The 114765-nt window shown below is 71.3% G+C and carries 102 protein-coding genes and 1 tRNA gene (1 of these 103 only partly in view); 51 read left to right on the top strand and 52 right to left on the bottom strand.

The genetic code is table 11. The features are described 5' to 3' along the window. From ABJI51_RS39440 to ABJI51_RS39415, 6 genes are all read left to right on the top strand, one after another. A protein-coding gene (locus tag ABJI51_RS39440; RefSeq protein WP_348956267.1) for an alpha-L-fucosidase crosses the window boundary here: on the top strand, positions 1–1446 show its 3' portion. Its footprint begins 114 nt before the window's first position; 1446 of the gene's 1560 nt are visible here — the last part of the coding sequence; its start codon lies beyond the left edge, outside the window; the stop codon is at positions 1444–1446. Positions 1447–1458: 12 nt separating this feature from the next. Then, a complete protein-coding gene (locus ABJI51_RS39435; RefSeq protein WP_348956266.1) occupies positions 1459–2619 on the top strand; it encodes a glycoside hydrolase family 27 protein in 1161 nt (386 codons plus the stop codon). A gap of 59 nt (positions 2620–2678) precedes the next feature. Beyond that, positions 2679–4850 carry a hypothetical protein gene (locus ABJI51_RS39430; protein ID WP_348956265.1) on the top strand — a complete coding sequence of 724 codons (2172 nt, stop codon included), beginning with the start codon at positions 2679–2681 and terminating at the stop codon, positions 4848–4850. Between the two features lie 70 nt (positions 4851–4920). Further along, a complete protein-coding gene (locus ABJI51_RS39425) occupies positions 4921–6282 on the top strand; it encodes a glycosyl hydrolase family 79 C-terminal domain-containing protein (protein WP_348956264.1) in 1362 nt (453 codons plus the stop codon). A gap of 21 nt (positions 6283–6303) precedes the next feature. Further along, complete coding sequence (locus ABJI51_RS39420) at positions 6304–7332, top strand: LacI family DNA-binding transcriptional regulator (protein WP_348956263.1); 1029 nt, start codon at positions 6304–6306, stop codon at positions 7330–7332. Between the two features lie 5 nt (positions 7333–7337). Continuing rightward, positions 7338–7499, top strand: coding sequence for a substrate-binding domain-containing protein (locus tag ABJI51_RS39415; protein ID WP_348956262.1), 162 nt, complete (start codon positions 7338–7340; stop codon positions 7497–7499). A 49-nt stretch (positions 7500–7548) separates the two neighbouring features. Here ABJI51_RS39415 and ABJI51_RS39410 read toward each other — a convergent pair whose 3' ends face one another. The 3 genes from ABJI51_RS39410 to ABJI51_RS39400 are packed head-to-tail and all read right to left on the bottom strand — an operon-like array spanning position 7549 to position 11095. Further along, complete coding sequence (locus ABJI51_RS39410; RefSeq protein ID WP_348956261.1) at positions 7549–8598, bottom strand: arabinofuranosidase catalytic domain-containing protein; 1050 nt, start codon at positions 8596–8598, stop codon at positions 7549–7551. Between the two features lie 35 nt (positions 8599–8633). Next, positions 8634–9659: an arabinofuranosidase catalytic domain-containing protein gene (locus tag ABJI51_RS39405; protein WP_348956260.1), complete on the bottom strand. Its 1026-nt coding sequence runs from the start codon at positions 9657–9659 to the stop codon at positions 8634–8636. A gap of 11 nt (positions 9660–9670) precedes the next feature. Further along, positions 9671–11095 carry a glycoside hydrolase family 30 beta sandwich domain-containing protein gene (locus ABJI51_RS39400; protein ID WP_348956259.1) on the bottom strand — a complete coding sequence of 475 codons (1425 nt, stop codon included), beginning with the start codon at positions 11093–11095 and terminating at the stop codon, positions 9671–9673. A 240-nt stretch (positions 11096–11335) separates the two neighbouring features. On the opposite strand from ABJI51_RS39400, the gene ABJI51_RS39395 reads away from it, so the two are divergent. The 5 genes from ABJI51_RS39395 to ABJI51_RS39375 all read left to right on the top strand — a co-directional run bounded on the left by ABJI51_RS39395 (position 11336) and on the right by ABJI51_RS39375 (position 16069). Then, entirely contained in the window at positions 11336–11998 is a 663-nt protein-coding gene (locus ABJI51_RS39395; RefSeq protein ID WP_348956258.1) for a GntR family transcriptional regulator, read from the top strand. Between the two features lie 102 nt (positions 11999–12100). Beyond that, complete coding sequence (locus tag ABJI51_RS39390) at positions 12101–13450, top strand: MFS transporter (RefSeq protein WP_348956257.1); 1350 nt, start codon at positions 12101–12103, stop codon at positions 13448–13450. Positions 13451–13464: 14 nt separating this feature from the next. Further along, positions 13465–14319 carry a transketolase gene (locus ABJI51_RS39385; RefSeq protein ID WP_348956256.1) on the top strand — a complete coding sequence of 285 codons (855 nt, stop codon included), beginning with the start codon at positions 13465–13467 and terminating at the stop codon, positions 14317–14319. Next, entirely contained in the window at positions 14316–15293 is a 978-nt protein-coding gene (locus tag ABJI51_RS39380) for a transketolase family protein (RefSeq protein ID WP_348956255.1), read from the top strand. Before ABJI51_RS39385 ends, ABJI51_RS39380 begins: the two co-directional genes overlap by 4 nt. Before the next feature lie 14 nt (positions 15294–15307). Further along, entirely contained in the window at positions 15308–16069 is a 762-nt protein-coding gene (locus tag ABJI51_RS39375; protein WP_348956254.1) for an SDR family NAD(P)-dependent oxidoreductase, read from the top strand. 186 nt (positions 16070–16255) lie between these two features. Here ABJI51_RS39375 and ABJI51_RS39370 read toward each other — a convergent pair whose 3' ends face one another. From ABJI51_RS39370 to ABJI51_RS39340, 7 genes are all read right to left on the bottom strand, one after another. Further along, complete coding sequence (locus ABJI51_RS39370; protein WP_348956253.1) at positions 16256–18835, bottom strand: carbohydrate-binding protein; 2580 nt, start codon at positions 18833–18835, stop codon at positions 16256–16258. 28 nt (positions 18836–18863) lie between these two features. Then, positions 18864–19703, bottom strand: coding sequence for a carbohydrate ABC transporter permease (locus ABJI51_RS39365; RefSeq protein ID WP_348956252.1), 840 nt, complete (start codon positions 19701–19703; stop codon positions 18864–18866). After that, positions 19700–20650 (bottom strand): carbohydrate ABC transporter permease, encoded by a 951-nt coding sequence (locus ABJI51_RS39360; RefSeq protein WP_348956251.1) that lies wholly within the window; start codon positions 20648–20650, stop codon positions 19700–19702. The genes ABJI51_RS39365 and ABJI51_RS39360 overlap by 4 nt, the downstream gene beginning before the upstream one ends. Positions 20651–20666: 16 nt before the next feature. Then, entirely contained in the window at positions 20667–21977 is a 1311-nt protein-coding gene (locus ABJI51_RS39355; RefSeq protein WP_348956250.1) for an ABC transporter substrate-binding protein, read from the bottom strand. A 26-nt stretch (positions 21978–22003) separates the two neighbouring features. After that, positions 22004–24127, bottom strand: a complete 2124-nt coding sequence (locus ABJI51_RS39350; RefSeq protein WP_348956249.1) for a glycoside hydrolase family 36 protein — start codon at positions 24125–24127, stop codon at positions 22004–22006. A 112-nt stretch (positions 24128–24239) separates the two neighbouring features. Beyond that, positions 24240–25466, bottom strand: a complete 1227-nt coding sequence (locus tag ABJI51_RS39345) for a LacI family DNA-binding transcriptional regulator (RefSeq protein WP_348956248.1) — start codon at positions 25464–25466, stop codon at positions 24240–24242. 61 nt (positions 25467–25527) lie between these two features. Next, the gene (locus ABJI51_RS39340) at positions 25528–25659 is read right to left on the bottom strand and encodes a hypothetical protein (protein ID WP_348956247.1); all 132 of its coding nucleotides are present in this window, start codon (positions 25657–25659) and stop codon (positions 25528–25530) included. Positions 25660–25993: 334 nt separating this feature from the next. Here ABJI51_RS39340 and ABJI51_RS39335 point away from each other — a divergent pair, with 334 nt between their 5' ends. Further along, entirely contained in the window at positions 25994–26965 is a 972-nt protein-coding gene (locus ABJI51_RS39335; protein WP_348956246.1) for a hypothetical protein, read from the top strand. Positions 26966–27117: 152 nt separating this feature from the next. Here the strand turns inward: ABJI51_RS39335 and ABJI51_RS39330 are convergent. Next, positions 27118–27191 (bottom strand) — tRNA-Leu (locus ABJI51_RS39330). A 180-nt stretch (positions 27192–27371) separates the two neighbouring features. Between ABJI51_RS39330 and ABJI51_RS39325 the strand changes: the two genes are divergently transcribed. The 7 genes from ABJI51_RS39325 to ABJI51_RS39295 all read left to right on the top strand — a co-directional run bounded on the left by ABJI51_RS39325 (position 27372) and on the right by ABJI51_RS39295 (position 34395). Further along, the gene (locus ABJI51_RS39325) at positions 27372–27986 is read left to right on the top strand and encodes an ANTAR domain-containing response regulator (protein ID WP_348956245.1); all 615 of its coding nucleotides are present in this window, start codon (positions 27372–27374) and stop codon (positions 27984–27986) included. Positions 27987–28430: 444 nt separating this feature from the next. Next, positions 28431–29609, top strand: coding sequence for a branched-chain amino acid ABC transporter substrate-binding protein (locus ABJI51_RS39320; RefSeq protein ID WP_348956348.1), 1179 nt, complete (start codon positions 28431–28433; stop codon positions 29607–29609). 87 nt (positions 29610–29696) lie between these two features. Beyond that, complete coding sequence (locus tag ABJI51_RS39315) at positions 29697–30713, top strand: branched-chain amino acid ABC transporter permease (protein ID WP_348956244.1); 1017 nt, start codon at positions 29697–29699, stop codon at positions 30711–30713. Continuing rightward, positions 30710–31855, top strand: a complete 1146-nt coding sequence (locus tag ABJI51_RS39310) for a branched-chain amino acid ABC transporter permease (RefSeq protein WP_348956243.1) — start codon at positions 30710–30712, stop codon at positions 31853–31855. Before ABJI51_RS39315 ends, ABJI51_RS39310 begins: the two co-directional genes overlap by 4 nt. Beyond that, positions 31852–32778 carry an ABC transporter ATP-binding protein gene (locus ABJI51_RS39305; protein WP_348956242.1) on the top strand — a complete coding sequence of 309 codons (927 nt, stop codon included), beginning with the start codon at positions 31852–31854 and terminating at the stop codon, positions 32776–32778. Before ABJI51_RS39310 ends, ABJI51_RS39305 begins: the two co-directional genes overlap by 4 nt. Beyond that, a complete protein-coding gene (locus ABJI51_RS39300) occupies positions 32765–33478 on the top strand; it encodes an ABC transporter ATP-binding protein (RefSeq protein WP_348956241.1) in 714 nt (237 codons plus the stop codon). Before ABJI51_RS39305 ends, ABJI51_RS39300 begins: the two co-directional genes overlap by 14 nt. Before the next feature lie 149 nt (positions 33479–33627). Then, entirely contained in the window at positions 33628–34395 is a 768-nt protein-coding gene (locus tag ABJI51_RS39295; protein ID WP_348956240.1) for a prolyl oligopeptidase family serine peptidase, read from the top strand. Here ABJI51_RS39295 and ABJI51_RS39290 read toward each other — a convergent pair. Both ABJI51_RS39290 and ABJI51_RS39285 read right to left on the bottom strand, forming a co-directional pair. Continuing rightward, positions 34361–35332 (bottom strand): LysR family transcriptional regulator, encoded by a 972-nt coding sequence (locus ABJI51_RS39290; protein ID WP_348956239.1) that lies wholly within the window; start codon positions 35330–35332, stop codon positions 34361–34363. The genes ABJI51_RS39295 and ABJI51_RS39290 overlap by 35 nt on opposite strands. Positions 35333–35336: 4 nt before the next feature. Then, entirely contained in the window at positions 35337–35777 is a 441-nt protein-coding gene (locus ABJI51_RS39285; RefSeq protein WP_348956238.1) for a PaaI family thioesterase, read from the bottom strand. Positions 35778–35839: 62 nt separating this feature from the next. On the opposite strand from ABJI51_RS39285, the gene polA reads away from it, so the two are divergent. From polA to ABJI51_RS39270, 3 genes are all read left to right on the top strand, one after another. Further along, positions 35840–38581, top strand: a complete 2742-nt coding sequence (polA, locus tag ABJI51_RS39280) for a DNA polymerase I (protein ID WP_348956237.1) — start codon at positions 35840–35842, stop codon at positions 38579–38581. 103 nt (positions 38582–38684) lie between these two features. Next, complete coding sequence (locus tag ABJI51_RS39275; RefSeq protein WP_431605709.1) at positions 38685–39212, top strand: EF-hand domain-containing protein; 528 nt, start codon at positions 38685–38687, stop codon at positions 39210–39212. A gap of 102 nt (positions 39213–39314) precedes the next feature. Next, positions 39315–40916, top strand: a complete 1602-nt coding sequence (locus ABJI51_RS39270; protein WP_348956236.1) for a S1 family peptidase — start codon at positions 39315–39317, stop codon at positions 40914–40916. 190 nt (positions 40917–41106) lie between these two features. Here the strand turns inward: ABJI51_RS39270 and ABJI51_RS39265 are convergent, their stop codons facing one another. The 7 genes from ABJI51_RS39265 to ABJI51_RS39235 form a co-directional block, all read right to left on the bottom strand. Further along, the gene (locus ABJI51_RS39265; RefSeq protein WP_348956235.1) at positions 41107–41532 is read right to left on the bottom strand and encodes a hypothetical protein; all 426 of its coding nucleotides are present in this window, start codon (positions 41530–41532) and stop codon (positions 41107–41109) included. Positions 41533–41919: 387 nt separating this feature from the next. After that, positions 41920–42492, bottom strand: coding sequence for a TetR/AcrR family transcriptional regulator (locus ABJI51_RS39260; RefSeq protein WP_348956234.1), 573 nt, complete (start codon positions 42490–42492; stop codon positions 41920–41922). After that, on the bottom strand, positions 42489–44384 hold the full coding sequence (locus ABJI51_RS39255) for a YhgE/Pip family protein (protein ID WP_348956233.1): 1896 nt from the start codon (positions 44382–44384) through the stop codon (positions 42489–42491). The genes ABJI51_RS39260 and ABJI51_RS39255 overlap by 4 nt, the downstream gene beginning before the upstream one ends. Further along, the gene (locus ABJI51_RS39250) at positions 44381–45073 is read right to left on the bottom strand and encodes an ATP-binding cassette domain-containing protein (protein ID WP_348956232.1); all 693 of its coding nucleotides are present in this window, start codon (positions 45071–45073) and stop codon (positions 44381–44383) included. Before ABJI51_RS39250 ends, ABJI51_RS39255 begins: the two co-directional genes overlap by 4 nt. A 107-nt stretch (positions 45074–45180) precedes the next feature. After that, positions 45181–46101, bottom strand: a complete 921-nt coding sequence (locus tag ABJI51_RS39245; protein ID WP_348956231.1) for a GNAT family N-acetyltransferase — start codon at positions 46099–46101, stop codon at positions 45181–45183. A 21-nt stretch (positions 46102–46122) separates the two neighbouring features. Then, positions 46123–47037 carry a GNAT family N-acetyltransferase gene (locus ABJI51_RS39240; protein ID WP_348956230.1) on the bottom strand — a complete coding sequence of 305 codons (915 nt, stop codon included), beginning with the start codon at positions 47035–47037 and terminating at the stop codon, positions 46123–46125. Further along, positions 47034–47873, bottom strand: a complete 840-nt coding sequence (locus ABJI51_RS39235; RefSeq protein ID WP_348956229.1) for a class I SAM-dependent methyltransferase — start codon at positions 47871–47873, stop codon at positions 47034–47036. The genes ABJI51_RS39240 and ABJI51_RS39235 overlap by 4 nt, the downstream gene beginning before the upstream one ends. 295 nt (positions 47874–48168) lie before the next feature. Here ABJI51_RS39235 and rpsA point away from each other — a divergent pair, with 295 nt between their 5' ends. Next, positions 48169–49662, top strand: coding sequence for a 30S ribosomal protein S1 (gene rpsA / locus ABJI51_RS39230; protein WP_348956228.1), 1494 nt, complete (start codon positions 48169–48171; stop codon positions 49660–49662). A 93-nt stretch (positions 49663–49755) separates the two neighbouring features. Here the strand turns inward: rpsA and ABJI51_RS39225 are convergent, their stop codons facing one another. Then, complete coding sequence (locus tag ABJI51_RS39225; RefSeq protein WP_348956346.1) at positions 49756–50370, bottom strand: TetR/AcrR family transcriptional regulator; 615 nt, start codon at positions 50368–50370, stop codon at positions 49756–49758. A 116-nt stretch (positions 50371–50486) separates the two neighbouring features. Between ABJI51_RS39225 and ABJI51_RS39220 the strand changes: the two genes are divergently transcribed. After that, positions 50487–50933 carry an OsmC family protein gene (locus tag ABJI51_RS39220; protein WP_348956227.1) on the top strand — a complete coding sequence of 149 codons (447 nt, stop codon included), beginning with the start codon at positions 50487–50489 and terminating at the stop codon, positions 50931–50933. 186 nt (positions 50934–51119) lie between these two features. On the opposite strand, the gene ABJI51_RS39215 is transcribed toward ABJI51_RS39220, so the two are convergent. Next, positions 51120–51368 (bottom strand): hypothetical protein, encoded by a 249-nt coding sequence (locus ABJI51_RS39215; RefSeq protein ID WP_348956226.1) that lies wholly within the window; start codon positions 51366–51368, stop codon positions 51120–51122. A gap of 196 nt (positions 51369–51564) precedes the next feature. Here ABJI51_RS39215 and coaE point away from each other — a divergent pair, with 196 nt between their 5' ends. Beyond that, positions 51565–52749 (top strand): dephospho-CoA kinase, encoded by a 1185-nt coding sequence (gene coaE / locus ABJI51_RS39210; RefSeq protein ID WP_348956225.1) that lies wholly within the window; start codon positions 51565–51567, stop codon positions 52747–52749. On the opposite strand, the gene ABJI51_RS39205 is transcribed toward coaE, so the two are convergent. The 3 genes from ABJI51_RS39205 to ABJI51_RS39195 all read right to left on the bottom strand — a co-directional run bounded on the left by ABJI51_RS39205 (position 52746) and on the right by ABJI51_RS39195 (position 56430). Next, positions 52746–54248, bottom strand: a complete 1503-nt coding sequence (locus tag ABJI51_RS39205) for an ArnT family glycosyltransferase (protein ID WP_348956224.1) — start codon at positions 54246–54248, stop codon at positions 52746–52748. The genes coaE and ABJI51_RS39205 overlap by 4 nt on opposite strands. An 81-nt stretch (positions 54249–54329) precedes the next feature. Next, positions 54330–55835, bottom strand: a complete 1506-nt coding sequence (locus tag ABJI51_RS39200; protein ID WP_348956223.1) for an ArnT family glycosyltransferase — start codon at positions 55833–55835, stop codon at positions 54330–54332. Positions 55836–55911: 76 nt separating this feature from the next. After that, positions 55912–56430 carry a ribonuclease FAU-1 family protein gene (locus ABJI51_RS39195; protein ID WP_348956222.1) on the bottom strand — a complete coding sequence of 173 codons (519 nt, stop codon included), beginning with the start codon at positions 56428–56430 and terminating at the stop codon, positions 55912–55914. A 107-nt stretch (positions 56431–56537) separates the two neighbouring features. On the opposite strand from ABJI51_RS39195, the gene ABJI51_RS39190 reads away from it, so the two are divergent. Next, entirely contained in the window at positions 56538–58133 is a 1596-nt protein-coding gene (locus ABJI51_RS39190; RefSeq protein WP_348956221.1) for a DUF5685 family protein, read from the top strand. A 66-nt stretch (positions 58134–58199) separates the two neighbouring features. Further along, positions 58200–60356: an excinuclease ABC subunit UvrB gene (uvrB, locus tag ABJI51_RS39185; RefSeq protein ID WP_348956220.1), complete on the top strand. Its 2157-nt coding sequence runs from the start codon at positions 58200–58202 to the stop codon at positions 60354–60356. A gap of 421 nt (positions 60357–60777) precedes the next feature. Here uvrB and ABJI51_RS39180 read toward each other — a convergent pair whose 3' ends face one another. Beyond that, positions 60778–62169, bottom strand: coding sequence for a S28 family serine protease (locus ABJI51_RS39180; protein WP_348956219.1), 1392 nt, complete (start codon positions 62167–62169; stop codon positions 60778–60780). Positions 62170–62408: 239 nt separating this feature from the next. Here ABJI51_RS39180 and ABJI51_RS39175 point away from each other — a divergent pair, with 239 nt between their 5' ends. Then, positions 62409–62909, top strand: coding sequence for an SRPBCC family protein (locus ABJI51_RS39175; RefSeq protein WP_348956218.1), 501 nt, complete (start codon positions 62409–62411; stop codon positions 62907–62909). Here the strand turns inward: ABJI51_RS39175 and ABJI51_RS39170 are convergent. The 3 genes from ABJI51_RS39170 to ABJI51_RS39160 are packed head-to-tail and all read right to left on the bottom strand — an operon-like array spanning position 62906 to position 67459. Further along, a complete protein-coding gene (locus ABJI51_RS39170; protein ID WP_348956217.1) occupies positions 62906–63646 on the bottom strand; it encodes an enoyl-CoA hydratase/isomerase family protein in 741 nt (246 codons plus the stop codon). The genes ABJI51_RS39175 and ABJI51_RS39170 overlap by 4 nt on opposite strands. Positions 63647–63665: 19 nt before the next feature. Then, on the bottom strand, positions 63666–64592 hold the full coding sequence (locus ABJI51_RS39165) for an ABC transporter permease (protein ID WP_348956216.1): 927 nt from the start codon (positions 64590–64592) through the stop codon (positions 63666–63668). Continuing rightward, positions 64589–67459 (bottom strand): alpha/beta fold hydrolase, encoded by a 2871-nt coding sequence (locus ABJI51_RS39160; protein ID WP_348956215.1) that lies wholly within the window; start codon positions 67457–67459, stop codon positions 64589–64591. Before ABJI51_RS39160 ends, ABJI51_RS39165 begins: the two co-directional genes overlap by 4 nt. A 305-nt stretch (positions 67460–67764) precedes the next feature. Here ABJI51_RS39160 and ABJI51_RS39155 point away from each other — a divergent pair, with 305 nt between their 5' ends. From ABJI51_RS39155 to ABJI51_RS39145, 3 genes are read left to right on the top strand one after another with little or no spacing between them, the layout of a single operon-like run. Further along, entirely contained in the window at positions 67765–68727 is a 963-nt protein-coding gene (locus ABJI51_RS39155) for a TerC family protein (RefSeq protein ID WP_348956214.1), read from the top strand. A gap of 40 nt (positions 68728–68767) precedes the next feature. Beyond that, on the top strand, positions 68768–70714 hold the full coding sequence (locus ABJI51_RS39150) for a S9 family peptidase (RefSeq protein ID WP_348956213.1): 1947 nt from the start codon (positions 68768–68770) through the stop codon (positions 70712–70714). Next, the gene (locus tag ABJI51_RS39145) at positions 70707–71354 is read left to right on the top strand and encodes an HAD family hydrolase (protein ID WP_348956212.1); all 648 of its coding nucleotides are present in this window, start codon (positions 70707–70709) and stop codon (positions 71352–71354) included. The genes ABJI51_RS39150 and ABJI51_RS39145 overlap by 8 nt, the downstream gene beginning before the upstream one ends. On the opposite strand, the gene ABJI51_RS39140 is transcribed toward ABJI51_RS39145, so the two are convergent. From ABJI51_RS39140 to ABJI51_RS39125, 4 genes are all read right to left on the bottom strand, one after another. After that, on the bottom strand, positions 71336–71992 hold the full coding sequence (locus ABJI51_RS39140; protein ID WP_348956211.1) for an RES family NAD+ phosphorylase: 657 nt from the start codon (positions 71990–71992) through the stop codon (positions 71336–71338). The genes ABJI51_RS39145 and ABJI51_RS39140 overlap by 19 nt on opposite strands. A gap of 51 nt (positions 71993–72043) precedes the next feature. Then, positions 72044–72625 carry a MerR family transcriptional regulator gene (locus tag ABJI51_RS39135; RefSeq protein WP_348956210.1) on the bottom strand — a complete coding sequence of 194 codons (582 nt, stop codon included), beginning with the start codon at positions 72623–72625 and terminating at the stop codon, positions 72044–72046. Positions 72626–73314: 689 nt separating this feature from the next. Then, positions 73315–74298 carry a LacI family DNA-binding transcriptional regulator gene (locus ABJI51_RS39130; RefSeq protein ID WP_348956209.1) on the bottom strand — a complete coding sequence of 328 codons (984 nt, stop codon included), beginning with the start codon at positions 74296–74298 and terminating at the stop codon, positions 73315–73317. 97 nt (positions 74299–74395) lie between these two features. Then, complete coding sequence (locus ABJI51_RS39125; RefSeq protein ID WP_348956208.1) at positions 74396–75328, bottom strand: helix-turn-helix domain-containing protein; 933 nt, start codon at positions 75326–75328, stop codon at positions 74396–74398. Positions 75329–75337: 9 nt separating this feature from the next. On the opposite strand from ABJI51_RS39125, the gene ABJI51_RS39120 reads away from it, so the two are divergent. The 3 genes from ABJI51_RS39120 to ABJI51_RS39110 all read left to right on the top strand — a co-directional run bounded on the left by ABJI51_RS39120 (position 75338) and on the right by ABJI51_RS39110 (position 77113). Then, positions 75338–75751, top strand: coding sequence for an NUDIX hydrolase (locus ABJI51_RS39120; RefSeq protein ID WP_348956207.1), 414 nt, complete (start codon positions 75338–75340; stop codon positions 75749–75751). Between the two features lie 120 nt (positions 75752–75871). Beyond that, the gene (locus ABJI51_RS39115) at positions 75872–76348 is read left to right on the top strand and encodes an MmpS family transport accessory protein (RefSeq protein WP_348956206.1); all 477 of its coding nucleotides are present in this window, start codon (positions 75872–75874) and stop codon (positions 76346–76348) included. Positions 76349–76366: 18 nt separating this feature from the next. Further along, positions 76367–77113, top strand: a complete 747-nt coding sequence (locus ABJI51_RS39110; protein WP_348956205.1) for an ABC transporter permease — start codon at positions 76367–76369, stop codon at positions 77111–77113. On the opposite strand, the gene ABJI51_RS39105 is transcribed toward ABJI51_RS39110, so the two are convergent. The 4 genes from ABJI51_RS39105 to ABJI51_RS39090 are packed head-to-tail and all read right to left on the bottom strand — an operon-like array spanning position 77097 to position 80444. Further along, positions 77097–77783, bottom strand: coding sequence for a histidine phosphatase family protein (locus tag ABJI51_RS39105; RefSeq protein WP_348956204.1), 687 nt, complete (start codon positions 77781–77783; stop codon positions 77097–77099). The genes ABJI51_RS39110 and ABJI51_RS39105 overlap by 17 nt on opposite strands. A 10-nt stretch (positions 77784–77793) precedes the next feature. Next, positions 77794–79689, bottom strand: coding sequence for a Na+/H+ antiporter (locus tag ABJI51_RS39100; protein WP_348956203.1), 1896 nt, complete (start codon positions 79687–79689; stop codon positions 77794–77796). A 22-nt stretch (positions 79690–79711) separates the two neighbouring features. Further along, entirely contained in the window at positions 79712–80119 is a 408-nt protein-coding gene (locus tag ABJI51_RS39095) for a nuclear transport factor 2 family protein (protein ID WP_348956202.1), read from the bottom strand. Between the two features lie 22 nt (positions 80120–80141). Beyond that, the gene (locus tag ABJI51_RS39090) at positions 80142–80444 is read right to left on the bottom strand and encodes a hypothetical protein (protein ID WP_348956201.1); all 303 of its coding nucleotides are present in this window, start codon (positions 80442–80444) and stop codon (positions 80142–80144) included. 33 nt (positions 80445–80477) lie between these two features. Between ABJI51_RS39090 and ABJI51_RS39085 the strand changes: the two genes are divergently transcribed. After that, positions 80478–81869, top strand: coding sequence for a carboxylesterase/lipase family protein (locus ABJI51_RS39085; protein WP_348956200.1), 1392 nt, complete (start codon positions 80478–80480; stop codon positions 81867–81869). A gap of 55 nt (positions 81870–81924) precedes the next feature. Here ABJI51_RS39085 and ABJI51_RS39080 read toward each other — a convergent pair whose 3' ends face one another. The 4 genes from ABJI51_RS39080 to rnhA all read right to left on the bottom strand — a co-directional run bounded on the left by ABJI51_RS39080 (position 81925) and on the right by rnhA (position 87290). After that, entirely contained in the window at positions 81925–84993 is a 3069-nt protein-coding gene (locus ABJI51_RS39080; protein WP_348956199.1) for a glycosyl hydrolase 2 galactose-binding domain-containing protein, read from the bottom strand. Between the two features lie 116 nt (positions 84994–85109). Next, a complete protein-coding gene (locus ABJI51_RS39075; RefSeq protein WP_348956198.1) occupies positions 85110–86342 on the bottom strand; it encodes a hypothetical protein in 1233 nt (410 codons plus the stop codon). Positions 86343–86374: 32 nt separating this feature from the next. Next, positions 86375–86755: a YchJ family protein gene (locus tag ABJI51_RS39070; protein WP_348956197.1), complete on the bottom strand. Its 381-nt coding sequence runs from the start codon at positions 86753–86755 to the stop codon at positions 86375–86377. A 73-nt stretch (positions 86756–86828) separates the two neighbouring features. Further along, complete coding sequence (gene rnhA, locus ABJI51_RS39065; protein WP_348956196.1) at positions 86829–87290, bottom strand: ribonuclease HI; 462 nt, start codon at positions 87288–87290, stop codon at positions 86829–86831. A gap of 86 nt (positions 87291–87376) precedes the next feature. On the opposite strand from rnhA, the gene ABJI51_RS39060 reads away from it, so the two are divergent. The 5 genes from ABJI51_RS39060 to ABJI51_RS39040 all read left to right on the top strand — a co-directional run bounded on the left by ABJI51_RS39060 (position 87377) and on the right by ABJI51_RS39040 (position 90938). Continuing rightward, positions 87377–88084 (top strand): Crp/Fnr family transcriptional regulator, encoded by a 708-nt coding sequence (locus tag ABJI51_RS39060; RefSeq protein ID WP_348956195.1) that lies wholly within the window; start codon positions 87377–87379, stop codon positions 88082–88084. Positions 88085–88195: 111 nt separating this feature from the next. Beyond that, positions 88196–88363 (top strand): hypothetical protein, encoded by a 168-nt coding sequence (locus ABJI51_RS39055; protein WP_348956194.1) that lies wholly within the window; start codon positions 88196–88198, stop codon positions 88361–88363. A 200-nt stretch (positions 88364–88563) separates the two neighbouring features. Further along, entirely contained in the window at positions 88564–89529 is a 966-nt protein-coding gene (locus tag ABJI51_RS39050) for a hypothetical protein (protein WP_348956193.1), read from the top strand. 6 nt (positions 89530–89535) lie between these two features. After that, positions 89536–90135, top strand: a complete 600-nt coding sequence (locus ABJI51_RS39045) for a hypothetical protein (protein ID WP_348956192.1) — start codon at positions 89536–89538, stop codon at positions 90133–90135. A gap of 20 nt (positions 90136–90155) precedes the next feature. After that, the gene (locus ABJI51_RS39040; protein WP_348956191.1) at positions 90156–90938 is read left to right on the top strand and encodes a DUF1684 domain-containing protein; all 783 of its coding nucleotides are present in this window, start codon (positions 90156–90158) and stop codon (positions 90936–90938) included. 19 nt (positions 90939–90957) lie between these two features. Here the strand turns inward: ABJI51_RS39040 and ABJI51_RS39035 are convergent, their stop codons facing one another. From ABJI51_RS39035 to ABJI51_RS39025, 3 genes are all read right to left on the bottom strand, one after another. After that, positions 90958–91443: an AMIN-like domain-containing (lipo)protein gene (locus ABJI51_RS39035; protein ID WP_348956190.1), complete on the bottom strand. Its 486-nt coding sequence runs from the start codon at positions 91441–91443 to the stop codon at positions 90958–90960. A gap of 120 nt (positions 91444–91563) precedes the next feature. After that, a complete protein-coding gene (locus tag ABJI51_RS39030) occupies positions 91564–92787 on the bottom strand; it encodes a hypothetical protein (RefSeq protein WP_348956189.1) in 1224 nt (407 codons plus the stop codon). Between the two features lie 63 nt (positions 92788–92850). Continuing rightward, positions 92851–93528: an MBL fold metallo-hydrolase gene (locus ABJI51_RS39025; RefSeq protein WP_348956188.1), complete on the bottom strand. Its 678-nt coding sequence runs from the start codon at positions 93526–93528 to the stop codon at positions 92851–92853. A 110-nt stretch (positions 93529–93638) separates the two neighbouring features. On the opposite strand from ABJI51_RS39025, the gene ABJI51_RS39020 reads away from it, so the two are divergent. Both ABJI51_RS39020 and uvrA read left to right on the top strand, forming a co-directional pair. Beyond that, positions 93639–94844 carry an acyltransferase family protein gene (locus ABJI51_RS39020; RefSeq protein WP_348956187.1) on the top strand — a complete coding sequence of 402 codons (1206 nt, stop codon included), beginning with the start codon at positions 93639–93641 and terminating at the stop codon, positions 94842–94844. Positions 94845–94931: 87 nt separating this feature from the next. Next, positions 94932–97793, top strand: coding sequence for an excinuclease ABC subunit UvrA (gene uvrA / locus ABJI51_RS39015; RefSeq protein WP_348956186.1), 2862 nt, complete (start codon positions 94932–94934; stop codon positions 97791–97793). 3 nt (positions 97794–97796) lie between these two features. Here uvrA and ABJI51_RS39010 read toward each other — a convergent pair whose 3' ends face one another. Then, complete coding sequence (locus tag ABJI51_RS39010) at positions 97797–98333, bottom strand: fibronectin type III domain-containing protein (protein WP_348956185.1); 537 nt, start codon at positions 98331–98333, stop codon at positions 97797–97799. A 213-nt stretch (positions 98334–98546) separates the two neighbouring features. Here ABJI51_RS39010 and ABJI51_RS39005 point away from each other — a divergent pair, with 213 nt between their 5' ends. From ABJI51_RS39005 to ABJI51_RS38990, 4 genes are all read left to right on the top strand, one after another. After that, a complete protein-coding gene (locus ABJI51_RS39005; protein ID WP_348956184.1) occupies positions 98547–99047 on the top strand; it encodes a hypothetical protein in 501 nt (166 codons plus the stop codon). Positions 99048–99192: 145 nt separating this feature from the next. Then, a complete protein-coding gene (locus ABJI51_RS39000) occupies positions 99193–99744 on the top strand; it encodes a sigma-70 family RNA polymerase sigma factor (RefSeq protein WP_026469270.1) in 552 nt (183 codons plus the stop codon). Beyond that, the gene (locus ABJI51_RS38995) at positions 99741–100451 is read left to right on the top strand and encodes a zf-HC2 domain-containing protein (protein ID WP_348956183.1); all 711 of its coding nucleotides are present in this window, start codon (positions 99741–99743) and stop codon (positions 100449–100451) included. The genes ABJI51_RS39000 and ABJI51_RS38995 overlap by 4 nt, the downstream gene beginning before the upstream one ends. A 5-nt stretch (positions 100452–100456) precedes the next feature. Next, on the top strand, positions 100457–100900 hold the full coding sequence (locus tag ABJI51_RS38990; RefSeq protein WP_348956182.1) for an SRPBCC family protein: 444 nt from the start codon (positions 100457–100459) through the stop codon (positions 100898–100900). Between the two features lie 116 nt (positions 100901–101016). Here ABJI51_RS38990 and ABJI51_RS38985 read toward each other — a convergent pair whose 3' ends face one another. Further along, positions 101017–102447, bottom strand: a complete 1431-nt coding sequence (locus tag ABJI51_RS38985) for an MFS transporter (protein ID WP_348956181.1) — start codon at positions 102445–102447, stop codon at positions 101017–101019. Positions 102448–102551: 104 nt separating this feature from the next. Here ABJI51_RS38985 and ABJI51_RS38980 point away from each other — a divergent pair, with 104 nt between their 5' ends. Further along, on the top strand, positions 102552–102947 hold the full coding sequence (locus ABJI51_RS38980) for a winged helix-turn-helix transcriptional regulator (RefSeq protein ID WP_348956180.1): 396 nt from the start codon (positions 102552–102554) through the stop codon (positions 102945–102947). 138 nt (positions 102948–103085) lie between these two features. On the opposite strand, the gene ABJI51_RS38975 is transcribed toward ABJI51_RS38980, so the two are convergent. Then, positions 103086–104426, bottom strand: coding sequence for a cation:dicarboxylate symporter family transporter (locus ABJI51_RS38975; RefSeq protein WP_348956179.1), 1341 nt, complete (start codon positions 104424–104426; stop codon positions 103086–103088). Between the two features lie 157 nt (positions 104427–104583). Between ABJI51_RS38975 and ABJI51_RS38970 the strand changes: the two genes are divergently transcribed. Both ABJI51_RS38970 and ABJI51_RS38965 read left to right on the top strand, forming a co-directional pair. After that, positions 104584–106158, top strand: coding sequence for an ATP-binding protein (locus ABJI51_RS38970; RefSeq protein WP_348956178.1), 1575 nt, complete (start codon positions 104584–104586; stop codon positions 106156–106158). Further along, entirely contained in the window at positions 106155–106823 is a 669-nt protein-coding gene (locus ABJI51_RS38965; protein WP_348956177.1) for a response regulator, read from the top strand. The genes ABJI51_RS38970 and ABJI51_RS38965 overlap by 4 nt, the downstream gene beginning before the upstream one ends. A 4-nt stretch (positions 106824–106827) precedes the next feature. Here the strand turns inward: ABJI51_RS38965 and ABJI51_RS38960 are convergent, their stop codons facing one another. Next, positions 106828–107469 (bottom strand): hypothetical protein, encoded by a 642-nt coding sequence (locus tag ABJI51_RS38960; RefSeq protein WP_348956176.1) that lies wholly within the window; start codon positions 107467–107469, stop codon positions 106828–106830. 86 nt (positions 107470–107555) lie between these two features. Between ABJI51_RS38960 and ABJI51_RS38955 the strand changes: the two genes are divergently transcribed. Then, entirely contained in the window at positions 107556–109304 is a 1749-nt protein-coding gene (locus tag ABJI51_RS38955) for a M64 family metallopeptidase (protein ID WP_348956175.1), read from the top strand. Positions 109305–109526: 222 nt separating this feature from the next. Continuing rightward, the gene (erm, locus tag ABJI51_RS38950; RefSeq protein WP_348956174.1) at positions 109527–110285 is read left to right on the top strand and encodes a 23S ribosomal RNA methyltransferase Erm; all 759 of its coding nucleotides are present in this window, start codon (positions 109527–109529) and stop codon (positions 110283–110285) included. Here erm and ABJI51_RS38945 read toward each other — a convergent pair. From ABJI51_RS38945 to ABJI51_RS38930, 4 genes are read right to left on the bottom strand one after another with little or no spacing between them, the layout of a single operon-like run. Continuing rightward, positions 110282–111640: a beta-N-acetylhexosaminidase gene (locus tag ABJI51_RS38945; protein ID WP_431605704.1), complete on the bottom strand. Its 1359-nt coding sequence runs from the start codon at positions 111638–111640 to the stop codon at positions 110282–110284. The two genes, erm and ABJI51_RS38945, sit on opposite strands and share 4 nt — an antisense overlap. A 1-nt stretch (position 111641) precedes the next feature. Beyond that, a complete protein-coding gene (locus tag ABJI51_RS38940; protein WP_348956173.1) occupies positions 111642–112490 on the bottom strand; it encodes a carbohydrate ABC transporter permease in 849 nt (282 codons plus the stop codon). Further along, positions 112481–113389, bottom strand: coding sequence for a carbohydrate ABC transporter permease (locus ABJI51_RS38935; RefSeq protein ID WP_348956172.1), 909 nt, complete (start codon positions 113387–113389; stop codon positions 112481–112483). Before ABJI51_RS38935 ends, ABJI51_RS38940 begins: the two co-directional genes overlap by 10 nt. A 2-nt stretch (positions 113390–113391) precedes the next feature. Continuing rightward, entirely contained in the window at positions 113392–114675 is a 1284-nt protein-coding gene (locus ABJI51_RS38930; RefSeq protein WP_348956171.1) for an extracellular solute-binding protein, read from the bottom strand. Positions 114676–114765: the final 90 nt, after the last annotated feature.

Raw genomic sequence — 114765 nt, 5'->3', positions numbered from 1 at the left:
GAAGGCCCCGCCTCCTACACGCCGAGCTGGTCGTCGGTCGACCAGCACGCGCCCGCGCCGGAGTGGTTCCAGGACGCCAAGTTCGGCATCTACTACCACTGGGGCGTGTTCAGCGTTCCGGCGTTCGGCAACGAGTGGTACCCGCGGAACATGCACATCGCCGGGTCCAACGAGAACAACCACCACAAGCAGGTGTACGGCGACCCGTCGGTCTGGCCCTACCACAACTTCATCAACGGGGCCAACGACAAGTCGGGCCGGTTCACCCAGTTCGCGCCCAAGCTCGTCTCCGCGGGCGGACGGTTCGACCCGGTCGCGTGGGCCCAGCTGTTCAAGGCGGCCGGCGCGAAGTTCGCCGGGCCGGTGGCCGAGCACCACGACGGGTTCTCGATGTGGAACAGCCGCGCCAACGAGTGGAACTCCGTGGCCAAGGGCCCGAAGCTGGACCTGGTGGGGCTGCACGGGCAGGCCATCCGCGGGCAGGGCCTGAAGTTCCTGTGCGCGCTGCACCACGCGTTCAACTTCACCGGCTACTACGACCACGTGCCGTCGCAGCCGACGACGTCGCTCAAGAAGCTCTACGGCCAGCTCGGCGCCACCGCCGAAAACCAGCTCTGGTACGCGAAGCTGCAGGAGATCGTCGACGGCTACCAGCCCGACCTGATCTACCAGGACTTCAACCTGAGCAAGCTCCCGGAAGCCCGGCGGCTGAACTTCCTGGCCTACTACTACAACCGGGCCGTCGCGTGGAACAAGGACGTGGTGGCCACCTACAAGGACGGGTTCAACAACCGCGGCGAGGTCTACGACTACGAGCGCGGCGGCCCGGCCGGGCTGCTCACGCCGTACTGGCTGACCGACGACAGCATCTCCAGCTCCAGCTGGTGCTACACGAACGGCATCGGCTACTACTCGCTCAAGGCGATCCTGCACTCGATCCTCGACCGGGTCGCCAAGGGCGGCAACACGCTGCTGAACATCGCCCCGATGGCCGACGGCACGATTCCCGACGGCCAGCGCAGCATCCTGCTCGGCATCGGCGACTACCTCGGCCGGTTCGGCGAGTCCGTGTACGCGACCCGGTCCTGGTCCTCGTTCGGCGAGGGCCCGACGAAGATGGGCGGCGGCTCGTTCACCGGGCCGAAGGCCGGGACAGCGCAGGACATCCGGTTCACCCGCAGCAAGGACGGCAAGGTGCTCTACGCCACCGTCCTGGGCTGGCAGGGCCGGACGACCACGATCGGCACGCTGACCGCGAGCCGGTTCCCGCTGGCCGGCCTCGTCGCCACCCAGCTGCTGGACAACACCGCGGGCCGCTACGTCACCCTGCCCCGCCCGGTCCAGGACGGCGGCGGGCTGCACCTGACGATGCCGTCCGCGACCGCGCCGTTCGCCGCGCAGGCCTACGTCGTGAAGTTCACCTTTTCCGACCGCGTTCCGGCCTGAGGGGAGCCCGTCATGCGCTGGAGAACCACGTTCGTGGCGGCCGCCGCCCTCACCGGTGTCCTGGTCGCGCCCGCGCAGGCCCTCGACAACGGCCTCGCGCTGACCCCGCCGATGGGCTGGAACGACTGGAACGCCTACAAGTGCACCGTCTCCGAGGCGCTGATCAAGCAGACGACCGACAAGATCGTCGCCTCCGGGCTGGCCGCGGCCGGCTATCAGTACGTCAACGTCGACGACTGCTGGATGGCCAACAGCCGCGATGCCGCCGGGAACCTCCAGCCCGACTACACCAAGTTCCCCGACGGGATCGCGGGTACCGCTGCCTACGTCCACTCGAAGGGACTGAAGTTCGGCATCTACGAAGACGCCGGCACCCACACGTGCAAGGGCCGTCCGGGCAGCCTCGGCCACGAGAAGCAGGACGCGAAGCTGTTCGCCTCCTGGGGCGTGGACTACCTCAAGTACGACAACTGCTACGCGGGCGGCACCACCCAGCAGTACATCGACCGGTACACCGCGATGCGCGACGCGCTGGCGGCGACCGGCCGCAAGATCGTCTACAGCATCTGCGAGTGGGGCGTGCACGACCCGTGGAACTGGGCCCCGCCGATCGGCAACCTGTGGCGTACCACGCCGGACATCCAGCCGAACTTCGCCAGCATGCTCTCGATCTTCCACACGAACGCCGGGCTCGCGGCCTTCGCCGGGCCGGGGCGGTGGAACGACCCGGACATGCTGCAGGTCGGCAACGGCATGACGGCGACCGAGGACCGCGCGGAGTTCAGCCTGTGGGCCGAAATGGCCGCGCCGCTGCTGGCGGGCAACAACCTGGCCGGCGCGAGCGCCACGACCCTGGCCACCCTGGGCAACAAGGCGGTCATTGCGGTCGACCAGGACCCGCTGGGCAGACAGGGACGGCTGGTCGCCTCGGCGGGCGGCCGCGACGTGCTCGCCAAACCGCTCGTCAACGGCGACGTCGCGGTGGTGCTGTTCAACGAGAACGCCGCCGCGGCCACGATCACCACCACGGTGTCCGCGATCGGCAAGAGCGGCGCGGCCACCTACTCCCTCGCCGACCTGTGGACCGGTGCCGTGCGCACCACGACCGGCGCGATCAGCGCGAGCGTCCCGGGCCACGGCGTCGTGATGTACCGGGTTTCGGGCGGTCGCTGACGCCTGCCCGAGCCTGGTTCGCCGGTTCCACCCCTACACACCGTTCGGAGACGCCCCTGATGTCCAAGCGCACACGACGACGCGCGCGGTTCGCCGCGCCCACCGCCACCCTGCTGCTCACCGCGCTGGTGGCCGCCCAGGGAACGGCGACCGCCGACACGGCGCCGCGCTCGGTCGCGGCGGCCGGGATCACGGCCACCGTGAACGCCGACGGCAGCTACCAGATCCGCACGCAGCAACCGGTGGCGTGGACGTTCAGCGGGACCGTCGGCCGCGCGGTGACCGGCCAGAGCACCACGACCGGCACCGACGCGATCGGCGCGTACCAGGAGGTCGTGTTCACCTACACCGACACCGTCCGCCGCAGCGGGAGCATCCGGGTGTACCAGAACACCCCGGTCGTGCTGTTCGGTTCGACCAACCTGGCGCAGGTGGCGAACACGGCAACGGCGGGGGCGACGTTCCCGGCGCTGGCCTCGCCCTCGCTGGCGTACCGGGAGTCGTTCCAGGACGCTTCCTGGTCGCCGTACCAGTTCGGCGGGACACCGGCCCACGACAGCCCGCTGCTGACCTTCGACGCCCAGAACCACGGGTACCTGCTGTCCCCTGCCGACAACTTCCCGGTCGCGAACATGGCCCGCAGCAGCACCAACACGGTGTCCAACGGCATCGTGTCCAGTGTCGGCACGCTGCCCGCCGGGTTCACCCACCGGACGATGCTGGTCGTCGGCAACGGCGTGAACAGCACCTTCGGCACGTGGGGGTCGGCGCTGCTGGCACTGGGCGGCAAGCGCCCGGTGCCCAACGACGCCAACGTGACGCTGAACAAGCTGGGGTACTGGACCGACAACGGCGCCACCTACTACTACAAGTACGACACCTCGCGGGGGTATGCGGGAACGCTGGACGCGGTGGTGAAGGACTTCGCCGCGCGCGGGACACCGGTGGGGTACCTGCAGCTGGACAGCTGGTGGTACCCGAAGGGGTCGTCGAACTCCTGGCAGGGCACCGGCTCCGACCGCGGCGGCGAGTACACCTACCGTGCGGCGCCGGCGTTGTTCCCGAACGGGCTGGCCGCGTTCAAGCAGCAGGTCGGCGTGCCGCTGGTGACGCACGCGCGGTGGATCGACCCGGCCAGCCCGTACCGGCAGCAGTACAGCATGTCCGGTGACGTCATCAAGGACCCGGCGTTCTGGAACAGCACGATGGACTACCTGGCGAACTCCGGCGTCGTCACCTACGAGCAGGACTGGCTGTCGGAGAAGGCGCAGCCGCGGTACAACCTGACCGATCCGGACGGTTTCCTCGGCAACATGGCGCGTTCGGCCGCGGCGAAGAACGTCACGATGCAGTACTGCATGGCGTTGCCGTGGAACAACCTGCAGAGCACGCAGTACCCGGCCCTGCAGACCACCCGGGTCAGCTTCGACCGGTTCGAGCGGTCGCGGTGGGACACGTTCCTGTTCGGCTCGCGGCTGGCGAGCGCGCTGGGCATCTGGCCGTGGGCCGACGTGTTCATGAGCACCGAGACGAACAACCTCCTGTTGTCCACGCTGTCGGCGGGCATGGTCGGCGTCGGGGACGCGCTGGGCAAGCAGAGCGTGTCCAACCTGCTGAAGTCGGTGCGCGGCGACGGCGTCATCGTCAAGCCGGACACCTCGCTCGTGCCGCTGGACAGCGTGTACCCCGCGATCGCGCAGAACTCGAGCGCGCCGATGGTGGCGGGGACCTACAGCGACCACAACGGGCTGCGTGACGGCTACGTGTTCGCCTACGCCCGCAACAACGGAACCCAGTCGGTCAGCTTCACCCCGGCCAGTGTGGGCGTCGCCGGTGCGGCGTATGTGTACAACTACTTCACCGGTGCCGGGCGTGTCGTCCCGGCGGGCGGGTCCTTCACCGACACGGTGAACAGCAACGGTTCCTACTACGTCGTGGCCCCGGTCGGCCAGTCGGGGATCGCGTTCCTCGGGGACACCGGCAAGTTCGCCTCGCTCGGCAGCAAGCGGATCAGCCAGCTGTCGGACAACGGAAGCGTGCACGCGACGGTGGCGTTCGCGGCCTCCGAGCAGACGGTGACCCTGCGCGGGTACGCCCCGGCGGCACCGAAGGTGACCGCGACCGACGGAACGGCGGGCGCGGTCCGCTACGACGCGGGAACGCACCTGTTCTCGGTCGACGTCACGCCCGGCGCGAGCCGCAACGCCGTGGTGACGATCGCGGCGAGCTGACGCACCCTCACCACCGGGGCCGGGGATCCCTCGCGGGTCCCCGGCCCCGGCCGACGGAAGGAAGCGGAACATGATCCGGCTGAGGCGTTTCCGGCGGCACACCGCCGCGCTGCTGGCGGCGGTCACGGTCACCACCGGAGCCGCCGCGGTGGCCCATGCCGCCGTGGCGGTCACCGTCACCGTCGGCGAAGCCACCGCCGGCCGCTCAGGCCCGGGCTTCGCGGGGTTCAGCTACGAGAAGGACCGGGTCGGCGCGGGCGTGTTCGACGCACGGAACACCGGTCTGGTCGCGCTGTTCCGGCTGCTCGGCCCGGGCGTCCTGCGGCTGGGCGGCAACCTCGCCGACATGGTCGGCTGGAACCCGGACGGCGCGGGCGGCTCCGCCACCGAGATCGCACCGTCCGATGTGGACAAGCTGGCCGGGTTCCTGAAGGCCGCCGGGTGGAAGGCCCTCTACGGCATCAACCTCAAGCAGAACACCGCCGCCCGGGCCGCTTCGGAAGCCGCGTACGCGGCCAAAGCACTGGGGACGACGCTTGCCGCCTTCGAGATCGGCAACGAGCCGAACTACTACCGCAGCGAGCCGGCGTACGAGACGTCCTACGACAGCTACGTCAAGGCGATCCGCGCGCGCGTGCCGGGCGCGCTGTTCGACGGACCCGGCGCGGCGAGCGACACCTCGTGGCCGATGCCGTTCGCCACCCACGAGCGCGCCGCCGGCCTCGCGGTGCTGTCGATGCACACCTACATCGGGCCGAACACCGCCGCGTCCGTGGCGGGCATGCTCGCCTCGACCGCCCCGGGCGGCGCACTGGCCCGCCAGTGGAGCGCCATGGCCGCCGCGAAGGCGGCGGGCGGGATCGGGCAGTGGCGGATGACCGAGGCGAACTCCTACTTCCACGGCGGCGCTCCCGGCGTCAGCGACGTGCAGGCCGCGGCGCTGTGGGCACTGGACTTCCTGAACGGCGTCGCGTCCCACGACGGGTCCGGCGTGCACTTCCACGGCGGCACGTCGACCCAGTTCCCGCTGTACTACTCGCCGATCGCGTTCGCCGGGTCGGTGCCGACCGGGGTCCAGGCGGTCTACTACGCCGAGCTGCTGTGGAGCCTCGCCGGAACCGGGCCCGTGCACGCGGCGACGGTGTCCGGCGCGTCCGGGGTCTCGGCCTGGGGGATCGGCGACGCCGTCGTGGTGAACAACAAGAGCGGCTCGGCCCTGACCGCCACCGTGCGCCCGGCGGGGACCGTCACCGCGGCGGATGCCTACGTGCTCACGGCGCCCGCGCTCACCTCGAAGGCCGTCACGATCGCGGGTTCGGCGGTGACCGCGAACGGGGACTTCCACCCGCAGCCGCGGGCCCTGCCCGTGTCCGGTGGCACGGTGACGGCCACGGTGCCGTCCGGGAGTGCCGTCCTGATCCGTACCCGCTGACCCGATCCGACGGAGGTGACTGTGACCGTCTTCGAGCTGCCCGGCCCGCGGCCGACACTGGCCGACGTCGCCCGGGTCGCCGGGGTGTCGTCGGCGACGGCGTCCCGGGTCCTCAACGGATTCCCCCAGGTACGCGACCAGACCCGGCGCCGGGTCGAGCAGGCGGTCGGGGCGCTGGGCTACGTCCGCCAGCGCGGCACGCGGACCGTCGCCGGCCACCGGAGCACGCGGTCGATCGCCGTCGCGGTGGGGGAGGACGGCCCCTGGTCGTTCTCCGACCCGTCCTTCGGGCGGCTGGTGCGGGGTGCCGGCGCCGAGCTGGCCCGCGCCGGCATGCAGGTCGTGGTCCTCGTGGTGCGGTCCCCGAAGAGCGCCCAGGTGTCGGCGGCCCGCTACCTCAGCAGCGGGCACGTCGACGGCGTGCTGTTCGTCAGCACGCACGCGCGCTACTCGGTGGCCATGGCCGGGCTCGCGGTGCCGGTCGTCAGCGCCGGGCGGCCGCTGTGCGGGGACGCCACCGGAGTGGCCTGCGTGGACGTGGACAACCGCGGCGGCGCGGCGGCCGCGGTGCAGTACCTGCTCGACTCGGGCAGGCGGCGGATCGCCACCGTGGCGGGCCCGAAGGACACGGCGCCGGGGCAGGACCGCCTCGCCGGCTACCTCGAGGTGGTCGCCGAAGCCGGTCTCTACGATCCGGGACTGCTGGCGTACGGCGATTTCGGCCAGGCGTCCGGCGAGCACGTGACGCTCCGGCTGCTCGACCGCCGCCCCGACGTCGACGCGGTCTTCGTGGCGTCGGACCTCATGGCGACCGGGGTGCTGCGTGCCCTGCGGCGCACCGGCCGCAGCGTGCCCGGCGACGTCGCGGTGGTCGGCTTCGGCAACGCCCCGGTCGCGGCCGTCACCGATCCGCCGCTGACGACGGTGAGCCAGCCGGTCGAGGCGCTCGGTGCCCAGGCCGCGCGGGAGCTGCTCGCGGTGCTGGGTGGTGCCGCGGGACGGCGTCGGGTGGTGCTGGACACCGCCTTGGTGATCCGCGAGTCGGCCTGAGGACGGTGTTCGCGGCCGTCACCGATCCGCCGCTGACGACGGTGAGCCAGCCGGTCGAGGCACTCGGTGCCCAGGCCGCGCGGGAGCTGCTCGCGGTGCTGGGTGGTGCCACGGGACGGCGTCGGGTGGTGCTGGACACCGCCCTGGTGATCCGCGAGTCGGCCTGAGGACGGCGTTCGCGGCCGTCACCCGGCGTGGGTGACGGCCGCGAACCCGTCAGTGGTAGGCGACCGAGGTGATGTTCGCCTGGACCGCGTTCTCGGTGGCGTCGGACGGATAACCCGCGGTCATCACGCCTTCGTAGAACGTCCCCGCGGAACCGTGGCTGTTGTCACCGCCGATGCCGAGGATGATCGCACCCTCCTTGCGCATCGGGTTGTAGCCCGAGACGTTGGGCCGCCTGCCGTTGTAGAAAGTGGACAGACCACCCGACTGCGCGTTGCCGCCCCGGATGGCCCAGTGGTTGGGCTCGCCCTTGACGATCGCCGTCAGGTAGCGGTGGGTGATCGTCGGGTCGTTCGCGTTGTAGCCGCGGTTGACCCCGGAGAACAGGCCGTTCTCCAGGTCGGCCATGATCCACGGGCCCGGTCCGGTGCCGTAGCCCCAGACCTTGATCTTCCCGAAGTAGATGGCCTCCATGGTGCCGTTTCCGTTGTCGTGGCTGTTGCGCTCGGCGTTGCCGTAGTCGAAGCAGCAGCCGCCATTGGCGTGCGTGCCGTCGAAGATCGCGTACATGCCTTCGGGCTGGTCACCGGTCGCCGTGCCGGTCGCGTTGTTGTTGCGGTACCCGGTGCCGGGCGCGACGAAGACGCCGTAGGCCTTGTGGCCGCCCACGGTCGTCGGTGCGGCCTTGGCGTCCGCGAGGTTGTCGTAGCCGCCCGGAGCGGGGCCGGAGAACCCGCCGGGCGGGGCCTGGGTCAGGTTGTTGTGCCGCGCGGTCTGGTCGTAGATGACCGTGATGACGCAGTTCGTGTTGGCACAGAAGGAGTCCTGGGCCGCCGCGTTCGCGTAGCCACCGGCCGCCAGCACGCCGATGTTCTGCGTGCGGCTGTCGGAGGACCGCCGCACCTGGTACAGCGGGCCGTTGTAGGCGGCGAACAACGCCCGGGTGGTGCTGTGCGCCGCGACGCACGGGGTCCCGGCCGCGGCGTAGATGTCGCAGGGCAGGTTCACCGCGGCGTCCGCGGACGGCGCCGTCGCCGCCGCGGTACCGGCGGCGGCCAGCAGCGTGGCCGCGGCCAGCGACCGCATTCTGGATTTCGGCACGATCGATCCCTTTCTGTCTCGGGTGAATCCGGGTCTCAGCGGTAACCGGCGGCGACGATGTTCGCCTGGACGGCGTTGTCGGTCGCGTCCGACGGGTAGCCGGACACCATGGCGCCCTCGTAGAACGTGCCCTGGCTCAGGTTCGTGTTGTGGGCGCAGCAGTCCCCGCCGCTGCCCAGCACGATCGCGCCCTGTTTCTTCATCGGGTTGTACCCGCGGGGGAGGGCGCCGTCCCACAGCGTCGTCAGGCTGCCCGCCTGGGCGTCGCTGCCCTTGAGCGCGAAGCGGGTGGTGCCGTTGTTCTTGAGCATCGCGGTGACGTACTTGTCCGGGAACGCCCGCTGCTTCGGGTTCCACGCGCTGCTGCCGCCGGGGTAGAGCCCGTACTCGAGGTCCGCCTGCACCCACGGTCCCGTGCCGGAGCAGCCGCCGAACCAGCAGCTGGTACCGAAGTAGATGGCGTCCATCGCGCCCGCGCCGTCGGCCCGCCGGTCGGTTTCGCTGTTGCCGTAGTCGAAGCAGCAGCCGTGGTTGACGTGCGTGCCGCTGGTCACCATGTACATGCCCTCGGGCGCACTGCCCTTCGGGACGCCGGAGGCGGAACCGTCGTGCCAGTAGCTGTTCTTCGGGTTGATGGACAAGGAGTAGACCTTGGCGCCGGACGTGGTCAGCGCCTCCCGGTTCGCCACGGCCGGGACGTCCTGCCCACCCGCCCCGCCGGGGCCCTGGTAGGCGAGGTTGTTGCCGTGCCCGGACTGGTCGTAGAGCACCGTGATGACGCACGTGGTGCCCGCGCAGAACGAGTCCTGCGCCGCGGCGTTCGCCGGGCCACCGGGCGCCAGGACACCGATGTTCCTGTTCGCGTTGTCGGAGGAACGCCTTACCTGGTAGAGGGAACCGGTGTAGGAGGAGTACAGCGCACGGGTCGTGCTGTGCGCCGCGACGCACGGCGTGCCGCCCGCCGCGTAGCTGTCGCACGGCAGCGGGGATGCCGCCGACGCCGGTGCGGTGCCGGCGATGCTGCCGCCCGCGATGAGCGCGGCGGCGATGAAGTGTCGCATGAGCTGCCCCCTCAGCGCGTGATGCGGTAGGTGACGAGCGAGCGGGCGGGCACGGTCGCGGAGAAGGCGCCGTTGGCCAGTCCGATCGTCGGCTGCGCGGCGGTGCTGCTGCCGGAGTTGGTCAGGTACGGCGTCACGGTCCCGCTCGTCAGGCCGGTGCCGGTCGTGGCGACGGTGGTCGCGACGCTGCCGGTGCCGCTGTTGAGCAGCACGACGACGACCGAGCCGTCCGGGTTCCGGTAGGCCGACGCGGCCAGGCTGCCGGAGCCGGTCGCCGAGATCCGCGTCGCGCCGGGCCGGATGAACCGGCTGTAGTTCGCCAGCGCGTAGTACCGCTTGGCCGGCGTCAGCGTCGAACCACGCAGGCCGATCAGCGAGCTGTCGTGGCTGGTGGTGCTGATGCCCCAGAAGTACAGGAACGCGTTGACGTTCGCCCCGGCCAGTGCCGTGTGGACCTGCTGGGCCCAGTGGAACCCGTCGGCCGGGCCGCCGCCGTCCCACGAGCCGTCCCAGGTGTTGCCGTTGACCGACCACTCCGACTGCCAGACACTCCGGCCTCCGGTGCTGACCGGGCTGGTCGGCGCGCCGGAGTAGCCGTGGGCGGTGAACAGCCCGGTCGCGGCGTTCGCGGCGGCGTTGCCGGTCACCGCGCTGACGTACGACGGGAGCTGGTTGAAGCCGAGCAGGTCGCAGCAGGCGATCTTCGTCGGCAGGCCGGAGGCCTTCATCGCCGGACCGAGCACGGACAGGAAGTTGACCGCCTGCGCGGGCGTGAACTGCATGCTGCCGAACCCGGAGCCCTGCGACGGCTCGTTGACGAACCCGGTCGCCGACGGCGTCAGGCCGGCCGAGGCCCAGAACTTCGCGTGCTGCACCAGGTAGTTCGCGTAGTGCTGCCGCCAGTCACCGGAGGCGCAGGTGGCACCGGGAACACCGCACAACGGGCCGCGGCCGGAGTCGCTGCCGTCGGTCTTCATGTACCCCGGCGGGGCCCAGGCGTTGTCGTAGAAGTTCGTGACGCCGTAGGTGTTCTTCGCCTGCTTGGCCAGCCACAGCTGCCCCTGGTCGGTGGCGTCGCTGTTCGGGTTCCAGACGTAGGTGGGCGTCGCCGAGGGGCTGCCCGGGCTGCGGGGTTCGATCGAGTCGCTGCCGGACGGGATGCCGTTGCGGAGGATGCTGAAGCCGGCGCCGTTCGTGGTGCTGAACAACAGGTCCAGCGCCTGCTGCCGGGCGGTGGCACCGAGGCCGCGGATGGCGTTGGCCATCCCGAAGGCCTCGGAGATGCCGAAGCCCTCGATCTTCTGGAACGTCGTGGCGCCGTTGACCGTCACCGTGGTCGCGGCGCTCGCGGGGATCTGCGGTCCCGTCGCGAGGACCGATGCGAGGGCCAGGGTCGCGGCGGCGATGACGGGGACGCGGCGAGTGGGTCGGGGCATGCGAACACTCCATCGTGTTAGCGTTAACTTTCCGGGCTGGGCGCTCGTCTGTCGGTACCGCGAGTCCATCGCGTGCGCGGGAATCTTGTCCAGCCGTCGCTCCCGGGAACGCCGCGAGAGCCGGGTTGACCTGTGCTTTCGCCGGTCCCGGGAATACTGCAAGTTTCAGTGTGTCCGTGGTGTGCCGGGAGTCGACGGTCGACTGTCGGCAGTTACCATGGGTTGTCGAGAGGAGACGCCTTGTCCGCCGAGCCGTTGCCGACGATGGACCGCAGCACGCTGCGGGAACGGGTGCTGCAGGCCCTGCGGTCGGCGGTCACCTCCGGTGCCTACCGGCCCGGTGACCACCTCGGCGAAGTCGAGCTCGCCGAGCGGCTCGGGGTCAGCCGCGGAACCGTCCGCGAGGCGCTCCGGCACCTGCAGCAGGAAGGGCTCGTGCGGGCAGGCATGCGGGGCATGCTGCGGGTCAATGCGCTCTCGGAGGTGGAAATCCAGGGGCTGTTCCGGGTGCGGGCGGCCCTCGAAGGTCTCGCCGTCACCGAGATCATCGGCGGCCCGGGCCGCGAAAGCGCGGTGACCGCCCTCCGGCACGCGCTGCGGCTGCTCGAGGACGCCGGTGACGACTTCGCCGCTCGCGTGGAGGCCGACCTCGGCTTCCATCTGAAGCTGTGTGAGCTGTCCGGCAACACGATGCTGGTCGAGTCCTGGCGCCACCTCGAAGGACGGATCCGGATCACCATCATGAACCGGGGGCCCGAGGGGGCGCCGAGCATGATGACGCCGGCCCGGCACGCCCCGATCATCGAAGCCATCGAGCGCGGGGACCTCGGCAAGGCGCTCGAGGTCGTCCACGAACACATGACGGCGGCCGCCGCCCACTTCGGGGGCGCTGCCGAGGCCTGACCGCGGCCCTTGACAGAAGACCGGGCCGGGTTGCATGGTGGGCTATCTGTTGAGTGTTAACAGTCAACTCTCAACCTCTCCTGACGGATCACTGGAGATCTCATGTCCGGACAAAGCAGCCAGGTGACCCGCGCCGCGCTCGAGGGCACTCCGGCCCGGCGGCGGGTCGCACTCGGCTCGTCGGTGGGCGCGACCATCGAGACCTACGACTTCATCGGCTTCGGCACCGCCGCGGCCCTGTACTTCAACGAGGCGTTCTTCCCGTCGAGCAACCCGCTGTCCGGCACGTTGCTGTCGTTCGCGACGCTCGGCGTCGGCTTCGCGGTGCGCCCGCTCGGCGGGATCATCGGCGGGCACCTCGGCGACCGGATCGGCCGCAAGCCCGTGCTGGTCGGCTCGCTGCTGGTGATGGGCATCGCGACGGTGTTGATCGGCCTGCTGCCCACCTACTCGCAGGTCGGCGTGTGGGCCGGCATCCTGCTCGTCGTCGTGCGCGTGGTGCAGGGGCTGGCGTTCGGCGCCGAGTGGGGTGGCGCGATCCTGATGACCTTCGAGCACGCGCCGTGGCGCAAACGCGGCCTCTACACCGGGCTCACCCAGGCCGGGTTCCCGGTCGGGCTGCTGCTGGCCAACACGGCGTTCCTGGTCAGCGTGCCGCTGGGCGACCAGTGGGCGTGGCGGGTGCCGTTCCTGCTGTCCGCCGTGCTGATCGTGGTCGGCATCGTGATCCGGCTGAAGGTCGAGGAGTCGCCGGCGTTCGAGGAGCTCAAGTCCGAGGGCGAGGTCGCGAAGAAACCGCTGCTGGAGGTGCTGCGCACGGACTGGCGCAACGTCCTCAAGGCGTTCTGCCTGCGCATCACCGAAACCGCGGGCTACGCCCTGTCGGTCACGTTCGTGCTGTCCTACCTGGCGACCCAGAAGCTCGCCGACCGCTCCGTGACGCTGTTCGCCCTCATGCTCGCCGCCGGGCTCGGCATCGCCGCGACGACGTTGTGGGGCGCGCTGACCGACCGGATCGGCCGCCGCCCGGTCTACCTGCTGGGCACGGCGATCACCCTGGCGTGGGGCATTCCCCTCTTCCTCGTGCTCAACACGCGCAGCGCCGTCGCGATCGTGCTCGCGTTCGTCGTCAGCTACGCGGTGTGCCAGAACAGCCTCGCCGGCGTGCAGGGCGCCTGGTTCTCCGAACTGTTCCGCGCGCGGACCCGCACCAGCGGCGCGTCGCTGTCCTACCAGTTGTCCGCCGTCGTCTCCGGGTTCACGCCGTTGATCGCCACCGCTCTGTTCACCGCGACCGGCTGGATCGGCCCGGCCCTGCTGTTCAGCGGCTACGGCCTGCTCGGCCTGGTCGCCACCCTGCTGACCCGCGAGACCTGGGGCGCGGCCGAACGTGCGCGGGTCGCCGCCCTCGAACGCGGGCTCACCGCACCCGCACCCACCCCGGTCAGCTGACACAAGGAGAACCCGTGATTTCCGCACCACCCCGCGAGCAGCTCGTCACCCGGCTGCGCGCGGCCGCCACCCGGATTCGCCGCAACGCGCTCACGATGGGCGAAGTGCAGGGCCAGGGCTACATCGGCCAAGCGCTCGGCGTTGCCGACATCCTCGCCGTGTTCTACGCCCGAGGTGACGGCGAACTGCGGCTTCGGCCCGAAGACCCCGGGTGGGACGGCCGTGACCGGTTCCTGCTCTCGGTCGGCCACTATGCCATCGCGCTCTACGCCGCCCTCGCCGAAGCGGGCACCATTCCGCTGCAGGAACTGGAAACCTACGGCTCCGACGACTCCCGGCTGCCGATGTCCGGCATGGCGTCCTACACGCCCGGCATGGAGATCTCCGGAGGCTCGCTCGGCCACGGCCTCGGCGTCGCCTGCGGCATGGGACTGGCCCTGCGGTACCGCGGCAACCCGGCCCGGGTGTTCAACCTGCTCTCCGACGGCGAACTCGACGAAGGCTCGACGTGGGAGGCCGCGCTGGCCTGCGCCCACCACGAACTCGGCAACGTGACCGCGATCGTCGACGTCAACGGCCTGCAGGCCGACGGGCCCACGCCCGGTGTCCTGCGGACCGAGCCGGTGACCGAAAAGTGGCGTGCGTTCGGCTGGCACGCCGTGCGCGTCGACGGCAACGACATCGCCGCGCTGCTCGACGGCCTCGACGAAATCCGTGCGCACACCGGCGGTCCGTCGGTGCTGATCTGCGACACCCGGATCGGGTGCGGGGTCCCGTTCCTGGAGACCCGCGAGAAGGCGCACTTCATGCCCGTGGCCGAGCACGAATGGCAGGCCGCCCGCGACCAGCTCGAAGGAGCCACGCAGTGACCACCCGCTTGAAGACCTCGGCGATGATCGCGTCGTTCGCCGACCCCGGCCAGCGCACCACCCCGGCACCGTTCGGGCACGCGCTCAACCGGCTGGCCGGCGAACGGCCTGAAATCGTCGGGCTGTCGGCCGACCTGGCCAAGTACACCGACATGCACGTCTTCCGCGACGCGCACCCCGGCCGGTTCTTCCAGATGGGCATGGCCGAGCAGGCGATGCTCGGCGCGGCCGCGGGCATGGCCGAAGCCGGGCTGGTTCCCTTCGCGTCCACGTACTCGGTCTTCGCGACCCGGCGGGCGTACGACTTCCTGTGCCTGGACATCGCCGAACCCGGCCTCAACGTCAACGTGGTCGGTGCCCTGCCCGGGCTGACCACCGGCTACGGGCCCAGTCACCAGGCCACCGAGGACCTCGCGATCCTGCGGGCCTGCCCGGGCCTGACGATCGTCGATCCGTGCGACTCGGTCGACATCGAGCAGGCCGTCCCGGCGCTGGCCGCGCACCCGGGCCCGACGTACCTGCGGCTGCTGCGGGGCAAGGTGCCGACCGTGCTCGACGAGTACGGCTACCGGTTCGAACTCGGCAAGGCCGCCGAGCTCCGCGGCGGCCGGGACGTGCTGTTCGTCTCGACCGGCCTGATGACCATGCGCGCGCTGCAGGCCGCGGCCCGGCTCGAAGCCGACCACGTCGACGCGGCCGTGCTGCACGTCCCGACCGTCAAACCCCTGGACACCACCACGATTCTCGCCCAGCTGCGCACGGACCGGCTGGTCGTCACCTGCGAGAACCACACGGTGATCGGCGGGCTGTCGGAAGCCGTCGCGGCCACCGCCGCCTACGGCCGCACGGGTTCGCGCATCATCGCCGCCGCGCTGCCCGACGAGTTCCTTGCCGCCGGCGCCCTGCCCACCCTTCACGACCGCTACGGCCTGTCCACCGACGCGCTCTGCGCGCGCGTCAAAGCCGAACTCTGACCCGGGAGAAACCCTTGAGCGTCACAGACAAGACCGCGATCGTCACCGGCGCCGCCTCGCGGCGCGGCATCGGCCGGGCCACCGCGCACGCGCTCGCGGCCGCCGGCTGGAACATCGCCGTGCTCGACCTCGACGAGACCGGCGCCAAGGCTGCCGCCGAGGAAATCGCCGCCGCCCACGGCGTCCCCGCACTGGGCCTCGCCTGCGACGTCACCGACGAAACCTCGGTGACCGCCGCGCTCGACACCCTCACGGCGAACGCCCGGCCGGTCGGCGCGCTGGTCAACAACGCCGGGATCACTTCGCCCACGCCGTTCCTGGAGGTGGACGGGGCCGAGTGGGACCGCATCTTCGCGGTGAACGTCCGGGGCGCGTACAACATCACCCGCGCGGTCGCGCCCGGCATGGCCGAACGCGGCTTCGGCCGGATCGTGTTCCTGTCGTCGGTGTCGGCCGAACGCGGCGGCGGCGTGTTCGGCGGCGTCGCCTACTCCGCGGCCAAGGCCGCGCAGCTCGGCTTCGCCCGCGCCCTGGCCCGCGAACTCGGCCCGCGCGGGGTGACGGTGAACAGCGTCGCACCCGGCCTGATCGACACCGACATCACCGGCGGCCTGCTCGAAGGCGAGCGGAAGGCGGCCCTGCTGGCGGGGATCCCGGTCGGCCGCAACGGCCGCACGGCCGACGTCGCCGACCTCATCACCTACCTCTGCCGGGAGGAATCCGGCTACATCACCGGCGCGACCTACGACGTCAACGGCGGTTCGCACATCCACTGAGCCCGGCTGGGCGGCGGGTCATCCGCACCCGGCACGGCGCCGAAGGCTTTCGCCTGCTGGGGCATTGCGCCGGTCCACAGTGGACTGCCGTCTTCGCCGCATCGGGGAGGGCCCGCGGTCCGCCCGCCGGTTCGATGGTCACCCGGGAACGCGGTGCCCGGCGGGACGGCCGGGCACCGCGTCCGGTCAGTGCCGTGGTGTCACCGTGTTCGTCACGAGCAGCGGGGCGAGCTGGATCCAGTCGACGTTGGGTCCCCAGGCGGCTGGGTTGCCGAAGGTCAGCGCACCGCCCGTTGTCGTCAGGTCGATCGGTGAGGTTTCCGGCCAGAAGCCGTCCCAGGTGTAGTTGTGGCGGTACGGCGCCTGCGTCACCGTGCCGCCCGCCTCGGTCGCCACCAGGGTGCGGGTGATCGTGTCCGTGTTGTACGGGTGCCCGGTGTTCTTCTCCGCCTGCGCGTAGGCGACGGTCAGGTCGTACTGGCCGGGACCGCTGGTGCGCGGGATGGTCAGCGTGCCGCCGTTGCCCAGGTAGCCGACGTAGGAGCCGCCCGACGCCCACGGCCCGGTCGCCGTCGCCGCTCCGCCCGCGAGCTGTCCGGACTCGGCCTCGACGCGGACCGCGTTCCGGTCGGCGGCGGTGTCGCGCACCTGGGTGAGCGTGCCCGCCACCAGCGGCGTACGGCCTTCGTCGGACAGGGTCACTTCGGTGACTCCCGCCTTGAGGAACACCGTCGCGCTGCCCGACCGGACGCCGGTGCCGGTCGCGGTCAGGTCGCCGCCTGCCACGCGGCGGCCGGACAGCGTCAGCCCCAGCGTGCTGCGGCTGATGCCCGCCCAGGTCGTCGACAGCCGGTAGTAGCCGTCTTCGGCGGCCGACACATACGTCGTGACCTTCTGCCCGGGTGCCAGGACGACCGCGCCGGGGGCGAGCACCTGCAGTGCGCCCGTCCCGTGGTCGACCGAACCGCCGGACCGGCGGCCGTCGGCCAGCGGGTACTCCGCCCGCTCCGGGCCGGTGACCTCGGTGAGGTCGAAGCGGTCCAGCGTGACGTCCGACGAGCCGCCGAGGAAGCCGCCCGGATCGGTGGTGCGCACGGAGACGCGGTGCCTGCCCGCGGTCAGCGTGAGCGGCGTGTCCAGCCGGCCGCGGTAGGTCCAGTTCAGCGTGGCCGGCAGGGTCAGGGTCCGCACGTAGGTGTCGTCGACGTACAACGCCAGCCGGCCGACGGACGCGTTGGTGCCGTAGAAGACGCCCAGCCGGTACGCGCCGTCGCGCGGGGCGTCGGCATCCACGGTGACCCGGGACGCGGGGGTGTTCATGGACCCGACGTCCTTGCCGCCCGACGTCGTGTAGCGCATGGCCATGTCCCACGAGCCGGATCCGTCGTCCTGGACGTAGACCTGCGCGTTCTCCACGGTGCCCGACTCGGCTTCGTAGCTCGCCTGCCACGGCGCTGTCGCGACCGGCGGGGCGCCGAGGCCTGCGGGTGTGACGACCACCTGGTACGCGGCCAGCTTGTCGCCGCCCGGCACGGAGATCGTCGCCTTGCCGTCCTGCACACCGACCCGGGACGCCGCCACGATCGGCGGCTGCTGGGCGTCGCCCTCGTAGCCCGACCACGTCGCCTTGGCGATCCGGACGTCCACCCGGTCGCCGAAGATCTTCCGGTCCAGGCCGGTCAGTGACACGTCGACCGCGTCCGCGGTGCCGCCGAGCAGGACGGTCGCCTTGCGGTCCTGGCGGTTCAGGGTCGCCAGGCCCTGCAACGAGTCCCGCGTGTCCGGCCGCGGCGGTGTCACGCGGACCGTGTCACCCGACAGGTCGGCATACCACTTGGTCAGCCACCAGCCGCCGTTGGCACGGCCGGTGCGCACGGCGTTGTCGCTGAGGTTGCCGGCCAGCGACCAGTACGCCAGCTGACCGTCCACTTTGGTGTCTTCGAGCATGGTGATCCACTGGATCAGCCGCCCGGGCACCGAGGTGTCCTGCCGGTCGGTGTACTCGTTGATGGTGATCGGCCGCGGGGAGATGCCGAGCGAGCGCTCCATGGCGCGGTAGCCGGCGTAGTGCCCGCGGTAGGTGGCGGGGGAGTCCGGGCTCAGCTCGTGCCAGGTGGCGATGTCGGGCAGCACGTCGTTGGCCTTGGCGTAGGCCAGGAATTCGCGCAGGTGGTCGGCGCCGTACCCGGTTTCGCCGATACCGGCGATCCGGGCGTTCGGCAGGACCGACTTGACCACGCGGTAGACCTTCGTCCAGTCGGCGAAGAACTGCTGCTTCTTGTTCGCCCAGTCGGCGTACCAGTTGCCGTCCGGCTCGTTGAAGATGGTCCACACGAACCGGTCGCGGTCCGGCCGCTGCGCCACCTTGGCCAGCTGGGGCCTGAGCCGGGCGATGTAGTCGTCGACGCCGAGGTCCTGGTACGGCCAGCGGCTGTAGACGTCCTGGGCGTAGATGTGCACGTCGGTGCCGCCGGCGGCGAAGAAGCCGTCGGCCACTTTCAGCGCGTCGCCGTTGGGGTGCTGCTCACCGTCGGGCGCCTTCTGCGAGATCGTGCGCGGGCGCATCCCGGCGATCAGGTCCTGCGACGGCACCCCGGGATCGCCGAGGCCGTAGAGGATGCCCGTGGCGCCGCCGTGGAACGCGCCCGTCGGGGCGCCGAGGTCGACGCGCAGCGTCTGGACGGCCGCGGCCTGGGAGGCCGCGGGGGACAGCGTGGTGAAGGCGAGCACGGCGACCGCCGCACCTGCCAGGAATCGTTGTCGCATCAGCACTCCGCTTCGGTGGGGAGGGGGTTCACTTGACGGCGCCGCTGGTGATACCCGAGATGATCTTGCGCTGGGCCACGGCGAACACGACGATCAGCGGCAGGCTCATCAGCACCACGTAGGCGAAGATGAGGTGCCAGTTGTTGAGGTACAGCCCCGCGCTGGCGACGCGGAACAGGTTGAGCGGCAGGGTGTCGAGCCGGCCGCCGACGACGAAGAAGGCGTAGAAGACGTCGTTCCAGACGTAGAGGCAGATGAGGATGGTCGCGGTGGCCAGCGCCGGACGCAGCAGCGGCAGCACGATGCGCCGGAACACCGTGAAGGGACCGGCGCCGTCGATCTGGGCCGCTTCTTCCAGGGACACCGGGATCGTCCGGACGAACCCGGTGACGAAGAAGATCACCGTGGACAGATAGATTCCCATGTAGACACCGATCATCCCGACGGCGCTGCCCGCGAGGCCCAGCTGTCGCAGCAGCAGGACCACGGTCACGACGGCCGGGGGCAGCACGATGCCGCTGATGCCCAGTGCATACAGGACGGCGTTGAGCCGGGTGGCCCGGCGGGCCAGCACCCAGGCCGCCATGGACCCGAACGTCAGCACCCCGGCGACGGTGGGTACGACGATCAGCAGGCTGCCGAAGAAGGCCGCGGGCACCTCGCCCTGTACCCAGACCTCCCGCAGGTTTCCGAGCAGCTGCCAGTGGCTGGGCAGCGACAGGTCGGGGTCGAGCGCTTCGCCCTGGGACTTCCCGGCGGTCACCACGACGAGCCAGAGCGGGATCCCGATGAGCGCGAGGACTCCCACGGTGGTGACAACCGGCTGCAGCTTCGTCCAGACGCGTGCGTCGCTGATGCGGGCCCTCACAGGATCTCCTCGCGCTTGCGCAGGGTGCGGATGACCGGGAAGGCCAGGAACGCCACGAGCAGGAACAGCACCAGGCTCATCGCGGTGGCCTGGGCGAACAGGCCCTGGCCGAAGGTGCGGTAGATGAAGATGTTGAGGATCTCCGTGGTGCGGGCCGGTCCGCCGCCGGTGGTGGCCTGGACGACGTCGAAGCCGTTCATCGACCCGAGCAGCGCGGTGGCGACGTTGAACGTCACCGCCGGGGCCAGCAGCGGCGACTTGACCACCCAGAACGTCCGCCACCGCGAGGCACCGTCGATGCGGGCGGCTTCGAGGATGTCCTCGGGGACGGTCTTGAGCCCGGCCAGGTAGATGAGCATCGACAGGCCCATCCACTTCCACGCGTGGATCAGCGCGACCACGACGATCGACCAGGTCGTGTCGCCGAGCCAGGCGTAGTCGAACGTCCGCCCGAGCACCGCGCCGATCAGCTCGTTGACGCTGCCGTGCGGCTTCAGGAGTGCCTGGAAGATGTAGCCCACCGCGAGCGCCGACATCAGCACGGGGATCAGGAAGAAGATCCGCGCCAGGCGGTTGAGGCGGTTGTCGCGTTCGAGCAGGACGGCCAGCCCGAACCCGAAGAGGTTCTGGAAGACCGCGACCAGCACCGCGTAGACGAGCGTGATCCGCACCGCCCGCAGCAGCGTGCCATCCGAAGCCAGCTCGGTGAAGTTGTCCAGCCCGACCGGCTTGATCGAGCTCTTGAACCCGGACCAGTCGGTGAAGGCGTAGACGAAGTTGAACAGCGTGGGCAGGAAGAAGAAGACCAGCAGGATGGCAAAGGCCGGGACGAGGAACCACATCGGGTGGGTCCGCTTGCCGTGGGTGCCGGTCGGCCGGGTGCCCGGCCGTGGAGCGGGCCGGGTGGCCGGCCGCTCCACGACGAGCGTTCGTTCTGCGGTGGACATCGTGCTCCTCGCCGGGTCAGAAGCCCGGGGCTCCGGCGGCCTTGGCCAGCTGGGCGAACTGGTCCTGGGTGGCCTTGGCCACCTGGTCCGGCGTCATGGTGCCGGCGATCATGTCCGCGAGGTTGATGTAGAGGTCGGGGTTGGCCACGGCCAGCGCCTGCATGGAACCGACCGCGGTGGGCAGGGCCTTGTGCACGTCGAGCAGGGCCTGCGGCACGCCGGGCGGGTTGGCGACCGACGGCTCGAGCGAGACGGTCCTGCGGTCGGCGACGAACCCGGCGTAGCCGGGACCCATCCAGTAGGCCAGCAGCTGCCGGGCCGCGGCCTCGCGCCTGTCGTCGCCGGTGCGGAAGGCGACCAGGGCGTTCGACTGGTCGGGGATGAAGGTCCCGATCTGCCCCGACGGCGCGATCGGGAAGAAGCCGATCTTCTTGTCCAGTGTGGCGGTGTCGGCCTTGGCCTGCAGCTGGCCGAAGAACGAGTTGACCTGCACCGCCATCGCGGCCTTGCCGTCGAGCAGCGCGGCGCTCTGGTCCTCCAGCTTCGCGGTCTTGATGTCGGCGTTGAACAGGCCCTCGTCGATGAGGCTCTGGTACTTCTTGATCGCGTCGAGCACGACCGGGCTGGTGAAGGTCTCCTGCTTGGTGTTGATCCTGTCCCAGAGCCCGTTCTTCGCGGCGTCGGCGAGCTGGACCTGCACCCACCACTGGGTGGCCCACCGGTCGCCGCCCATCTCGAAGAACGGCGTGACGCCCTTGGCCTTGAGCGCGCGGGCCGCGGTGACCATGGCGTCGAACGTCTTCGGCGGTTCGGTGATGCCGTTGGCGGCGAAGACTTCCTTGTTGTAGTAGACGCCTTCGACGGCCGGGCTGGTGATCAGCGCGGCGTAGCGCCTGCCGTCGAGCAGGCCGGTGATGTCCTTTAGCTCGGGTGCGAGCTTGGGCAGCCACGGCGCGTCGTCCAGCGGCTGGAGGTTGGTCCTGGCGTTGATGGCGGTCAGCATCGACGAAGTGGGCTGCCAGAACGCGAGGTCCGGCTTGTCACCGGTGGCCACCTTGGTCTGGATGTTCTGCTCGTACGGGTCGGGGATCGTGACGACCTGGACGGACGCCCCGGTCGCCTGCTCGAAGGCCGCCACGACCTGCTTGGGCACGGTGTTGCTGTTCTGCGCCGCCCAGAGGGTCAGCTTGACCCCGTCGAGCTTCGCGGTGGGGTCGGCCCAGGTGGTGGGGGCGGCGCCGGCGGGCGCGTTCGCGGAGGGGTCGCTGCAGGCGGCGAGGCCGAGCGTGAGCACAGCGGCGGCGACGGCGCTGATCCATTTCTTCATCGTGGCGATCCTTCGGTGGGTGCGGTTCAGCCGGCGAGGATGCGGAAGAGCCGCGCGGATGCGGTGGTGTGCGGAGTGGGGGTCAGGGTCAGGGCACCGGCCTCGGTGTCCCATTCGACGGTCCAGGCGGGGAGGTCCAGCGGGTAGCGAGCCTCGATGTGGACGTGCTGGGATCGCAGGTGCGGCAAGGACAACGTCACCGGTCCGGTGTCGTTGCCGCGCCGCCACACGGCGACGTGCGTCACGTCGCCGGAGCGCAGGGCCAGGCTGAGCCACGGATCGCTCCACGCGGGCAGGCCCAGTGGCCACAGAGGAACCGAGCTCGCCAGTCCTTTCCGGATTTCGCGGTGGACCTCCACGGCCGCGCGCACGGAGGCCCGTTGCTCGGCGGACATCAGGTCGAGCCGCCCGGACAGGTAGAGACGGCCGAGCAGCCCGGTGCAGACGGTGTAGGCGAAGTCCTCGGCCGGCATGTCCGGCTGCGGGTAGGCCCAGCTGGCCGACTGCTCGGGCAGCACCGACAGCGGCGCGGACACGGCAATCGGCGGGTAGCGCAGGTAATCCTGCTGGTCGCTGGTGGACTGCAGCTGCAGCCGGGAAAGCAGTGCGTAGTCCATGCGCATGGCGCCCGACGCGCAGTTTTCGAGGATCAGGTCCGGGTGCCGGTCCAGGACGCCGTCCAGCCAGGCCAAATGCGCCCGGTTGTGGGCCAGCAGCCCGGCGCCCACACTGCCGGCGGCCAGATCGGTGCCTGCGCCCGGATCGACGTTGTAGTCGAGCTTGAAGTAGCCGACGCCGAGGTCTTCGACGAGCCGGTCGACCACACCGTCCAGGTGCGCGACGGCGCTCGGGTGCCGCAGGTCCAGCACGTATCGGTCGTGTTCGACGAGCCGCACGCCACCGCGCTGGAGGAACGCCTCGTCCGGGAGCTTGCCCGCCATCGGGCTGCGCACGCCGATCACTTCGGGCTCCAGCCACAGGCCGGGCACCATGCCGTGGCGGCGGATCCGGGTGAGGACTTCCTCGATCCCTTGCGGGAACCGGGTTTCCGACGGCTGCCACTCGCCGACGCTGTCCCACCAGCTGCTGCCGTTGTCGTACCAGCCGGCGTCGATGCAGAACACCTCGGCGCCGGCCGCCGCGGCGGCGTCGATCAGCGGGAGCAGCTTTTCCGTGGTGGGGTCGCCCATCAGCGTGTTCATGTAGTCGTTGAAGACGACCGGCAGGGCGGACCGGTCGGGGTGCGGGCGGAGCAGCTCCCGCCGGTGCGCGGTGAGGGCGGCGACCGCACCGTCCAAACCGGACCCGGAAACGGCCACCGAGACGGGGACGGTGGTGAAGGACTCGCCGGGCGCCAGGGTCTGGTGCCACTGGTGGTCGATGTCGGTCGGCCCGAGCAGCGCGACGTACGCGCCGTCCCGGCGTTCGCCCACCTCCCACCGCCAAGCACCGTTGTGCTCCACCTGCCACAGCCAGGCCTGCCCGGTCCGGCGGTCGGCGAGCCCACCGGTCGGCAGGTGGATCCCGGTGGACCAGGTGCCGGTGCTGACGGCGGCGAACCGGCCGCGGCCGTCCTGGCCGTGCAGCCCGAGGTTGAGGCCGGGCAGGACGTCGTCGCGCAGCGGGCGGCGGGTCCACCGGCCTTCTCCGAGCCATTCGCTGTCGCCGTGCACCAGGTCGACGTCTTCGATCCGGGCGCCGGGGAAACCCGCCGCGAAGGACGTCACGCCCAGCAGCAGCACCGGCTCCGGGCCGTGGTTGGTCACCGTGGTCGTGATCCGGCAGGCGGGGACGCCGTCGACCGAGCGGAACGACGTCCGCGCGGTCAGCCCGGTGCGCTCGTCACGCAGGTCGACGTGCAGTTCACGCCACTTCCCGTCGGTGCCCTCGATCGAGCCGGTGCAGACCAGCCGCCGTCCGACGGCGGTCTCGGAGAACCGGTGTGACGCCCGGCCCCGGCCTTCGCCGGCGACCAGCAGCTCCACCAGCGGTTGTCCCGCCCGGTGCAGGCCGGGAACGCCGCCTGCCGTGAGGGCGCGGAGCGCGACCGGGCCGTCCGGGGACACGTCCACGACGAGTTCCAACGCCGAGTGTCCCCAGGTCACGGTCGTGGCAGGCTCCGTCGAGATCACCGTTGCTCCTCTCGTCATTTCTGCTGCTCACGGCTTATGTGACCGGTCACAATCGCAGGCCAGCAGTGTGGCCTGCCGCATGCTCGGCTGGAAAGCCCGCGTTACCTTGTTGTGACCAACAGTCCGATGTTCACCGCGGCCGGGCAGGTGCGGTGGATTCGCGGATCACCAGGGACGGCGGCGCCAGTTCCACCGCCGGCTGCGGCGTCCCAGCCAGGGTGGCGGCGAGCGTCGCCAGGCACGCGCGGCCCAGCGCGACGAAGTCCATGCGGACGGTCGTGAGCGCGGGAGTCCAGTAGGCGGCGCCGGGGACGTCGTCGAACCCGACGATGCTGACATCGCCGGGCACGTCCCGGCCGGCTTCGTGCAGTGCCCGGCGGACGGCCATGGCGGTGTCGTCGTTGCCGCAGAGGATCGCGGTCACGTCCGGATCGGCGGCGAGCGCCTGGCCGGCCAGGTAGGCCGAGTGCACGTCCCACCCCACGGGCACGACCGCCGGTGCCGGCGCGCGCGCCGCTTCGAGCGCGCTCCGCCACCCCGCTTGGCGGGCGCTCGTGCCCGTCTCCGACGGGATCGCGACGTGGTGCACCGTGCGGTGTCCCAGTCCGAGGAGGTGAGTCGTCGCGTCGGCAGCGGCCTGCCGCTCGTCCAGGAAGATCATCGGACGGCCGACGTCGCCGAGACCACCCGCTTCCGTCGCGGCCACCACGGGAAGATCCGGCGGCAGCGCCCGCAGAACCGCCGCCCCGGCGGCATCGAAGGCGACCACCACAATGCCACCCGCGTTGGGGTCGCTCACGTACTCGACGGCATGCCGGACGTCACCGGGATCAGCCGACTCCACCACCCGCACGCCGACGGCGAGCCCCTGCTGCCGGGCGGCCTCCTCGATCCCGCGCAGGGTGGCGGCATAGCCGTACAGCGTCGTGTCGGCGATGACCACCGTGACCGAGCGCGAGCGTCCGAGGCCAAGCGCCCGCGCGGCCCGGTTGGGCCGGTAGCCAAGCCGTTCGATGACGGCCAGCACATGCGTGCGCGTCCCGGCGTTGACGAAGGGCGAGTCGTTCAGCACCCGCGACACGGTCTGACGGGAAACACCCGCGGCAGCCGCGACATCACGGATGCTGGGCGAGGCGGAGGTACGTCGGGTCACGATGCCATCGTGATCGGTGCGGATCGCGAGGTCAAAGCCGGGGTCGCGGGATACGCCCGGTGTCCTCGGGGATGGTGGGCTTCGACGTCGTCGAGGACGCGGAGCTGACTCCTGCTTTGTCCAAAGTAGATCGATTGGTCCGCCGGGCAGGGTCGCGGCATGGGTGACGGTCAGTCGAGCGACGGTTACGACGGGGTTGTGCATGGTCGTCTCGCACGAGGTCCCGCTGGGACCCCGCCACGACCGGCGACGACCCGGCGCGGAGTCAGCCAGGTTCATGGTTGAGATCGTCTTCGGTGGCGGTGTGGTCGATCCAGATGATCGACTGTGAGGTCAGGCCGGCGGCGTTGAGCGCGCCGGCGACGGCGTGCACGATCGCGGCGTACTGGTCGGGCATCACGTCGGGGGGCATGTGTACCCGGAGTTCGCGTGGTTGCACGGGTGCCACGTTCCCTGTCGCTTGGCTGTGACGCCGACACCCGGTGGTGTGGAATTCGTGAAGAGGGCCGCTACCTGCGGTTGGTGCTGAGGACGCTGCCTCCGGCGAGCGGGCGGTGCCGACGCAGCGGGTCTTAGGCGGTCAGGGGCAGCGGAGTGCTGGGGAAGCGGCCGTCGAGGAGGTTCTGCAGCAGTTGCGGTAGTTCGGCGGGCAGCAGCTTGTCGGCGCATTGAGCGAGTGCGGCGGCCGTCCACCACTTGCGTTCGATGAGGCCGGCGCGTTCGTTGGCGGTGTGCTGGAGGGCGACTTGCGGCGCGGTCTGGTTGGTGTGGGCGAGGTAGACGTGGTCGAGGCGGTGGTGGTGGCGGCCGCGGTAGGTGAAGCGGCTTTCGCGGGTCCAGAGTTTGCGGCCGATCTCGCGGCGGCCAAAACGGTCAACCGGAAGCGCGCTGTGATCTATAACGCCCTGGAATACGCTGCTGACGAGCTGAAGGTGGTTACCGCCAACCGGCTATCCGAGGTGAAGTGGCGGGCTCCGAAAGCGGTGCGCGCGATCGACACGCGCGTTGTCGTGAACACCAAGCAGGGCCCGGCGTTGCTCAGCGCGGTAAAGGCGCAGCAGGTTCCGAACCAGCCGCGGCGTTCGTCGGGGCCGCGGCTGGTGGCGTGTTTCGGGTCGATGTACTACGCGGCAGCGCGTCCAGAGGAGGCGATCATGCTCCGCGACGTGGACCTCAAACTGCCGAAGAGAGGTTGGGGCGAACTGCTTCTGACCGTCACGGCGCCCATCGCGGGCGCGGCATGGACCGATTCGGGGGAGCGGCGGGACCGGCGATGGCTCAAGCAGCGCGCCGAGGGAGAGGTGCGTGTGGTGCCGTGCCCGCCCCCGCTCACCGCGCTGCTGAACTGGCACCTGGAAACCTTCGGCACGGCACCGGACGGCCGCCTGTTCCGCAGCCTGGATGGTGGCGACGTCGCGGAGTCCACTTTGGCTCGACTGTGGGACAACGCGCGCAAGGCCGTGCTGACTGAGGAGGAATACGCCTCGCCGCTGGCGCGGCGGCCGTACGACCTTCGCCACGCCTGCGTGTCCACCTGGATCTGGGCCGGCGTTCCGTCAACGCAGGCGGCCGAGTGGGCAGGGCACTCGGTCAACGTGCTGCATGAGGTCTACGCCAAGGTTCTCGCCGGGCAGGAAGGGTCCACCCTCAGGCGCATCGACCAGGTGCTGGGCTGGATCGAGCCGGGCGAAGAGCCTGGCTGAGCGCTGGCGGACGGCGAGCGGTAGCGCGGGGGCGCAACGGGGGTGAACACCCGTTCATAACCGGATCTGGCCGGACATCGCCGGACAACATACGACCGGCCTCGCACCTGTTTTGCCTGGTTGCGGGGCCGGTTTCGGCTGGTCATCACGGGTGCCCCCGGTGAGATTCGAACTCACACTGGACGGGTTTTGAATCCGTTGCCTCTGCCAGTTGGGCTACGGGGGCGCGACGCAGTGACTCTACGGGATCACCGCGGCCTGCCCGTGACCGGGGCCAGGCTCCTGTGTCGTCTGGGCCACTACGTGGTGAACGCCATCTCGTGAACTGGATCGTTCCCGGTAGGCTTCAGGTTCGCGGGAACACCGCGAAAACCGAACGTCCCGCCGAGTCTTCAGGAGGACCCCGGTGACCGATCAGGCTACCGAGGCCAACGGTGCCGCCACCGTGCCGCAGCGTCGGGTGCTCGTTGCGGAGGATGAGGCGCTCATCCGGCTCGACCTCGTCGAAATGCTGCGTGAAGAGGGCTATGAGGTCGTCGGGGAGGCCGGTGACGGCGAGCAGGCCATTGCGCTGGCCACCGATCTCAAGCCCGATCTCGTCATCCTCGATGTCAAGATGCCGAAGCTGGACGGCATCGAGGCCGCCTCGAAGATCACCGGGGACCGGATTGCCCCCGTCGTGATCCTCACTGCCTTCAGCCAGCGGGATCTCGTCGAACGGGCCCGGGATGCCGGCACCATGGCCTATCTCGTCAAGCCCTTCGCCAAGCGGGATCTCGTGCCCGCGATCGAGCTGGCCGTCAGCCGGTTCTCCGAGCTGCAGGCCCTCGAGGCCGAGGTGGCCGGGCTGACCGACCGGCTCGAGACGCGCAAGATCATCGACCGGGCCAAGGGCCTGCTCATGAGCAGGCAGGGGCTCACCGAGCCCGATGCCTTCCGGTGGATCCAGCGCACCGCCATGGACCGGCGGACCACGATGAAGGCCGTGGCCGAGGCCGTCGTGGAGAGCATCGGCAGCTGATCGGGCCGCAAAAGCAGCCGAAAGGGTGCAGCCAGTGTCTTGGCTGCACCCTTTTTCCTTCCTTCCGGTGACGCTGCGGGTGTCCGAAAGGGCGCTCTTGATACCTTTGCGCACCTTCTCCGCGTGGCTCGGCGTGGAGATCGAAGCCGGATCCGTACACTTTGCACACCCTGAGCCGGACGTCAAGGGGTAGTCTGCGGGCTGTTGCGTACGGAGAGTCACCACCCGCTGGTCGCGTTACGACAAGCGGGTGTAAATCATACGTTAATACTCGTGACGACCGTCACGATGTGGCTACAAGAGCACGTGTGACTCTGTGCAACGGTCCGCGAGGCGGCTACTTTCAGCGGCCAGTCAGGTCCCACGCCGGGACAGCCGCCCGACCGGGCGGCCAGGTGGCATTTGGAGGAACGAGTGCAGAAAGCACGACTTGCGAGGGTCATCGTGCTGGCCGCTGTCGGGGCCCTTTCCCTCGGCGCGTGTGCGGCACGGAACGACAGCGGCTCGGGCAACAACGCGAGCTCGCAGTCCCAGGCCGCGGCGCCCCAGGCCGCTGCCGACGCGGCCGACCCGGCCGGCGACGGCAAGGCCCAGTGTGCCCCGACCTCCATCGCGTACGCGGGCACCATCAACGGCGCCAACGCCGCGCTGGGCCAGAACATCCTGTACGGCGTTCAGCTCGCCGTCGACCAGCACAACAAGGCCAACCCCGGCTGCCAGGTCAAGCTGGAGAAGTTCGACACCGAGGGCACGCCCGACAAGGCGCCCGGCATCGTGACGCAGATCGTCAACACGCCGTCGATCATCGGCGTCGTCGGCCTGCCGTTCTCCGGTGAGTCGAAGGCCGCGGGCAACATCTTCAACAGCGCCGGGCTGGTCACGGTGACCCCGTCGGCCACCAACCCGTCGCTGAGCCAGAACGGCTGGAAGACCTTCTTCCGCGGCCTGGGCAACGACAACACGCAGGGCCCCGCCGCCGCGAAGTTCATCACCGGCGAGCTGAAGGCCAGCAAGGTCTGCGTCATCCAGGACGACTCCGAGTACGGCACCGGCCTCGCCGCCGCCACCATCCAGGCGCTCGGCGACAAGGCGACCTGCCAGGACAAGGTCAAGACCAAGCAGACCGAGTTCTCCGCGGTCGTGAACAAGGTCAAGAGCGAGAACCCCGACGTCGTCTTCTACTCGGGCTACTACCAGGAAGCCGCGCCGTTCGCCCAGCAGCTCGGCGACGCCGGTGTGAAGGCCAAGTTCGTCGGCCCGGACGGCGTGAAGGACGACGAGTTCGTCAAGAGCGCCGGTGACGCCGCCGCCAACGCCTACTTCACCTGCCCGTGCGTCCCGGCGGACCAGTTCACCAAGTTCAGCGAGGCGTACAAGGCCTCTTCCGGCAAGGACCCGGGCACCTACTCGCCCGAGGGCTACGACCTGACCACGATCCTGCTCAAGGGCATCGACGCCGGCAAGAAGGACCGGGCAGGCCTGCTCGACTGGGTCAAGAACTACGACGGCCAGGGCCTGACCAAGCACTTCAAGTGGGACGACAAGGGCGAGCTCGCCAAGACGACCATTTGGACCTACAAGGTCGAGAACGGCAAGATCGTCCGCAACACCGAAATCAAGTAGTTCCACCGTTTTCGTCCTGATCCGGGGTGCGCGCCCGGCGGCTCGATCCCGCCGGGTTCGCACCCCGGACCCACATGGAGAACTAGTGTGTCGATAACCCATGACCTGAGTTCGCTGGTCCTCACGCAGGGCGGCGAATGGATCAAGTTCGATGTTGACTCGTTTGTCCAGCAGTTCTGGAACAACACGATCGAAGGGCTCTCCTACGGGAGCATCTACGCGCTCGTCGCCCTCGGCTACACCCTCGTCTACGGCGTGCTGAAGCTGATCAACTTCGCGCACTCCGAGGTGTTCGTCTACGGCTGCTACGCGACCTGGTTCGTGTTCTACGGCCTCGGTTTCCGCCCCGGTGCGACCCCGTCGCTCGGCGTCGGCGAGCTGGTCCTCTATCTCGGGCTGGCGCTCATCGCCGCGATGGCCGTCTCGGGTGGGACAGCGGTGGTGCTGGAACGGGTGGCCTACCGCCCGCTGCGCAAACGCGGCGCGCCGAAGCTGGTCTTCCTGATCACCGCGATCGGTGCCTCCTTCGTGCTGCAGCAGATCCTGTTCATCTGGCGTGGCGGCAACCCCGAGCAGTCGATCCGCCTGCTGCGCAACGAGGAGCAGTTCCAGATCTTCGGCGGCAGCGTCACCAACATCACCATCATCACGGTGGTCGCGTCGATCCTGCTGATGGTCGGTGCCGACATGTTCGTCAACCGGACCAAGTTCGGCCGCGGCATCCGCGCCGTGGCGCAGGACCCGGACACCGCGACGCTGATGGGTGTCAACAAGGAACGCGTCATCACGCTGACGTTCCTCATCGGCGGCCTGCTGGCCGGCGCGGCCGCGCTGTTCTACATGATGAAGATCCCGCAGGGCGCGGCCTACCAGGGTGGGTTCATCCTCGGCATCAAGGCGTTCACCGCGGCGGTCCTCGGCGGCATCGGCAACCTGCGCGGCGCGCTGCTGGGCGGGCTCGTGCTCGGTGTGGTCGAGAACTACGGCCAGTCGCTGTTCGGCGGCGAGTGGCGTGACGTCGTGGCGTTCGTGCTCCTCGTCCTGATCCTGATGGTGCGGCCGACCGGCATCCTCGGCGAGTCGCTCGGAAAGGCACGGGTATGACGACCACGACGACCCCTGCCCCGGCCCAGGCGAAGAAGCGCCGTCCGCTGGGCGAGTGGTGGAACAACCTCAGCCGCGTGCAGCAGTGGGGTGTGCTGATCCCGCTGGTTGTCCTGGTGTACCTGCTGCCGGTGCTGAACCCGCCGATCCTGACCACCGAACCCGGGTACGACTTCCCGATCGCCATGTTCGAGGTCGCCCGGTACGCCCTGATCGCCATCGGCCTCAACGTCGTGGTCGGCCAGGCAGGCCTGCTCGACCTCGGGTACGTCGGGTTCTTCGCGGTCGGCGCCTACGTCGCCGCGCTGTTCACCAGTCCCGAGTCGTCGCTGTCGAAGCTGCCGTTCCTGGCGGTGCTGCCGATCGCGATGGCCGTGACGATGATCTTCGGCGTGGTCCTCGGGACACCGACACTGCGGCTGCGCGGCGACTACCTCGCCATCGTCACCCTCGGCTTCGGCGAGATCGTCCGGCTGCTGGCCGACAACGTCGACCCGCTGCGCGGCAACCGCGGCTTCCAGCAGGTCGGGCACCCGCCGGGCACCAAGGCCGACGGCACGCCGCTGTTCACCAACACCGACGGCATCCCGTGGTACTGGCTGTGCGTCACGATCATCATCCTCATCCTGTTCCTGGTCGGGAACCTGGAGCGCAGCCGCGTCGGCCGCGCCTGGGTCGCCATCCGGGACGACGAGGACGCCGCCGAGATCATGGGCGTGCCGACGTTCAAGTTCAAGATCTGGGCGTTCGTCGGCGGCGCGGCCATCGGCGGCCTGTCCGGCGCGCTCTACGCCGGCCAGCTCGGGTTCGTGAACAACCAGAAGTTCGACGTCGTGACGTCGATGCTGTTCCTGGCCGCGGTCATCCTCGGCGGGTCGGGCAACAAGGTCGGCGTCATCCTCGGCGCGGTGGTGGTGGCCTACATCCCGCTGCGGTTCCTGGTGATCGCCGAGTACAAGTACCTGATCTTCGGTGTGGCGCTGATCGTCCTGATGATCTTCCGCCCGCAGGGCCTGCTCGGGGCCCGGCAGCGGCTGCTCACCTACGGCAGGCAGGCCTACCAACGGCTGCTGGGCAAGGGCGAGCAGATCAGCAGTGACAACGCGCTGCAGACCGAATCGACCCCGGGGAGCAAGTCATGACCGAGCCCCAGAACGGCGGCCCGGAGGTCGCCGCCGAGGGCGGCATCGTCGCCGAGCTGCAGCACATGACGGCCGAGGAGCGGGCCGAGCACGACGCCGAGGTCGCCGAGGTCGTCGCGCCGGACCGCGAGATCGACGTCGAGATGGGCCAGACCCTGCTCGAGGTCGACAACGTGACGATGCGCTTCGGCGGCCTGGTCGCGCTCGACCAGATCTCCTTCGGCATCCGCCGCGGCGAGATCCTCGGCCTGATCGGGCCGAACGGCGCGGGCAAGACGACCTGCTTCAACGCGATGACCGGCGTCTACCGCCCGACCTCCGGCGAGGTCCGGCTCGAGGGCAAGGCGCTGGGCAAGACCTCGCGGCACGGCATCACGCAGCTGGGCATCGCCCGGACGTTCCAGAACATCCGGCTGTTCGGCGAGATGACGGCGCTGGAGAACGTCGTCGTCGGCACCGACGCGCGGCACAAGACCAGCATGATCGGCGCGCTGCTGCGCCTCCCGCGGCACCACCGCGAGGAGAAGGCGGCGGTCGAGAAGGCGATGGCCCTGCTGGAGTTCGTCGGCATCGCCGACCGCGCGGCCGACCGGGCGAAGAACCTGCCCTACGGCTACCAGCGGCGCCTGGAGATCGCGCGGGCGCTGGCCACCGAGCCGAAGCTGCTCTGCCTGGACGAGCCCGCGGCGGGCTTCAACCCGGCGGAGAAGGAAGATCTCATGGGCCTGATCCGCACGATCCGCGACGACGGCTACACCGTCCTGCTCATCGAACACGACATGAAGCTCGTCATGGGCGTGACGGACCGGATCGTGGTGCTGGAGTTCGGCAAGAAGATCGCCGAAGGCCTGCCCGCCGAGATCCGCGAGAACCCCGCGGTGATCGCGGCCTACCTGGGGGTGCCTGACGATGACGTTGCTTGAGTTGTCGGACGTGTCCGTCCACTACGGACGGATCCAGGCGGTCACCGGGCTGTCCATCTCGGTGAACGAGGGCGAGATCGTCACGCTCATCGGCGCGAACGGTGCCGGCAAGTCGACGACGATGCGGGCCATCTCCGGGATCCGGCCGATCTCCTCCGGGAAGATCACCTTCGCCGGCGAGGACATCTCCAAGCTGCGGGGTGACCTCCGGGTGGTCCGCGGGATCTCCCAGGCACCGGAAGGCCGGGGCATCTTCCCCGGCATGACGGTGATGGAGAACCTCGACATGGGCGCCTACGCCCGCAAGGACCGCAGGAACCTCGGCGAGGACCTGGACCGGGTGTTCGAGCTGTTCCCGCGCCTGGCCGAACGCAAGACGCAGATGGGCGGCACGATGTCCGGCGGCGAGCAGCAGATGCTGGCCATCGGGCGCGCGCTGATGGCGAAGCCGAAGCTGCTGCTGCTGGACGAGCCGTCGATGGGGCTCGCGCCGCAGTTCATCCAGCAGATCTTCCGGATCATCACGGAGATCAACAAGCAGGGCACCACGGTCCTGCTGGTGGAGCAGAACGCGCAGCAGGCGCTCTCCCGCGCCCACCGCGCGTACGTGCTCGAAACCGGCCGGATCACCAAGACCGGCACCGGCAAGGAGCTGCTGGCGGACACCAGCATCAAGGAGGCGTACCTGGGCGTCGGCTGACGCTGTCCGCACCGGCCCCGCGCGCTCCGGCGTGCGGGGCCGGTCCGCGTCCGGGGTGACAACCATCGGTTGTCGCCGGTGCCGGAAAGGCTGTTGGACCCGGCCCGCTCTCCGGCGGTTTGCTGAAGGCAACCGAAAGGAGAAGCGCAATGCGGGAAATGGTCGAAGGTGTCGCGGCGGGGGTGCCGTTCCTGGCGGTGCCGCCGCCGGCGGAGGGGCCGGCCGCGCTGGTGGCAGGCTGGCACCTGATGGACGCGCCGTCCAGCGAGAAGGCGATGGCCGAAGCCGTCCCGATGGCGGGCCTGCAGGCGTGGCGGGTGTACTTCGGGCTGCCGCTGAGCGGGGCCCGGCTGCCCGAGGGCGGCTACGACGAGTTCTTCCGCCTGGCGAGCGAGGACGCCGTCCTCAACGTCTACGAGCCGGTCACCGAGCAGGGGGCGAGCGAGTTCCCGGCGGCGCTGGCCGAGCTGCGTGACCGGCTGCCGGGCGCGGACGGGCCGCTCGGGGTGTTCGGCGGCTCGGCCGGGTCGATGGTGGCGCTGGAGGTGCTGGCCCGCGGCGACGCGGACATCGCGGCCGCGGCCGTCGTGAGCCCGGTCGTCCAGCTCGCGCCGCTGATCGCCGCAAACGAACGGCGTTTCGGAGTCACCTACACCTGGACCGAGCGGTCCCGCGCGGTCGCGGCGCGCTACGACTACGTGGACCGCGCTGCCGAGCTGGCCGCGCCGCTGCTGCTGGTCACCGGGGCGGACGACGACGTCGCCATCCGCGAACCCGCCGCGGCGCTGCACGAGAAGCTGGGCTCGCAGCTGGTGACGGTCGAGGGGATGGCGCACGAATTCCCGCCCGGGACACCGGAAGCGGCGCGCGTCGACGCGGCGTTCACCGAGTGGTTCGCGCGGCGGCTGCGAGGCTGAGGTCGCCCTCCGGCAGCCAGTCGCGGCCGGGGTCGTAGGCGCACCAGTCCTCTTCGCGGCTGGTGCGCCCGGCCACGGCCAGCAGCCGCCGCAGCGCCGGGTGCGCCTTGCCGCGCCGCCAGACCAGCGACCACGGGAACAGTGGCGACGGCTCGAACGGCAGCACCTTCAGGTTCAGATCGGGCGCCAGCTCCATGTCGGCACCCGCGAGCGTGACGCGCTGCTTGCCGTAGCGGGTCTGCTCCAGGGTGTGCCGCAGGTCGTAGCTGACGCCGGAGTCGTCGATCGGCACGGCGAACTCCGCGCTCAGCGCCTGCAGGTAGGACAGCCACTCGGCGGGACCGCCGAGCCCGGGCAGCCAGATCGCCTCGGTGCGCAGGTCGGCCAGGCGCAGCACGTCCCGCCCGGCCAGGGGATGCTCCGGCGCGAGGAGCGCGACGAGTGGTTCCAGCCGGACCGGCCGGTGCTCCAGCTCGTCCGGCAGCGGCCGCCCGCAGCCGGTCACCCGCCCGAACGCGGCGTCGAGTTCCCCGGACAGCAGCGGATCGATCGCGTTCGCGAACCCGCGTCCGGCGATCCGGTCGATGCGCAGCCCGGGCTCGCGCTCGGCGAGCCGGCGCAGCAGGAACATGGGGGAGAGCCGGTAGTCGAGGACGTCGAGGCGCAGCGGCCGGTCGTCGGCGCCCATGGCGGCCACCGCCGCGTCGGCCGCGCGCAGCAGCTCGCGCGCGTGGGGCAGGAAGCGCTCGCCGTCGGCGGTCAGCTCGACCGAGCGGGGCGTGCGCCGGAACAACGGCGTCGCGAGCGCGTCTTCCAGCTTCCGGATCCGCTTCGACAGCGCCTGCTGGGTCAGGAACAGCGACTGGGCAGCGCGCCCGAAGTGGCGGTGCTCGGCCGTCGCCACGAACGCCCGTACCTGGGCGACGTCGAGGTCCACCGGCTCAGGCGCCCGGCGGGCGGTCCCGGACGACGCAGGTGAGCCGGGCGGTGCAGGTGCGGCGGCCCTCGTCGTCGGTCAGCACGATCTCCGCGGTGATCGTGCCGCGGCCGACGTGCAGCGGCGTCGCCACGCCGGTGACGGTGCCCGAGCGGACGGCCCGGTGGTGGGTGCAGGACAGCTCCAGGCCCATCGCCGCCCGGTCCGGCCCGGCGTTGAGCGCGGCGACCGTGGAGCCCAGCGCCTCGGCCAGCACCGCGTTGGCGCCGCCGTGCAGCAGGCCGTACGGCTGGAGGTTGCCCTCGACGGGGATGGTGCCGACGACGCGTTCGGCGGTCGCCTCCAGCAGCTTCATCCCGATCTTGTCGTTCAGCTGCTGGCCGGCGGCGGCGGGGTCGATCCCCGACAGCCGCTCCACGTCGACGGGGACGGCACTCTCGGTCACGCAATGCTCCTCTTCCGATGCGACACGTAAGAGTGTCGGACCCTCAGCCTAGACTCGGGCACGTGAGCCCGAGTGAGAAGACGACCGTTGCCAACGCCACAGGATCCACCAGCCTCGCCGAGCGGCCGAAGCTGCTGCTGATCGACGGCCATTCCATGGCCTACCGCGCGTTCTTCGCGCTGCCCGCGGAGAACTTCAAGACCAAGACCGGGCAGGTCACGAACGCCGTCTTCGGCTTCACCTCGATGCTCATCAACCTGCTGCGCGACGAGGCGCCGACCCACCTGGCGGTGGCGTTCGACCTGTCGCGCAAGACGTTCCGCTCGGAGACCTACGCCGACTACAAGGCCAACCGCAGCACGACGCCGGACGAGTTCCGCGGCCAGGTGGACCTGGTCAAGGAGGTCCTCGACGTGCTCGCCATCCCGTCGCTGGTCAAGGAGAACTACGAAGCCGACGACATCATCGCCACGCTCACCACGCAGGCGACGGCGGACGGCTTCGACGTCCTCATCTGTACCGGCGACCGCGACGCGCTGCAGCTGGTCACCGACCAGGTCACCGTGCTCTACCCCAAGCGCGGCGTCTCGGAGATGACCCGGTTCACCCCGGACGCGGTGGAGGAGAAGTACGGGCTCACCCCGCGGCAGTACCCGGACTTCGCCGCGCTGCGCGGCGACCCGTCGGACAACCTGCCGAGCATCCCGGGCGTCGGCGAGAAGACCGCCGCGAAGTGGATCCGGCAGTTCGGCTCGCTCGACGACCTGATCGACCGGGTCGACGAGGTCAAGGGCAAGGTCGGGGACGCGCTGCGGGCGCACCTCAGCTCGGTGACCCTGAACCGGCAGCTGACCGAGCTGATCCGCGACGTCGAGCTGGAGGTCGGCCCGGCCGCGCTGGAACTGCGCCCGTGGGACCGCGAGGCGGTGCACCGGCTGTTCGACGAGCTGGAGTTCCGCGTGCTGCGGGACAGGCTGTTCGCGACGCTGCAGAGCGCCGAGCCGGAAGCCGACGAAGGCTTCGAGGTCTCGGGTGACGCGCTCGCGCCGGGTGCGCTGGGCGCGTGGCTGGCCGAGCACGCGGGCGCGGGCGACCCGGTGGCGCTGTCCTTCCGCACAGTCGGCACGTCAGTCCGGTCCGACCTGCGCGCGGTCGCTTTCGCCGCTGCGGACGGCGAAGGCGCGCATGTCGACGTCACGGCGATGGACCAGGCCGACGACGCGGCGCTCGCCGCGTGGTTCGCCGACCCCGGCATCCGCAAGACCGGGCACGACCTCAAGGTGCCGCTGCACGCGATCCGCGCCCGCGGCTGGGTGCTCGCCGGGCTCGCCATGGACACCGCGCTGGCCGCCTACCTGGTCCGGCCCGGGCAGCGCACCTTCGAGCTGGACGACCTGGCACTGCGCTACCTGCACCGCGAGCTGCGCTCGGAGACCGACGGCGGCGACGGCCAGCTGTCGCTGCTCGACGGCGGCGCGGAAGGCCTGGAGCAGAAGGAGATCCAGGAGGAGCTGGTCAAGGCCCGCGCGATCTTCGAGCTGGCCGGCGCGCTCGAGAAGGAGCTGGAGCAGATCGGCGGCGCGAAGCTGCTCGCCGAGCTGGAACTGCCGCTGCTGGAGGTCATCACCGAGCTGGAGATCGCCGGGGTCGCCGTCGACCTCGAGCAGCTGACGTCGCTGGAAGCGCACTACCTCTCGCGCGTCACGCAGGCCGCCGAAGAGGCGTACGCGGTGATCGGCAAGCAGATCAACCTCGGCTCGCCGAAGCAGCTGCAGGTCGTGCTGTTCGACGAGCTGGGCATGCCGAAGACCAAGCGCACCAAGACCGGGTACACCACCGACGCCGAGGCGCTGCAGGGGTTGTTCGAGAAGACCGAGCACCCGTTCCTGCAGCACATGCTGGAGCACCGGGACGCGACCAAGCTGCGCACGACGGTCGAGGGGCTGATCAAGTCCGTCGCCGACGACGGCCGCATCCACACCACGCTGCTGCAGACGATCGCGGCCACCGGGCGGCTGTCCTCGACCGAGCCGAACCTGCAGAACATCCCGGTCCGCACCGAGGAAGGCCGCCGCATCCGGGACGCCTTCGTCGTCGGCGAGGGCTACACGCAGCTGATGACCGCGGACTACAGCCAGATCGAAATGCGGATCATGGCGCACCTGTCGCAGGACGAGGGCCTCATCGAGGCGTTCAACAGCGGCGAGGACCTGCACACCTTCGTGGCGTCGCGGGCGTTCTCGCTGCCGCCGGAGGAGATCACGCCGGAGCTGCGCTACCGCGTCAAGGCGATGTCGTACGGGCTGGCGTACGGGCTGTCGGCGTACGGGCTTTCGCAGCAGCTGCGGATCTCGACCGAAGAGGCGAAGTCGCAGATGGAGGCGTACTTCGCCCGCTTCGGCGGCGTCCGCGACTACCTCCACTCGGTGGTCGGTGAGGCGGCGAAGTGCGGGTACACGGAGACGATCTTCGGCCGCCGCCGCTACCTGCCGGACCTCAACAGCGACAACCGCCAGCGCCGCGAGATGGCCGAGCGGATGGCGCTCAACGCCCCGATCCAGGGCAGCGCGGCCGACATCATCAAGGTGGCGATGCTGAACGTCCACCGCGCGCTGGTCGAGGCGAAGCTGAAGAGCCGCATCCTGCTGCAGGTCCACGACGAACTGGTGCTCGAAGTCGCCGACGGCGAGCAGGAGCAGCTGGAGAAGCTGGTGCGCGAAGGCATGGGCTCGGCGTACGACCTGGCGGTGCCGCTGGAGGTTTCGGTCGGCTACGGCCGGTCCTGGAACGAAGCCGCGCACTGACGCGGTGCCTACTCAGCGCCACGGCCCGGATCACCGGGTCGTGGCGCGGAAGTACTCGGGCGGCCGTCGTCGGAAACCGGTGGCCGCGGCGATGCTGGGCGCCATGGCGAGTGACTTCCAGCGGCGCAAGATCTCCGGCGTGTTCGGCGCGATGGACGCCGACGGCGACGGCTTCCTGACCGAGTCCGACTTCCGCGCGCTGACGGCGAGGTGGCTCGACGTCCGCGGCACGGACGCGGGCACACCGGAAGGCGAGCGGCTCGCGGCCGTCATGATGGGCTGGTGGGACACCCTCGACGACGCGGCAGGCCACCGCGGCCGGGTCTCCCTCGACGAGGTGCTGCAGGTGGCCGACGCGCTCCCGGCGATGCCGGACGCCGTCACCCGCACGGCGGCCGCCATGTTCGAAGCGGTCGACGAAAACGGCGACGGCGTCATCTCCGCCGAGGAGTACCACCGTCTCGTCACGGCCTGGAGTGGCGCCGAAACCCCGACCGACGAGGTCTTCGCCCGGCTCGATCTCGACGGCGACGGACGGCTGTCCCGCGACGAGTTCGCCGGGCACTGGTTCGAGTTCTGGGCCGGCGACGATCCGGCGGCTCCCGGCAGCTGGGTGTTCGGTCGCGTCTGAGGCGGCGTTGCGACGAACGGACGGCTCCGTTCGGGTGAGCGATTACTGCTGGGTAAGGAGGTCGGTGCCGCCGCGCGGCGATCACGGCGTAGGGTCCGCCGAATGGGGTTCGAGCGTGAGCGACGACGCTGGCGGGTGCGGCTGCACGACGAACTCGGCCGGGTGTGCGGGGCGGGGACGGTGCTCGACGAGTACCACGTGCTCACGAGCGCGCACGTCGTCGAGACGGCCGGTGGGCCACGGTCCGCGCTGAGCGTCGACTTCGTCGGCCTGGCCGAAGCGCTGCCCGGCGCCGCGACCGTCGTCGAGGGCTGCTGGGTTCCGTCCGACGGTGGCGGGCACGGCGATCTCGCGCTGCTGCGCCTGGAACGTCCCGAATCCCGCGTGTTCCGCGCTCCGCTGCACCGGATGCCGCTGGGGGAGCACCAGCTGGTGCGCGCGTTCGGGTTCCCGCCCGGCTCGGTCGGCCGCTGGACGCACGCCCGCCTCGGCGGCCCGGACCAGAGCGGCGGCGAGTGGGTCCGGCTGTTCCGCACCACCGAAGCCGAGCCGCTGGGCCCGGGTTTCGGCGGCACGGCGGTGCTCGACGAGGCGACCGGGCACGTCGTCGGCATGGTCGTCGGCAAGGACACCGGCACCTGGATGGTGCCGGTGGAGACCATGCTCGGCCACCTGCCGCAGCTGAGCATCTGGACGTCCGGCAGCCCGGCCGTGGACGCCAGTTTCTCGCGCCCGGTCGGCGAAGCGGTCGACGTCTCCTTCGTGCAGCGCGTGGCCGACTGGTTCGCCAAGGCCGAGCCCGGCACGGTCTGGATCGTCGACACCGGCGAGGCGGGTTCGCCGATCGCGGCGGCCCTGCGGTTCGGGATCGTCCTCGCCGACCGTGAACGTTCCCTTGGCGTCCCCGGCCTGCCGCCGGCGCTCGGCCCGATGCCGCCGGCGGGCAGCGTCGACCTCGCCGTGGACGCGACCGGCCGCACGGCCGACGCGGTCCGCCACCGCATCGCCGACCGCCTCACGACCGGCGTCGCGGGCCGGACCCTGGTGGTCGACGCGATCGACGACTCGGCCGAACCCGACCGGCTCGTCGGCGAGGTGCTCGCCCCGCTGGCGGGCCGCGCGGCCGAGCTGGGCCTGCGCCTGCTGCTGGGCTTCCGCGAGGAGTCCTCGCCGGGGGTGGCGGCGGTGCGCGCGAGCACGGTCGGGGCCCGCCCGGCCCCGGACGACCTGGCGGGCCGCCTCGAAGTGCTGACGCAGGCGGTGGCGGAGCTGGCCGAGATCGAGGCGTACCAGCTGCGCGTGGCAACGCGTTTCACGGGCGTGGCGATGCTCCCGGCCCGCGCCCAGCGGCTGCGCAGCGCCCTGAAGCAGTTGCGTTCGGCGGAGATCGACGGCGACGCGGAGTGGGTGGAGCGCCACATCGACAGCCACGAGCACGCGGTGGCCCCGGCGGTCGAGGACGGCCGCCGCCAGCGAGCGGTCCTCGACGGCCTGGTGGCCCGCCGCGAGGAACTCCGGGCCCGGCTGGCGGCGGACAACCAGCTGGCCCGCGAGCACGGCCTGGAGGGCGACCCGGAACTGGAGCTGGCGTACGTCCCGGCGAAGCGACTGCTGATCGACGGCCCCTGCGAGCTGACGGCAGCAGCCACAGCAGTAGACACCTACGCGGCGGCGGTCCGGGCCCGCCTGGAAGACCGCGCCTGACCCGGTTCGCTTGCTCGCCCAGGCCCCCGGACCGCCTCGAGTTCCGTGAATGGGCCATTCACGGACTCTGCTGCCCGGAACCCTTCGGGCCGGAGAGCCGCTGACCTGCGGAGTCCTGTGAGCGGTCCCAGGCGTGGATGCTCCGCGTCACTTGCGGACACCCGCGAGCAGCAAACCGAGCACGCAGCCGTCAGGGGCGGGCGAAGTTGAACTGCTCGCCTGGCGTCGAGCCTCCGGTGCTCCAGTAGCGGACGATGGTGATTCGAATCCTGTCGACCTTGCCGGCCGCCGACCCGCCGCCCATGTCAAACTCGAAGCTGCGCTGGTCGGCCGGCTCCACGACGGTTCGGCCCTCACTGCCGATACGTGTACTGCCGTTGAACGCATCGAATACCGCCTGAACGGTGTAGGTCCGGCTGGGATTGGCGTAGACGGTGCCGTTGAGCGTGACGGCCCAGTTGTACCAAGTAATGTTTCCCGCGGTGAAGTCGTCGTTCGGATTGGTGAGGTCGCAGGGTTTGTACACGCAGGCGTAAAAGCTGGTCATTTCAGAGGCGTGCGCGGTGCCGGTCCCGGTGAGGACTCCGGCCGCCATCAGCACCGTCGACAAGAGCACGCGAACACTTTTCACAGGCTTACCTCCCCGAAACCTGAATACCTGGCTCACGATAGACGTTTTGTGCCACGGACGAGAGGAAGCCACTCGATCAGAGCAGGCAGCGCACCACTACGGCCGGTGCCTGCTGCGCCTACTACGTCTGGACACCGAGGGTTCGCGCGGACCGGACACACAGACTCTGCCGCCCGGAACTGTCGGTCCCCGCCGGTAGAGTGGAAAACGGGGGGCGCCCCCGCGGGCCCGGGACAGTCAGCGTGGGCGCGGCGGCTCGCTTCGACCCGGAACACGGCCGAATCAGACAGCACCGGCGCGGCGGTCCACCTCGATCCGGGACAAGGCCGACCCGGCCCGACGAACGACCGGAGTGGATCCGGCACCGCGACCCTACCGGCGCCCCAAGCCCCGGATCAGCACCATCACCGCGTCCCGGACCTCGGCCCGCGTGCGCTGTGGCCCGAACACCTGCCAGTCCAGCGCCACCACCAGCATGGTCCCGAACAGCCCGGCCGCCGCCGTCGGGATCTGGACTCCGTCCGGCAGGCGGCCTGCCTCTTCCAGCCGGGACAGCTGCTGCTTCACGATCGAGATGATCTCCTCGCGCAGCAACGACAGCGTCCCGTGCCACTGGCCCGGGGTGCGCCACAGCTCGCTCACCAGGATCTGCGAGAACCCCGGGTACTGCGCGATGAACTCCAGCGTCGTGTCGACCTGCGCCTCGATCACATCCAGCGGATCGGCGGACGACACCGCCGCGCGCAGCCGCTCCGCCAGCATGTCCACCCCGTACCGCAGCAGCGCGTCGACGAGGCCGTCCTTGGAGCCGAAGTTGTAGTACACCGTGCCCTTGGCGACGCCCGCCGCCGCGGCGATGTCGTCGACCGTCAGGCCCACCAGGCCCCGGCTCTTCGAGAGCTCCAGCGTGGCCTCGAAGAGCTTCTGCTTCGTCCCGCCGCTCACAGGCTCAGCTCGGGCTTGAGCGCGGACACCGTCCAAACGCGACGCTTGCGGGCGGCCAGGGTCGACACCAGGATCCCGCCTGCCAGGTAGGCCAGCAGCACCCCGATGTCACCGAGGATCTGGACCGTGGCCCCGCTGTAGAACAGGTGGCGGAACCCGTCGATCGCGTACCCCATCGGCAGCACCACGTGCAGCGGGTACAGCGCGTCCGGGATCGTCTGCCACGGGAACGTGCCGCCCGCGCTCACCAGCTGCAGCACCAGCAGCACCAGGCCGAGGAACTTGCCGACCGCGCCGAAGAACGCGTTGAGCGCGTGCACGACCGACGTGAACGTCAGCGACACCAGCACGGCGAACCCGATCGCCTCCAGCGGGTGCGCGATGTGGATGCCGACCAGCCACGTCACCGCGCCGAACAGGACGATCACCTGCGCGATGCCCAGCAGTGCCGAGGACAGCCACCCGCCGACCGCGACCCGGAACGGTGCCGCGCCCGCGGTCAGCGCGCGCGTCGAGAGCGGGCGCAGGATCAGGAACAGCACGAATGCGCCGATCCACGTGGCCAGCGAGATGAAGAACGGCGCGAGGCCGGCGCCGTACGTGCCCGCCGACGCCTCGCCGTTGGCGTTCACCGCCACCGGGTCCGCGATCGTGTTGGCCGTCGCCGAGCGGGTCGGGTCGTCGGGGTTCGGGATCTGCTTGAGCCCCGCCGCGAGCCCGTCACGCAGCTTCACCGAGCCGTCCGCGAGCTGGTTGGTGCCGTTCACAGCGGTCTTCTCGCCGTCGCTGAGCTGGGCCGCGCCGTCCCGCAGCTGGTTGGCGCCGTCGGACGCCTGCGCGATGCCGCTTGCCAGCTGCGGGGACGCCGCGGCGAGCTTGGCCGCGCCGTCGGACACCTGGCGGGCGCCGTCGGCCAGCTTCGCGAGGTCGCCGTTGGCCTGCTGGATCTTGCTGTTCGCCTGGTCGACGGGGGAGCGCAGCTGGTCGGCCTTCGCGAGGATCTCCTGCACCTGCGTCTCCGGCACGCCCGCGGCGCGCAGGTCGCTCTGCAGCTGGCTGCGGTAGGAGTCGAGCCTGCCCTGGATGTCGGACGACGCGGTCGCGGCAATGGACGCCGCGTCGGCGACCTTCTGGTCACCGGCGGCCACCTGCGAAGCGCCGCTGGCCAGCTTCTGCGTCTGGGACGGCAGGTCCGCGGTGGCGGTCTTGAGCGTGTTCAGGCCGGTCGCCAGCGTCGACGACCCATCGGCGAGCTTCGCCGCGCCGTCGGCCAGCTGCTGCTGCCCCGACTTCAGCTGCCCGGCGCCGTCGGCGAGCTGGGCGGCACCGGTCGACGCCTCCTGGATCTTGCCGTAGATCGTGGAAAAGCCGACCAGGAACCGGTCCGCGGCCTCGCTGCCGACCTTCTCCGCGATGGTCTTGCGCACCTGCTCGGCGACCTGCTTGGCGATGGTGCCGGACAGGTAGTTGTTGGCGTCGTTGGTGGTCAGCGTGATCGTCGCCTGCTGCGGCTGGAAGTTGCCGACCGACAGCAGGGCCTGCGAGAACCCGCTGGGGATGCCGATGGCGAAGGAGTACTTGTCGTTGCGGACGCCGTCGCGGGCCTCCTGCTCGGACACCTCGTGCCACTGGAAGGTGCCGGACTTGACCAGCTCGTCGGTCACCTCGCGGCCGACGTTGCGCTGCTGGCCACTGGCGTCCTTCGCGCCGGCGTCGCTGGTGAAGACCGCGGCGGGCAGCTTGTCGAGCCTGCCGTACGGGTCGTAGTTCGCGTACAGGTAGAAGGACGCGTAGAGCAGCGGCACCAGCACGAGCGCGACGAGCGCGAGCTTCGGCAGCGTGCCGGTGGACAGGCGGCGCAGCTCGTTGCGCGCGATCCGGAAGGCGTTCATTCGGAGACTCCGTCAGTGCTCTCGAGGAGCTCTTCGGTGGGTTCGGGGAGTTCGGGGGCGAAGTGCTGCGGCGCGGGCTGCTCGGCCGCGCCGATCCGCGCCGGGGCGAAGGGCAGCGCGGACGGCGGCGTCGTCGCGGTCAGCACGACCACGGCCAGGCCGCGCCCGGCCTGTTCGCGAGCCGGCGCGGCCCAGCTTTCGACGTCGCTGGTGTGCCGGTCGGGGGTGTCGAGCACGAGCACGCGGACGCCCTTGCGCTCGGCGGCCAGCTCGGTCAGCAGCCGCGTGCGCAGCGGCGGCGTGAGGTTCTCGAAGCGCGTGCCGGCGAACGGCGCGGCGTCGTGCTCGGCGAGCCAGCGGGCGACGTCCTCCTTGCCCGCCGGCCGGTGCGCCAGTGCCAGCTCCTCGCCGACGACCACGCGCAGCGGCAGCGCGTCGTCGGGCTCGCTGACGCCCGGGGCATCGACGACCGCGACCAGCTCGGTCAGCGCGGCGTCGGTCCCTTCGGCGTGCACCGTGCCGGTGGTCGGCTTGAGCCGCCCGGCCAGCGCGAGCCCCAGCGCCGTGACGCCGACGCCGGGTTCACCGTGCACGAGCACCAGGTCGCCGTCGCCGAAGGTCAGCGAGGTGGGCGGTAACAAGGTGCCGTGGTGCCCTTCGAGGGACACCCGATCGGCTCGGACCTGCACGATTTCTCCTGCTTCGGGGTATTTTGAACTGACCGGTCAGTTCAAAAGCTAGTCCCCGCGGCGGGCGGCAGCAAGATCACCGGACGCACGTCACACTGGCGAGTGATTCATCGGAGGGCCGACGCCGGGCGCACCTCCCAGCTGGTCCACAGTGGACGGTAACCCTGCCGGTGCCAGAACACCGAGGACAGCGGGTTGGTGGGGTTGTAGTAGAGGAACGTGCGGGTGGCGCCCCCGCGGTGCAGCTCCCGGTGCACGTGGCTCATCAGGGCCCGCCCGAAGCCGCCGCCGCGCTCGCCCGGCACGGTCACGACGTTGTTCACATACCCCCAGCGCCCGGGCAGCAGCAGTTCCGCCGCCTCGGTCCCGGCGGCCACGTCCTCCCACGCGCAGTGCGCCAGCGCGCGGGCTTCGCCGTCCTCCTCGGCCAGCCAGACGGCGGGCTCCTCCGCGGCGAGAGCCTGCCGCAGGCCGGGCCCCAGCAGCTCGGCGGTGTTCTCCCGGCGCGGCGAGGCCACCAGCCCGGTGTAGCCGAACGTCGCCTCGGCCAGCCGCAGCGCGGTCTCGTAGTCCGAAGGCCCGGCGCGGCGGACGGTGATCCCCGGCTCCGCCTCCGGCGGGGGAGCGGTCCGCACGCCCAGCGCGGTGAGCGGGACGAGGCCGTGGTCGAGGAAGGCGCGGATGGCTTCGGCGTCCCGGCTCGGCCAGAAGACGACGCACGCCGAGTCGGCGCCGGTCTCCTCGGTCTCGAGCCGGGCCTTCAGCGCCCGCAGCAGCAGGTCCACGCCCGCGGTGCCGGTGTCGCCGAAGTACGGGAAGAGCTGCCAGGTGTCGGCGGCCGACCACAGCATCGGGACGTCGCCGGGCGCGAACCGCTGCCGCTGCAGCACGCCGGTGACCTGCGTGCCGTCCGCGGTCGCGACGTCGAAGCGCTCGCCGTCGGCGGGCGGCGCCGCCGGCGGCAGCAGCGGGTCGATCGCGGCGAAGCGGGCCCGGTGCGCCGCGAGCAGGGGCTCGGCGATGTCCATGGTTCCCCCTGGAGGCAGTGGTCAGGACCAGGCCGGGCGCCGGATCCACATGGTCCACAGTGGACGATAACCCTGCCGGTGCCAGAACACCGGCGAAAGCGGGTTCGCCGGGTGGTAGAACAGGAACGTACCGCGCACGCCGTGCCCGAGCAGCTCGCGGTGCGCCACCGCCATCAGCGCCCGGCCCACGCCGCCGCCGCGCGCCGCGGGCGCGACCGACAGCGTGTCGACGTACCCCCAGCGTCCCGGCAGCAGCCGCCCGTGGACGCTGTCGCCGGGCGCGGGCGAGACCAGCGCGCACGCGGCCATGCCGGCAGGAACGCCGTCGTCCTCGGCGAGCCAGACCAGCCCGCTGAACCGCAGGGCGCGGGCGACCTCCGCGCGCAGCAGCTCCCTGGCACCCGGCCGCGGCACCGCGGTGCCCACCAGGCAGGTGTAGCGCCACTCCGCCAGCCGCAGCTCGGTCAGCGCTTCGGCGTCGCCCTCGACGGCCCGGCGGACGGTCACCCGCGACGGCCCCGGCCCGGCGGGCGGGTCCGGGAGCCGCACCGCCAGGCACGTCATCGGCGCGAACCCGTGCGCGAGCAGCACCGCCGACGCCTCGGCGTCGCGGCTCGGCCAGGTCAGCGTGCACCCGGAGTCCGCAGTGGACGGCGTCCCGCGCAGCCGGTCGCGCCACGCGTCGAGCAGCGCGGCCAGCCCCGCCGCGCCGCTGTCGCCCGGCACCGCGGTCAGGTCCCGGATCTCCGACGGCCCCCACAGCGCGGGCCACGACCCCGGCGCGTGCACGGCGTGGGTCAGCAGGCCGCCGGCGGGCCGCCCGCCCGCGGTCACCAGCAGCGGCTCGCTCGACGGCGACGGCGGGGCCGCGATCGGCGGGAGCAGCGGGTCCAGCGCGGCGAACCGCGCGTTCTGCTGCTCTTCCAGCGGGTTCACGAGCGGTGCGTGCGGAAGATCGCGGTGCCGGGGAAGAGCTTGCCGCGCAACGGGCTCCACTGGCCCCAGACCCGCGTGTGCCCCTCCGGCCACTCCGGCTCGATCAGGTCGGTGAGCGTGAACCCGGCCGCGGCGAGCGCGCGCACGTAGTCGCCGAGGGTGTGGTGGTACTCGACGTAGGTGGCGACGCCCTCGTCGTCGACCTCGACGTAGGGCGTGCGGTCGAAGTACGGCTGGGTCACGGTCAGCCCCTGCGGGCCCGGGTCGTCGGGGAAGATCCACCGCATCGGGTGAGTCACCGAGAACACCCACGGCGCGCCCGGCCGCAGCACCCGGTGCACCTCGGCGAAGACCGCGTCCACCGAGGCCACGAACGGGATCGCGCCGAACGCCGAGCAGGCCGCGTCGAAGCTGCCCGAGGCCAGCGGCAGGTACTCGGCGTTGGCCTGCACCAGCGGCACGGCGACACCGGTGCGCTCGTTGCCCGCCCGCGCGTGGCGCAGCATCCCGGCGGAGAGGTCGGTCGCCACGGCGTCGGCGCCCTCGGCCGCCAGCCAGCGCGAGCACGCGGCCTGCCCGCAGCCGACCTCCAGCACGCGCTTGCCGCGGACGTCGCCCAGCAGCCGCGCGTCGGCCTCGCGCACGCCCTCGGGGCACCAGACGAAGTCGGCGTCGCCGAGGAAGCCGCCGTGCTCGGCCTGGTAGTCGTCGGCGTCGGCGTCCCACCACGCCAGGTTCGCCGCCGCGGCCTCGGCCCCGCCGACCTCGCGATAGGCGACCGCGGCGGTGCCCAGCCGGTGCTCGGCGGCGTCGTGGCGCCCCTGTTCCGGTGGCATGATGGTGTCTCCGGTCCCTGCGTCCTGGTGCCTGCGGTTTGCTTCCGCGAGGACCTTAGCGATCGAGGGGGACCCTGATTGTGCCGCCTGGCGACTGCCGCGTAGGATACGTGTTAGCGCAGTGGGTTCGCGCTGCCTTCCGCTCAGCTTCTGGTTGGGACTCGGGTCGCGCACCGTATGCGGGTCATGCCGCGGTCGTTCACAGGATGGACGTTTGCTCGCAGGGTCGTCGCATGCACCCATCGCGCCGACAACTGCCAACCCTCGATTCCCATCCACCGGAGCAACCCGCCTAATGACCACCGACACCGCCACCGCCCCGACCGCCCCCACCGGGCCTCAGCAGGTCGCCATCAACGACATCGGGTCGGAGGAAGACTTCCTCGCGGCGATCGACAAGACGATCAAGTACTTCAACGATGGCGACATCGTCGAAGGCACGATCGTCAAGGTCGACCGCGACGAGGTCCTGCTCGACATCGGCTACAAGACCGAGGGTGTCATCCCCTCGCGTGAGCTCTCCATCAAGCACGATGTCGACCCGGCTGAGGTTGTCACCGTCGGCGATGAGGTCGAAGCCCTGGTTCTCCAGAAGGAGGACAAGGAAGGCCGTCTGATCCTGTCCAAGAAGCGTGCGCAGTACGAGCGCGCCTGGGGCACGATCGAGGAGCTCAAGGAGAAGGACGAGCCCGTCAAGGGCACCGTCATCGAGGTCGTCAAGGGCGGCCTCATCCTGGACATCGGCCTGCGCGGCTTCCTCCCCGCGTCCCTGGTCGAGATGCGCCGCGTGCGCGACCTGCAGCCGTACGTGGGCCGCGAGCTCGAGGCGAAGATCATCGAGCTGGACAAGAACCGCAACAACGTGGTCCTGTCCCGCCGTGCCTACCTGGAGCAGACCCAGTCCGAGGTGCGCAGCGAGTTCCTCAACGCGCTCGCCAAGGGCCAGGTCCGCAAGGGTGTCGTGTCGTCCATCGTCAACTTCGGTGCCTTCGTGGACCTGGGTGGCGTCGACGGCCTGGTGCACGTCTCCGAGCTGTCCTGGAAGCACATCGACCACCCGTCCGAGGTCGTCGAGGTCGGCCAGGAGGTCACGGTCGAGGTCCTGGACGTCGACATGGACCGCGAGCGCGTCTCGCTGTCGCTGAAGGCGACCCAGGAAGACCCGTGGCGCCAGTTCGCCCGCACCCACGCGATCGGCCAGATCGTGCCGGGCAAGGTCACCAAGCTGGTTCCGTTCGGTGCGTTCGTCCGCGTCGAAGAGGGCATCGAGGGCCTGGTCCACATCTCGGAGCTGGCCGAGCGCCACGTCGAGATCCCCGAGCAGGTCGTCCAGGTCAACGGCGACGTCATGGTCAAGGTCATCGACATCGACCTCGAGCGCCGTCGCATCTCGCTGTCGCTGAAGCAGGCGAACGAGGGTGTCACGCCGGACACCGAGTTCGACCCGACCCAGTACGGCATGGCCGCCGAGTACGACGCCGAGGGCAACTACATCTACCCCGAAGGCTTCGACCCGGACACCCAGGAGTGGCAGGAAGGCTTCGAGAAGCAGCGTGAGGAGTGGGAGAAGCAGTACGCGGAGGCCCACCAGCGCTACGAGGCCCACATGAAGCAGGTCGCGAAGGCCGTCGAGGCCGACGCGGAAGCGGCTGCCGACGCGGCGACCGGCATCGAGGGTGGCGCGGAAAGCTACACCTCGGCCCCGGCCGACACGAAGAGCAGCGGTGGCACCCTCGCCTCCGACGAGCAGCTCGCGGCGCTCCGCGAGAAGCTCTCCGGCGGTGCGTGAGCGCTAGCTCGCTGAGCTGAACGAACGAGCCCCCGGTCCGTTGTGGACCGGGGGCTCGTTTTCGTCGGTGCGGCGCCGTGGTTGCCGCGGGGGTCAGCGGTTGCGCAGGCCCAGGCCCGCCATCATCGCGCTGACGCCGCGGCGGTACATCTCCTCGTTCGCCTCTTCGGTGGGCGGGATGAACCAGTCCGGCAGCGGCGTCCGCGACGCGAGCATCAGCTCCGCGCCGACCAGGCCGTGCATGGTCGTCCACAGCTGGTACGCGGCGGCACGCGCGTCGGCGTCCGGCGGGCACACCCGCTCGACCCGGGCGATGAACAGCGTGAACGTCGTCCGCAGCACCGCCGACCGCAGCGCCGGATCCGGGTCGAAGCCGGGCACCGGCCGCTCGAACATCAGCGAGTAGCGGACCGGGCTCTCCCGGGCGAACGACCGGTATTCCAGCGCCAGGTGCAGCAGGTCCGCAATGCCGTCCTCAGTCGCCGGCGGGAGGCTCTCCAGCAGCTCCCGCAGCGAGTCGAAGGTGCGCTCGTACAGCGCGTCGAGCAGCCCGGCGCGGCCGCCGAAGCGGGCGTACACCGACAGCGTCGACGCGCCCGCCGCCTCCGCGACGCCGCGCACCGTAAGGCCCGGGACGCCCCGGTCGAGCAACACGGACAGTGCCGCGTCGAGGTAGCGCTCTCGGCTGTCCTGCTCGGCCGGGCGCATCGACAAGTGCCTGGTGGCCACGGTGCACCCCCTTACCCGCAGCCGAAGATACGATATCCGCACCGTCTTTGGGAATGCGCATTCCCCTCAGCACAACCGAGCGAGGACCGGCAAGCATGGACCACCCCGAGCCCGGCACGGTCATCGTCACGGCGAGTGGCGACGGCACCTACACCCAGCAGATCACCACGACGACCCACACAATGCTTGTCGACGAACCGGTGACGGCCGGCGGGGCGGACGCGGGCCCGAACCCGTACGAGCTGCTGCTCGCCTCGCTCGGTTCGTGCACGGCGATCACGCTGCGGATGTACGCGGACCGCAAGGGCATCCCGCTGACCCGCGCGACCGTCCGGCTGCGCCACGACCGCATCCACGCGCAGGACTGCGAGAGGTGTGAAACGGAGCGTGGCATGCTCAGCCGCATCACCCGCGAGATCCACCTCGACGGCAACCTCGACGACGACCAGCGCGCCAAGCTGATGGCCATCGCCGACAAGTGCCCGGTGCACCGGACGTTGTCGTCGGAGATTGTGATCGAGACGCGCGAAGCGGGGCGTTGAGGGCCGCCGCTCAGGCCGAGCGGTGCCCGGTGAACCGGACGTTGAGCGCCCGCCGGTCAGGCTGGCAGTGCGCGGTGCGCCGGACGTTGTCGTCGGAGGTCCTGATCGAGACGCGCGAGACGGGTCATTGAGCGCCGCAGGTCAAGCCGAGCGGTGCCCGGTGCGCCGGACGCCGAGCGCCGCCGGTCAGGCGGCGCGCACCGTCGCCGTGGCCGGGCCGGGGGTGCCGACGGCCGGGACCCAGATGCGTTCGAGCGCGGCGGCGCGGGCCTTGCGGCGCAGGCCCGCGAAGCTGTGCTTGGCCGGGACGAGCAGGGCGCTCAGCCAGGTTCGCCGGTAGTCCGCCAGCGCGTCGGCCACCGGGCGGTGGAGAACGCAGTGCACCAGCCCCGGCGTGCCGAGCCGGTGCCTCCCGACGTGCTTGCTGACCGCCATCTTTCCTCCGCGTGGGCGACCCTTGACGCGCGCACCGTACGCACTCGGGCGCGGGGATGTGGGTAAGCAACGCGGCGTGTCCGGATATCGGTTGAGTCACGCGTCACGAACGGGTTGTGAGTCGCCCGTTCGTGTGCACTTGCTGGACCGCCGCCCGCGGCGGGCCGCCGGCGTCCGCGTGACTAGGGTGATCGGCATGTTGCGCGTGGGGTTGACGGGTGGGATCGGCGCCGGGAAGTCGACCGTGGCGAACCGGCTCGCCGAACACGGGGCGGTGCTGGTGGACTCCGACCGGATCGCGCGGGAGGTCGTCGAACCCGGCACCGAGGGGCTGGCCCGGCTGGTCGAGGAGTTCGGGCCAGGCATCCTGGCCGCGGACGGCTCGCTCGACCGGCCCGCGCTCGCGGCGAAGGCGTTCGCCGACGACGAGTCGCGGCGCCGGCTGAACGCGATCGTGCACCCGCTGGTCGGCGCCCGTACCGGGGAGCTGATGGCCGCCGCGCGGCCGGACGCGGTCATCGTCCACGACATCCCGCTGCTGGTCGAGAACGGCCTGGCCACTGCGTATCACCTGGTCGTGGTGGTCGACGCGCCGGTCGAGGTGCGCGTGCGGCGGCTGGTGTCGGCGCGCGGCATGGCCGAGGACGACGCGCGGGCGCGGATCCGGGCGCAGGCGAGCACCGAGCAGCGCCGGGCCGTCGCGGACGTCTGGCTCGACAACGGTGGCGCCGAGGACGTCGTGCTCGCCGAGGTCGACGCGCTGTGGGCGGACCGGCTGGTGCCGTTCGAGGCGAACGTCCGGCTGCGCCGTCCGCGGCCGCCGAGGTCGCCGGAGATCGCCGAGTACGACCTCACGTGGCCGGCCCAGGCCGAGCGCGTGCTTGCCCGCGTCCGGGCGGCGGCGGGGGAGCTGGGCGTGCGCGCCGACCACATCGGGTCGACGGCCGTGCCCGGCCTGCCGGCCAAGGACATCCTCGACCTCCAGCTGACGGTGTCCACTTTGGACGACGCGGACACGCTGAAGGAGCTGCTGGGCGACGCCGGTTTCCCGCGGCTGGACGGCGACTGGCTGGACGACGCCCAGGACGGCGGCGGCACGTGGCCCAAGCGCCTGCACGTCGGCGCCGACCCGCGGCGCGCGGTCAACCTGCACGTCCGGTCCCTGGAGACGCCCGCGTGGCGGCTCGCGCTGCTGTTCCGCGACTTCCTGCGCGCGAACGCCGCCGAGCGTGACGACTACCGCGACGTGAAGCTGCGCCTGGCGGCCGCGCACGCCGCCGACGGCACGGTCGAGGCCTACGCCTACGAGAAGCAGGAGTGGGTGAACGGCGTGTTCGCCCGCGCGGAGAAGTGGGCCGCGGCCACCGGCTGGACGCCCTAGGCCCGCATGTCCTTCAGCCGCGGCCAGATCTCGGCCCAGCTCGCCGTCCGGCCGGTCAGCTGCCAGACCGGCATGTGCTCGCTCGCGTTGCGCACGCCGAGCCGGTTGCCGACCTGCCCCACGATCCTCGTGTCGCCGAAGTACTTCGCCAGCTTCGACGGGTCGTAGCCGACGAAGAGCACGCTGCCTGCGGTGTCGTCCGGACGGCCGAAGTACCAGAACCCGCGGCTCGGGCTGTACGCCTCGGGCAGGCCGCGCTCGGGTCCGTACCGGCCGAGCGCGCCCGCCTGCCAGTAGCCGCCGGTGACGATCGCCGTGCCCGGCGGTGCGGTCCGGTACAGCGCGGCGACGTCGTCGGCGAGATCCGGCCAGCCGATCTCCTCGGCGGCGTACGCGGGCCGCGGCGCGCCTGGGTGGTCGACGAGCCAGTGCGCGGGCCAGACCGGCAGCGTGAACGGCAGGCTGAACAGCGCCGACAGCACGAACACCGGCCAGGTCGGCACCCAGCGCCACCAGCGGGCAGGTTCGCGCGCTTCCAGGTGCACGGCGGCGGCCGCCCACAGGACGCCGAACATCCCGGCCGCGTAGTAGTACCGCCCGTTCGCGATCAGGAAGACCGCGACGACTCCCAGTGCCGTCCACCCGAGGAACCGGTACGGCCGCAGCTGCCTGCTTCCGAGCAGCACGGCCAGGCCGTAGAGCACACCGAGCGCGCCGATCACCCAGCCGGCCCCGGCCAGCAGGTTCGGGACGAAGCTCGCCCGGCCGCCCGCGGCGTCGACCTCGGCCCCGACGGCGTCCCCCATGGCCAGCTGCGGCCAGCCGTTCGCGCGCTGCCACAGGAGCGTGGGCACCAGCGAGACCGCCGCGATCAGCGCGCCCAGCCACAGCCGGGGACGGCGCAGCAGCTCGCGCGGGCCGAACGCGAGCACCGCGAGCCCGGCCACCACCCAGAACGCGCCGATGAGCAGCTTGCCGTTGAGCGCCACCGCCGTCACGACGCCGAGCCAGACCAGCAGGGCGTCGTCGCGGGTGCGGACCCAGCGGACCAGCAGCCACAGCACGAGCGTCCACAGCAGCGGGTCGACGGTCGAGGTCGCCAGGTAGTGCCCGCTGCCCACGAACTGCCCGCAGATCGCGTACGCGGCCGCGGCGCGGGCCTGTGCCTTCCGCTGCCCACCCAGCTCACGGGCGATCAGCGCGGTGACGACGACCCCGGCGGCCGTCGCGGCGATCGCGGGCAGCCGGAACACCACCAGCGAACCCGGGGCGAGCGTGTTCATCGCCCAGGCCAGGGCGGGCACCAGCGGCGGCTGGTCGGCGTAGCCCCAGGCCAGGTGCTTGGCGGCGGCGAGGAAGTACAGCTCGTCGCCGAAGTAGCCGTACCGGCCGGCGGTGAGCAGCAGGGCCACGGCCGTGCCCGTCGCGAGCAGGGCCACCGGCAGCCGGGCGAACGGGGCCAGCCGGGCCTTCACCGGTGCCGTGGCTACGGCGTCCATCGTGCTCCTGTTCCTCTTCGGCGCCGGGTCCTCCCGCACCCTACGTGCCCCGGCGCGACGCCACCGCGTGGACGACGCGGCTCACATATGGGTGTTGACCAGCCCCGGCCACAGCGCGGACCACGGGGTGGTGCGCCCGGTCGCCAGCCACAGCGGCACGCCGTCGAAGTAGCTCGGTTTCGCCTCGCCCGTGTCCACCCGCCCGACCTGCTGCAGGCCGGTGAAGTGCCGGGACAGCGGCCGTGGATCGGCCCCGACGAACAGCACGTCCGTCGCCGTTTCCGGGGGCACGACCAGGGTCGCGTAGCCGCGGTTGCCGCTGGCCGGCTCCGGCAGGCCGAGGTCGCGGCCGTACCGGTCGAGCGCACAGGCCTGCCAGTACGTCTCGGTGACGACCGCGGTGCGCTCCGGACCGGGCAGCCGCGCGAACGCGTCCGCGACCGACCGGGCGGCCTCCGGCGAGCCGATCTCGGCGAACGCGAAGACCGGCGTGGGCAGCGACGGGTGCTCGGTCAGCCACGACCGTGGCCAGACCGGCAGCCCGAGGGGCAGGGCGAGCAGCAGCGTCAGCGCGTAGTACGGCCACAGCGTCACCCAGCGCCACCAGCGGGCCGCCTCGCCGCGTTCGAGCGCGACTGCGGCCATCGCCCAGCACACCGGGAACATCCCGGCGACGTAGTAGAACCGGCCGCTCGCCGCCACGAACGCCGCGGTCAGCAGCAGCGTCGTCCAGCCGAGGAAGCGCAGCTCGCGGCTGCGCAGCAACCGCCACAGGCCGTACCCCAGCAGGACGGCGCCGACCGGCAGCCCGGCGGCGACCAGCGCCGTCGGCACGAACGTCAGCCGCGCGCTCCAGCTGTCGCCGACCTCGGCCGAGATGGCCGCCCCCATGCCCAGCTGGGGCCAGCCGTGCGTGGCCTGCCAGACGAGCGTCGGCACCAGCGCGAGCCCGGCGATCGCGGCGCCGAGCCACAGTGCCGGACGGCGCAGCAGGTCCCGTGGCCCGCAGGCGAGGACCGCGACCCCGGCGGCGAGCCAGAAGGCACCGACGAGGAACTTCGTGTAGAGCGCCACCGCCGTCACCACGCCTGCCCAGACGAGCAGGCCGTCGGCCCGGGTGCGCACCCAGCGGACCAGCAGCCACAGCAGGAGCGTCCAGAGGAACGGGTCCACTGTGGACGTCGCGAGGTAGTGCCCGCTCGCCACGAACTGCGTCGACACGGCGAACGCCGCGGCGGCCAGTGTCTGTGCCTTGGCCCGGCCACCCAGTTCCCGCGCGATCAGTGCGGTCAGGACGACCCCGCCGAGCATCGCGAGCAGTGCCGGGATCCGCAGCACGAACGGCGAGTGCCCGAGCGCGTCCATGGCCCTGGCCAGCAGGGGCAGCAGCGGTGGCTGGTCGACGTAGCCCCAGGCGAGGTGCCGCCCGGCGGCCAGGAAGTACAGCTCGTCGCCGAAGTAGCCGTACCGGTTCGCCGTGAGCAGCAGCGGAACCGCCATCAGCACGGCCACGGCGGCCACCGGGGCCGCCGCGAGCTTTCCGATGGCCGGCCTGCCACCGGTCTCGATGAGCGCTGTCGGGGTCATGCATCGAGGATCGCGGGGCGGGGCCCTCGGGCGCGTCATCAGAACGGTCCGGATCAGGTCCTCCCTTCGGAGGACGCTACGGGTGGCGGCGCCAGGTTAGCGTGATGTCCTCGGTAGACAGCCAGGCGGCGAGGTCGTAGCCGTGCGCGGCCAGGCCCTCCACCGCGGCGTAGGTCGTCCGGAGCGCGTACTCGGCGTCCCCGGCGGTGACCAGGCCCGCGGCGTGGGCTTCGAGCAGCTCGTCGGTGTCGATCACCTGCAGCGACACCTTGTCCTTGAGCACGAGGTCGACGTAGAGGTCGGTGGCGGTCCAGCGCGGGCCGTCGCGGCGGACCCGGACGACGTCGAGGTAGAAGTCCTGGTCGCGCTCGTGGCCGGGGGAGAACCAGAAGTCGGTGAAGCGGAGGCCGAGCCCGGGCACCAGCCACGATTCGAGGTAGTGGAACTGGGGGCGGCCGGGTGCCGGGCGGGCGAGGTAGAGGCCGAACGGTTCCTCCCGGTACTCCTCGACCTCCCGGACGATGCCCTTGGGGTCGATGTTCGCGCGCGCGGACGTGTCGAAGACCTCGACCTTCGGCGGGTGCAGTGCGGCCATGCGGTCATCCTGCCGGGCCGGTCACGAATCGCGTACTCCCGTCTCGCCTGCCACACGTTCGGGCTAAAGTGCGCCGACGACCGGGGGAGCCGAGGGGGAATCCGGGGATGTTCGGGATCATCAGGCCGTGCCGCCACCGGCTGTCCGCCGGCCTGCACGCCGACTGGATGGCGCACCTGTGCGGGCTGTGCCTCACCCTGCGTGACGAGCACGGCCAGCTGGCCCGCGTCGTCACCAACTACGACGGGCTGATCATCTCCGTCCTGGTCGAGGCCCAGACGCCCCGCGCGGACGGACGGCGCGACGCGGGCCCGTGCCCGCTGCGGGGCATGCGGACGGCGTCGGTGGCCCGCGGCGAGGGAGCCCAGCTGGCCGCGGCGGTGTCCCTGGTGCTGGCGGCGGCGAAGGTCGGCGACCACGTCGAGGACGCCGACGGCGCGTTCGGCAGGCGCCCGGTGGCGGCGGCCGCCCGCCGGATCGCGGCCCGCTGGGCAGGCCAGGGCGCCCGCACGGGCGGCCGGATCGGCTTCGACACGACGGTCCTCACCGAAGCCGTCGACCGGCAGGCTTCCCTAGAGCGCTCCCTGCGCCCGGGCGACTCGGCGCTGCTGGCGACCGAGCCGGCCGAGCTGGCGACGGCGGCAGCGTTCGCGCGCACGGCGGAGCTGGCAGGCCGTCCGGGCAACGCGGCACCGCTGGCCGAGGCAGGCCGTTTGTTCGGCCGGGTGGCACACCTGCTGGACGCGGTCGAGGACCACGCAACGGACGCGGCGGCGGGGGCATGGAACCCGCTGTCGGCAACCGGGACGAGCGTGGCGGAGGCCCGCCGGCTGTGCGACGACGCGGTGCTGGGGGTGGAGCTGGCCCTGCGGGAGGTGGAGTTCGCCGATCCACGGCTGGTCCACGCCCTGCTGGTCCACGAGCTGCGCCAAGCGGTGCGGCGGGCCTTCGGACATGGGATGGCCGGTCGTGGGGGCCTCTCTGGGGACGACGGCCTCGACGGCCGGAGCCCGGACGGCTGTTCCAGGCACCAGGGCCGGGCGCATGGCGAGTTCACCGGACACGGTCCCCAGGCACTGGGCGGCCTCGACGGTCAGCAACCGCCGCCGGGATGGATCGGCCCGGGGCCGACCCCGCAACAGCATCCGCACTGGATGCCGCCGGGGCCGGGCGGGCCGGTGCCCCAGCGCGATCCGTACCAGGTGCCGGGTTCTCGGCCCGGCTTTCCGCCGCCCGGGCCGGTGCCGCCTCCGGGCGCTCCCGGGCCAGGCGGGGGTGGCCCCGGTGGTCCGGGTGGGCCCGGTGGTCCTGGCGGGCGTGGCCCTGGCGGACCGGGTGGTCCAGGTGGGCCCGATGGTCCGGCTGGCCCTGGCGGTCCAGGTGGTCCTGGCGGCCCTGGCGGGCCGGGTGGCCCCGGCGGCCCAGGAGGCCCCGGCGGCCCGGACGATCCCTTCGGCTCCGAGCCGCTCCACGGCAAGGGTGGCGGCCTCTGGTACCCGAAGTTCGCCGTCCCGCCGAAGAAGCGGAACTTCTTCGTGGGCTGCGCGCTCGTGCCCTACATGTGCTGCACCTGCCAGTTCTGCTGCCGGGATCCCTATCCCGGACCGTGGAGCGGCGAGCCCCAGCCCACCAGCTGGTGCGACTGCGGTGGCTGCGACAGTGGCTGCTGCGACTGCTGCTCCTGCTGTGACTGCAGCTGCTGACCCCACCGAACCCCCGCTGACCAGGCCCGACGGAAATTGTCGGTGGTGGGGCCTACTCTGGTCGACGTGGCTTTCGCAACCGAACACCCCGTGCTCGCCCAGTCCGACTTCCGGCCCGTCTCGGAGATTCCGCGGACCGGCGGCCGGTTCGAGGTGGTCAGTGACTACCAGCCCGCCGGTGACCAGCCGGCGGCCATCGACGAGCTCGAACGCCGGATCAAGGCGGGCGAGAAACACGTCGTGCTGCTGGGCGCCACCGGTACCGGCAAGTCGGCGACGACGGCGTGGCTGATCGAGCGCGTCCAGCGGCCGACGCTGGTCATGGCGCCGAACAAGACCCTGGCCGCGCAGCTGGCGAACGAGCTGCGCGAGCTGTTCCCGCACAACGCTGTCGAGTACTTCGTCAGCTACTACGACTACTACCAGCCCGAGGCGTACATCGCGCAGACGGACACCTACATCGAGAAGGACTCGTCGATCAACGACGACGTCGAGCGGCTGCGGCACTCGGCGACGATGAACCTGCTCTCGCGCCGGGACGTCATCGTGGTCGCCAGTGTCTCCTGCATCTACGGCCTGGGCACGCCGCAGTCGTACCTGGACCGGTCGACGAAGCTCAAGGTCGGCATGCAGCTCGACCGCGACGTCTTCCTGCGGGCACTGGTCGACGTCCAGTACACGCGCAACGACATCGCCTTCGCGCGCGGCACCTTCCGCGCGCGCGGGGACACGGTCGAGATCATCCCCGCGTACGAGGAGCTGGCGATCCGCGTCGAGTTCTTCGGTGACGAGATCGAGAAGCTGTACTACCTGCACCCGCTGACCGGGGACATCGTCAAGGAGGTCGACGAGGTCCGGATCTTCCCGGCCACGCACTACGTCGCCGGCCCGGAGCGGATGGAAAAGGCGATCCAGGGCATCGAGCAGGAACTGGAGGAGCGGCTCGCCGAGCTGGAGAAGCAGGGCAAGCTGCTGGAAGCGCAGCGGCTGCGGATGCGCACGGCCTACGACATCGAGATGATGCGCCAGGTCGGGTTCTGCTCGGGCATCGAGAACTACTCGCGGCACATCGACGGCCGCGGGCCGGGCTCGGCGCCGGCGACCCTGATCGACTACTTCCCGGAAGACTTCCTGCTGGTCATCGACGAGTCGCACCAGACGGTCCCGCAGATCGGCGGCATGTACGAAGGCGACATGTCGCGGAAGCGGAACCTGGTCGAGTACGGCTTCCGCCTGCCGAGCGCGGTCGACAACCGGCCGCTGACCTGGGAGGAGTTCACCGACCGGATCGGCCAGACGGTGTACCTGTCGGCGACGCCGGGGCCGTACGAGATGGGCCAGGCCGGCGGGGAGTTCGTCGAGCAGGTCATCCGCCCGACCGGCCTGGTCGACCCGAAGGTGGTCGTGAAGCCGACCGAGGGCCAGATCGACGACCTGGTGCACGAGATCCGGGAGCGGGCGGACAAGGACGAGCGGGTCCTGGTCACCACGCTCACCAAGAAGATGGCCGAGGACCTCACCGACTACCTGCTGGAGCTGGGCATCCGGGTGCGGTACCTGCACTCGGAGGTCGACACGCTGCGCCGGGTCGAGCTGCTGCGGCAGCTGCGGGCGGGCGACTTCGACGTGCTGGTCGGCATCAACCTGCTGCGCGAAGGCCTCGACCTGCCCGAGGTGTCGCTGGTGGCGATCCTCGACGCGGACAAGGAAGGCTTCCTCCGGAGCGGGACGTCGCTGATCCAGACGATCGGCCGCGCGGCGCGAAACGTCTCGGGCGAAGTCCACATGTACGCGGACAAGATCACCGAGTCGATGCAGCACGCGATCGACGAGACGGACCGCCGCCGCGAGAAGCAGATCGCCTACAACAAGGAGCGCGGCGTCGACCCGCAGCCGCTGCGGAAGAAGATCGCCGACATCCTCGACCGCGTCTACAGCGAAGCCGAGGACACCGAGCAGGTCTCGGTGGGCGGTTCGGGCCGCAACGCATCACGCGGCAAGAAGCCCGAGCAGGGCGACCGGGTGCGCAGCTCGGGAATGCTGGTCGACAAGAACGTTTCGGCCATGCCCCGCGCGCAGCTGGCAGACCTGATCCAGCAGATGACCGACCAGATGATGCAGGCGGCCCGCGACCTCCAGTTCGAACTGGCGGCCCGCCTGCGCGACGAGATCGCGGACCTGAAGAAGGAGCTGAGGGGAATGGACGCAGCCGGCATCAAGTAGGAGAGCAGCCGGTCCGCTGGGGTGGGCCGGGTTGGCCGAGGGGAGGGGGGGAGGGGGCGGCAGAGGCAGGCTTGTTGCCGAGCCCGGATGCGGCCCGGGTTGGCTTGCTGCGCGGCCTGGGACGGCCCGCTGCTGGGCCAGGTCTCGCCTCGGCGGGCCTGCTGTCGAGCCTGGACGTGCCCGAGACTGGCCCGCTGCTGGCCTGGGCGCGTCCCAGCTTGGCTTGCTGCCGAGTCCGAACAGGCCCCGGCCGCGGTGAGGCGGTGCTGCGCGCCCTGCGGCCGTCCTCGCCTTCGTCGGCTCTTGGCACGGCAACAGGCGGTGGCGGGCGAAACCCTTCCAGCCCGCAAGGCGGCGGTCCGGGGAGGCCGGACCGCCACCTACGCCGTACGAAGACTGCCGAACCGTCCCGGAACCGACGTCACAGCCGTGGCCGTGCCGCGAGGGTCATGTCCGTGTCGAAGTCCGGGAAGCCTGCCGGGGTGCTCCTTGCCGTCAGCGTTGTTGCCGGTGGGAGGCCTGCCCAGCGGCGGATCGTTGCCGTGGCCTCTGCCGCCTCGGCTGGGGTTAGCTGGGCGATCTTTGATCCGTGGTTGCCGCCCTGGACGTAGTAGCGGTAGGAATCCTTACTGCCGAAGCCCAGCTCGAATGGCTCTGCTCCCCATGGGTCGTTCGAGCCGTACACGAACAGCAGGCGGGTTCCGCGGGACTTCACCCAGAAGTCGATGTCCGGCATGGCCAGGTAGTCGAAGTGTGGCAGGCGGATCGATGACGGCACGAACGTCTTCGGCTGGTCCGCGCCCGGGTAGCGGAGCAGGTCGCGCAAATACCCGTCGTACGCCTCGGGGGATCCCAGCTGGACCGCCGCCTGGTAGTAGTACGGGATGTACCGCTCCAGGTCCTGGTCGGAATACGTGTTGAGGCTCTCCACCTTCTCGTACCACGCGTAGACGTCCGCCGCCGGGGCGCCTGCGGGTGGGACCGTTGCGCAGTCCGCCTGGGTCTGGTATTGCCAGAACGCGAAATACGAGTCGATCACCGAGATCTCGAGGGACTTGTCGAGCGAGCCGACGATCGAGAACGTCAGGCCGCGCTTGGCCGCGTCCGCCGCCGCGATTGCGCCCAGTTCGTCGCGTCGCTTCAGGGCGTCGCGCTGGATTGCCTTCAGGGCGGCTCGGCAGGCCGGGTCGTTGCCCACCCGGGACAGGAACCGGTTGTAGACGTCCACCGGGTCGATGACGTCGTTGGGTGCCACATACGGGATCGTCGCGTCGACGTCGTCGGGGTAGAACCGCCGGAAATACGTTGCGGTCATGCCGCCCTTGCTGCCGCCCGTTGCCAGCCACTTGCCCGGGTAGATCGCCTTGAACGCCTGCACCGCGCGGTGCTCGTCCGCGGCCGCCTGCCAGATCGTCAGCTGCTTCGCCCAGTTCTCCGGCTCCGGCCGCGAAGGCGTGAAGTAGCGGTACTCCATCGACAGCTGGTTTCCGTTGACGATCTGCGTCGGCTCCGAGCGGTTCGGGGAGCTGCTCACGTTGTAGCCGCTCGTGAAGGCGACCGTCGGGGCCGTGAAGTCGCGGTGCAGCAACGTGAACCGCTGCTGGAACGTTCCCGCGCCGGGGTTCCGGTGGTCGGCAGGCTGGGTGTAGGTCAGCTTGAAGAACCGGAATCCGGCCGGTGCCGGGTCCTCCGACACGATCGTCAGGCCCGGGATCCGCTGCAGGGCGGCCCGGATGTCGGGCGCCGCGGCGGCCGCCGGGGCCAGGCCGGCCAGTGCGAGCAGGACCGCACAAGCGGTGAACAGTCTGCGCATCGAAACACCCTCCCCGGCTCACCGAGCCCTCCGTGGGACCCTCACAGAACCGGCCGGTGACGGCAATCGGCTGTCCGGGCGCAGAATCGGTCAGGAACCGACTTTCGGCGGGTGCCCGCCCCACCGGGGGCGGCGTCCTCCGGCGTGCGCAGGCACGGGCATTGTCCGAGTTGTCCGCCTGATCAGCGGCGACGTACGGTCCGAAGCCGAAGACACCGGCACGAGCGAGGGGTCCGCCCATGAAGGTTTCCGACTGTCCCACCACCCAGGTCGAGGTCCGCATCGCCGCGCCGCCGTCCGAGGTCTGGTCCTGGCTGCTGGACGTCGACCTGCCCGCCCGGTTCTCGAGCGAGTTCCAGGGCGGCGGCTGGGTCGACGGCGCCGAGCCCGGCCTCGGCGCCCAGTTCCGCGGCCGTAACTCCCACCCCGTCGCCGGGGAGTGGGAGACGATCTCGACCGTGACCGGCTACGAGCCAGGGCGGCTGTTCGCCTGGGCCGTGATGGACGTGACCAACCCGGCCGCGTCGTGGCGCTTCGAGCTGGTCCCGGACGGCGAAGGCACGCTCCTGCGCCAGTGGGCGCAGATCGGGCCGGGCCCGTCCAACCTGACCGAGATCATCGGTTCGATGCCCGAGCACGAGGACGAGATCGTCGCGATGCGGCTCGGCGAGCTGCAGGCCAACATGCAGAAGACCGTCGAGGGCATCAAGGCCCTCGCCGAAAGCGGCGTGCACGCCTAGCGCAGCACCCTGTCCACATAGGACCGGACGGCGGCGAGTGCCTCCGGCGACCGCCACAGGCGTTCCACCTGCGGGTCGTCGGAGTGGCGGTATTCGGCGATCCGCTCGTGGAACGGCTGGCGGATCTGGGCCTTGGTGTGGGCGAACGGCTCGGCGGGCAGTGCGCCCAGCCGGGCCGCGACACCGATCGCCCGCTCCAGCACCTCCTCCGGAGGTACCAGCTCGTCCACCAGCCCGTGCGCCAGCGCCTCTTCGCCGCCGCGGGTTTCCCCCGAGTAGGTGAGCGACGGCAACGGCGTCGTGCCGTACGCGCAGCGGAGGATCTCCAGCGCCGCCAGCGGGAACGGCAGCCCGGCCAGCAGCTCGGTGACGCCGATCGTGCCGCGCCCGAGCACGCGGTGGTCGCACGCCGCGGCCAGCACCGCGCCGCCGGCGATCGCGTGCCCGTTCAGCGCCGCGACCACTGGGCGCGGGCAGCCGAACACCGCCAGCAGCGCGTCCGACAGCAGCGGCAGGAACTCCGACACGTAGGCCGCGCCGCCGTCACGGACGCGCTTGAGGTCGACGCCCGCGCAGAAGATGCCGCCGGTGCCGGTCAGCACCAGCGCCCGCGCGGACTCGGCCTCCTCCATCCGCAGCACCAGCTGGCGGCAGGACTCCGTGTCGAGGGTGTTGCCGCCGCCGTGGTCGATCCGCAGCACGGCGACGTCGTCATGGCTGTCCAGGATGATCGGCACGAGCCCGACGGTACCGGGTTCAGCTCGTGATGTCCTTGCGGGCGAACCTCCGTCCGGCGTAGAGGAAGAACACCGTCCCGTAGATCGCCGCCGACAGCATGCCGCTCGCCAGGTTGGTCCAGTCGACGTCGGTCGAGATGAGGTCCATCCAGGCGAACGCGTAGTGCGTCGGCAGGTAGTTGCGCAGCCCCTCCAGCGCCGTGATCTGGTCGAGGATCTGCGACAGGATCGCCGCCAGCACCGCGCCGCCGACCGCGCCGAGCGGGGCGTCGGTCGACACGCTCAGCGCCAGCGCGAGCCCGGCCACCCAGGCCAGCTGCAGGATGATGTACACAGTGGACAGCCCGATGGCCAGGAGGCTGTCGCCGAAGGACACCGCGTCGCCGGTCGGGCTGATCGCGTCGCCCGCGCCGTACCAGAGCACCCCGACGCCGAGCGACACCACCGGCAGCAGGACGAGCGCGAACGCCGACAGCAGCCCGGACACGATCGCCTTCTGCCGCAGCACCCGCTGCCGCGGCACCGGGACGGCCAGCAGGTACTTCAGGCTCGACCACGACGCCTCGCTCGCGATGGTGTCGCCGAAGAACAGCGCGACGATCATCGGCAGCAGGAACGTCCCGGACACGAACAACGCCAGCACGACGAAGTTCGGCGCCGACGCCGTGGCCAGGTCGACGAACCCGCCGCTGCGCCGGTTCGGGTTCGACTGCCCGAGCTGGAACGCGAGCACCAGGATGAACGGCAGGATCGCGACGAACCCGAGCAGGAACTGCGTGCGCCGCCGCTTGAGCTGGCGCCGCAGCTCGACGCCGAGGCGCAGCGTCCGCCGTGCGGAGTAGCCCGCGACCGCGCCGTCCGGCCCGACGCCGGCGTGCTCGGCCGAGGCGACGTCGGACAGCTCGTCCAGCGCGTGCGGATCGGTGTGCACACCGGGATTGCTCACGACTCATCTCCGACCAGTTGCAGGAACGCGTCTTCCAGACGGCGCCGGGGCCCGGCCTGCTCCACCGCGACACCGGCGCGGACCAGCGCGGCCACGCCTTCGGCACGGGGCAGCACGCCGAGGTTCGCGTGCACGAGCTCGCCGTCCACGTCGACGTCGGTGACGCCGCTGAGCGCCTTCAGCGCCGCGGCGGCCGCCGCCGGGTCGTCGACCCGGAACGTCGCCTCGCCGCCTGCCGCGGCCAGCTCGCCGACCTCACTCGCGGCGACCAGCGAGCCGCGGTGCATGACCACGACGTGCGTGCAGGTCTGCTCGACCTCGGCCAGCAGGTGGCTGGACACCACCACGGTGCGGCCGGTCGCGGCGTACCGCTTCAGCACCTCGCGCATCTGGTGGATCTGGGGCGGGTCGAGCCCGTTGGTCGGTTCGTCGAGCACCATCAGCTCCGGCAGGCCGAGCATGGCCTGCGCGATCGCCAGCCGCTGCCGCATGCCCTGGCTGTAGGTCCGCACGCGGCGCTCGACCGCCGTGCCGAGCCCGGCGATCTCCAGTGCTTCGGCGAAGTGCGCCTGCTCGGCCGGGCGCCCGGTCGACGCCCAGTACAGCTCGAGGTTCGCCCGGCCGGACAGGTGCGGCAGGAACCCGGAACCCTCGACGAACGAGCCGATGCGCGAGAGCACCGGCGCGCCGGGGGCGATCTTGTGCCCGAACACGCGGATGCTGCCCGCGGTCGGCGTGATCAGGCCCATCAGCATCCGCAGCGTGGTGGTCTTGCCCGCGCCGTTCGGCCCGAGCAGGCCGAGCACCTGGCCCGGCTCGACGCGGAACGACAGGTCCTTCACCGCGACGAACCCGCCCGCGTACTGCTTGCGCAGCCCCTCGATGACCAGCGGGGTGTCGGCCAGCTCGGGATCGGCGTCGGTGGCCCGGCGGCGGCGCAGCGCGGCGAAGAGCGCCACGGCCACGCCGATCGCGAGCGTCAAGCCGATGCCGATCAGCTGCCCGGCAGGCGCCGGCGCCCCGACGGCCGTGCCGGGCACGACCGGGACGGCCAGCGCGGTGCCGCCGGCGAGCCCGATCCGGAACACCGCGGGCGCGGCCGGGGCGGCATAGCCCTGGTCGGTGGTGCCGACGACCAGCCGCAGCGCATGCCCGCCCTCGATCGGCCGGACGATGCCCGGCAGCGTCACGGTGACCTCGACCGGCGTGCCGTCGGCGGGCAGCCCGCTCACCCGGAACGGGGCGATCGCGTTGGCAGGCAGCACGCGCGAGCCGTCCTGGCCGACGTCGTAGAGCTTCGCGAACAGCACCGCGTCCGGCTGCGGGTGGGCCGGGTCGGCGGCGACCTGGAGCCGCACGGTCGACGAGCCCGCCACGACGACCTGGCCGTCCACCGGCGCCGTGGTGAACTGCGCGGCCTGGCCCGGCGGGTCGTTGCTGAACAGCACGCCGAGCCGCGCCGAGCTGCTCGCGACGCCGTTGAGCCCCGGAATCCCGCTGACCGCCGCGGGATTGGCGCCGGCCGGGCGCACGACCGGCTGCGCGGGCCCGCTCAGCGCCAGCAGCCGCCGCTCGGTGGCCGGGGTGGCCAGCCCGGGGTAGGCTGCGGCGTTGACCGTGCGGACCGACGGGGTTCCGTTGGCGCGCAACGTGCCCTGGACGTCGTAGCTGAACCCGGTGCCCGGGTCGCCGCCGTGCACCGCGGTCCACAGGAAGTCGGCGATCTTGGCCCGCAGCTGCGGCCCCGGCTTCCCGCCGTCGTGGCCGCCGGTGTACCAGATCGTCCTGACCTTGCCGCCCGCCGCGGTGATCTGGCGGGCGGTGGCGTCGGACTGGTCGAGGCCGAACAGGGTGTCGCTTTCGCCCTGCACCAGCAGGGTCGGCACGGTGATCTTGCCTGTCACGGACGCGGGGGAGACGCGCCGCAGCAGGTCGACGCTCGCCTGGCTCGCCCGTCCGGTGGTGCCCAGCTCGGTGTAGGCGCGGCAGACGGCGGCGGTGAACCGGCCGCACGGGTCGGCGGGCCCGCCTGCCCGTGCACCGCCCGCACCCGGCGGGACGGCGGAGCCTGCGGCCGCCGCCGCGGCCGTCCCGCCGGCACCGGTCGAGCCCGTGTCGGTCTCCTGGCCTGCTTCCGGTGCTTCGGCCGACGGCGAGCCACTCGCCGCGGCGCCGGAACCGGCCGAGAAGAAGATGCCTGCCCAGCTCTTCTTGAACACGCCGTCGGGCGAGAACGCCCCGGCCGCCGGGGTGCCCGCGGCCGGTTCCGCCGTCGAGGCGGCGTTCGGGAGCAGGCCCTGCGCCAGGTCGTTGTAGGTGATCACCGGCGCGACCGCGTCGACGCGCTTGTCCGTGCCCGCCAGCAGCAGCGCGAGCGCGCCGCCGTAGGAGGCCCCGGTGACGGCGACCTGGGGATCGCCATGGGCGTCGGTGGTGACCTGGTGCAGCGCGACGAGCCGGTCGATCAGCCGGCTGGCGTCGGCGACCTCGCCGTCCGGGTCGTTGAGCCCGATCTTGCCGGTGCTGCGGCCGAACCCGCGCGCGGACCACGTCAGCACGACGAAGCCCTTGCGCGCCAGCTCGCGCGCGTCGTCGGCGACGCTGTTCTTGTCGCCGCCGAAGCCGTGGGCCAGCAGCACCGCGGGCGCGGGCACGGTGGCCGGGAGGTAGGTGGTCGTGTCGATCTTCACCTGCTCCGCCGAGCCGGGTGCGGCGGGCAGGTCGATCAGCGCGTCCTGGGTGGGCACGGCGGGCGGGGCCGGGTCGCGCGCCACCCAGAGGACGGTCGCGGCGGCGAGCACCGCCACGACGGCGCCGGTCGCCGTGAGGCGGGCGCGGCGGCTGCGCGGAAGCGGAAGTCGGGGCACGGGCAGAACGGTATTCGAGCGTTGCTGAGAGTGTCCCCGGCGCCTCACAGTGATCACACGTCCCGGACCGCCTGGTGGACCGAAGTGACCGAAATTACAGGACCAACCCGGTGACGTGCGCGATCCCCGCTGGCGTTCGGGCGGGGGTAACCGGCAGACTGGAACGGCTGTGAGGGGAGTATTCCTTCGCGGCGGTGTCGTCAGCACGGTGGCCCTGCGCCCCCGGCACCGTCGGCCGGTGGTTCCACCGGCGGGAGAGACCTCCGGTTAGTTGCTCATGCGCACTATCCGGAGGTTCGAGTTCCATGACTGTCCCCCTGTGGCTGTGGATCGCCACGGTCGGTGGCCTGCTCGCGCTCATCGCGCTGGACCTGGTCATCGTCGATCGCAAGCCGCACGAAGTGACCACGGGGGAAGCGGCTCGCTGGGTCATCTTCTACATCTCGTGCGCGATCGTCTTCGGCATCGGCGTGTGGATCTTCGCCGGGCACGACCCTGGCGTCGAGTTCTTCACCGGGTACATCACCGAGTACTCGCTGAGCGTGGACAACCTGTTCATCTTCATGATCATCATGGCGTCGTTCAAGGTGCCCGCCATCCACCAGCACCGCGTGCTGCTGGTCGGCATCCTGCTCGCGCTCGCCATGCGCAGCGTCTTCATCGCCATCGGCGCCGCGCTGATCGCCCAGTTCGTGTGGGTCTTCTTCCTCTTCGGCGCGGTGCTGGTCTGGACCGCGATCAGCATGCTGCGCAACAAGGACGAGGAAGAGGAGTACCACGAGAACGCCGTCACCCGGCAGGTCCGCCGGTTCGCGCCGGTGACCGACGACTACCACGGCCACCGGTACACGGTGAAGATCGGCGGCAGGCGGATGATCACGCCGATGCTGCTGGTGATCGTCGCCATCGGCTCGGCCGACCTGCTCTTCGCGGTCGACTCCATCCCGGCGATCTTCGGCATCACGCAGGAGGCGTTCCTGGTCTTCACGGCGAACGCGTTCGCGCTGATGGGCCTGCGGCAGCTGTACTTCCTGCTCGGCGGCCTGGTGACGAAGCTGGTCTACCTCAGCTACGGCCTCGCGGTGATCCTCGCGTTCATCGGGGCGAAGCTGTTCCTGCACGCGTTGCACGAGTACCACGTCGTGCCGGACTGGCTGGACATCAACAACTGGGTGTCCCTCGGCGTGATCGTCGTCGTGCTCACCGTGACCACGGTCGCCAGCCTGGCCAAGGCCCGCCGCGACGAGCGGAAGGAAGTCGCGGCGTAAGTAGTTCGCTTCGCTAACGAAGTCGGGTACGGTCGCAGGGGTGCGCCCTGCCGACATCGAAGCCCTGCTCGTCCCCGGCCGTCCCGCCCTGCGCGGGAACCTGCTGATCACCGCGCTGCAGCGCCCCGACCTGGAGACCGACGCCCCGCACAGCGCGCTGCGGCGCGTGCCGCTCGACGGCGGCGAGGTCCCGTGGACGCACGGTCCACGGGACTCCGCCCCGGCGATCTCGCCGGACGGGCGCTGGGTGGCGTTCCTCCGCGCGGGGGACGGCCAGGGCGCGGACGGCCGCCCGCAGCTGCACGTGATGCCGTCGGACGGCGGCGAGGCCCGTCGCCTGACGTCGCTGCCGCTCGGCGCCGGCGAACCGGTGTGGGCGCCGGATTCGCGGCGGATCGCGTTCACCGCGCGCCTGCCCGAAACCGGCCGGTACGGCACGCCGGACGCGGGCGGTGTGGTCCGCGAGCCCGCCGCCGAGGCGCCGCGGCGGATCACGCGCCTGGACTACCGGATCGACGACATCGGGTTCCTGCGGGACCGCATGGTGCGGCTGTTCGTCCTCGACGTGCTGGAGCCGGTGGAGTCCCCGGAGCCGCTGACCGGCGACGGCTTCGACGTCGCCCACCCCGTCTGGACGTCGGACGGCACCCGCATCGTGTTCACTGCGCCCCCGGACTGGGGCGCAGCCGAAAGCGACGTGCGGGACATCTGCGCGATCTCCGCCGAGGGCGGCGCGCCCGAGGTCGTCGTCCGCTGCCCCGGTTTCTCCGAGCGGCCCGCGTTCGGCCCCGACGGCACGCTGTTCTACTTCGGACAGTCCTTCGAGGACCACCGGGAAGCGGCCTCGACCGGGCTCTTCGCGGCGACGCCGTCCTTCGGCGCCGGCCCGGTGAAGGCCCGGCGGCTCACCGACATCGAGACGGTGGACTGCGAGGCCGCAGCGGGCCCGCCGGTCCCGCGCGAGGCCGACGTCCTGGTGGCCGTCCGCAACCGCGGCGCGGTGGAGCTGCGCGCGGTGCCCGCCGGAGCTGAGGACGTCCCGCTGGCCGATCTGCCGGTGGTCTACGCGGACCGCACGGTGGTCCGGTCGTTCGCGGTGGACGGCGACGTGCTCGCGGCGGTCATCGCGACGCCGACGTCGTCCGGCGAGGTCGTGCTGCTCGGCGCCGAGGGGCCGCGGGTGCTGACGGACTACTCGAAGCCGTTGCGGGACAAGGGCATCCGGCCGATGATCGAGCTGGAGACCACCGCGCCCGACGGCTACCCGGTGCACGGCTGGCTGGTGCTGCCCGAAGGCGAGGGCCCGCACCCGGTGCTGCGCGTGGTGCACGGCGGGCCGTTCGCCCAGCAGGACTGGGCCGTCTTCGACGAAGCGCAGGTGTACGCGTCCGCGGGGTACGCGGTGGTCCTCGGCAACCCGCGAGGGTCGGCAGGCTACGGGCAACAGCACGGCCACGCGATCACCTACGGCTTCGGCACGGTCGACGCCGACGACGTCCTCGCGCTGCTGGACAAGGCGCTCGAACGGCCGGACCTGGACGCGTCACGCGTCGGCATCATGGGCGGGTCGTACGGCGGGTTCATGACGGGCTGGCTGGCCGCCCACCACGGCGAGCGGTTCAAGGCCGCGTGGAGCGAGCGCGCGGTCAACGCCTGGGACTCGATGGTCGGCAGCTCCGACATCGGCTACACGTTCGTCGAGGCCTACATCGGCACCGACCCCGAGGTGCAGCGCGACCGCAGCCCGCTGACCCACGCCGCGAAGATCCGGATCCCGTTCGCGGTGGTGCATTCGGAGGAGGACTGGCGCTGCCCGCTGGAGCAGGCGCAGCGGATGTTCGTGGCACTGAAGCAGGCCGGCGCGGACACGGAGTTCCTGCTGTTCCCGGGCGAAGGCCACGAGCTGACCCGTTCCGGCCGCCCGCGGCACCGCGTCCAGCGGTTCGAAGCGGTCCTCGAGTGGTGGTCGAGGCACCTTCTTGGCTGAGGGACTGGTCTGCTTCGACGTCGACGGCACGCTGGTGCCCGGGACCAGCTCCGGGGCCTGGCTGGCCGAGGCGCTGGGACACGCGGCCGAGAACCGCGCGGCCGAAGCGGAATACGCGGCGGGCCGGATGACGAACCAGGAGGCCTCGGTCGTCGACGCCCGAGGCTGGGCCGGGCACACCGAGGCCGAAGTGGAGGACCGGCTGGCGTCGCTGCCGCTGGTCGACGGGATCGCCGAGACGGTGGCGTGGTGCCACGGCCACCGTCTCCGCCCGGTCCTCACCACGCTCGCGTGGGCACCGGTCGGGCGGATGCTCGCCGCGCGCTTCGGGTTCGCCGCGTTCTGCGGCCCGGTGCCCGGCGTCGACGGGGACCGCTACACCGGCGACGTCGCCCAGCACCTCGACGAGTACGGCAAGCGGGACTTCGCGCTGGCGCAGGCGCGGTCGCACGGTGTGGCGCCGCAGCGGTGCGTCGCGGTCGGGGACAGCCGGTCGGATCTGCCGCTGTTCGCCGCCGTCGGGACGAGCGTGGCGTTCAACGCGGCCCCGGCGGCCCGGGCGGCCGCGACCCACGTCGTCGATTCCGGTGACCTGCGGGCGATCCTGCCGCTGCTCGAGCGTCAGTTCAGCAGCGTGTAGTTCAGCTCTTCGCAGACGCGGCCCAGCGGGACGTCCAGGCCGGGGTGGTCCAGCGGCAGCAGCACGTCCGGTGCGATCGGCAGTGCCGCGCCCGCGGGCGGGTCCCACAGGCAGATCGCCGGGTCGCCCGAGTCCATCGAAGAGCGGTACCAGAGGCCGTCGAGGTCGCTGAACGCGCCGCGGATCGCGCGGGCCCACGCCTGCGTCAGCTTCTTCGGCCCGCTCGAAATCTCCTGCGACGCGCCGACGCGTGTCGGCCACAGGCCGGTCAGGTCGAGCAGGCGCAGCGGGCGCGTCGGGCGGACGACGACCAGCCGGGGGCCGCGGGTGCGGCGGTCGACCGTCGAGCTGGTCTGGAACACCTCGGCAACCGACGTGCGCACGGTGAGGCCGAAGTACAGCACCCCGTTCGCCGGGTCGGTGACCGGGGCGCCGCCGCGGCCGGGCGGCTGCTGGTCGAAGCGGCCGTGCGGGAGCGGGCCGGTGTAGCGGAACGAATTCCACTGCTGGGGGTGCCTGCCGTGCGCGGTGAAGATCCGTACCAGCCTGGTCGTGGGCTGGACCGTCACCACGTCGTGCGCACGGTTCAGCTGCCGGACCAGGACGGATCGGGCGGGCGGCAGCGGGAGCCGGGCCATGCGTCGGGGGTCGTCCGTCCTTGTCGGTGATCTTGCTCGGGGAGGTCCAGCCTAGAGCGGCGTGCCGAGCGTGGCGACGAGCCGGGCGACCTGGTCCGGATCACCGCCGGAAAGCAGCCACTGCCGCGGGGTGGCCGGGTGGTCGTTGATCACCAGATCCGGCTGCGGGGTGCTCATGAAGGCGGCGACGACGAGCGCGGGCTGGTCGTCGGGCAGCGCCTTGAGTACGACTTCGAGGCCCGGCAGCACGCCGGAGCCGGCGAACTGCCACGCGGGGAGCCGCCAGCCGCCGTCCTTCCAGCCGGTGAGCCTGCCTTCCTTGAGGCGGTGCCGGATCCGGCTGTCGTCGACCCCGAGGGTCTTCGCGGCCTCGTTGACGCTGAGCGCGCCCTCGGCAAGCACGGCGTGGGCGGCGACCGTGCGGGCCCTGAAGTCGGGTTCGTCCTCGCGGCGCGGGGAAAGATCCAGGCCGACGTCGGTCAGCGCGGCCCGCTGGTCGGCGGAGAAGTAGTGCGAGGGATCGGGATTCGGCGGAGACAGTCTGCGCGCCGCGTCTTCGACGAGTGTCAGGAACTCGTTCGCGTCGACTTTCAGGCCCGCCTTGGCGAGGATGTTCTCCAGCGCTACAGACATGGGGCCTAGACTAACCCGAAACAGCGCGAGTGTGCGGGTTCGTGCGGTTTCTTGCCCCGTCTGTGGGTGAATTCACCATAGATCGACACTTACTGCACATCAATCAACACGTTGAGTAGGCAACTTCCGGTCAGTTTGCCTGCCGCGGCGGGGCTTGTCCAGTCCCGTGACGGGTTGACACCCGTGGGACGCGGCCCTAGGTTCGCTGTGAGTAAACGATTTCCGCTCCGTGCTCACAGGATCCGGCGGGTTTGCCGCCGGGCATGGGGGACACAGGGGGTGGGGCGTGCCTGGGGGGCCTGGCACGAGCCGGCCCCTCGGGCACGTCGCTTGGGGCGATGGGCGGTTTGCTTGGCGCGGCCGGTAGGTCGCTGGGTGCTGCGGGTAGGTCGCTTGGCGCGGTGATCAGGTTGTTCGGTGTCGTGGGCGGGGTCGCTCGGTGCCGCGGCGGGGTCGCTTGGTCCCTTGGTCCCTTGGGCACGTCGCTCGGTGCGGCGGGTGGGTTGCTCGGTGCCGTGGGCGGGTTGCGTGGCGCGGCCGGTAGGTTGCTCGGTGCCGGGGGTGGGGTCGCTTGGTCCCTTGGGCAGGTCGCTTGGCGCGGTGGGGAGCTTGCTCGGTGCCGTGGGCAGGTCGCTTGGTGCGGCGGGCAGGTCGCTCGGTGCCGCGGGCACGTCGCTCCGCTCAGCGGGTCAGCCGGTCCGGCGTGAACTCTTCCGCTCGATCAGCCGGGCTTCCAGCGTCGTGGTGCTCGCCTCGCGGCTGCTGTCGGAGATCCGGGCCAGCAGGAGCTGAGCCGCCACGCGTCCGACCTCGTACGCCGGCTGGGCGACCACCGTCAGCGGCGGGTCGATCAGCGTCGTCCATGGGGCGTCGTCGAACGAGACGATGCCGACGTCCCGGCCCGGCCGCAGGCCCCGCGACGACAGCGCCTCCAGGACGCCGATCGCCATGGTGCTGTTCGCGACGAGTAGCGCGTCCGGCGGGGACGGCTCGTCCAGCAGCTCCAGCGCGGCCAGCCGGGCGCCCTCGGCGCGGTACTCCGCGCGCCGGAATCGGACGTTCGCCTCCCCGACGACGTCGGCGTATCCGGCGAGGCGGTCGTCGGCGGTGCGGACCCCGGCGGGGCCGGTCAGGCAGCCGACCCGCCGGTAGCCGCCGGCCAGCAGGTGCCGCGTTGCCTCGGCCGCGGCGTGCCGCGTGTCGACCAGCACCTGGTCGCCTGCCGCGGCGGGGAGTGGCCGGTCCACCGCGACCAGGGGCGTGCCCTGGCGTCGCAGGCCCTCGACGTTCGTCGACCGGCCGGTGGGGGACAGCACCACCCCGGCGACCCGCTCCTGCAGGGCGACCTCGATGTAGCGCCGCTCCTTTTCCTCGTTCTCGTCGGAGTTGCAGAGCACGACGGAGTAGCCCGACCGCTGGGCGAGGTCCTCGACGCCGCGCGCGATGGCGGTGAAGAAGGGGTTCTCGACGTCGGAGATGATCAGCGCCAGAACGGCGGTCTCCTGCCGTCGCAGGTTCCTGGCCAGCCCGTTCGGGTGATACCCCAGCTCGGCGGCGGCCTCCTGCACCCGCGCGGCGAGCAGCGGGTCCACAGTGGACTTCCCGTTGAGCGCGCGCGACACGGTCGCCGTGGAGACGCCGGCCCTCGCCGCGACGTCGCTGATGGTGGCCACACGCCCTCCCTGCTCGCACGTCGAAGGGAGGATAGCGCCCCCGGAGGCCGTTTACCCTCCCCTTACCTCTTCGGGTGACGGGCTCCCCTTCCGGGGGTTACGCCGAACGGCGCCGATCACGCACGGTTTCGTCCACAGTGGATGATCCGCGGAAGTAGGCACGCGGCGTGAGCCCGGTGAGCGCCCGGCAGTCCCGGCTGAGATGAGCCTGGTCGGCATACCCGGCCGCGGCGGCGAGAGCGGCGAGGCCCGGGGCACCGCGAGAGAGCGCAACGGCCCGCTGGAACCGGGCGACGCGCAGGTAGGTGGCGGGCCCATAGCCGACGGCCTGCACGAACCGCCGCCGCAACCGCCGTTCCCCGACGGTGATCGGCCCGGCGGGATCTTCGAGGGCGGCCGCGAGGTCGGGAGGTGAAAGTTTCCCGGTGGCCGGGAGGGTGGAACGGGCGCGACCTGCGGGTGGCCCGGCCGCGTGGGCGGGGGAGGTGGCTTGGCCGGTCGGCGGGAATCCCGTCCCGGGGTGGCTGTCCCGGCCCGGCCACAGCATCCTTTCCGCAGCCGGGACGGCCCCAGCGCCTGCCACCGCTTCCTGCACCCGCGCGACGCCCGCGTCCAGCCGGGCAATCAGCGCCGCCACGGCCGGGTCCGGGGGTGCCACCTCCGGCAGCCGCGACACGACCGCCTCCGCCGGGGTCAGCTCACCCGCCAGCACCCTTTCCGCCAGCACCTCGCCCCGCCGTCCCCACACCTCGGCCAGGGGCACCCGGCGGTCGCGCAGCTCGTCCGCCGCCACGCCCAGGACCGCCGCCGCGCGGCCCGGGGTGAAGCGGACTCCGTGCAGCAGCGCCTCCGGCGTCGTCACCGAGGACCACGCCGTCGTGTCCGGGCCCGCGACGAACACCTCGCCGTCTCCTGCCACCAGGTCCACGCAGCCGTCGGGGACGATGCGCTTCGGGCTCTCCGAAGCCGATCGCCACACGCAGCGCGCCACGCCCCGCAGCGGCCCGGGTGGTGCCGCCTCTTCGTACATACTCCGATCATGCACCCCGGGTCCGACAAAACCATCGACTCGCTCGCCTGGATCCACGTCCGCGACCGCCGCCTGCTGTCGGTGCGGACCGCCGGGAAGGCGAAGTTCTACCTGCCCGGCGGCAAGCGCGAGCCGGGCGAAGGCGACGTCGCCTGCCTGTGCCGGGAAATCCGCGAAGAACTCGGGATCACCCTGGACCCGCTCAGCTTCCGGTTCTTCGCCGCGCTCGAAGCACCGGCCGACGGGTTCGCCGACGGCAGGCTCGTGCGGATGACCTGCTACACCGCCGACCACGAGGGCGAGCCGTCGCCGTCGCGGGAAATCGCCGAGGCCGCCTGGCTCGGCTCGGCCGAGGCCGCGGCCTGCCCGCCCGCCGGGCAGCGCGTCCTGCGCATGCTCACCGATGCCGGGCTCGTGGACTGAAGCACCCGTTCGGGTGAAAGCGGGGCTTTCTGCGAAGAGCAGGTAACGCCCCGTGAGATCACGGCGAGATAGAGGTCGATGCACCCGACGGGGGTGCGCGCGACGAGAGAAGACCTCTCCATGGGTGTTCCCACCGCGGCCAAGCCGGTGCACGAGTGCGCCGTCCGGGCTCGATCGGCCGGCAGTGTCATCGTCGTCCTGGGCGTTCTCGCCGCGGCCTTCGCCGTGACGTCCTTCATCCTGCCGCGGTCCGCGCGCGGGCCCGCCAAGGTGGAGCCGGTGGCCGCGCCCGTCACCCCCGCCGCCGTCCACACCGTGAGTCACACCGTCGTGTACGAACTGCTCGGCAGGCACGGCGCCCGCAACGTCACCTACGCCGGCGCGGGTGCCGCCCTGACCCAGCACGCCGAGGTGGCGACGCCGTGGTCGACGACGTTCACCCGGGTCGGCCGGGCCGACCGGACCGAGTCCTACAGCATCGCCGCGCAGAACCCCGGCCCCGGCGAGCTGCGCTGCCGGATCGTCGTCGACGGCGTCGTCGTCGCCGAGCACGCCGTGACGGAGCCGGACGGCCCCTTCGTCAGCTGCGCTGTCTGACGCGGCAGGATCGGCGGCGTGAACGACGCCGCGATCACCTTCGGGCCCGCCCTGGTGGCGGTGCTGGTCCTGCTCGCCGTCGCCGGTGCCGCCGTCGTCCAGGCGGGCGGGCTCGGCCGCGGGCAAGCCGTGCTGGTCGCCGCCGGGCGGGCGGTCGCGCAGCTGGCGCTCGTGTCCTTCGTGATCACCGCCGTCCTGCGCTCGGCCCCGCTCACCGGCCTGTTCGTGCTGCTGATGTTCGGCATCGCCGCGGTGACGTCGGCGCGCCGCGCCGGCCCGCTGGCGAACCTGCCGTGGACGGCGCTGGCGATCGCGGCCGGCGTCGCGCCGGTGCTGGCACTCGTCCTCGGCGCCGGGGTGGTGCCGCCCAAGCCGATCGCCGTCGTGCCGATCGCGGGCATCGTCATCGGCGGCGCGATGACCGCGACGTCGCAGGCCGCGCGCCGCGCCCTCGACGAGCTGAAGGCCCGCCACGGCGAGTACGAAGCCGCGCTGGCGCTGGGTTTCCTGCCGCGCCCGGCCGCGCTGGAGATCTGCCGCCCCTCGGCCGGGCACGCGCTGATCCCGGCGCTCGACCAGACCCGCACGGTCGGCCTGGTGACGCTGCCGGGCGCGTACGTCGGCGTGCTGCTGGGCGGCGCGGGCCCGATCGAAGCGGGGCTGACGCAGGTGCTGGTGCTGATCGGGCTGCTGGCCGCGGAGGCCGTCTCGATCCTGGTGACCGTGCAGCTGGTCGCGGCCGGGAAGCTCAGCCGAGCGGCGTAGCCAGGTGGGCGGTGTCGTTGAAGCGCCGCACGATCCAGGTGTCGCCGTGCAGCACCAGGTGCGAGATGGAGCCGTTGTCGGCGCCGAGGAACGCGAACCGCTCGACCGCCCGGCTGGCCTGCGCGAACACCTCGCCGATGACGCCACCGTGGGTGAACACGGCCACGCGCTGGTCGGGATGCGCGGCGGCGATGCGGGTCAGCGCGCCACGCAGCCGCGCGCCGAAGCGCTCGTCGGACTCCGCGCCCGGGATGACGTCCCAGCGCTGCTCGGCCCACAGCCGGTCGACGATCGGGTGACCGTCGGCGGTGTACTTGCGGAAAAGGCCGTTCTCCCACTCGCCGAGGTGGATCTCGCGCAGGTCCGGTTCGACGACCGGAGTCAGCCCGAGCTTCTCCGCCAGCGGCGCGGCGGTCTGCACCGTGCGGCGCAGGGTCGTCACGTAGATCGCGTCGATCCGCTCCGAAGCCAGGCGCTCGCCGACGCGCTGGGCGTGGTCACGGCCCTCCGGGGCGAGGTCCGGGTCGGCCTGGCCGTCGACCAGGTCGAAGGGGTTTTCGCCGCGGGCCGGTGCGGATTCGCCGTGCCGGACCAGGAAGATCTCCGTCGATCCCGGTGGCGGGGTGAACCGGTGCTGGCGGTACTCGATCTCCTGCTCGGGCGTGCTCATAGCCCCGACCTTAACCGAGCTGTTTGTCCACGAAACACCATCGCCACGTCTCGCCCGGCTCGAAGCTGCGCATCACCGGGTGGCGCGTCTCGTGGAAGTGCTGCGTGGCGTGGCGGCGCGGCGAGGAGTCGCAGCAGGCGACGTTGCCGCACTTGAGGCACATCCGCAGGTGCACCCAGGTCGTGCCCTCGGCGATGCAGGCGGCGCAGCTGTCGGCCGAGCTGGGTTCCTTGTCGGTCCACTCGTGGGCCAGGTGCTTGCACGAACCGGCCGTCGCGGGCGGGGTGCGCAGCTCGCGGCCTTCGATGTCGGGTTCGTCCTCGTCGCGGTCGAGCATGGACTCCTCGATGTCCAGCCGTTCCAGGACCTTCCGCAGGACGTCGTCGTCGGCGCTGCCGTCGGCGCGGGCCTTGAGGAACTGGTTGCGTTCCACTTCCAGCAGCTCCAGCCGCAGGCGGCGGTAGGCGTCGCTGGGCGTCTCGGCCAGCGCGCTCTGCCTGCCGAGCTGTTCCCACGCCGAGTCGGCGCGGTGCTGCAGCCGGTCCCGCAGCCGCTGGATGATCTCCGGCGGGTCGTCGGGCTGCCGGATCTCCTCGAGCTTGGCCAGCGCCGCCCGGGTCATGTCGTGCAGCACGGCCGCCTCCTGCAGCGCGTCCTCCGCCGGGTCCGGCCGCGGCAGGCGCAGGCGGCGGATCAGCGCCGGCAGCGTCATGCCCTGGACGGCCAGGGTGCCTGCCACGACGACGAACGCCGCGAGCACCAGCACCGCGCGCTGCGGGGTGTCCGCGGGCAGCACGAACGCCGCCGCGAGCGTCACCACTCCGCGCATGCCCGCCCAGGCGATCACCGCCGAGTAGCGCCACGGCCAGATCTTCCGGTTGGCCCCGCTGGGCAGGAGACGCCGTTCGAGCCGCTTGACCGTGCCGATGCCGGCCAGCCACAGCACGCGCGTCAGGATCGTCGCGCCGAGCACGGCCACGCAGATCCAGGTCAGCATCGGCAGCGACAGCCCGCTTTCGGCGACCTCGGCGAGGATCCGCCGCAGCTGCAGGCCGATCAGCAGGAAGACCATGTTCTCCAGCAGGAACGCGATGGTCTGCCAGTTGAGCCGGGACGCCAGCCGCGTCGAGCCGGACAGGATCTGCGGTGCCTTGTGGCCCAGGATCAGCCCGGCGATGACCACCGCGAGCACGCCGGAGCCGTGGATCGCCTCGGCCGGGAGATAGGCGATAAACGGCACGGCGAACGACAGCGCGGTGTCCAGCACTGGCTCGTTCAGCCGGGCGCGGACGAACGCGGCCGCGAAGCCGACGGCGAGCCCGACCACGGCCCCGCCGATGGCCGCGCGGAAGAAGTCCGCGCCGACCTGCCACAGGCTGACCGACCCGGCCAGCGCGGCGATGGCGGTGCGGAGGGCGACGAGCGCGGCGGCGTCGTTGAACAGGCTCTCGCCTTCGAGCAGCCGGATCAGCTTGCGCGGCATCCCGACCCGGCGGGCGACGACGCTGGCCGCGACGGCGTCCGGCGGCGCGACGACGGCACCGAGCGCGATCCCGCCGGCCAGCGGCAGGCCGGGGATCACCGCCCAGGCGACGATCCCGACGCCGAGCGCGGTGAACACGACGAGCCCGACCGACATCAGCCCGATCGCCCCGCGGTTCTTCCGGAAGTCGACCAGCGACGTCTGGATGGCCGCCGAGTACAGCAGCGGCGGCAGCAGGCCCAGCAGGACGACCTCGGGATCGAGGTGGTACTCGGGCACGCCGGGAACGTAGGAGGCGGCGACGCCGACGACGATCAGGCACAGCGGGGCCGACCAGTCCAGCCGCCGCGCGACCGCGCTGACGACGAGGACGGTCACGACCAGCGCCACTATCTCTGCCGCGATGTGCACGGAGGTAATCATCACCCGCGCGCCGCGGCGGGCGTCACCGGGCCAGCTCGGTCAGCACCTCCGCGACCAGCTGGGTGTCCATGTACTCGGTGATCTCCCGGATCCGGCCGTCTTCGAGGCGGAACACGAAGCAGTACTTGTTGTCGTAGCGCGGCCCGGCCTTGGTGGTGACCCGGCCCTGCGCCTCGACCACGACCACGTCGTCCTCGGCGACGAACCGGCTCGCGGTGCTGGTGTAGGTGTCGGCGAACTGCGCGCCGAGCGGGCCCAGCAGGTCGCGGCGGACGGCGTCCTTGCCGCGGAAGCTGCCCGCCCAGCTGTTGTGCCCGCTGACGGTCCACACGACGTCATCGGCCATCGCGTCGAGCAGCGGGCGGATGTCGCCGGCCGCCCACGCGTCGAAGGCCGTCTTGAGGAGCTGCTTGTTCTCGGCTGCGGTCACGTCTTCCTCCCAGTGTCTGCCCCTAGTCAACACGCTGGAGTGCGCTCCAGGGCAAGTCCGGCTCGGCGACGAGGAGTGCGACGCCGGTCCAGGCCAGCGCGGCGCCCGACAGGGGCAGCAACTCCGCGTGCCGCGGCCGGGCGGACTCCGGCACGGTCGCGGCCAGCTCGTCGATGCGCTGTTGGATCCGGGCCTGGTCGGATTCCGTCAGGGTGCCGGCGTTCTGCGCGTCGGTGAACCCCGGAAACCGTACGGTGACTTCGGCACCATGGGTGCACCGCAGGACTTCGCCGTCGACGCGGAGCAGCGTGTCGGATATTGTCACCGATTTCCGTGTCCCCGTGCCTAGGCTGATTACGTGACGACGGTGGAGATCACGACCGGCGCCCTGCGCGGGGCCGGGAGAGACGGGGTCAGGACGTTCCTCGGCGTGCCGTACGCCGAACCGCCGGTGGGGGAGCTGCGGTTCCGCGCGCCCCGGCCGGTGCGGCCGTGGACGGGTGTCCGCGACGCCACCCGGTGGGCGCCGCGGGCTCCGCAGCCCGAGCTGACCGGGCGCGGATTCACCGGGGACGAGGACTGCCTTTATCTCAACGTCTATGCGCCCGAGGGACCCGGCTCGTACCCGGTGCTCGTCTGGATCCACGGCGGAGGCGGGGTCATCGGCGCCCCGCACCAGTTCGACGCCTCCGCCTACGCCCGCCACGGCGTGGTCGTCGTGACCGTCGCCTACCGGCTCGGCGTGCTCGGCATGCTGCACCTGCCCGGCGTCGCCGATTCGAACCTTTCGCTGCGCGACCAGGTCGCCGCCCTCGCCTGGGTGCGGGACAACATCGCTGCGTTCGGCGGTGACCCGGGCCGGGTGACGCTGGCCGGGCAGTCCAACGGCGGCCGGACCGTCGGGACGCTGCTGGCCGTGCCCGCCACGCGCGGGCTCGTCCACCAGGCGATCGTGCAGAGCGGCACCGGCGTCGGCGCGGTCGTGCACACGCCCGCCGAAGCCGCGTCGGTCGCCGCGCGGGTCCTCGCCGAGCTGGACGCCGAGCCCGAGGACCTCGCGACGCTGCCCGTGACGCGGATTCTCGAAGCGCAGCAGCGGGTCGCGACGGTGTCCGGGACCAAGGTGACCTACCGCGTCGTCGTCGGCGACGAGGTCCTGCCCGAACGGCCGCGCGACGCCGTCCGCGACATCCCGCTGCTCATCGGCACGACGGCCGACGAGGAGGACCTCTTCGCCTGGCTGCAGTCCGGCGGCGCGAAGCTGCTCGGCGCCGGTTCGACCATGCTGGACGCCGATCAGGTCGAGAAGGCCGTCGCGGCGTACACCGGGCTGCTCGGCTGGCCGGAGGACCAGGTCCGCAACCGCGCCCTGACCGCGGGGGACTGGTGGATTCCGGCGATCCGCTTCGCCGAGGCGCAGCCGGACGCGTGGATGTACCGGCTGGACTGGCGGATCGCCCCGCGCGGCCGCGGGCTCGGGGCGGCGCACGGGCTGGACCTGCCGCTGATGTTCGACGACATCCGCAACCGCAACTGGCGCTTCCTCTTCGCCGGGCGGCCCTTCCCGGCCGAGCGGCTGCAGGCGGTCGCGGACGAGATGTTCGGCGCCTGGGTCCGGTTCGTCACGACCGGCGACCCTGGCTGGCCGCGCTACACCCCGGCCGACCGGGTGACCCGCCTCTTCGACGACGTCTCCACGACGGTGTCCGACCCGGACCGCGAGCAGCGCCTCCTCTGGGAAAGCCTCTGAAGGCCACCATCACAGCATCCGATGCCGTGATGGTGGCCTTCAGGGACCTTTGGGCTCAGAGGGTGAGCTTGTCGACGTTCGGGCCGCCGTTGGCGGTCGTCGCCGTCGCCTTGATCCGGGACGTGCCCGCCGGAAGCGTCACGGGGACCGTGACCGTCTGCCAGGTGTCCCAGTTGCCGGTGCCGCCGAACGCCACTCCGGTGGCCACCTTCGTTCCGTTCACCGAGATGTCCATCGGCCGGTTCGTCGTCGTGCCGTTGGCGAACCGGAAGACGGCGTTGGCCGGGCCCGCCGCGGCCGTGGTCACGGTGAACTCCACCGCGCTGCCCGTCACGTTGTCGTAGTTGACGAATCCCGTGCCGGTGTAGCCGAGGTGGTTGGACTCCGCGACGCCGCTGATGATCGTCGCGTCCTCGGCCTGGTAGTCGGCCGGGGTGCCGGGGCCGGTCGTGCCGTCCGCGGGGATCGTCTGCGTGCCCGTGTTCCAGCCCGCGATCCGCACGGACGGCTTGCCGCCCTTGAGGTCCGCGGTCCGGTACGTCGCCGTCAGCGTCGCCGACTCGCCCGGCCAGAGGCTGACCTGGTTGTCGGTCCAGCGCACCGGCAGCACCGGCGCGCCCGTGCCGTCGACGACGTGCGCGTCGACGAAGAACGCCGGCACCTTGCCGGTGGAGCCGTTCTTCAGCGTCACCTTGGTCGTCGTGGTGCCGTCCGCGTTCGTCGTCGTGGACGCGGTCGTGTCCACCGCCACCTGGGCCAGCGAGTTCAGCCCGGACAGGTCCGCGTACGACGTCGTCGGCGTGTAGTACCAGTCGCTGTTGCTCCAGTCCAGCGTGTCGGCCTTGGTGGACAGCCAGTACACGTTCCGGCTGACCTCCTTGCCCGCCGCGTCGGTCAGCACCAGCTTCGCCAGGTACGTCGGCGACAGCCCGCTGACCGAGCCGATGGTCAGCGCGGTCGTCTTCGCGCCGTCGCCGCCCACCGAAACCGCCTTGGACTGGTCGAACTTCGGCGTACCGTCCACATTGAACAGCTGGACCCGCGCGGTCAGGCCGGACACCGGGTCGTGGTTGTGGTTGACGACCACGACCGACCTGGTGTCGTAGGAGTACTGGATGTGCAGCGGCTCGTTCGCCTTCTTGGCCCCGAAGTAGGAGCCGTTCTGGTCGAGGTAGGCGTCGAACAGCTGCCAGTGCAGCGACGTCCAGCCGCTGTTGAGCATCCAGTAGATGATCCCGGTGGCCGGGTTGGTGCTGTCGCTGAAGTTCCGCGAGTGCGACTCGAACTCGGCGCGGACGTTCTCGTACTGCGCCAGCTGTGCCTTGCGGACGAAGTCGGCGAGGCTCGACGGCGCGCCGTAGCGGCCGGAAAGCGCGTCACCGAACAGCTTCAGGTTGCCGAACGTCGACGACGAGGACCGGTGGTACTGCGGTGCCGACGGGTTCTTCCACAGCGTGTCCAGCTCGCTCGCCGACATCATCCGCTTGAGCGTGTCCATCGTCGGGATGTCCGGCCCGGCGCTGGTCTCGGAGTTGAAGCTCCACGCGCCGCCGCTGTCGGAGTGCGCCTTGTCGTACCAGTACACCGGCGGGATCCAGTCGTACGGGCCGTTCATCTTCATGCCCGACGAGCCCAGCTGCGGCGACGACTTCGCCGACGCGGCCGGGATCACCGGCGTGGCCCAGTCCGCGGCGGACAGCGCGTCGAGGTAGTTCTTCTCGATGGTCGCGTCGGGGGCGAAGTCGCTGCCGATGAGGAACGAGATGACGCTCGGGTGGTCGCGCAGCCGCTCGGCCTCCGCGGTCATCGACGCCTTCGCGACCGGGTAGTCCGCGGCCGTCCACGGGTCACCCTTCTCGCTGCCGTTGACCTGGCCCTCCCACTTGTCGCAGCACTCCCAGCCGGGCAGCGTCAGCACGCCCATCCGGTCGGCGAGGTCGAAGAACTCGTCCGGCTCGATGTGGCCTTCCAGGCGCACGGTGTTGAGCCCGAGGTCCTTGACGTAGGCGAGCTTGTCCGCGGCGGCCCGCTCGTTCCACCGCAGGAACAGGTCCGGCGAGTAGCCGCCGCCCTTGATCAGCAGCGGGCGCCCGTTGATCGTGTACGCGCGGCCGCCGCTGGCGTTCTTCGTCGCGGTGACCTGCCGGATGCCGAACGTCGAGTGCGAGATGTCCGACGCGGTCCCGCCGACGCTCGCGGTCAGGTCGAGGTCGTACAGCGGCTGGCCGCCCATCCCGGCCGGCCACCAGATCTGCGGGTTGTCGATCCCGACCACCGGGAACGTGACGGTCTTCTTCTCCTTGGCCGCCAGCGAAACCGTCTGGCTGATCGCGCGTCCGGCGACCGTGCCGGACACGGTGGCCGACACTGCGGCGGCGCTGTCGTTACGGACGTCGGCCTTCACCGTCAGGTCGGCGTGGCTCAGCCCGGTCAGCTTCGTGACGACGTGGCCGCCGCGTAGCGCGACCGGGCCGCTGTGGCGCACGAGGACGTCGCGCACGATGCCCATGTTCTGGTCCGGCGGGGTCTGCGCCCAGTCGATCCAGCCCATCGACAGGTCCTTGTTCGGGTCGTTGGGGTAGACCTTGAACGCGACGCTGTTCGTGCCCGCCTTCACCAGCGCGGTGATGTCCAGGTCGTGGCGGGTGTAGGCGCCGTTGACCTGCGTCTTGTCCGCGACGCGCGTCCCGTTCACCCAGACGTCGGCCTTGGACAGCACGCCGCTGAAGTCGAGGTAGGTGCGCTGGGTGGTGTCGGCGACGGTCAGGTCGGTGCGGTACCACCACGGGACCTGGAAGTCCGCGACCGGCACGTTCTTCATGTTCGTCGAGTAGAACGGGTCGGCGTACTTGCCGTTGGCCAGCAGGCCCGCGTAGACGGTCGAGCGCGGGCCGACGGGATACCAGCCCGCCGTGTCGAAGCCCGGCTTCGACACCGCCGAGTCGTCGCTCACCTTGGCCGATGTCTGGATCAGGAAACCGGGGACCGCGGTGGCGGGCCCGGCGGCGACCATGGCGCCCGCCGGTTCCTGCCCGGTCGCGGCCGGGGCGGCCGCCCCGCTCACCGCGACGGCCAGCGCGACCGCCGACCACAGCCGTCGAGTTCTTCTCTGCCGATAGCTCACTAGCGCGCCTCCTAGGCACCGCGGCGGCGAGGGACAGGTGGCATTGTTAGTAAAGTTCCCTAACAATTGCGGACGATAGTAGCGGTCCGGTCAGCGGGAGAACAGGGGCGTTCCGGTCATCCCTGAGCGGCCTGCCACAGGGCGGCGGCACGCAAGGCCAGCAGCAGCGGCAGGGAACCGTCCTCCCAGAGCCGCTGCGGGAGTGCCTCGCTGAGCGGGACACCCCCGGCCAGCGCGGCGCCGAGCGCGGCGAGATCGACGTCGAAGAGCGTCAGGCCCGCGCTGTAGAGCCGTTCCCCGCTGACCGGGCGGCGCCGGGCGACCTCGGCGCTGTCGACCCCCAGCCGGGTGAGGCCGAAGAACTCGGGCTTGGCGCCGCGGTCCATCCACCGCGCGAACCCGACCAGCCGCGTCGACCGGACGTCCCCGGCCGCGAGCCCGCTCTCTTCGCACAGCTCGCGGTCCATCCCGGCGCAGACGGCGGTGTGCAGCGACCGGCGCGTGCCGCCGTCCGGTGTGCGCAGGTCACGTGGTTCGAGCGAGCCGCTGCCCGAGGGGGCGAGCAGCAGCCCGCTCACGGCGTTGAGTGCCGACTGCCGGACGGTGACGAGCCTGCCGTCGCTGGTGAACGCGACCGTGGAGACGCCGACGTGGTCGGCCAGCGAGCTGCTGCTCAGTGCCCGCAGCGCGCCCGCGGAGTCGGTCAGCTCGGCCTTGCGCAGGTCGTACTCCTCGCCGGTGCCGGCGCGGGTGATGCGGAGCGTACCCAGTTCGTTCGAGCAGACGGCGTCGAAGAACCGCGCCCGGTGCAGCCGGACCGGCGCGGGCCGGGCGCCGGTGGCGGGCAGCGGGTCGCCGCGCATGCCGACGACCGGGCCGTTGAACAGCAGGCGGCCGCGTGCCCGCAGCGGCAGCACGTGCGGCGCGGTGGCCTTCAGCGCAGGCGGCAGCCGGTAGGGCTCCTCGGCGAGTTCGATCGTGTGCCGTCCGGTCCAGAGGTCCCGGTCGATCGCGGCGCTGACCAGCGCCGTCCCGCGAGCGGGCACGGCGAGGTACGTCGCGTCGGGATACGACGACGGCGGCGGCAGCTCGGCGGTGGGGAAGGGCGCGGCGATGGCGGTGAACTCGAAGCCGGCCCACCGGCGGCGCAGCAGCCGGACGTCCCGGCTGAAGGTGGCGACACCGAGCGCGAGCGCGACGACCGAGAGGACGACGCCGACGGCACTCGGCAGGATGGTGACGACCCCGAGCACGACACCGAGCCCGGACGCGGCGAGCGGCCACTCCCGGGCGCCGACGAAGCCGAGGTAGTCCGCCTTCGCCCGGACGCGGCGCGTCAGTTTTCCCATCGCCGCACTGTTTAGCACGCCGGACGCGGGTTTCAGGCCTCCGCGTCGAGATAGACCCAGTGGCCGTCCTCACGCCGGAAGCGGCTGTGCTCTTCGACGAAGCCGTCCCGCCCGTGGTGGCGGTAGTGCGCCCGGAACTCGACGGTGCCCTCGGTGTGCAGCAGGCCCCCACCGGTGCGGCCGAGGATCTCCAGCCGCGTCCACTCCTGGCCGGGATCGAGCACCAGCCGCCGCGGCCGGGTGTCCGGATGCCAGGTGCGCAGCAGATAGGCGGTGTCCCCGACGGCGAAGGCACTGAACCGCGACCGCATCAGCAGCTCGGCGGTCGGCGCGGTCAGCCCGCCGTCGTGGAACCGGCCGCAGCAGGCGGCATAGGACTCGGCAAGGCCGCACGGGCACGGGGCGGGTGGCATCGGGGAATTGTGCCATGCCGGGCAGGTGCCGGCGATCGGCGCCGGCTTGGCGCGGCGACCGTCCTTTCCGGACTCAACCGGCGTTGACCGGCTTCCCGCTCTCCCGCGCCTCCTGGGCGCCGCGTACCGCGAGCCGGTCGGCTCGCTCGTTCTCCGGGTGGCCCGCGTGGCCCTTGACCCACAGCCACTCGACGTGGTGCTCGCCGATCGCCGCGTCGAGGCGCTGCCACAGGTCCGCGTTCTTCACCGGCTCGCGGGCCGTCGTCTGCCAGCCGTTGTTCTTCCAGCGGGGCAGCCACTGCGTGATCCCGTTGCGGACGTACGTGCTGTCCGTGTACACGCGGACCTGCGACGGCCTGGTCAGGCTCTCCAGCGCGCGGATCGGGGCCGTCAGCTCCATCCGGTTGTTCGTCGTCGGCGTGGCTTCGCCGCCGTACAGCTCGCGCTCGTGCCTGCCGTAGCGCAGGACCGCGCCCCAGCCGCCCGGTCCGGGGTTTCCGCTGCACGCGCCGTCGGTGTAGATCTCCACGTCCACGCGCAGACCCTACCGGGAACGCCACTCGCCCCGGTCCGCCACGCCGGGTTACGGTGGAGATCCGGAGTGGAGCGGGGAGGCCTCCGATGGGTGGGCACGACGACGCGGCGGAGGGGGCGCTCCTGGCCTACCTCGCCGACAGTGACCGCGAGTACCTGCTCTCCCGGGGCGTGCGCCGCCGCTTCCGGGCGAACGATCTCGTGCTCATGGAGGGCGACCCGTCCGACCACGTCCACGTGCTGGTGTCCGGCTGGGTGCGCGTCTCGGCGATGTTCGAGGACGGCCGCGAAGTGCTCTTCGGGCTGCGCGGCCCCGGCGAGGTCCTCGGCGACATCGCGGCCGTGACGGGGTGGCCGCGGACCGCCTCGGTCCGCGCGATCGAGCCGTGCCTGGTCCGGCAGCTCACCCGCGCCCAGTTCCTCGCCGTCCTGCGGGCGCGGCCCGAGATCGCCCTCGCGACGATCAAGACCGTCGCGGTGCGGCTGCGGCACGCCGAGTCGGCGCGGGTCGACTCGGCCGCCCTCGACGTCAGCCGCCGGGTCGCGGTGCACCTGCTCCGGCTGGCCGAGGAGCACGGGCGGGCCGTGCCCGAGGGCATCGTCATCGAAGTGTCGCTCTCGCAGGCCGACATCGCCGCGCAGATCGGCGCCGCCCGGCGTACCGTGGCGCGGGCGCTGGCCATGCTGCGGGGGCGCGAGATCATCGAGACCGGACGCCGCCGGATCCTCGTCCGCAAGCCGCGCGTCCTGCGCGCCTTCGCCCACTCTGAGCCAAACGGCACACAACGTCCGTGACAGCGGGCATCTGACGTTCGCCGCCGCCCGGCGATTCTGGAATCGGCCGGGAAACGACGAGATGCCACCCGGCCGGTTTTCCTTTTCGTGCGAGGGCGGGGAGTGCTTGTCGTGAACGTCTACTGCAGGATTCTGACCCTGGTGAAATCGGTCTTCGTCGCGTTCGTGGTCGGTGCCGTGGCGGGATTTCTCGCGGCTACCGGAAACGCGGCGGAGTCGTCCGCGCCGGCGTTGCACGGCACCGCACCGATCTCTGCCTCCGCTTCGGTGCAGCGATGAGGAGGTGTGTGTGATGGAAAGCCACTCGATCTGGGCCCTGATCTTCGGGGCCCGCTGACCCGCGGTGAGCACCCGGCCGGCCGGCTCGTGGGGGGCCGGCCGGCCGGGCATTACGCGGGAATACCGTGTCCCGGATTTGTCATGCCGCCGCGGAACTGCCGCTGGTAATGTGAGCAGCTGTTTCGACGGGGAGGGATGGGATGCCGGAGGAGAACTCCTTCCCGTTCGTGCGTGAACTGAACGAACTGCGCCGCGGCCGCGGTCTCGAGGCGGCCGACCTGCACCAGCGGATCGGCCCCTGCCTGCGTGCGGCGTGCGGGATCGACGGCGCCGACCAGCCCGCGGCCGCGCGCGAAAAGCTCGTGCTGCGCCTGACCGCGCTGTGCGGACGGCTGCCCGCGGACCTGCGGCTGGCCGCGCTGGCGGCGTTCGGCCTGCACGAGGAGGCGGCAGGGGAGTTCCTCGACCGGCGGATCTCGTGGCTCGCCAGCGTCCTGGACCGCGACCCGCGTACCGCGCGCCGCCGGATCGACCTGGCGTTCCGTCGGCTCGACGAGCTGCTCGGCGCGCCCGCCCGCGAGCGCGACGCGCATCCGCTCGCCGGCTGGTACGTCGAGTCGATGAAGGCGATGGTCCGGCTCGACCGCGAGCCGGCGGACCTGCAGGAGGAACGCCGGATCGTCGCGGAGGTCGACGAGCTCGACGAGCTGGTGCTGTCGTTCAGCGTGCCGGCCGAGCCGGGCAGCGACCCGGTCCCGGACATCACCGCCGACGTGCTGTTCGGCGGCGAAATCGTGGAAGCACGCCAGGTTTCGGCGAGCCACGCGCAGTTCGTCATGCGCCTGCCGAGCCCGCTGTGCCTCGGCCAGCGCCACGAGTACGGCATCCGGTTCGCGCCCCGGCGGACGAAGCTGCGGCCGTACTACGTCCTGACGCCGCTGCGCCGCTGCGAGGAGTTCTCGGTGCGCGTCCGGTTCGACCGCGCCGACCTGCCGTCCCGGGTGTGGCGCCTCAACGGCGTGCCGGGCCGGGTCATCGACGACGGCGTCGACTCGGGCGACGCGCTGACGGTCAACCGCGTCGGCGAGGTCGGGCTCGAGTTCCACGACCTGCACCAGGGCCTGAGCTACGGCCTGCAGTGGTCGTTCGACGCGGGGACGGGCTGAGCGGCCGTGCGCACCGTGCCGGTGACCGCGACGGTCGTCCGGATCGGGATCGCCGCGCCGGGCCGCGGCCGCACGGCCCGCGCGGTGCACCTCGGCGTCACCCTCGACGCGGTGCTGGACGAGCTGTTCGAGCAGGTCCCGGTGCCCTACCGGACGCCGACCTGGTACCGCAGGCCCGAAGGCGACCACACGACGCTGGTGATCCCGCCGACGGTGCCGCGGCGGTGGGTCGCGACGGAGCTGGTCGCGCTGCTGGCCGGGGCGCTGCGGCGCCGCAACCGCCACCTCAACGAGTTCGGCAGGCTGCGGCTGCGACTGGCGGCCGACCACGGTGACGTCGTGCTGCGCCCGCCGTACGCCGGGGGTGCCGCGGTGGCGCTGTCGGCGTGGCTGGCCGAGTCCGCGGAGCTGAAGGCGGCGCTGGCGGCGGCCCCGGCGGCGGATCTCGCGCTGATCGTCTCCGACCGGTTCCACACCGCGCTCGGCGACGACCCGGCGTTCCGGCGGGTCGTCGTCCTGGCCGGGGGAGAGCGCGAGATCGCCTGGCTCTGTCCGGATGCTGGGACACGGAATACCGGCGCGGACGGCGGGTTGGCACCGTCGTAGCCGACGGGAAGGGGCCCGCGATGAGCACGTTCACGCAGGAGTGGCAGGACTGGAAGGCCCGGCGCGAGGCCGACCTGGCGGAGCCGTACGGCTGGCTGGCGCTGGTGTCACTGGACTGGCTGACCGGCACGCCGCGCGAGTACCCGGGCATCCCCGGCAGCTGGTGGCAGGACGCGGAGGCGGCGTACGTCGACCCGGCGGGCGCGTCGCTGTCCCACGAGGGCGCGCCGATCACGGACGTGAAGCGGTTCGAGCTGGTCAACAGCGGCGCGGGCACGCGGGTGCTGGCCGGCGACGTCGAGATCGAGGTGGCCCGCCGGTCCGGCTACCTGATCCGCGTGCACGACCCGAAGGCCGAGGTCCTGCGCGAATTCCGCGGCGTCCCGGCGTACGAGCCGTCGCCGTCCTGGGTGCTGACCGGGCACTTCGAGCCCTTCGACGAGCCCCGGCCGACGACGGTGGGAGCGGTGGTCGAGGGCCTGAGCCACGTCTACACGGCGCCCGGCGTGGTCCGGTTCGCCCGCGACGGGGTCACGCACACGCTGACGGCGTTCAACGGCAAGGACGGCGGCCTCAGCATCCTGTTCACCGACGAGACGAGCGGCGTCACGACGTACGCGGCCAACCGCTCGCTGCCAGTCCCGCCGCCGGCCGAGGACGGCACGGTGACGCTGGACTTCAACCGCGCGGTGAACCTGCCGTGCGCGTTCACGGACTTCGCGACGTGCCCGCTCCCGCCGTCGGGCAACCACCTGCCGTTCGCGGTGGAGGCGGGGGAGAAGATCCCGTACGAGCGCGGGTGACTCCCCCGCCGCCTGCCATTCAGTGGGCGACGTCGATGACGACGCGGTTGGGCGAGGTGAGGGTGAAGACCTTCACCGCGGTCCGCGTCCGCACCCCGATCCCGATGGACGTCTGGGCCTCGAAGTCCCCGGTGAGGGCGATGGCCATGACGTTGCGCAGATTCCAGGTCCGGAACTTCTGCGGCCCGGTGTAGGTGGGATTCCCGCTGGAGTCGTGCGCAACCAGCGGGAAGGCGGAGACGTTGACGAAGTACTGCCCGGTGAGCCACACAACCTCCCCGCTCGGGTCGGCGGTGAGCTCGTCGACCAGCTGGTAGTTGACCGAGGACGGCACCGTCCCGGCGGACAGATCGAGCACGATCCGGTCGAACCCGGCGTTGAGCCCGGTCCGGATCCCGGTGAGCGCGGCAGTGGAAGGCCCGGCCTGAGCCGGAACAGCGGCAGCAAGCGTCCCGGCAAGCAGGAGCACGACGGCTGCGAGCGCACGTCTGAGTGTGGTGGACATGGTGGACCTCCTGGCGGAGAGAGCCGATGGAAGTCCCAGCGCTGGGTATGCGGGGAGACGCCCGGTTCGTCCTGGCGTTGCCTGGCGAGGCTCAAGCGTTATCCGGCTGCTCCGACCGGGTCAGCCGCGGATCAGGGAGAAAACCGATCCGTCGGCCGTCGCCGAGTACACCTCGCGTTCCCGGTCCCCGGCCGGTGACTCCCGGAGCCGGCGGGCGAACGCGTCTTGTGCCTCCGTCACGTCCCCGGCGGACGCTCCGGTGAGCGCTTCGTCGACGGACTCGTCGATGCCGTAGCGGACGGTGAGCCGCTCGGTGCCGAAACCGAAGTCGAGGCTGGTGCCGCGGGCGGTTCCCACCGGGGTTTCGAACGTCACGCGATCTCGCGGCCGTCGCCGGAGCCGGTCCTGCATCACCTCCGGTGCCCACCGCTCGAGCGCACTGAGGTTGCCGCCGAAATCCGCGAGCATGGCCCAAGAAGCTCGGAGAGCGGCACTGGTGATCTCGGCCGCCAGGACGTCGGCCCGGTCGGACTCGAAGCGGAACTGTCCGCCACGGTCCAGTGCTTCCGCTGTGACCTCGTAGGACGGTTCGTCGTCGTCACCCGGGTCGACCGCCAGATATGACGTCCGGCTGTCGCCGGTGACCACGGCGGTGGCCAGGCCGTGGGGTACCCGCCCGCCGACTGTGACGCCGTCGAGCTGGCCGACGGCTCGCGCGAGCTGGGGCACGGCGTGACCGGGATTCTTCGTCCCTTTGCATTCGAGCACCCGCAGCACATAGCGGCTGTTGTCCCGCCGGTCGGCGCCGATGAGGAGATAGTCGGGGCGCTGGGTGCCGATGTGCTGAACCGCGGCGCTCGGACCGAAGACGAAGCGTGCGTCCAGCGCCACGTCGATGTCGACCACCGTACGCAGGGTGGCCGCGCTGGTGTCGTTGAACCAGCGCGCCGCCAGCGCTGCCCCGAACGCGATTCCCATCTCCTCCGAGGTCACCCGCCGCTGGTTCCCGGCGATGCGGCGCCCTGCGTCGCTCAACGCGAGTTTCGGCAGGCGCGAGTGGGAATAGTCGTGTGCGAAGAATCCCAGGTAACGCAGAAGACCCCACCACAGGTACCGGTCGAGCACATCGTCCTGATACCGAGGCCGCGTGACGTAGGAGAGCCAGTGCAGAGCCTCGACGGGACGCAGCACGATGCCGTCCTCCAGGCCGGTTGCCGGCCGCAACGGCTTGCTGGGTGCGCTGAACTCCTTGCGCTGCCGTATCTGCCGGATCAGCGCTTCGTCGCTTTGTCCCGCCAGGTGCACCGGGGTGTCGACCACGGTGAACGCGTCTTCGAGATCCATCCTGTCCCCCCGTAACCGGAAGCGGCGAGCCGCGTCAGGGTTAAGCGGCCCGCCGCGATCACCTCACCAGCCGCGCTCGCGCCACTCGCCGAGCTTCGGGCGCTCCGCACCCAGCGTCGAGTCGTCCCCATGTCCCGGGTAGAACCACGTCTCGTCCGGCAGTTCCCCGAAGATCCGCGACTCGACGTCGTCCATCAGCGACGTGAAGTCCTCCGGCGACCCGGTCTTCCCGACCCCGCCGGGGAACAGTGAGTCCCCGGTGAACAGGTGCGGGTGGCCGGCAGGGTCGCGGTACAGCAGCGCGATCGAGCCCGGTGTGTGTCCACGAAGGTGAATAACCGAAAGGGTGACCTGACCCACGGAGAGTGTGTCTCCGTGTTCCACCAGGAAGTCCGGCGGTACCGGCAGCGGCCCCGCGTCCAGCGGGTGGGCCGCCGTGTTCGCGCCGTTTGCGCCCGCCACCGCTCCCAGGGCCTGCCAGTGGTCCTGGTGCTGGTGGGTGGTGACGACCGTGCGCAATGACGGGCGGTCCGGGCCGTGGCCGACCAGGTCGCTGATGCGGTCCGGGTCGTTGGCCGCGTCGATCAGGAGTGCCTCGTTCGACTCTCGGCACACCAGCAGGTACGTGTTGTTGTCCATCGGGCCGACGGACAGCTTGGTGATGGTCAGCGCGTCCAGGGTCCGGCGGGTGGCGGCGCCGCCCGGGTCGACGTGCCCGGTGTAGGTCTCCACGATGTTCACCGTGCACACGGTAGTCGTTTCGCTCCAAGCGGTTCCACCCGCACAAGCACCTCCGCGTCACGCCACGTAGGCTCACGGCGACCCGCCAGCCCGACTCCTCCAGGACGACCGTGCCCACCTCCCCGACCCCGCGCCGGATCAGCTGGGACCTCCTGCGGGTGGTCGCCGTCTTCGCCGTCGTCCTCGGGCATGTCACCCACCAGGGCGCGCTGCTGCACCCCGAGCTGACCGGGTACCCCTTCCGGGTCACCGCGCAGTTCGGGGCCGCCATCCTGCTGGTGATCTCCGCTTTCTTCGTCTGCGCCAGCCTCCGCAAGGGACACCCCGGGCGCTGGCTGGGACACCGGTTCGCGCGGCTCGTGCCCGCCTACCTGGTCGCCGTCCTGGTCACCTACGTCGTCACGCGGTGGGCCGCCATCTCCTTCAGCGGCCTGCCCTACCCGCCTGGGGTCACCGGCTTCCTGTTCGGCGTGCCCCCGGGGCCGCCGGCGAACCCGTCGCCGTGGTACATCCCGACCGGGCTGGACCTGGTCGCCAACCTCGGCATGGTGCAGGAGTGGGGCATCCGCTCGGACTCCTTCTACTACCTCGACGGCTCCTACTGGACACTGCCGGTGCAGCTGATGGCCTTCACCGGCGCGGCCCTGCTGTGGCCGCGGCCGTGGCGCACCCACCGGCTGACCGTCGCCCTGCTGTGGGCGCTCATCCTCGTCCCGCTCGGGCTCCGGTTCCTCGTCTTCCCGCCGGGAACCGCGAGCCCGGTCGTCGAGACCTTCTACTACGGCCTGGGCCTGCACCGCCTGCACGTCTTCGCCATCGGCGTCGCCGTCTGGCTGTGGGCGCAGCGGCGGCTCAGGACGTGGCACGCCGCGTTGTTCGTGCTCGCCGCCGTCGCCGCGCAGGACCTGCAGGTGTTCCCGTTCCACCGTGCGCTGCCGCAGGACGCCGAGCGCTGGCCGTCCACCATCGGGTTCGCCGTGCTGCTCCTGCTGGTCTGCCTGGCCGCCCGCGGCCCCGACTGGCGGTTCCCCGGCCTCGCCCGGATCGCCCCGGCCGTCACCTGGCTCGCGGGCATCTCGTATGGTCTCTATCTGGTGCACCAGGAACTGGGTTACATCCTGGCCCGTGCCCTGCTCGATCTCGGCCTCCCCGGCTGGCTGCGGCTCCCCGTGGTCGTCGGTGCGGCGGTGCTGGCGGGCTGGGCGGTCACCGTGGGGGTCGAACGCCCGGCCCACCGGTGGCTCACCAGGCGCCGGAAGCCCGAAGAACCGCAGGTCAAAGCCGCGGAGCCGGTTTTTGTCGGTGGTGACTCGTAGCATGGATCGCGGCCGCCCGTACAGCTGTTCGAGACCGGACAGACCGGGCCGGCGACCGCAGCAGAATGACATTGAGAGGACCCTGGCGTGGCTGATCGCCTCGTTGTTCGCGGTGCCCGCGAGCACAACCTCCGCGGCGTGGATCTCGACCTGCCCCGCGACAGCCTGATCGTGTTCACCGGCCTGTCCGGGTCCGGGAAGTCGAGCCTCGCCTTCGACACCATCTTCGCCGAGGGGCAGCGCCGGTACGTCGAGTCGCTGTCGGCGTACGCCCGCCAGTTCCTCGGGCAGATGGACAAGCCGGACGTCGACTTCATCGAGGGCCTCTCGCCCGCGGTGTCGATCGACCAGAAGTCCACCTCGCGCAACCCGCGTTCGACCGTCGGCACGATCACCGAGGTCTACGACTACCTGCGCCTGCTCTACGCCCGCGCCGGCAAGGCGCACTGCCCCAAGTGCGGCGAGGCGATCAGCAAGCAGACGCCGCAGCAGATCGTCGACCAGGTGCTCGCCATGGAAGAGGGCACCCGGTTCCAGGTGCTCGCGCCGGTCGTGCGCGGGCGCAAGGGCGAGTACGTCGACCTGTTCGAGAACCTGCAGCAGCAGGGGTACGCGCGCGTGGTCGTCGACGGCACCGTGCACGCCCTCACCGACCCGCCGAAGCTGAAGAAGCAGGAGAAGCACCAGATCGGCGTGGTGATCGACCGGCTGACCGTGAAGGTGGCGTCGCGCCAGCGGCTCACCGACTCGGTCGAGACGGCGCTGCGGCTGGCCGACGGGCTGGTCGAGCTGGAGTTCGTCGACCTGCCGGAGAACGACCCGCACCGCGTCCGCGGCTTCTCCGAGAACCTGGCCTGCCCCAACGGCCACCCCCTCGCCATCGAGGACCTCGAGCCCCGTTCGTTCTCCTTCAACTCGCCCTACGGCGCCTGCCCCGAGTGCACCGGCATCGGCGTGAAGAAGGAGGTCGACCCGGAGCTGGTCGTCCCGGACGACGAGCTGTCGCTGGCCGAGGGCGCGATCGCGCCGTGGTCGGGCGGGCAGAGCGCGGACTACTTCATCCGGCTGCTGGAGTCGCTGTCGGAGACCATCGGCTTCCGGATGGACACGCCGTGGCGGCGGCTGCCCGCGCGCGCCCAGAAGGCGGTGCTGCACGGCGTCGACGAGCAGGTCCACGTCCGCTACAAGAACCGCTACGGCCGCCAGCGTTCGTACTACGCGAACTTCGAGGGCGTCATCCCGTTCCTCGAGCGGCGGCAGGAGCAGACCGAGTCCGAGTACATGCGCGAGCGGTACGAGGGCTACATGCGCGAGGTGCCGTGCCCCGCCTGCCAGGGCACCCGGCTCAAGCCGGAGATCCTCGCCGTCACGCTGCAGCACAAGACCCGCGGGGACATGTCGATCGCCGAGGTCTGCGCGCTGTCCATCGCGGAGGCATCGCAGTTCCTCGACGAGCTGGAGCTGGGACAGCGCGAGGCGATGATCGCCGGCGCGGTGCTCAAGGAGATCCAGGCGCGGCTGCGCTTCCTGCTCGACGTCGGCCTGACCTACCTCTCGCTCGACCGCGCGTCGGCGACGCTGTCCGGCGGTGAGGCGCAGCGGATCCGGCTCGCCACGCAGATCGGGTCCGGCCTGGTGGGCGTGCTGTACGTGCTCGACGAGCCGTCGATCGGCCTGCACCAGCGCGACAACCACCGACTGATCGAGACGCTGACCCGGCTGCGGGACCTGGGCAACACGCTGATCGTCGTGGAGCACGACGAGGACACCATCCGGGCCAGCGACTGGGTGGTCGACATCGGCCCCGGCGCGGGCGAGCACGGCGGTCACATCGTCCACAGTGGACCGTACAAGAAGATCCTCAAGAGCAAGGAGTCGCTCACCGGGGCCTACCTGTCCGGGCGGCGGCGGATCGAGGTCCCGGCGATCCGGCGGCCGGTCGACAAGAAGCGGCAGCTCACGGTTGTCGGCGCGCGGGAGCACAACCTGCGCGGGCTGGACGTCTCGTTCCCGCTCGGCTGCCTGGTCGCGGTCACCGGCGTGTCGGGCTCCGGCAAGTCGACGCTGGTGAACGACATCCTCGCGACGGTGCTGGCGAACAAGCTCAACGGCGCCCGCCAGGTGCCCGGCCGGCACACGCGGGTGAACGGGCTGAACAACGTCGACAAGCTGGTGCGCGTCGACCAGTCGCCGATCGGGCGGACCCCGCGGTCCAACCCGGCCACCTACACCGGCGTCTGGGACCACGTCCGCAAGCTGTTCGCCGCGACGACCGAGGCGAAGGTGCGCGGCTACCAGCAGGGCCGGTTCTCCTTCAACGTCAAGGGCGGCCGCTGCGAGGCGTGTGCCGGCGACGGCACGATCAAGATCGAGATGAACTTCCTGCCGGACGTCTACGTCCCGTGCGAGGTCTGCAAGGGCGCCCGGTACAACCGGGAAACCCTCGAGGTGCACTACAAGGGCAAGACCGTCTCGGACGTGCTCGACATGCCCATCGAGGAGGCGGCGGAGTTCTTCGAGCCGATCAAGGCCATCCACCGCCACCTGCAGACGCTGGTGGACGTCGGCCTCGGGTACGTCCGGCTCGGCCAGCCCGCGCCGACGCTGTCCGGCGGCGAGGCGCAGCGCGTCAAGCTGGCCAGCGAGCTGCAGAAGCGCTCGACCGGCAAGACGGTGTACATCCTCGACGAGCCGACGACCGGCCTGCACTTCGAGGACATCAGCAAGCTGATCGGCGTGATCAACGGCCTGGTGGACAAGGGCAACACGGTGATCGTGATCGAGCACAACCTCGACGTGATCAAGACGGCCGACTGGATCATCGACATGGGCCCCGAAGGCGGCTCGGGCGGCGGCACGGTGGTCGCCGAGGGCACCCCGGAGCACGTGGCGGGCGTCGAGGAGAGCTACACGGGCCAGTTCCTGAAGACGGTCCTGACGGCCGAGTAGCGGCTACCGCTCCTTCCCGGTGGTCTGGTGGACCACCGGGGAGAGCGGGCCGTAGTGCAGCGCCCGGATCCGGAAGGCCGAGCCCTGCTCGCCGGGCAGCAGCGAGAGCGCGCAGGTCGTCACGTCCGGGCCGGTCACCTCGACCGGGTCGAAGCTGGGCGCGCCCGGGCGGCGGATCTCCAGCAGGAACCCGGCTTCGTCCGGCATGCGGTCGGTCCAGGTGAACGTCACCGTGTCGCCGGACGCCGTCGCGTTCAGCTCCGTCGTGACCGGGCCGGTGAACGGCTGCACGCGGTAGTAGAACGGCGTCTGCGGGATCAGGTCCGGGTGGTGGTAGCTCGTCACGTGCGCCGGCAGGAACCGCAGCGTCGTCCACGGCCCGGCCGGGTCGTTCGCGTACTCGACGCGGTGGCCGTCGGCGTCGTCGTCCGGCCAGCTGAGCACCACGTCCGTCGGTGACGTCAGCGACGCCGTGAAAGCCGGTGCCGCGGAACAGCCCGCGGCCAGCAGCGCGGTCAAGAGCACCCACCTGACGGACACAGCGCCTCCCGGAGGTGGCGGCGGGTCGCGCCCAGCTTAGGAACCCGCCCCGCCCGGCGACAAGATCGTGCCGATCACCGGGACACACCAATCCGGCCGCGCACCGGCACCGAATCGCGCGCAATCCGGCTGAACCGTTTCCGGGCGGCGTCCGTGTTCCCGGTGTCGAGGTCCGCCGGACGGCGGTGCCGCCCTCACCGAGGAGAGAACGTCATGAACCGTATCCGGCCGGTGGTCGCCAGCGCCGTTGCGCTGGTCGCCGTCGCCTCGTTGTCCGCCTGCGGTGAGATGGCCGACGGCGCCCAAGGGCCGCAACACGGGGAGCCCGGGCACAAGATGCTCGCGGTCGCCACGATCGACGGGGTCGGCGCGGTGGTCACCGACGCCGACGGCAAGACGCTCTACCGGTTCGACAAGGACCTCTCTCAGCCGCCGACGTCCAACTGCGACGGCGCCTGCACGACGTCGTGGCAGCCGATGCTCGCCGGGGTGGCGACGCCGATGCTCAAGGGTGTCCAGGACACCCAGGTCGGCACGGCGACCCGCAAGGACGGCAGCAAGCAGATCACGCTCAACGGCTGGCCGCTGTACACGTTCTCGGGCGACAAGCCGGGGCAGCTGAACGGCCAGGGCGCCAACGGCACCTGGTTCGCCGTCGCCCCGGACGGCAGCAAGATCACCGCGAAGAGCAAGGCCGGCGGCGCCGGGTACTGACCGAAGACGGTTTCCGGGCAGAACGAGGAAGGACGGGCAGCCGATGAACGCCATGGTCGCGCTGCGCTCGGCGCACGCACCGCCGGTGGCACTGGGGGTTGCAGTACTGTCCTCGCCGACTCAGAACACCGTCGGGAGGACGAGGGTGGCGATCGGAGGCAGGCGGCCTAAGAAGGCCAAGGGCGAAGACCTGATTCGGCAGCTGTACGCCGAACACGGGCGGAGCCTGCTGGCCTACGCGACGAGGCTGACCGGTGATCGGGCGGCAGCCGAGGACGTGGTCCAGGAAACGCTGGTCCGGGCGTGGAAGCACGCCGACGACCTGCAGAACGACGGGAAGGGCTCGGTGCGCGGCTGGTTGCTGACCGTCGCGCGCAACCTGGTCACCGACCGGGCACGTGCCCGGGCGGCGCGGCCACAGGAGGTGGCCGAACCGGCCGAAGGCGTGCCGACCCCGGCCGTCGAGCGCGATCACGCCCAGGGCGTGGTCGACTCGATGACGGTGCTCGGCGCGATGGACGGCCTGTCGAACGAACATCGAGAGGTCCTGGTGGAGATCTACTACCGGGGACGGACGGTGGCCGAAGCGGCGCGAACACTGGGCGTCGCACCGGGTACCGTGAAATCAAGGTCGTACTACGCACTCAGGGCTCTCAGAGCCGCGATGATCTCGAGCGGAACGGAGGTGGCGCGATGAACTCGCTGGACGAGAGTCACACGCAGCTCGGCGCGTACGCCCTCGGAGCGCTCGACCCGGCGGAGGCGGCCGACTTCGAACGGCGGCACCTGGCGACGTGCGCCCAGTGCCGGTTCGACCTGAACGAGCTGGTGGCTCTGCGCGACTCGCTCGACGAGGTACCGCCGGAGGCGTTCCTCGACGGGCCACCCGAAGGCGGGGACCTGCTGCTGCAGAAGACCCTGCGGCGGGTGCGCGAGGAAGAGGAGCACGTCGCGCCGGCCCGTGCGCCCCGTCGCCGGGGCCTGGCCCTGGTCGCCGCGGCGGTGCTGGTGGTGGCCGCGCTCGGCGGCGGTGTCCTGGTGGGACGGCAGATGGCGTCGACCGATGTCGCGGTGCCGGCCCCGAACACGCCGGTACCCGGCACGAAGGACGTCCGGGCGACCGACCCCTCGACGGGTGCGCAGCTGGCCGCGTCGGTGCGGCCGCGGCAGGGCTGGGTCGAGGTGGAAGTGGGCGTGAAGGGGATCCACGCCGGGGAGAAGTGCCTGCTGCAGGTCGTCTCGAAGAACGGCCAGGCGGTGACCGCGGGCAGCTGGCAGGTCTCGGAGAAGTGGGAGAACGAAGGCTTCTCGCTGGAAGGGTCCGCGCTGGTCGCGCCGGACGACGTGAAGTCGATCGACATCGTCACGGTGGACGGCCGGAAGCTGGTCTCGGCCCCGGTGTGACAGGCATGACGGGCGCGCACTACCGGTTCCGCAGCCAGTGGCTGCTGCCGCGAACCTCGCCCGAGCGGGTGTTCGGCGTGGTCACCGACCTCGCCGGCTACCCGCGGTGGTGGTCGGACGTCCGCTCGGTGCGCCGGGTGGACGACGACACCGCCGAACTGGTCTGCCGGTCCCGGCTGCCGTTCCGGCTCGTCGTCCGGATGCACCGGGACCACCAGGACGAGCGCACGGGCCTGATGCGGGTCAGGCTCAGCGGCGACCTCGACGGGACACTGGCGGGCGCGGTCCGCGCGGCGGGCGCGGGCACGCTGCTGGAGATCACCCAGGAAGTCCAGGCCCGGAAGGAGTTGCTGCGGCGCCTCGACGCGGTGGCCCGGCCGCTCTTCCGCGCGAACCACGCGCTGATGATGCGGCGGGGCCACCGCGGACTTTCCGCCTACCTCGCGTGATCAAAGCCGTAACTGGCGTGACTGAAGCCGTAACTCACGTGATTGGAGCCGTAACTCGCGAGTTACGGCTCCAATCACGCGAATTCCGGCTCTGATCACGCGAGTTACGGGCCTGCTCACGCCTGACCGGCGACGCAGACCTCCGGTTCGGGTGCCGGGGCCTCGGGAGCGGGCGCCGGGCGGGTGCGGCGGGTCAGGACCAGCGCGCCCAGCGTGACCGCCGCGATCAGGAAGCCCGCGCTGACCCCGTACGCCAGGCGGAACCCGGACGCCAGCGCCTCACGGTGGTCCACCTCCGTCAGGCTCGACGTGTGGGCCGCGGCGACCGCGGCCAGCACCGCCGTGCCGATGGCCGCGCCGACCTGCTGGGTCGTGTTGATCAGGCCGGAGGCGACACCCGCGTCGGACGGGGCGACGTCCGCCATCGCCAGGCCCATCAGGGCCGGGATCGCCACGCCCGCGCCGAAGCCCATCAGCAGCAGCGGGGGCAGGACGTCGGTGAAGTACGAGCCCGACACCTGGGTGAGCAGCAGCAGGCCGACGATCACCAGGCCCAGCCCGGACAGCAGCACCGTCCGCGGCCCGAAGCGCGCGGTCAGCTTGTCCGCGAGACCCAGCGACGCCACCGCGATCACCAGCGGCACCGGCAGGAACGCCACGCCGGTCCACAGCGCGTCCAGGCCCAGCACCTGCTGCAGGTACAACGCCGTGACGAACTGGAAGCCCAGCATGCCGGCGACCATCAGGATCATCACCACGTTCGCGCCGGTCACCGCGCGGATGCGGAACAGCCGCAGCGGCAGCAGCGGCGTCCGCGCCTTTGCCTGCCGCACCGCGAACGCCACCAGCAGCGCGAAAGCCGCGGCGAGGGCGCCCCACACCTCGGACGAGATCGCATACACCCCGAGCATCACCGCGGCGGTGACCAGCAGCGCGCCGAGGACGTCCAGGCCGGCCCGCAGGCCGGTGCCGCGGTCCGCCTCGACCACCCGGACGGCCAGCACCAGCGCGACCACGCCGATCGGCAGGTTGACGTAGAACGTCCAGTGCCAGTCCAGTGCCTGCGTCAGCGCGCCGCCCGCGATGAGGCCGATCGACGCGCCCGCCGCCTGCGTGAAGCTGTACACGCCGATCGCCATCGCCCGGGCCCGCGGCTCGGGGTATATCGTGACGATCATGCCCAGCACCACCGCGGAGGCGAGGGCGCCGCCGACGCCCTGGGCGAACCGCGAGACGACCAGGACACCCGCGTCCTGGGCCAGGCCCGCGACCAGGGAAGCCGCCGTGAAGAGCCCGAGGCCGCCGAGGAAGACGCGGCGGCGGCCGACCAGGTCGCCGAGGCGGCCGGAGATCAGCAGCAGGCCGCCGAACGCGACCAGGTAGGCGGTGAACACCCAGGACAGCCCGGCGGGGGTGAACCCGAGGTCGGCCTGGATGGCGGGCAGGGCCACCGCGACGATGCTGCTGTCCAGCACGACCATCAGCGAGGCGGCGCACAGCACCGCCAGCGCGAGGCCGCGGGAGCGGGTGGGGTGGTTCTCGGCCATGTCAGGCCCCTCCAGTGTGAGATCCCCCTGGTCGTCGCCAGGGCACTTCTTGTAACAGTGCCCATCATGTGTGACCATGTGTCCGCCGGGAAGGAGGCACTTTCATGTCCCAGGGGAACATCGATGTACCAGTCCAGGTCACCGAGATCGACCCGGAAAAACTCGATGTCTGCACGGTGCTGGAGGTCATCAACCGCATCAGCGGCAAGTGGGCGATCGGCATCCTCCTGGAGGCGATCCGGGGTCCGGTGCGGTTCACCGAGCTGGAACGCTCGGTCGAGGGCATCAGCCGCCGGATGCTGACACTGACCCTGCGCAACCTCGAGCGTGACGGCCTGCTGGTCCGCACGATCTACCCGACGGTCCCGCCGCGGGTGGAGTACGAGGCCACGGCCATGGCGAAGGAGCTGTACCAGTCGCTCAACGGCCTGCTCGGCTGGGCGCAGCAGCACCGCGACGACATCGCGGCGGCGCGCGTCGCCTACGACGCCGCGAGCTGACCGACATACGCGGAAGCGCCACTTTCACGGGAAAGTGGCGCCACGTGGAACGGGCCGCGGTGCGAGGTCGGGGAGACTCGCACCGCGGCCCGCGGTGGTTCGTGCTCAGCGGGGGCAGTGAGCACGAACGTCAGGGGGTCAGGCCGGGACCTTTTCGCCCTCGGGTTTCGCCTCGTGCTCGTCGAGCATCGTGGCTTCGTCGAACGGTTCCTCGCCGGCGAACACCCGTTCCGCCTGTGCGCGGTCGAACTCCTTCGTCCAGTTTCCGATGAGGACGGTCGCGACGGCGTTGCCCGCGAAGTTCGTCAGCGCGCGGGCCTCCGACATGAACCGGTCGATGCCGAGGATGAAGCCGACGCCGTTGACCAGTTCCGGCCGGTGCGACTGCAGGCCGCTGGCGAGCACCGCGATGCCCGAGCCGCTGACCCCGGCCGCGCCCTTCGAGGCGATGATCATGAACAGCAGCAGGCCGATCTGCGAGCCGATCGACAGCGGCTCGTCCTGGGCCGCGGCGATGAACAGCGTCGCCATGGTCAGGTAGATCGCGGTGCCGTCCAGGTTGAACGAGTACCCGGTGGGCACGGTGATGCCGACGACCGACTTGCCGACGCCCAGGTGCTCCATCTTCGCGATCAGCCGCGGCAGCGCCGACTCCGACGACGACGTCGACAGGATCAGCAGGAACTCCCGCCGCAGGTAGTTGAGCAGCTTGAGGATGCTCACCCGCGCGCCTGCCCACAGCACGAGGCCGAGGATGCCGAAGACGAACACCAGGCAGGTCAGGTAGAAGCCGATCATGATCACCGCGAGGCTCTTGAGCGCGTTGAGCCCGGTCGCGCCGACCACCGCGGCGATGGCGCCGAACGCGCCGATCGGGGCGGCCCACATGATCATCGCCAGGATCCGGAAGACCAGCCGCTGGATGTGCTCGATGCCGCGCAGGATCGGCGCGCCCTTCGGGCCGAGCTTCTGCAGCGCGAAGCCGACGAGCAGCGCGACCAGCAGCGTCTGCAGCACCTGGCCTTCGGTGAAGGCCGAGACGAGTGTCTTCGGGATGATGCCGAGCGCGAACTCCACCGGGCCGGCGGCGCCGGCGGAGTCATGGGCCTTCTTCGCGTCGGCCGGGTTCAGGTGCAGCCCGGTGCCCGGGTGCAGCAGGTTGCCCACGATCAGGCCGATCGCCAGCGCGAACGTCGACATCGCGATGAAGTAGGCGAGCGCCATCAGGCCGATCTTGCCGACCTTGGCCGCCTTGGCGACCGAGCCGACGCCGATCACGATCGTGCAGAAGATGATCGGCGAGATCATCATCTTGATCAGGTTGACGAAGCCGTCGCCCAGTGGCTTGAGGCCCTTGGCGAAGCCGGGGAAGAGAAAGCCGACCGCGATGCCCAGGACGACCGCGACGATCACGGCCAGGTACAGGTAACGGGTCTTGTCGCGGCGTTGTGGCGCCGCGTCGGGGGTCGGTGTAGGCACCGTTGCCTCCAGCTCGGGGGTGTCCAGGGTTGCGGCACACTGTAGGCGGTCGCCGGTGATCCGGCTCACTTGTGTTCATTGAGTTCGCGTGCTGATCGACCGTCCCGTTCGGACACCCGCCCGGACGGTGTGCTGGTATGAGGAGGTGCCCCCGACGGTGCGGTCCCACTGGAGCCTCGCCCGGCAGCTGCTCGTGCTGCAGCTGGCGGTGCTCTGCGTGCTGGCAGGCGCCGGGATCACCTTCGCCTGGCTCGACGCGCAGCGTGCGGTCGAGCAGAACGCCCAGGACCAGGTCCGCGCGGTCGCGGCGACGGTCGCCGACGCCCCCACCGTCGTCGCCGCGGTGACCACGCCGAACCCGAGCGGGACGCTGCAGCCGTTCGCGCTGCGTGTCCAGGCGGACACGGGCGTCGACTTCATCACGATCATGAGCCCGGCCGGGATCCGCTACACCCACCCGAATCCGGCGCTGATCGGCGGGCACTACATCGGGAACATCGGCAAGGCGCAGCGCGGCGAGAACCTGACCGAGATCTACACCGGCTCGCTCGGCCCGTCGGTGCGCACGGTCGTGCCGGTGTTCGACGCCGGGCACCGGGTGGTCGCGCTGGTCGCGGTCGGGATCACCGTCGCCGCCATCACGGCCGAGCTGCGCGAACGGCTGTGGCCGCTGTTCGGCGTGGCCGGCGCGGTGCTGGTGGTGGGTGCCCTCGGCGGCTGGCTGATCAGCGCCCGGCTGCGGCGCCAGACCCGCGGCGTCGCGCCGGACGAGCTGAGCAACCTCTTCGAGTACCACGAAGCCGTGCTGCACTCGGTCCGGGAAGGCGTCCTGCTCGTCGGCCGAGACGGGCGGGTCCGGCTCTGCAACGACGGCGCCCGCACGCTGCTCGGCCTCGACGCCGACCCGGTCGGGCGCGACCTCGCGTCGCTGGGCCTGCCCGCCGAGCTGGCCGAGGCGTTCACCTCGGCGGAGAACCGGGCGGAGGAACTGCACCTGACGGACTCGCGCGTGCTGCTGGTCAGCACGACCGCCGTCCGCTCGGGCGGCCGCGCGCAGGGCACCGTCGTCGTCCTGCGCGACCACACCGAGCTGCAGACGCTCACCGGCGAGCTGACCACCGCCCGCGGCCTCGCCGAGGCGCTGCGGTCGCAGGCGCACGAGGCGGCCAACCGGCTGCACACCGTCGTTTCCCTGGTCGAGATCGGCAAACCCGAGCAGGCCGTCGAGTTCGCGACCGCCGAGCTGGCCTTCGCCCAGGAACTGACCGACCGCGTCGTCGGCGCGGTCGCCGAGCCGGTGCTCGCCGCGCTGCTGCTGGGCAAGGCCGCCGAGGCGAGCGAGCGCGGCGTCGAGCTGACGGTCACCCCGGACACCGTGATCGACGACGTCTCCCTCGGCATCCAGGCCCGCGACCTGGTGACCATCCTCGGCAACCTGATCGACAACGGTCTCGACGCGGCCGTGCGCGGCACCGGGCATCCCAAGGTCGTCGTCACCGCCCGCTCCGACGAGGACGGCCTGCTGCTGCGCGTGGCCGACACCGGGCCGGGCGTGCCGGAGGACGCCGACGTCTTCCGCCGCGGCTGGTCGACGAAGGCCGAGGACGGCCACGGCCTCGGGCTCGCGCTGGTCGGCCAGGCGGTGCGCCGCTACGGCGGCACTGTCGACATCGGACGGGACGGCGGTGCGGTGTTCACCGTCCGGCTCCCGCGGCAGGAGGCGGACCGGTGATCCGGGTGCTGGTGGTGGAGGACGAGCCGGTGGCCGCCGAGGCGCACCGCGTCTACGTCGAGCGGCTGCCGGGCTTTTCGGTGGCGGGCGTCGTGCACTCGGGCGGGGAGGCGCTGCGGTTCTGCGAACGCGAGCCGGTCGACCTGGTGCTGCTCGACTTCTACCTGCCGGATACGCACGGCCTGGCGGTGTGCCGCTCGCTGCGCGCGGCGGGGCTGCCGATCGACGTCATCGCGGTGACGTCGGCGCGCGACCTCGGCCTGGTGAAGGCGGCGGTCTCGGTCGGCGTCGTGCAGTACCTGCTCAAGCCGTTCACCTTCGCCACCCTGCGCGAAAAGCTCGAGCGCTACGCCGAATTCCGCGACGCCTCCGGCGAGGTCACCGGCCAGGCGGAGATCGACAGGGCGCTCGGCGCGCTGCGCACCACCGAGCAGTCCCCGCTGCCCAAGGGCATGAGCGTGCAGACGCTGGAGGCGATCAAGGACGCGCTTTCCGGGGCGGCGGAAGGACTTTCGGCGGGCGCGGCGGCCAGCGCGATCGGCGCGTCCCGCGTGACGGCACGAAGATACCTGGAGTACCTGGCGGACAACGGGATGGCGCACCGCGAGCCGCACTACGGGCAGGTGGGCCGCCCCGAAGTCTGGTACCGCCTTACTCGCGTATAACGACTTATAGCCGGTCGAGCAGGAGCTGCGCCAACCGGACATAGACCTCGTTCCGGTTCGGGCGCAGATCGAGTTCCGCGAGCCGGGTCTGGCCGTGGACCTTCTTCGCGACCAGGACCATGACATCGCCCTTCTTGGTACCGGTCAGCGCGCACGTGCGTGCGGTGCCGGTCGCGCCGGCGAGCGGCACCGCGGGACCCTCGCAGTCCTGCGTCCAGTCCTTCAGGATCGCTTCGAGCCGTCCGCCACCCACGACGGCGGCAACGTACAGCTCGTGCACCTGCCCGCCGCCCGCCCGGGCGACGTAGTCGCAGCGGTAGACCGGCGGGGTGAACTCCCGGTTCGGTTCGGCTTCGACCGCATGGGAGTTCAGCGACGCTCCCATCGCGGCGCTGATGTCGGTCACCCCCAGGAACGGGCACGCCGAGGTGATCTCGCCCGGCGAGTGCGGGGGCGGTGGCTGTGGCGTTGTCTGCGGCGGGGAGCCGGGACCCGGTCCCAGGGCGGGCGCGTCCGACGTCGGCACCGGCTTGGTGGTCGACGGCACCGGTGTCGTGGCCGGGCTCGCCACCGGCTCGGCGGGCGAGCACGCGGTCAGCAGCGCGAGCACGCCCGCGGCGGCCAGGATTCCCCCTCGATTCCCCATCCGGCCAGCATAGCCCCGACTTCCGGCGGGTTCCGGTCGCCGATGACCTGCGGTAGACCGGAATCAGCCGACCAGGGGGTGCCGTCATGCGGAAGTGGGCCGGGTTCGCCGTCGCTGCGTTGCTCAGCGCGACCATCGCCACCCCGGCACACGCCGGGGAGCCCGCCGCCACCGTCACCGACGTCCAGGTGACCGGGCCGGTGGCACAGCGGTTCAACCTCGTCGTCCTCGGCGACGGCTACACCGCCGCCGAGCAGCCGAAGTTCTTCGCCGACGTCCGGCGGCACGTGGACACCCTGTGGTCGCTGGAGCCGTTCAAGTCCTACCGCAGCTACTTCAACGTCTACGCCGTGTCGATCGCCTCGCCCGAGTCCGGTGTGGACTGTGACCCGTCGCTTGACGCACCGCGCCGCGACACCCCGCTGAACATGGGTTTCTGGGGCGGCTGCAATCCGCAGAGTGTCCAGCGGCTGCTGACCGTCGACGACGAGGCCGCGCAGCGGTACGCCGACCTCGTGCCCGGCACGACGCGGGCCAACCGGCAGATCCTCGCGCTCGGCAACAGCAGCACCTACGGCGGCGCGGGCGGCACGTATGCGACGGCGTCGGGCGGGAACGCGCTGTCGGCGCTGATCTCGCCGCACGAGCTGGGCCACTCGCTCGGCGGCCTCGACGACGAGTACGACTACTACGCCCGCGCGGTCCCGGGTGGCGCGTACGAAGGCGGTGAGCCCGAGTCGATCCACCACACCCTGCTGACCGAGCGGGAAATGCGTGCGCAGCACGCGAAATGGTGGCGGTGGCTGGGCGAACCGAGCGAGTCCGGCGGCACGATCGGCCGCTTCGAAGGCGGGCTCTACACGCAGACCGGCGTGTGGCGGCCGAGCGCGCACTCGATGATGAAGACGCTCGGCTACGCCTTCGACCAGATCGGCCGCGAGCGGATGACGCAGCGGATCGCGGCGAAGGTGCCGCTCATTGCCGGCGGCACCCCGGCAGGGACGATCGGCGCCGACCGTGTCGTGTGGGTCCGCCCGATGCACCCGGTGAGCCACCGCCTCGACGTCACGTGGTCGCTCGACGGCACCCGGCTGCCCGGCCGCGAGGCGGTCGACCTGCGGCGGGCGCACGTCAAGCCGGGCAGGCACACGCTGACCGCGACGGTGACCGACCCGACGCCGTTCGTCCGCGACCCGGCCGCCCGCCCGGCGGCGACGCGCACCTGGACGGTCGACACGTCGGTGGTCACGCCGCCCGCGACCGGCCCGGCGGTCGTGGCGTCGACGCCGACCTCGCAGCCGGTCGGCGGCCACGACGTCGTCTACGTCGAAACGGGGGAGCCGACCGGCTCGATCCCGCCGGTCCGCTGGGCCCTCGACGGCAGGCCGGCCGGCAGCGGACCGGACTTCGCGCTCGACGCCGCCCGCGGGACGCACACGCTCACGGCGACGACCGGCGGCACGACGCTGACGTGGACGGTCGACGCGTCCGGCCCGGTGACGACGGCCGAACTCCCGCCGGGCACCGTGTTCCACGGCTCGTTCACCATGCGGCTCACGTCGCCGGACGGCCTGCCGGAGTTCCGCGTCGACGGCGACGGCTGGCACAAGTACTTCGGCTGGCCGACCGACCCGAAGGCGCCGTACCTGTTCACGGCACGCGGCACGGAGATCGACGGCCTGGCGTACGGCAACCTGGGGTCGGGCGGGCTGACGGTGTCGCCGTTCGCCGAGCGGACACCGGGCTACGGGACCCACCGGATCGAGTACCGCTCGATCGACGCGGCGGGCAACATCGGCCCGACGCGGTCGTTCACCGTGACGCTGCGGCCGTAATTCGGTCGCTGCCGCCGTCGCGATCTTGTAGCGTCCGCGGCCATGGGAACTTTGTGGATGCCCGCCTGCGGGCGTAAGGCTCAGCGGGACCGCCGCGCCTGACGGCGCGCTCCGCTGAAGATCCGATCGCGCCGTACTCCCGGATGCCCCGGCACCCGGAGACGGTCGAGCGACCTCGCTCCCTTCCGGGTGCTCCATTCCGCACGTCTGGAGTACCTTCCCGTGTCCCGTTCCGTCCACGGCGGCCGTCACGAACTCGGCCAGAACTTCCTGCACCACACCCCGACCCTCGACCGGATCGTCCGGCTCGTGCGCGAAACCGACGGCCCGATCCTCGAAATCGGCGCCGGCGACGGCGCGCTCACCCGCCGGCTCGCCCCGCTCGGCCGTGACGTCCTGGCCGTCGACCTCGACGAGCACCGCGTCCGCCGGCTGCGCAACCGCCTTCCCGCGGTGACCGTGCGCTGCGCCGACGCCCTCCGGACGCCGCTGGACCGCCCGGTCGTCGTCGGCAACCTGCCGTTCCACCTGACCACGCCGATCCTGCGCCGGCTCCTCACCGCGGGTGTCTGGGCGGAGGCGATCCTGCTGACGCAGTGGGAGGTGGCCCGCAAGCGCGCGGGAGTCGGCGGCCGCACGATGCTGACGGCCCAGACGGCACCCTGGTTCGCGTTCACACTGCACGGCCGCGTCCCGGCCGACGGGTTCCGCCCGAAGCCGAGTGTCGACGGCGGGCTCCTGACGATCTCCCGGCGGCGGGTACCGCTGGTCGACCCGGCCGAGCGGGCGGGCTACGAAGAGTTCGTGCGCCGGGTGTTCACCGGCCGCGGCCGCGGAATCGAGCAGATCCTGACGACGGTGGCCCCGAGGCCGTGGCGCGCGATCCTGAAGGCTGCGGGGATCCCGCGGTCGGCGTTGCCGCGCGACCTCACGCCGCAGCAGTGGGCGGCGGTGTGGAATGCCTGGCCCGGAAATCGTTAGCGCGGCCGTCCCGGGACGCCCGGCCGGGTCTGCCACGGGTGTGGCCCGTCCAACGGCCGGTACTCCACGCCCAGCGCGTCCAGCCGGGGCAGGTGGTGGTCGCGCAGCCGGGGCAGGAACTCCGCGTAGTCCCGCGGCCCGCTGCTCCACGCCACCTCCGCGAACGCCGACAGCCGCGGGAAGGCCATGTAGTCGACGCGGCGCACGTCGTCCATGTGCTCGGTCCACACCTGGGCCTGCACGCCGCGCAGCCGCGGGCCGCTCAGTGCCGGTTCGTACGCGTAGACGTCCTCCAGCGTGTGGACCATCCCGACCGGGATCGGCTCGTCCGGCTCCGCGGACTGCCGGTGGTCGAGGTACAGGTGCTGTTCCGGGCACAGCACCACGTCGTGCCCGGCCGCCGCCGCGCGGATGCCCGCCTGCTCGTCACGCCACGCGCCGATCACCATCGAGGGCAGGCCGGCGATGTCGAGGACCTCGTCCCAGCCCATCGGTGTCCGGCCGCGGGCGACGAGGTGCTCGGCCAGCAGGCGGACGAACGTGCGGTGCTCGCCGGTCGCTCCCGGGGTCTCGTCGCCGCCCAGTGCGATCACCGGGGACGGGAAGATCTCCAGCAGGTGGTCGAACACCTTGCGGAAGAAGTCCAGAGACGCCGGTGACAGCAGGGAAGTGCTGATGCCCCAGGAAGTCCAGACCTCATAGGACGGTTCAGTGCCGAGCGAAGGGTAGGCCGCCAGCGCGGCCCGCGCGTGTCCGGGGATGTCGATCTCCGGCACCACCGTGACCGCACGGGAAGCCGCGTAGGCGACGATCTCCCGCAGGTCGTCGCCGGTGTAGAAGCCGCCGTGCGGACGCCCGTCCTGGACACCGCCGCTGCCGGTCATCGACGACGGCCGCCAGCCGCCGACCGATGTCAGCCGCGGGAACTCCGGGACCTCGAAGCGCCAGCCCTGGTCGTCGGTGAGGTGCAGGTTCAGGACGTTCAGCTTGTGCGCGGCCAGCAGGTCGACGAACCGCAGCACCTCCGCCTTGGTCCGGAAGTGCCGGGCGACGTCGAGCAGGCAGCCGCGCCAGCCGAACCGCGGGTGGTCCTCGACGATCCCGCACGGCAGCGACGACGGCGAGAACCCGGCCACGCGGAACGCCGATGGTCCCAGCAGCTGCCGCAATGTCTGCCGCCCGTAGAACTCGCCGGCCGCGTCCGCGCAGGACAACACCACCCCGGACGGGGAAATCGACAGCCGGTAGCCCTCCGGCGGCAGGGAAGCGGGCTGGACGTCCACAGTGGACGGCCAGGCGCACGTGCCCGGCAGCGGTGTCACCGAGACCGGACGCGGCAGGAGAGTGGCGAACATGTCAGCCCTTCACGGCGCCGGCCATGCCGGACACCAGCCGTCGCTGGACGAGGACGAAGAACACGAGCACCGGGATCGTCATGAGCGTCGAAGACGCCATCACCGCGCCCCAGTCGGTGTCCTCCGGCTTGAAGAACACCAGGATCGCCTGGGGCAGCGTCTGGTTCTCGGTCCTGGAGACGATGAACGTCTTGGCGAAGAGAAAGTCGTTCCAGGCGTGGATGAACGCGAGCACGCTCACCGCGACCAGCCCGGGCGCCACCAGCGGGAACAGGATCTGCCAGGTGAACCGCAGCCGTGACGCGCCGTCGAGCTTGGCCGCCTCCTCCAGCTCCTCCGGTACCGCCGCGACGAACCCGCGCAGCATCCAGATCGCGAACGGCAGGCTGAACGCCAGGTGCACCAGCACCAGCGAGCCCAGCTCGTTCAGCCCGAACGCGGGCACCACCCCGCCGATCTGGCGCATCAGGAAGAACAACGGGATGGTCAGCGCCTCCACCGGCACCATCTGCGCGACCAGCGTCATCACCAGCAGCACGGTCCGGCCGCGGAACCGGAACCGCGTCAGCGCCACTGCCGACAGGAACGACAGCAGCAGCGACAGCGCGACGACGGCCAGCGCGACCACGAGGCTGTTGAGGAAGAAACGCCCGAAGCCCGACACCGTGAGCACCCGCTCGAAGCTGTCGAACGACGGCCGGAACGTCCACGGCTTCGGGTTCGCCGACTGGATTTCGCCCGGCGGCTTCACCGCCGACAGCACCATCCAGTACAGCGGGAACGCGACCAGCCCGGCGACGACCACGGTGACGATCTCGGCGACGAGCCGACCGGGACGGTTCACAGCCATGCCGCGCTCCGGCGCTGTGTCCGGACGTACAGCCCGGTGACCGAGAGCAGCAACAGCGTCATCACGACTCCGATCGCCGAGCCGAGGCCGTACTCCTGCCCGGCGAAGGCCTGCTGGTAGGCGTAGACGTTGAGCACGAGGTTGCGCCCGGCCACGCCGCCGCCGTTGGTCATCACGTAGATCTGGGTGAACACCTTGAAGTCCCAGATGATCGACTGGACGGTCGCGATCATCAGCAGCGGCCGCACCATCGGCAGCACGATCGTCCACGTCGTGCGCCACGCCGACGCGCCGTCGAGCGACGCGGCTTCGAGGACCTCGTCCGGGATGCCCTTGATCCCGGCGTACATCGTGACCAGCACGAACGGGAACGAGCACCAGATCACCTCGGCGGCGACCAGCCCGAACGCCCCCAGCGTGCCGAAGGTCCACGAGTGGTGCTCGAACGGCAGGCCCAGCCCCGCGAGCACCTCGTTGACCAGCCCGAAGTCGGTGTCGAACAGGAACAGCCAGACGTAGGAGCCGGCGATGGCCGGGGTCGACCACGCGCCCAGCGCGGCGAGGAACAGCAGCATCCGGGGGAGCGAGCGCACCCGGCTCGCCAGCACCGCGAGCCCGGTGCCGGCCACGAGCGACCCGAGAACGCAGGCCGCGGCGAACCCGACTGTCTTGCCGAGCACGGTCCAGAACTGCACCTGGGCGAGCAGGTCGGTGTAGTTCGCGAAGCCGAGGAACACCAGCGGCGCGGTGCCCGCGGCCTGCGGCTGGCCGTAGTCGTAGAAGGAGATCAGGACCAGCTGGTAGATCGGGTAGGCCAGCAGGGCGGCGAGCAGGATGCCCGCCGGGGCGAGGTAGAGCGCGGCGGCCCGGCCGTCCCGCCGCCGTCGTGCGACGACCACCACTAGCCGAAGGCCTTGTTCATCGCGGCCGCCGCGTCGGCCAGGGCCGCCGCCGGGTCCTTGCGACCGGTCGCGATCTGCTGCACGGCCGTGGGCAGCACGTTCTGGCTGTCGATCTTCGACCACGCCGGTGTCGCCGGGACGAACTTCGTGCCCGCCTTGAGGGTGTCGACGAACGGCTTGAGGAACGGGTCGTTCGCGGCCAGCTTCTGCTGCACGCTGCCCAGCGTCGGGAGGTTCCCCATCGCCGTGTACATCTTGTCCTGGTACTTCGCGCTGCCGAGCAGTTCGGTGAAGGCGAGTGCCAGGCTGCGGTGCTTGCTCGCGGCGAAGACGCCGAGCAGGTTGCCGCCCGCGAACGCGGGGGCGACGCTGCCGGGCGTGGTGCCGGGCAGCGGCACGACGGCGTACTTTCCCTTCACCGCACCCTGTTCGACGGCCTTGCGGTTGAAGTCACCGCCGATCGTCATCCCGGCCTTGCCTCCGGCGAACGCCGTGACGCTCTGCGTGCCGGTCAGGTTCGCGCACTGCGCGGGCGGGCAGATGTCGTCCTTGAGCAGGGTCGCGTACTGCGTGACCCCGGCCTTGGCCTGCTCGCCGGTGATCGCCGACGTCCACTTGCCGCCGCTGTCCCGCGCCAGCTCGCCGCCGTTGGCCCACAGGAACGGCAGCATCGCGTAGGTGTACTTGCCGCCGACGGCGATGCCGTAGAGGTCCGGCTTGGCGGCGCGGATCGTCCGGGCGTGCCCGGTCAGCTCGGCGAGCGTCGCGGGCGGCTTCAGGCCGAGTTCGGCGAAGACGTCGGTGCGGTAGTACAGCGCGCGGATGCCGGTGAACCACGGCAGGCCGTAGGTCTTGCCGCCGGACTTCGCGGTGTCCAGCACGGTCGGGATGAGGTCCTTGCCCTCGGTCCACGCGGTGAGGTCGCCGGTCAGGTCGGCGAGCGCGCCGGTGGCGGCGTAGTTCGAGACGTCGGTGTTGCCGAACTCGGCGACGTCGGGGGCGTTGGCCGGGTCGTTGAAGGCCCCGGAGAACTTGTCCGCGCGGCCCTCGACGGGCACCCACTGGACGTCGACCTCGACGCCCTGGTGTGCAGCCTTGAACTCGCCGATCGCCTCCTTGACCACGGCTTCCTTCGGTGCCCGGTTGGCTTCGTCGAACAGCCAGACGCGGAGGGTGCCGGTCTTGTCGTCCCCGCCGGCGCCCGCGGGCGCGGACTGGGTGGGGGCGCAGCCGGCCAGCAGGACCAGCCCGGCCACGAAGGGCAGGGTGCGGCGCAGTCTCATGGGATGCCTCCAGTGGGGAGGGTCGTGAGTGCGTAACAGTGTTATTTAAAACATAAAGACACACCACCACGCGTGCGCCGACTATGACCC

Origin of the sequence: Amycolatopsis melonis, assembly GCF_040064235.1 — a bacterium.
Lineage (GTDB): Bacteria > Actinomycetota > Actinomycetes > Mycobacteriales > Pseudonocardiaceae > Amycolatopsis > Amycolatopsis melonis.
The sequence above is the reverse complement of the archived record's forward strand: the minus strand, read 5'-3'. Positions and strand labels throughout refer to the sequence as shown.

Coding starts and splice junctions, on each gene's coding strand:
- ABJI51_RS39435 (WP_348956266.1), top strand. CDS start 1,459: ATGCGCTGGAGAACCACGTTCGTGGCGGCCGCCGCCCTCACCGGTGTC.
- ABJI51_RS39430 (WP_348956265.1), top strand. CDS start 2,679: ATGTCCAAGCGCACACGACGACGCGCGCGGTTCGCCGCGCCCACCGCC.
- ABJI51_RS39425 (WP_348956264.1), top strand. CDS start 4,921: ATGATCCGGCTGAGGCGTTTCCGGCGGCACACCGCCGCGCTGCTGGCG.
- ABJI51_RS39405 (WP_348956260.1), bottom strand. CDS start 9,659: ATGCGACACTTCATCGCCGCCGCGCTCATCGCGGGCGGCAGCATCGCC.
- ABJI51_RS39400 (WP_348956259.1), bottom strand. CDS start 11,095: ATGCCCCGACCCACTCGCCGCGTCCCCGTCATCGCCGCCGCGACCCTG.
- ABJI51_RS39390 (WP_348956257.1), top strand. CDS start 12,101: ATGTCCGGACAAAGCAGCCAGGTGACCCGCGCCGCGCTCGAGGGCACT.
- ABJI51_RS39370 (WP_348956253.1), bottom strand. CDS start 18,835: ATGCGACAACGATTCCTGGCAGGTGCGGCGGTCGCCGTGCTCGCCTTC.
- ABJI51_RS39360 (WP_348956251.1), bottom strand. CDS start 20,650: ATGTCCACCGCAGAACGAACGCTCGTCGTGGAGCGGCCGGCCACCCGG.
- ABJI51_RS39355 (WP_348956250.1), bottom strand. CDS start 21,977: ATGAAGAAATGGATCAGCGCCGTCGCCGCCGCTGTGCTCACGCTCGGC.
- ABJI51_RS39350 (WP_348956249.1), bottom strand. CDS start 24,127: ATGACGAGAGGAGCAACGGTGATCTCGACGGAGCCTGCCACGACCGTG.
- ABJI51_RS39345 (WP_348956248.1), bottom strand. CDS start 25,466: ATGCACAACCCCGTCGTAACCGTCGCTCGACTGACCGTCACCCATGCC.
- ABJI51_RS39340 (WP_348956247.1), bottom strand. CDS start 25,659: ATGCCCGACCAGTACGCCGCGATCGTGCACGCCGTCGCCGGCGCGCTC.
- ABJI51_RS39310 (WP_348956243.1), top strand. CDS start 30,710: ATGACGACCACGACGACCCCTGCCCCGGCCCAGGCGAAGAAGCGCCGT.
- ABJI51_RS39305 (WP_348956242.1), top strand. CDS start 31,852: ATGACCGAGCCCCAGAACGGCGGCCCGGAGGTCGCCGCCGAGGGCGGC.
- ABJI51_RS39300 (WP_348956241.1), top strand. CDS start 32,765: ATGACGTTGCTTGAGTTGTCGGACGTGTCCGTCCACTACGGACGGATC.
- ABJI51_RS39295 (WP_348956240.1), top strand. CDS start 33,628: ATGCGGGAAATGGTCGAAGGTGTCGCGGCGGGGGTGCCGTTCCTGGCG.
- ABJI51_RS39275 (WP_431605709.1), top strand. CDS start 38,685: ATGGCGAGTGACTTCCAGCGGCGCAAGATCTCCGGCGTGTTCGGCGCG.
- ABJI51_RS39270 (WP_348956236.1), top strand. CDS start 39,315: ATGGGGTTCGAGCGTGAGCGACGACGCTGGCGGGTGCGGCTGCACGAC.
- ABJI51_RS39255 (WP_348956233.1), bottom strand. CDS start 44,384: ATGAACGCCTTCCGGATCGCGCGCAACGAGCTGCGCCGCCTGTCCACC.
- ABJI51_RS39245 (WP_348956231.1), bottom strand. CDS start 46,101: ATGGACATCGCCGAGCCCCTGCTCGCGGCGCACCGGGCCCGCTTCGCC.
- ABJI51_RS39235 (WP_348956229.1), bottom strand. CDS start 47,873: ATGCCACCGGAACAGGGGCGCCACGACGCCGCCGAGCACCGGCTGGGC.
- rpsA (WP_348956228.1), top strand. CDS start 48,169: ATGACCACCGACACCGCCACCGCCCCGACCGCCCCCACCGGGCCTCAG.
- ABJI51_RS39225 (WP_348956346.1), bottom strand. CDS start 50,370: ATGCGCCCGGCCGAGCAGGACAGCCGAGAGCGCTACCTCGACGCGGCA.
- ABJI51_RS39220 (WP_348956227.1), top strand. CDS start 50,487: ATGGACCACCCCGAGCCCGGCACGGTCATCGTCACGGCGAGTGGCGAC.
- ABJI51_RS39215 (WP_348956226.1), bottom strand. CDS start 51,368: ATGGCGGTCAGCAAGCACGTCGGGAGGCACCGGCTCGGCACGCCGGGG.
- coaE (WP_348956225.1), top strand. CDS start 51,565: ATGTTGCGCGTGGGGTTGACGGGTGGGATCGGCGCCGGGAAGTCGACC.
- ABJI51_RS39205 (WP_348956224.1), bottom strand. CDS start 54,248: ATGGACGCCGTAGCCACGGCACCGGTGAAGGCCCGGCTGGCCCCGTTC.
- ABJI51_RS39200 (WP_348956223.1), bottom strand. CDS start 55,835: ATGACCCCGACAGCGCTCATCGAGACCGGTGGCAGGCCGGCCATCGGA.
- ABJI51_RS39195 (WP_348956222.1), bottom strand. CDS start 56,430: ATGGCCGCACTGCACCCGCCGAAGGTCGAGGTCTTCGACACGTCCGCG.
- ABJI51_RS39190 (WP_348956221.1), top strand. CDS start 56,538: ATGTTCGGGATCATCAGGCCGTGCCGCCACCGGCTGTCCGCCGGCCTG.
- ABJI51_RS39180 (WP_348956219.1), bottom strand. CDS start 62,169: ATGCGCAGACTGTTCACCGCTTGTGCGGTCCTGCTCGCACTGGCCGGC.
- ABJI51_RS39175 (WP_348956218.1), top strand. CDS start 62,409: ATGAAGGTTTCCGACTGTCCCACCACCCAGGTCGAGGTCCGCATCGCC.
- ABJI51_RS39155 (WP_348956214.1), top strand. CDS start 67,765: ATGACTGTCCCCCTGTGGCTGTGGATCGCCACGGTCGGTGGCCTGCTC.
- ABJI51_RS39140 (WP_348956211.1), bottom strand. CDS start 71,992: ATGGCCCGGCTCCCGCTGCCGCCCGCCCGATCCGTCCTGGTCCGGCAG.
- ABJI51_RS39135 (WP_348956210.1), bottom strand. CDS start 72,625: ATGTCTGTAGCGCTGGAGAACATCCTCGCCAAGGCGGGCCTGAAAGTC.
- ABJI51_RS39125 (WP_348956208.1), bottom strand. CDS start 75,328: ATGTACGAAGAGGCGGCACCACCCGGGCCGCTGCGGGGCGTGGCGCGC.
- ABJI51_RS39120 (WP_348956207.1), top strand. CDS start 75,338: ATGCACCCCGGGTCCGACAAAACCATCGACTCGCTCGCCTGGATCCAC.
- ABJI51_RS39115 (WP_348956206.1), top strand. CDS start 75,872: ATGGGTGTTCCCACCGCGGCCAAGCCGGTGCACGAGTGCGCCGTCCGG.
- ABJI51_RS39105 (WP_348956204.1), bottom strand. CDS start 77,783: ATGAGCACGCCCGAGCAGGAGATCGAGTACCGCCAGCACCGGTTCACC.
- ABJI51_RS39100 (WP_348956203.1), bottom strand. CDS start 79,689: ATGATTACCTCCGTGCACATCGCGGCAGAGATAGTGGCGCTGGTCGTG.
- ABJI51_RS39075 (WP_348956198.1), bottom strand. CDS start 86,342: ATGGGAAAACTGACGCGCCGCGTCCGGGCGAAGGCGGACTACCTCGGC.
- ABJI51_RS39070 (WP_348956197.1), bottom strand. CDS start 86,755: ATGCCACCCGCCCCGTGCCCGTGCGGCCTTGCCGAGTCCTATGCCGCC.
- ABJI51_RS39060 (WP_348956195.1), top strand. CDS start 87,377: ATGGGTGGGCACGACGACGCGGCGGAGGGGGCGCTCCTGGCCTACCTC.
- ABJI51_RS39050 (WP_348956193.1), top strand. CDS start 88,564: ATGCCGGAGGAGAACTCCTTCCCGTTCGTGCGTGAACTGAACGAACTG.
- ABJI51_RS39040 (WP_348956191.1), top strand. CDS start 90,156: ATGAGCACGTTCACGCAGGAGTGGCAGGACTGGAAGGCCCGGCGCGAG.
- ABJI51_RS39035 (WP_348956190.1), bottom strand. CDS start 91,443: ATGTCCACCACACTCAGACGTGCGCTCGCAGCCGTCGTGCTCCTGCTT.
- ABJI51_RS39030 (WP_348956189.1), bottom strand. CDS start 92,787: ATGGATCTCGAAGACGCGTTCACCGTGGTCGACACCCCGGTGCACCTG.
- ABJI51_RS39005 (WP_348956184.1), top strand. CDS start 98,547: ATGAACCGTATCCGGCCGGTGGTCGCCAGCGCCGTTGCGCTGGTCGCC.
- ABJI51_RS38995 (WP_348956183.1), top strand. CDS start 99,741: ATGAACTCGCTGGACGAGAGTCACACGCAGCTCGGCGCGTACGCCCTC.
- ABJI51_RS38990 (WP_348956182.1), top strand. CDS start 100,457: ATGACGGGCGCGCACTACCGGTTCCGCAGCCAGTGGCTGCTGCCGCGA.
- ABJI51_RS38985 (WP_348956181.1), bottom strand. CDS start 102,447: ATGGCCGAGAACCACCCCACCCGCTCCCGCGGCCTCGCGCTGGCGGTG.
- ABJI51_RS38980 (WP_348956180.1), top strand. CDS start 102,552: ATGTCCCAGGGGAACATCGATGTACCAGTCCAGGTCACCGAGATCGAC.
- ABJI51_RS38960 (WP_348956176.1), bottom strand. CDS start 107,469: ATGGGGAATCGAGGGGGAATCCTGGCCGCCGCGGGCGTGCTCGCGCTG.
- ABJI51_RS38955 (WP_348956175.1), top strand. CDS start 107,556: ATGCGGAAGTGGGCCGGGTTCGCCGTCGCTGCGTTGCTCAGCGCGACC.
- ABJI51_RS38945 (WP_431605704.1), bottom strand. CDS start 111,640: ATGTTCGCCACTCTCCTGCCGCGTCCGGTCTCGGTGACACCGCTGCCG.
- ABJI51_RS38940 (WP_348956173.1), bottom strand. CDS start 112,490: ATGGCTGTGAACCGTCCCGGTCGGCTCGTCGCCGAGATCGTCACCGTG.
- ABJI51_RS38930 (WP_348956171.1), bottom strand. CDS start 114,675: ATGAGACTGCGCCGCACCCTGCCCTTCGTGGCCGGGCTGGTCCTGCTG.